Annotated in this window: 99 protein-coding genes, 13 pseudogenes and 1 riboswitch (1 of these 113 running past the window's edge); of the genes and pseudogenes, 57 read left to right on the top strand and 55 right to left on the bottom strand. The window is 70.1% G+C overall.

Annotated features, from left to right (window positions below; genetic code table 11):
- The 9 genes and pseudogenes from ACZ69M_RS10715 to ACZ69M_RS10675 form a co-directional block, all read left to right on the top strand.
- Positions 1-76, top strand: the end of a protein-coding gene (locus tag ACZ69M_RS10715; protein WP_470048591.1) for a hypothetical protein. The gene continues 215 nt to the left of window position 1, outside the view; 76 of the gene's 291 nt are visible here — the last part of the coding sequence; the start codon falls outside the window, past its left edge; its stop codon occupies positions 74-76.
- Positions 28-237: pseudogene (locus tag ACZ69M_RS10710) on the top strand (phenylacetic acid degradation protein PaaN); the annotation flags it as partial. The gene ACZ69M_RS10715 and the pseudogene ACZ69M_RS10710, both read left to right, overlap by 49 nt.
- On the top strand, positions 230-1453 hold the full coding sequence (locus tag ACZ69M_RS10705; protein WP_470048589.1) for a thiolase family protein: 1224 nt from the start codon (positions 230-232) through the stop codon (positions 1451-1453). The pseudogene ACZ69M_RS10710 and the gene ACZ69M_RS10705, both read left to right, overlap by 8 nt.
- A gap of 187 nt (positions 1454-1640) precedes the next feature.
- On the top strand, positions 1641-2639 hold the full coding sequence (paaA, locus tag ACZ69M_RS10700; protein WP_470048587.1) for a 1,2-phenylacetyl-CoA epoxidase subunit PaaA: 999 nt from the start codon (positions 1641-1643) through the stop codon (positions 2637-2639).
- A complete protein-coding gene (gene paaB / locus ACZ69M_RS10695; RefSeq protein ID WP_470048586.1) occupies positions 2636-2938 on the top strand; it encodes a 1,2-phenylacetyl-CoA epoxidase subunit PaaB in 303 nt (100 codons plus the stop codon). Before paaA ends, paaB begins: the two co-directional genes overlap by 4 nt.
- 10 nt (positions 2939-2948) lie before the next feature.
- Positions 2949-3776, top strand: coding sequence for a 1,2-phenylacetyl-CoA epoxidase subunit PaaC (paaC, locus tag ACZ69M_RS10690; protein WP_470048584.1), 828 nt, complete (start codon positions 2949-2951; stop codon positions 3774-3776).
- A complete protein-coding gene (gene paaD / locus ACZ69M_RS10685; protein ID WP_470048582.1) occupies positions 3770-4288 on the top strand; it encodes a 1,2-phenylacetyl-CoA epoxidase subunit PaaD in 519 nt (172 codons plus the stop codon). Before paaC ends, paaD begins: the two co-directional genes overlap by 7 nt.
- Positions 4288-5406, top strand: a complete 1119-nt coding sequence (gene paaE, locus ACZ69M_RS10680; protein ID WP_470048580.1) for a 1,2-phenylacetyl-CoA epoxidase subunit PaaE — start codon at positions 4288-4290, stop codon at positions 5404-5406. The genes paaD and paaE overlap by 1 nt, the downstream gene beginning before the upstream one ends.
- Positions 5407-5863: 457 nt before the next feature.
- Positions 5864-6688, top strand: a complete 825-nt coding sequence (locus tag ACZ69M_RS10675) for a CAP domain-containing protein (RefSeq protein ID WP_470048578.1) — start codon at positions 5864-5866, stop codon at positions 6686-6688.
- 686 nt (positions 6689-7374) lie between these two features.
- Here ACZ69M_RS10675 and ACZ69M_RS10670 read toward each other — a convergent pair.
- Positions 7375-8514: pseudogene (locus ACZ69M_RS10670) on the bottom strand (PP2C family protein-serine/threonine phosphatase); the annotation flags it as partial.
- Between the two features lie 97 nt (positions 8515-8611).
- Positions 8612-9370, bottom strand: coding sequence for an IclR family transcriptional regulator (locus ACZ69M_RS10665; RefSeq protein ID WP_470048576.1), 759 nt, complete (start codon positions 9368-9370; stop codon positions 8612-8614).
- A 205-nt stretch (positions 9371-9575) separates the two neighbouring features.
- On the opposite strand from ACZ69M_RS10665, the gene ACZ69M_RS10660 reads away from it, so the two are divergent.
- A complete protein-coding gene (locus ACZ69M_RS10660) occupies positions 9576-12005 on the top strand; it encodes a SpoIIE family protein phosphatase (RefSeq protein ID WP_470048574.1) in 2430 nt (809 codons plus the stop codon).
- A 69-nt stretch (positions 12006-12074) separates the two neighbouring features.
- Here ACZ69M_RS10660 and ACZ69M_RS10655 read toward each other — a convergent pair whose 3' ends face one another.
- The gene (locus ACZ69M_RS10655; protein WP_470048572.1) at positions 12075-13088 is read right to left on the bottom strand and encodes a helix-turn-helix transcriptional regulator; all 1014 of its coding nucleotides are present in this window, start codon (positions 13086-13088) and stop codon (positions 12075-12077) included.
- A 96-nt stretch (positions 13089-13184) separates the two neighbouring features.
- Between ACZ69M_RS10655 and ACZ69M_RS10650 the strand changes: the two genes are divergently transcribed.
- A complete protein-coding gene (locus ACZ69M_RS10650; RefSeq protein WP_470048570.1) occupies positions 13185-13583 on the top strand; it encodes a VOC family protein in 399 nt (132 codons plus the stop codon).
- A 61-nt stretch (positions 13584-13644) separates the two neighbouring features.
- Here ACZ69M_RS10650 and ACZ69M_RS10645 read toward each other — a convergent pair whose 3' ends face one another.
- The 4 genes from ACZ69M_RS10645 to ACZ69M_RS10630 all read right to left on the bottom strand — a co-directional run bounded on the left by ACZ69M_RS10645 (position 13645) and on the right by ACZ69M_RS10630 (position 17504).
- Positions 13645-14547 carry a hypothetical protein gene (locus tag ACZ69M_RS10645; RefSeq protein ID WP_470048568.1) on the bottom strand — a complete coding sequence of 301 codons (903 nt, stop codon included), beginning with the start codon at positions 14545-14547 and terminating at the stop codon, positions 13645-13647.
- A 345-nt stretch (positions 14548-14892) separates the two neighbouring features.
- Positions 14893-15645 (bottom strand): CbtA family protein, encoded by a 753-nt coding sequence (locus tag ACZ69M_RS10640; protein ID WP_470048566.1) that lies wholly within the window; start codon positions 15643-15645, stop codon positions 14893-14895.
- 23 nt (positions 15646-15668) lie between these two features.
- The gene (locus tag ACZ69M_RS10635) at positions 15669-15890 is read right to left on the bottom strand and encodes a CbtB domain-containing protein (protein WP_054232543.1); all 222 of its coding nucleotides are present in this window, start codon (positions 15888-15890) and stop codon (positions 15669-15671) included.
- Between the two features lie 35 nt (positions 15891-15925).
- Positions 15926-16074: riboswitch (cobalamin riboswitch) on the bottom strand.
- Positions 16075-16193: 119 nt separating this feature from the next.
- Positions 16194-17504 carry an MFS transporter gene (locus ACZ69M_RS10630; protein ID WP_470048564.1) on the bottom strand — a complete coding sequence of 437 codons (1311 nt, stop codon included), beginning with the start codon at positions 17502-17504 and terminating at the stop codon, positions 16194-16196.
- Between the two features lie 123 nt (positions 17505-17627).
- Here ACZ69M_RS10630 and ACZ69M_RS10625 point away from each other — a divergent pair, with 123 nt between their 5' ends.
- Positions 17628-18560, top strand: a complete 933-nt coding sequence (locus ACZ69M_RS10625) for a phytanoyl-CoA dioxygenase family protein (RefSeq protein WP_470048562.1) — start codon at positions 17628-17630, stop codon at positions 18558-18560.
- On the opposite strand, the gene ACZ69M_RS10620 is transcribed toward ACZ69M_RS10625, so the two are convergent.
- From ACZ69M_RS10620 to ACZ69M_RS10590, 7 genes are read right to left on the bottom strand one after another with little or no spacing between them, the layout of a single operon-like run.
- Entirely contained in the window at positions 18547-19665 is a 1119-nt protein-coding gene (locus tag ACZ69M_RS10620; RefSeq protein ID WP_470048560.1) for a GNAT family N-acetyltransferase, read from the bottom strand. The genes ACZ69M_RS10625 and ACZ69M_RS10620 overlap by 14 nt on opposite strands.
- 18 nt (positions 19666-19683) lie before the next feature.
- Positions 19684-20859 carry a GNAT family N-acetyltransferase gene (locus tag ACZ69M_RS10615; protein WP_470048558.1) on the bottom strand — a complete coding sequence of 392 codons (1176 nt, stop codon included), beginning with the start codon at positions 20857-20859 and terminating at the stop codon, positions 19684-19686.
- A gap of 57 nt (positions 20860-20916) precedes the next feature.
- Positions 20917-21459 (bottom strand): P-loop NTPase family protein, encoded by a 543-nt coding sequence (locus ACZ69M_RS10610; RefSeq protein ID WP_351753258.1) that lies wholly within the window; start codon positions 21457-21459, stop codon positions 20917-20919.
- Positions 21441-22256, bottom strand: a complete 816-nt coding sequence (locus tag ACZ69M_RS10605; protein WP_470048556.1) for an HAD family hydrolase — start codon at positions 22254-22256, stop codon at positions 21441-21443. The genes ACZ69M_RS10610 and ACZ69M_RS10605 overlap by 19 nt, the downstream gene beginning before the upstream one ends.
- Before the next feature lie 5 nt (positions 22257-22261).
- Complete coding sequence (locus ACZ69M_RS10600; RefSeq protein WP_470048554.1) at positions 22262-22945, bottom strand: SAM-dependent methyltransferase; 684 nt, start codon at positions 22943-22945, stop codon at positions 22262-22264.
- Positions 22946-22978: 33 nt separating this feature from the next.
- A complete protein-coding gene (locus ACZ69M_RS10595) occupies positions 22979-24829 on the bottom strand; it encodes a B12-binding domain-containing radical SAM protein (RefSeq protein ID WP_470048552.1) in 1851 nt (616 codons plus the stop codon).
- 19 nt (positions 24830-24848) lie between these two features.
- Positions 24849-25841 (bottom strand): thymidylate synthase, encoded by a 993-nt coding sequence (locus tag ACZ69M_RS10590; protein ID WP_470048550.1) that lies wholly within the window; start codon positions 25839-25841, stop codon positions 24849-24851.
- Between the two features lie 261 nt (positions 25842-26102).
- Here ACZ69M_RS10590 and ACZ69M_RS10585 point away from each other — a divergent pair, with 261 nt between their 5' ends.
- The 5 genes and pseudogenes from ACZ69M_RS10585 to ACZ69M_RS10565 form a co-directional block, all read left to right on the top strand.
- A complete protein-coding gene (locus tag ACZ69M_RS10585; RefSeq protein ID WP_470048548.1) occupies positions 26103-26915 on the top strand; it encodes a hypothetical protein in 813 nt (270 codons plus the stop codon).
- A 5-nt stretch (positions 26916-26920) separates the two neighbouring features.
- On the top strand, positions 26921-27697 hold the full coding sequence (locus tag ACZ69M_RS10580) for an energy-coupling factor transporter transmembrane component T family protein (protein ID WP_470049323.1): 777 nt from the start codon (positions 26921-26923) through the stop codon (positions 27695-27697).
- Positions 27694-28563 (top strand): energy-coupling factor ABC transporter ATP-binding protein, encoded by an 870-nt coding sequence (locus ACZ69M_RS10575; protein WP_470048546.1) that lies wholly within the window; start codon positions 27694-27696, stop codon positions 28561-28563. The genes ACZ69M_RS10580 and ACZ69M_RS10575 overlap by 4 nt, the downstream gene beginning before the upstream one ends.
- Positions 28563-29375, top strand: coding sequence for an energy-coupling factor ABC transporter ATP-binding protein (locus tag ACZ69M_RS10570; RefSeq protein ID WP_470048544.1), 813 nt, complete (start codon positions 28563-28565; stop codon positions 29373-29375). The genes ACZ69M_RS10575 and ACZ69M_RS10570 overlap by 1 nt, the downstream gene beginning before the upstream one ends.
- A gap of 229 nt (positions 29376-29604) precedes the next feature.
- Positions 29605-29772: pseudogene (locus ACZ69M_RS10565) on the top strand (NADPH:quinone reductase); the annotation flags it as partial.
- 53 nt (positions 29773-29825) lie between these two features.
- Here the strand turns inward: ACZ69M_RS10565 and ACZ69M_RS10560 are convergent.
- Positions 29826-30263 (bottom strand): Lrp/AsnC family transcriptional regulator, encoded by a 438-nt coding sequence (locus tag ACZ69M_RS10560; RefSeq protein ID WP_470048542.1) that lies wholly within the window; start codon positions 30261-30263, stop codon positions 29826-29828.
- Between the two features lie 79 nt (positions 30264-30342).
- On the opposite strand from ACZ69M_RS10560, the gene ACZ69M_RS10555 reads away from it, so the two are divergent.
- Genes ACZ69M_RS10555 through ACZ69M_RS10545 form a run of 3 tightly spaced genes read left to right on the top strand, consistent with a single transcriptional unit; the run spans position 30343 to position 32282 of the window.
- Positions 30343-31110, top strand: coding sequence for an AzlC family ABC transporter permease (locus ACZ69M_RS10555; RefSeq protein ID WP_470048540.1), 768 nt, complete (start codon positions 30343-30345; stop codon positions 31108-31110).
- Positions 31103-31429, top strand: a complete 327-nt coding sequence (locus ACZ69M_RS10550) for a branched-chain amino acid transporter permease (RefSeq protein ID WP_470048539.1) — start codon at positions 31103-31105, stop codon at positions 31427-31429. Before ACZ69M_RS10555 ends, ACZ69M_RS10550 begins: the two co-directional genes overlap by 8 nt.
- Positions 31430-31475: 46 nt before the next feature.
- A complete protein-coding gene (locus ACZ69M_RS10545; protein ID WP_470048537.1) occupies positions 31476-32282 on the top strand; it encodes a thioesterase family protein in 807 nt (268 codons plus the stop codon).
- Positions 32283-32321: 39 nt separating this feature from the next.
- Here the strand turns inward: ACZ69M_RS10545 and ACZ69M_RS10540 are convergent, their stop codons facing one another.
- The 3 genes from ACZ69M_RS10540 to ACZ69M_RS10530 all read right to left on the bottom strand — a co-directional run bounded on the left by ACZ69M_RS10540 (position 32322) and on the right by ACZ69M_RS10530 (position 35885).
- The gene (locus tag ACZ69M_RS10540) at positions 32322-33791 is read right to left on the bottom strand and encodes a multicopper oxidase family protein (protein ID WP_470048535.1); all 1470 of its coding nucleotides are present in this window, start codon (positions 33789-33791) and stop codon (positions 32322-32324) included.
- 123 nt (positions 33792-33914) lie between these two features.
- A complete protein-coding gene (locus ACZ69M_RS10535) occupies positions 33915-34673 on the bottom strand; it encodes a PIG-L family deacetylase (protein WP_470048533.1) in 759 nt (252 codons plus the stop codon).
- Between the two features lie 165 nt (positions 34674-34838).
- Complete coding sequence (locus ACZ69M_RS10530; protein ID WP_470048531.1) at positions 34839-35885, bottom strand: LacI family DNA-binding transcriptional regulator; 1047 nt, start codon at positions 35883-35885, stop codon at positions 34839-34841.
- Positions 35886-35993: 108 nt separating this feature from the next.
- On the opposite strand from ACZ69M_RS10530, the gene ACZ69M_RS10525 reads away from it, so the two are divergent.
- The 3 genes from ACZ69M_RS10525 to ACZ69M_RS10515 all read left to right on the top strand — a co-directional run bounded on the left by ACZ69M_RS10525 (position 35994) and on the right by ACZ69M_RS10515 (position 39484).
- Positions 35994-37172 carry a phytanoyl-CoA dioxygenase family protein gene (locus ACZ69M_RS10525; RefSeq protein ID WP_470048529.1) on the top strand — a complete coding sequence of 393 codons (1179 nt, stop codon included), beginning with the start codon at positions 35994-35996 and terminating at the stop codon, positions 37170-37172.
- 291 nt (positions 37173-37463) lie between these two features.
- On the top strand, positions 37464-38465 hold the full coding sequence (locus tag ACZ69M_RS10520) for a Gfo/Idh/MocA family protein (RefSeq protein WP_470048527.1): 1002 nt from the start codon (positions 37464-37466) through the stop codon (positions 38463-38465).
- A complete protein-coding gene (locus ACZ69M_RS10515; protein ID WP_470048525.1) occupies positions 38462-39484 on the top strand; it encodes a Gfo/Idh/MocA family protein in 1023 nt (340 codons plus the stop codon). Before ACZ69M_RS10520 ends, ACZ69M_RS10515 begins: the two co-directional genes overlap by 4 nt.
- A 157-nt stretch (positions 39485-39641) precedes the next feature.
- Here ACZ69M_RS10515 and ACZ69M_RS10510 read toward each other — a convergent pair whose 3' ends face one another.
- Positions 39642-40496, bottom strand: a complete 855-nt coding sequence (locus tag ACZ69M_RS10510) for an AraC family transcriptional regulator (RefSeq protein ID WP_470048522.1) — start codon at positions 40494-40496, stop codon at positions 39642-39644.
- Between the two features lie 77 nt (positions 40497-40573).
- On the opposite strand from ACZ69M_RS10510, the gene ACZ69M_RS10505 reads away from it, so the two are divergent.
- Together ACZ69M_RS10505 and ACZ69M_RS10500 are read left to right on the top strand one after the other, a co-directional pair.
- Positions 40574-41431, top strand: a complete 858-nt coding sequence (locus tag ACZ69M_RS10505) for an alpha/beta fold hydrolase (RefSeq protein WP_470048520.1) — start codon at positions 40574-40576, stop codon at positions 41429-41431.
- An 18-nt stretch (positions 41432-41449) separates the two neighbouring features.
- The gene (locus tag ACZ69M_RS10500) at positions 41450-42715 is read left to right on the top strand and encodes an FAD-dependent monooxygenase (protein WP_470048518.1); all 1266 of its coding nucleotides are present in this window, start codon (positions 41450-41452) and stop codon (positions 42713-42715) included.
- Between the two features lie 112 nt (positions 42716-42827).
- Here the strand turns inward: ACZ69M_RS10500 and ACZ69M_RS10495 are convergent, their stop codons facing one another.
- The 3 genes from ACZ69M_RS10495 to ACZ69M_RS10485 form a co-directional block, all read right to left on the bottom strand.
- Positions 42828-43280: a MarR family winged helix-turn-helix transcriptional regulator gene (locus tag ACZ69M_RS10495; protein WP_470048516.1), complete on the bottom strand. Its 453-nt coding sequence runs from the start codon at positions 43278-43280 to the stop codon at positions 42828-42830.
- A 212-nt stretch (positions 43281-43492) separates the two neighbouring features.
- A complete protein-coding gene (locus tag ACZ69M_RS10490) occupies positions 43493-44005 on the bottom strand; it encodes a DUF3291 domain-containing protein (RefSeq protein WP_470048514.1) in 513 nt (170 codons plus the stop codon).
- 32 nt (positions 44006-44037) lie between these two features.
- Positions 44038-44727 (bottom strand): helix-turn-helix transcriptional regulator, encoded by a 690-nt coding sequence (locus ACZ69M_RS10485; RefSeq protein WP_470048512.1) that lies wholly within the window; start codon positions 44725-44727, stop codon positions 44038-44040.
- Positions 44728-44821: 94 nt separating this feature from the next.
- On the opposite strand from ACZ69M_RS10485, the pseudogene ACZ69M_RS10480 reads away from it, so the two are divergent.
- From ACZ69M_RS10480 to ACZ69M_RS10465, 4 genes and pseudogenes are all read left to right on the top strand, one after another.
- A pseudogene (locus tag ACZ69M_RS10480) lies at positions 44822-45058 on the top strand (transposase); the annotation flags it as partial.
- Positions 45059-45218: 160 nt separating this feature from the next.
- Entirely contained in the window at positions 45219-45905 is a 687-nt protein-coding gene (locus ACZ69M_RS10475) for an alpha/beta hydrolase (protein WP_470048510.1), read from the top strand.
- Positions 45890-46219: pseudogene (locus ACZ69M_RS10470) on the top strand (transposase); the annotation flags it as partial. The gene ACZ69M_RS10475 and the pseudogene ACZ69M_RS10470, both read left to right, overlap by 16 nt.
- Positions 46220-46270: 51 nt before the next feature.
- Positions 46271-46411 (top strand): hypothetical protein, encoded by a 141-nt coding sequence (locus ACZ69M_RS10465; protein WP_470048508.1) that lies wholly within the window; start codon positions 46271-46273, stop codon positions 46409-46411.
- An 82-nt stretch (positions 46412-46493) separates the two neighbouring features.
- Here the strand turns inward: ACZ69M_RS10465 and ACZ69M_RS10460 are convergent, their stop codons facing one another.
- Positions 46494-47240, bottom strand: a complete 747-nt coding sequence (locus tag ACZ69M_RS10460) for a phosphotransferase family protein (protein ID WP_470048507.1) — start codon at positions 47238-47240, stop codon at positions 46494-46496.
- Positions 47241-47293: 53 nt separating this feature from the next.
- On the opposite strand from ACZ69M_RS10460, the pseudogene ACZ69M_RS10455 reads away from it, so the two are divergent.
- A pseudogene (locus ACZ69M_RS10455) lies at positions 47294-47590 on the top strand (DNRLRE domain-containing protein); the annotation flags it as partial.
- 395 nt (positions 47591-47985) lie between these two features.
- Entirely contained in the window at positions 47986-48366 is a 381-nt protein-coding gene (locus ACZ69M_RS10450) for a hypothetical protein (RefSeq protein WP_470048505.1), read from the top strand.
- Between the two features lie 86 nt (positions 48367-48452).
- Here the strand turns inward: ACZ69M_RS10450 and ACZ69M_RS10445 are convergent, their stop codons facing one another.
- From ACZ69M_RS10445 to ACZ69M_RS10405, 9 genes and pseudogenes are all read right to left on the bottom strand, one after another.
- The gene (locus tag ACZ69M_RS10445; protein WP_470048503.1) at positions 48453-48662 is read right to left on the bottom strand and encodes a hypothetical protein; all 210 of its coding nucleotides are present in this window, start codon (positions 48660-48662) and stop codon (positions 48453-48455) included.
- A gap of 307 nt (positions 48663-48969) precedes the next feature.
- A complete protein-coding gene (locus ACZ69M_RS10440; RefSeq protein WP_470048501.1) occupies positions 48970-49365 on the bottom strand; it encodes a DUF3592 domain-containing protein in 396 nt (131 codons plus the stop codon).
- Between the two features lie 173 nt (positions 49366-49538).
- Positions 49539-50187, bottom strand: a pseudogene (locus ACZ69M_RS10435) (IS5 family transposase); the annotation flags it as partial.
- A gap of 770 nt (positions 50188-50957) precedes the next feature.
- On the bottom strand, positions 50958-51266 hold the full coding sequence (locus ACZ69M_RS10430; RefSeq protein ID WP_470048499.1) for a hypothetical protein: 309 nt from the start codon (positions 51264-51266) through the stop codon (positions 50958-50960).
- Positions 51267-51551: 285 nt separating this feature from the next.
- Positions 51552-51743 (bottom strand): hypothetical protein, encoded by a 192-nt coding sequence (locus ACZ69M_RS10425; RefSeq protein WP_470048497.1) that lies wholly within the window; start codon positions 51741-51743, stop codon positions 51552-51554.
- Entirely contained in the window at positions 51740-52987 is a 1248-nt protein-coding gene (locus ACZ69M_RS10420) for a glycosyltransferase (RefSeq protein ID WP_470048495.1), read from the bottom strand. Before ACZ69M_RS10420 ends, ACZ69M_RS10425 begins: the two co-directional genes overlap by 4 nt.
- Positions 52988-52991: 4 nt before the next feature.
- On the bottom strand, positions 52992-54002 hold the full coding sequence (locus ACZ69M_RS10415) for an alpha/beta hydrolase (protein WP_470048494.1): 1011 nt from the start codon (positions 54000-54002) through the stop codon (positions 52992-52994).
- A gap of 185 nt (positions 54003-54187) precedes the next feature.
- Positions 54188-60814: an SDR family NAD(P)-dependent oxidoreductase gene (locus ACZ69M_RS10410; protein WP_470048492.1), complete on the bottom strand. Its 6627-nt coding sequence runs from the start codon at positions 60812-60814 to the stop codon at positions 54188-54190.
- Positions 60811-62580, bottom strand: a complete 1770-nt coding sequence (locus tag ACZ69M_RS10405; RefSeq protein WP_470048490.1) for a fatty acyl-AMP ligase — start codon at positions 62578-62580, stop codon at positions 60811-60813. The genes ACZ69M_RS10410 and ACZ69M_RS10405 overlap by 4 nt, the downstream gene beginning before the upstream one ends.
- Positions 62581-62971: 391 nt before the next feature.
- On the opposite strand from ACZ69M_RS10405, the gene ACZ69M_RS10400 reads away from it, so the two are divergent.
- Positions 62972-64393: an MFS transporter gene (locus tag ACZ69M_RS10400; RefSeq protein ID WP_470048488.1), complete on the top strand. Its 1422-nt coding sequence runs from the start codon at positions 62972-62974 to the stop codon at positions 64391-64393.
- 405 nt (positions 64394-64798) lie between these two features.
- Here ACZ69M_RS10400 and ACZ69M_RS10395 read toward each other — a convergent pair.
- A pseudogene (locus tag ACZ69M_RS10395) lies at positions 64799-65105 on the bottom strand (transposase); the annotation flags it as partial.
- A gap of 129 nt (positions 65106-65234) precedes the next feature.
- Positions 65235-66713, bottom strand: coding sequence for an MFS transporter (locus ACZ69M_RS10390; protein WP_470048486.1), 1479 nt, complete (start codon positions 66711-66713; stop codon positions 65235-65237).
- A 125-nt stretch (positions 66714-66838) separates the two neighbouring features.
- Here ACZ69M_RS10390 and ACZ69M_RS10385 point away from each other — a divergent pair, with 125 nt between their 5' ends.
- Positions 66839-67015 carry a hypothetical protein gene (locus ACZ69M_RS10385; protein ID WP_470048484.1) on the top strand — a complete coding sequence of 59 codons (177 nt, stop codon included), beginning with the start codon at positions 66839-66841 and terminating at the stop codon, positions 67013-67015.
- Here the strand turns inward: ACZ69M_RS10385 and ACZ69M_RS10380 are convergent.
- The 4 genes and pseudogenes from ACZ69M_RS10380 to ACZ69M_RS10365 form a co-directional block, all read right to left on the bottom strand.
- Positions 66987-67499, bottom strand: coding sequence for an Ig-like domain-containing protein (locus ACZ69M_RS10380; protein ID WP_470048482.1), 513 nt, complete (start codon positions 67497-67499; stop codon positions 66987-66989). The two genes, ACZ69M_RS10385 and ACZ69M_RS10380, sit on opposite strands and share 29 nt — an antisense overlap.
- A 321-nt stretch (positions 67500-67820) precedes the next feature.
- Positions 67821-68588 (bottom strand): annotated as a pseudogene (locus ACZ69M_RS10375) (IS110 family transposase); the annotation flags it as partial.
- Positions 68589-68777: 189 nt separating this feature from the next.
- On the bottom strand, positions 68778-69794 hold the full coding sequence (locus ACZ69M_RS10370) for an IPT/TIG domain-containing protein (RefSeq protein WP_470048481.1): 1017 nt from the start codon (positions 69792-69794) through the stop codon (positions 68778-68780).
- Positions 69795-70024: 230 nt separating this feature from the next.
- On the bottom strand, positions 70025-70771 hold the full coding sequence (locus ACZ69M_RS10365) for an IPT/TIG domain-containing protein (protein ID WP_470048479.1): 747 nt from the start codon (positions 70769-70771) through the stop codon (positions 70025-70027).
- Positions 70772-71040: 269 nt separating this feature from the next.
- Between ACZ69M_RS10365 and ACZ69M_RS10360 the strand changes: the two genes are divergently transcribed.
- The gene (locus tag ACZ69M_RS10360; RefSeq protein WP_470048477.1) at positions 71041-71643 is read left to right on the top strand and encodes an endonuclease domain-containing protein; all 603 of its coding nucleotides are present in this window, start codon (positions 71041-71043) and stop codon (positions 71641-71643) included.
- Positions 71644-72596: 953 nt separating this feature from the next.
- On the opposite strand, the pseudogene ACZ69M_RS10355 reads toward ACZ69M_RS10360, so the two are convergent.
- Both ACZ69M_RS10355 and ACZ69M_RS10350 read right to left on the bottom strand, forming a co-directional pair.
- Positions 72597-73007 (bottom strand): annotated as a pseudogene (locus tag ACZ69M_RS10355) (helix-turn-helix domain-containing protein); the annotation flags it as partial.
- Positions 73008-73437: 430 nt separating this feature from the next.
- Complete coding sequence (locus tag ACZ69M_RS10350; RefSeq protein WP_470048475.1) at positions 73438-73872, bottom strand: hypothetical protein; 435 nt, start codon at positions 73870-73872, stop codon at positions 73438-73440.
- Between the two features lie 121 nt (positions 73873-73993).
- Between ACZ69M_RS10350 and ACZ69M_RS10345 the strand changes: the two are divergent.
- Together ACZ69M_RS10345 and ACZ69M_RS10340 are read left to right on the top strand one after the other, a co-directional pair.
- A pseudogene (locus ACZ69M_RS10345) lies at positions 73994-74193 on the top strand (transposase family protein); the annotation flags it as partial.
- A gap of 305 nt (positions 74194-74498) precedes the next feature.
- Positions 74499-75002, top strand: coding sequence for a hypothetical protein (locus ACZ69M_RS10340; protein ID WP_470048473.1), 504 nt, complete (start codon positions 74499-74501; stop codon positions 75000-75002).
- Positions 75003-75738: 736 nt separating this feature from the next.
- Here the strand turns inward: ACZ69M_RS10340 and ACZ69M_RS10335 are convergent.
- Positions 75739-76704 carry a pirin family protein gene (locus tag ACZ69M_RS10335; RefSeq protein WP_470048471.1) on the bottom strand — a complete coding sequence of 322 codons (966 nt, stop codon included), beginning with the start codon at positions 76702-76704 and terminating at the stop codon, positions 75739-75741.
- A 208-nt stretch (positions 76705-76912) separates the two neighbouring features.
- On the opposite strand from ACZ69M_RS10335, the gene ACZ69M_RS10330 reads away from it, so the two are divergent.
- From ACZ69M_RS10330 to ACZ69M_RS10320, 3 genes are all read left to right on the top strand, one after another.
- Entirely contained in the window at positions 76913-77437 is a 525-nt protein-coding gene (locus tag ACZ69M_RS10330; RefSeq protein ID WP_470048469.1) for a MarR family winged helix-turn-helix transcriptional regulator, read from the top strand.
- On the top strand, positions 77434-77874 hold the full coding sequence (locus tag ACZ69M_RS10325; RefSeq protein WP_470048467.1) for a MarR family transcriptional regulator: 441 nt from the start codon (positions 77434-77436) through the stop codon (positions 77872-77874). Before ACZ69M_RS10330 ends, ACZ69M_RS10325 begins: the two co-directional genes overlap by 4 nt.
- Positions 77875-77943: 69 nt before the next feature.
- Positions 77944-78291: a tetratricopeptide repeat protein gene (locus tag ACZ69M_RS10320; RefSeq protein ID WP_470048465.1), complete on the top strand. Its 348-nt coding sequence runs from the start codon at positions 77944-77946 to the stop codon at positions 78289-78291.
- Positions 78292-78463: 172 nt separating this feature from the next.
- Here ACZ69M_RS10320 and ACZ69M_RS10315 read toward each other — a convergent pair whose 3' ends face one another.
- The 5 genes from ACZ69M_RS10315 to ACZ69M_RS10295 form a co-directional block, all read right to left on the bottom strand.
- Positions 78464-79483, bottom strand: a complete 1020-nt coding sequence (locus tag ACZ69M_RS10315; RefSeq protein ID WP_470048464.1) for a hemolysin family protein — start codon at positions 79481-79483, stop codon at positions 78464-78466.
- Positions 79480-80895 (bottom strand): hemolysin family protein, encoded by a 1416-nt coding sequence (locus ACZ69M_RS10310; RefSeq protein WP_470048462.1) that lies wholly within the window; start codon positions 80893-80895, stop codon positions 79480-79482. Before ACZ69M_RS10310 ends, ACZ69M_RS10315 begins: the two co-directional genes overlap by 4 nt.
- A gap of 236 nt (positions 80896-81131) precedes the next feature.
- Positions 81132-82082 (bottom strand): M48 family metalloprotease, encoded by a 951-nt coding sequence (locus ACZ69M_RS10305; protein WP_470048460.1) that lies wholly within the window; start codon positions 82080-82082, stop codon positions 81132-81134.
- Between the two features lie 6 nt (positions 82083-82088).
- On the bottom strand, positions 82089-82556 hold the full coding sequence (locus tag ACZ69M_RS10300) for a BlaI/MecI/CopY family transcriptional regulator (RefSeq protein WP_470048458.1): 468 nt from the start codon (positions 82554-82556) through the stop codon (positions 82089-82091).
- A gap of 31 nt (positions 82557-82587) precedes the next feature.
- On the bottom strand, positions 82588-83994 hold the full coding sequence (locus ACZ69M_RS10295; RefSeq protein WP_470048456.1) for a PepSY-associated TM helix domain-containing protein: 1407 nt from the start codon (positions 83992-83994) through the stop codon (positions 82588-82590).
- A 269-nt stretch (positions 83995-84263) separates the two neighbouring features.
- Here ACZ69M_RS10295 and ACZ69M_RS10290 point away from each other — a divergent pair, with 269 nt between their 5' ends.
- Positions 84264-84920 (top strand): peptide deformylase, encoded by a 657-nt coding sequence (locus ACZ69M_RS10290; RefSeq protein ID WP_470048454.1) that lies wholly within the window; start codon positions 84264-84266, stop codon positions 84918-84920.
- A 687-nt stretch (positions 84921-85607) separates the two neighbouring features.
- On the opposite strand, the gene ACZ69M_RS10285 is transcribed toward ACZ69M_RS10290, so the two are convergent.
- Positions 85608-87041: a dihydrolipoyl dehydrogenase family protein gene (locus ACZ69M_RS10285; RefSeq protein WP_470048452.1), complete on the bottom strand. Its 1434-nt coding sequence runs from the start codon at positions 87039-87041 to the stop codon at positions 85608-85610.
- 135 nt (positions 87042-87176) lie between these two features.
- On the opposite strand from ACZ69M_RS10285, the gene trxA reads away from it, so the two are divergent.
- The gene (gene trxA / locus ACZ69M_RS10280; RefSeq protein WP_470048450.1) at positions 87177-87572 is read left to right on the top strand and encodes a thioredoxin; all 396 of its coding nucleotides are present in this window, start codon (positions 87177-87179) and stop codon (positions 87570-87572) included.
- A 70-nt stretch (positions 87573-87642) separates the two neighbouring features.
- On the opposite strand, the gene ACZ69M_RS10275 is transcribed toward trxA, so the two are convergent.
- The 3 genes from ACZ69M_RS10275 to ACZ69M_RS10265 all read right to left on the bottom strand — a co-directional run bounded on the left by ACZ69M_RS10275 (position 87643) and on the right by ACZ69M_RS10265 (position 91428).
- Complete coding sequence (locus ACZ69M_RS10275) at positions 87643-89079, bottom strand: benzaldehyde dehydrogenase (protein ID WP_470048448.1); 1437 nt, start codon at positions 89077-89079, stop codon at positions 87643-87645.
- Between the two features lie 37 nt (positions 89080-89116).
- Positions 89117-90295, bottom strand: coding sequence for a 4-hydroxybenzoate 3-monooxygenase (locus ACZ69M_RS10270; protein WP_470048446.1), 1179 nt, complete (start codon positions 90293-90295; stop codon positions 89117-89119).
- Positions 90296-90393: 98 nt separating this feature from the next.
- Positions 90394-91428: a LacI family DNA-binding transcriptional regulator gene (locus ACZ69M_RS10265; RefSeq protein WP_470048444.1), complete on the bottom strand. Its 1035-nt coding sequence runs from the start codon at positions 91426-91428 to the stop codon at positions 90394-90396.
- A gap of 170 nt (positions 91429-91598) precedes the next feature.
- Between ACZ69M_RS10265 and ACZ69M_RS10260 the strand changes: the two genes are divergently transcribed.
- The 3 genes from ACZ69M_RS10260 to ACZ69M_RS10250 all read left to right on the top strand — a co-directional run bounded on the left by ACZ69M_RS10260 (position 91599) and on the right by ACZ69M_RS10250 (position 95001).
- On the top strand, positions 91599-93023 hold the full coding sequence (locus ACZ69M_RS10260; protein WP_470048442.1) for an amidase: 1425 nt from the start codon (positions 91599-91601) through the stop codon (positions 93021-93023).
- Between the two features lie 108 nt (positions 93024-93131).
- Positions 93132-93350, top strand: a complete 219-nt coding sequence (locus tag ACZ69M_RS10255; RefSeq protein ID WP_095857581.1) for a hypothetical protein — start codon at positions 93132-93134, stop codon at positions 93348-93350.
- A gap of 145 nt (positions 93351-93495) precedes the next feature.
- Complete coding sequence (locus tag ACZ69M_RS10250) at positions 93496-95001, top strand: flotillin family protein (protein ID WP_470048440.1); 1506 nt, start codon at positions 93496-93498, stop codon at positions 94999-95001.
- A 127-nt stretch (positions 95002-95128) separates the two neighbouring features.
- Here the strand turns inward: ACZ69M_RS10250 and ACZ69M_RS10245 are convergent, their stop codons facing one another.
- Positions 95129-95653, bottom strand: a complete 525-nt coding sequence (locus ACZ69M_RS10245; protein WP_470048438.1) for an SRPBCC family protein — start codon at positions 95651-95653, stop codon at positions 95129-95131.
- 167 nt (positions 95654-95820) lie between these two features.
- Here ACZ69M_RS10245 and ACZ69M_RS10240 point away from each other — a divergent pair, with 167 nt between their 5' ends.
- Both ACZ69M_RS10240 and ACZ69M_RS10235 read left to right on the top strand, forming a co-directional pair.
- Positions 95821-96771 carry a LysR family transcriptional regulator gene (locus ACZ69M_RS10240; protein ID WP_470048436.1) on the top strand — a complete coding sequence of 317 codons (951 nt, stop codon included), beginning with the start codon at positions 95821-95823 and terminating at the stop codon, positions 96769-96771.
- Between the two features lie 59 nt (positions 96772-96830).
- Positions 96831-97286 carry a type II toxin-antitoxin system PemK/MazF family toxin gene (locus tag ACZ69M_RS10235; RefSeq protein ID WP_470048434.1) on the top strand — a complete coding sequence of 152 codons (456 nt, stop codon included), beginning with the start codon at positions 96831-96833 and terminating at the stop codon, positions 97284-97286.
- On the opposite strand, the gene ACZ69M_RS10230 is transcribed toward ACZ69M_RS10235, so the two are convergent.
- On the bottom strand, positions 97240-98130 hold the full coding sequence (locus tag ACZ69M_RS10230) for a TIGR02452 family protein (protein WP_470048432.1): 891 nt from the start codon (positions 98128-98130) through the stop codon (positions 97240-97242). The genes ACZ69M_RS10235 and ACZ69M_RS10230 overlap by 47 nt on opposite strands.
- Before the next feature lie 278 nt (positions 98131-98408).
- On the opposite strand from ACZ69M_RS10230, the gene egtA reads away from it, so the two are divergent.
- Genes egtA through egtD form a run of 4 tightly spaced genes read left to right on the top strand, consistent with a single transcriptional unit; the run spans position 98409 to position 102794 of the window.
- The gene (gene egtA, locus ACZ69M_RS10225) at positions 98409-99707 is read left to right on the top strand and encodes an ergothioneine biosynthesis glutamate--cysteine ligase EgtA (RefSeq protein WP_470048430.1); all 1299 of its coding nucleotides are present in this window, start codon (positions 98409-98411) and stop codon (positions 99705-99707) included.
- A complete protein-coding gene (egtB, locus tag ACZ69M_RS10220; protein WP_470048428.1) occupies positions 99704-101026 on the top strand; it encodes an ergothioneine biosynthesis protein EgtB in 1323 nt (440 codons plus the stop codon). Before egtA ends, egtB begins: the two co-directional genes overlap by 4 nt.
- Complete coding sequence (gene egtC, locus ACZ69M_RS10215) at positions 101026-101835, top strand: ergothioneine biosynthesis protein EgtC (RefSeq protein ID WP_470048426.1); 810 nt, start codon at positions 101026-101028, stop codon at positions 101833-101835. The genes egtB and egtC overlap by 1 nt, the downstream gene beginning before the upstream one ends.
- Complete coding sequence (egtD, locus tag ACZ69M_RS10210; RefSeq protein WP_470048424.1) at positions 101832-102794, top strand: L-histidine N(alpha)-methyltransferase; 963 nt, start codon at positions 101832-101834, stop codon at positions 102792-102794. The genes egtC and egtD overlap by 4 nt, the downstream gene beginning before the upstream one ends.
- A gap of 231 nt (positions 102795-103025) precedes the next feature.
- On the opposite strand, the gene ACZ69M_RS10205 is transcribed toward egtD, so the two are convergent.
- Positions 103026-104360 (bottom strand): alpha/beta fold hydrolase, encoded by a 1335-nt coding sequence (locus tag ACZ69M_RS10205; protein WP_470048422.1) that lies wholly within the window; start codon positions 104358-104360, stop codon positions 103026-103028.
- Positions 104361-104428: 68 nt separating this feature from the next.
- On the opposite strand from ACZ69M_RS10205, the gene ACZ69M_RS10200 reads away from it, so the two are divergent.
- From ACZ69M_RS10200 to ACZ69M_RS10190, 3 genes and pseudogenes are all read left to right on the top strand, one after another.
- Positions 104429-105046, top strand: a complete 618-nt coding sequence (locus ACZ69M_RS10200) for a TetR/AcrR family transcriptional regulator (protein WP_470048420.1) — start codon at positions 104429-104431, stop codon at positions 105044-105046.
- 249 nt (positions 105047-105295) lie between these two features.
- Positions 105296-105433: pseudogene (locus tag ACZ69M_RS10195) on the top strand (integrase core domain-containing protein); the annotation flags it as partial.
- 130 nt (positions 105434-105563) lie between these two features.
- Positions 105564-105779, top strand: coding sequence for a dodecin (locus ACZ69M_RS10190; RefSeq protein ID WP_352047419.1), 216 nt, complete (start codon positions 105564-105566; stop codon positions 105777-105779).
- A 192-nt stretch (positions 105780-105971) separates the two neighbouring features.
- Here ACZ69M_RS10190 and ACZ69M_RS10185 read toward each other — a convergent pair whose 3' ends face one another.
- Positions 105972-106487, bottom strand: coding sequence for a phosphatase domain-containing protein (locus ACZ69M_RS10185; protein ID WP_470048418.1), 516 nt, complete (start codon positions 106485-106487; stop codon positions 105972-105974).
- A 246-nt stretch (positions 106488-106733) separates the two neighbouring features.
- Here ACZ69M_RS10185 and ACZ69M_RS10180 point away from each other — a divergent pair, with 246 nt between their 5' ends.
- The 4 genes from ACZ69M_RS10180 to ACZ69M_RS10165 all read left to right on the top strand — a co-directional run bounded on the left by ACZ69M_RS10180 (position 106734) and on the right by ACZ69M_RS10165 (position 113647).
- Complete coding sequence (locus tag ACZ69M_RS10180; RefSeq protein ID WP_470048416.1) at positions 106734-109283, top strand: beta-L-arabinofuranosidase domain-containing protein; 2550 nt, start codon at positions 106734-106736, stop codon at positions 109281-109283.
- Between the two features lie 161 nt (positions 109284-109444).
- Positions 109445-110785 carry an AbfB domain-containing protein gene (locus ACZ69M_RS10175; RefSeq protein WP_470049322.1) on the top strand — a complete coding sequence of 447 codons (1341 nt, stop codon included), beginning with the start codon at positions 109445-109447 and terminating at the stop codon, positions 110783-110785.
- 83 nt (positions 110786-110868) lie between these two features.
- A complete protein-coding gene (locus tag ACZ69M_RS10170; RefSeq protein WP_470048414.1) occupies positions 110869-112254 on the top strand; it encodes a glycoside hydrolase family 43 protein in 1386 nt (461 codons plus the stop codon).
- A 43-nt stretch (positions 112255-112297) separates the two neighbouring features.
- On the top strand, positions 112298-113647 hold the full coding sequence (locus ACZ69M_RS10165) for a jacalin-like lectin (RefSeq protein WP_470048412.1): 1350 nt from the start codon (positions 112298-112300) through the stop codon (positions 113645-113647).
- 88 nt (positions 113648-113735) lie between these two features.
- Here ACZ69M_RS10165 and ACZ69M_RS10160 read toward each other — a convergent pair.
- Positions 113736-113855 (bottom strand): annotated as a pseudogene (locus tag ACZ69M_RS10160) (hydrolase); the annotation flags it as partial.

The raw sequence follows: 113855 nt of genomic DNA, 5'->3' as shown, positions 1-113855 counted from the left end.
CGCGAGGGCGTTCCGGGCGGGCGGACGATCGACGCGGGAGTGCACCTGTCGGAGAACCTCACCGGCGTCTTCGTGAACCAGTCCGCCGCCTTCAGCGACTTCCACGGCAGCGCCGCCGACCCGGCGGCCGGCGTCACCCGCTCCGACCCCGCCTTCGTCACCGGCCGCTTCGCCACGCTCCAGTCGCGTCGGCCCGCCACCGCCCAGGAACACACCGAGGAGTCCGCAGATGCCTGACGAGGTCTTTCTGATCGACGGCGCCCGCACCCCGCAGGGCAGGTACGGGGGCGCGCTGGCCTCCGTACGGCCGGACGACCTGGCGGCCCTGGTCGTCGGCGAGGCGGTGCGGCGCAGTGGGATCCCCGGCGAGGCCGTGGACGAGGTGATCCTCGGCGCGGCCAACCAGGCCGGTGAGGACAACCGGGACGTGGCCCGCATGGCCGTGCTGCTCGCCGGCCTCCCGCACACCGTGCCCGGTTACACCGTCAACCGGCTGTGCGCGTCCGGGCTGACGGCGGTCGCGAACGCGGCCCAGGCGATCCGGTCCGGGGAGGCCGACCTCGTCGTCGCCGGCGGCGTGGAGTCGATGACCCGCGCGCCCTGGGTGATGGCCAAGCCCGGCACCCCGTGGGCCAAGCCGGGCGAGGTGCACGACACCTCGCTGGGCTGGCGCTTCACCAACCCGCGCTTCACGGCCGCCGACCGGGCCGTGCCGGCGGGCGTGGGGCCGGAGACGGCCAGGGTGACCCTGTCGATGGGGGAGACCGCCGAAGAGGTCGCCGCGCTCGACGGCATCACCCGCGCCGACTCCGACGCCTTCGCACTGCGCAGCCACCAGCGGGCGGTGGCCGCGCAGGAGGCCGGACGCTTCGACCGCGAGATCGTACCGGTGCGGGTGAAGGACGGCGAGGTCACACGTGACGAGGGCCCGCGCCCCGGCACGACCCTGGAGAAGCTCGGCACCCTGCGGACCATCTTCCGGCCGGACGGCATCGTCACGGCCGGTTCCTCCTCGCCGCTGTCCGACGGCGCCGCCGCGCTGATGCTGGCGAGCGCGGCGGCCGTCGAGCGGTACGGGCTCACCCCGCGCGCCCGGATCATCACCGCCGCCTCGGCCGGCGTACAGCCCAACCTGATGGGACTCGGCCCCGTACCCGCCACCGAGAAGGCCCTTGCCCGGGCCGGCCTGGAGAGCGGCGACCTGGACGCGGTCGAGCTGAACGAGGCCTTCGCCGCGCAGGCACTCGCGGTGATGCGGCGGTTGAAGCTCGACGAGGAGAAGGTCAACGCCGACGGCGGTGCCATCGCGCTCGGCCATCCCCTCGGCTGCTCCGGCGCCCGCATCCTGCTCACGCTGATCGGCCGACTGGAGCGCGCGGACGCCCGCCGGGGCCTGGCCACCCTGTGCGTGGGTGTCGGCCAGGGCGTCGCGATGCTCGTGGAGCGCGTCTGAGCGCCGCGGACGAGTCCCCCGCCGTTCGCCCCGAGGCCCGAACGCCATCAGCGGGCCGATGGTCCGCGAACCGCACGCCGCGCCCGGCCGGACGAAGGTCCTGCCCGGCCGCACGAAAGTCTTGCCCGGCCGGAAGAAACCCGTCACACTGGAACCGAACGAATGGTCGGTAGGGAAGCTGGTATCGATGACCACGACACACTCCGCCGCCACCGGCGCCGACGGCGTCGGGCCGGCGGCCGAAGAGCGGCTCCAGGAGCACTTCGACGCGACCGTCGCGCGTGACCAGCGGGTCGAGCCGCGCGACTGGATGCCCGACGGCTACCGCAAGACGCTGATCCGGCAGATCGCGCAGCACGCGCACTCGGAGATCATCGGCATGCAGCCGGAGGGCGAGTGGATCACCCGCGCGCCGTCGCTGCGCCGCAAGGCCATCCTGTTCGCGAAGGTCCAGGACGAGGCCGGGCACGGGCTGTATCTGTACTCGGCGGCCGAGACCCTGGGCGCGGACCGCGCCGACCTCACCGAGCGACTCATCGAGGGCCGTCAGAAGTACTCGTCGATCTTCAACTACCCCACCCTGAGCTTCGCCGACGTCGGCGTGATCGGCTGGTTCGTCGACGGCGCCGCGATCTGCAACCAGGTGCCGCTGTGCAGGAGTTCCTACGGCCCCTACGCGCGCGCCATGGTGCGGATCTGCAAGGAGGAGTCGTTCCACCAGCGCCAGGGGTACGAGTTGCTGCTGACCATGATGCGCGGCACCGACGCCCAGCGGGCGATGGTGCAGGACGCGGTGGACCGCTGGTGGTGGCCGTCGCTGATGATGTTCGGGCCGCCCGACGACAACTCCCCCAACTCGGCCCAGTCCATGGCCTGGAAGATCAAGCGCCACAGCAACGACGAACTGCGCCAACGCTTCGTGGACATGACCGTGCCGCAGGCCGAGAAGCTGGGCGTCGTCCTGCCCGACCCCGAGCTGCGCTGGAACGGGGAGCGCGGACGCCACGATTTCGGCACTCCGGACTGGGACGAGCTGATGCGGGTCATCAAGGGCGACGGACCGTGCAATACCGAGCGGATCTCCCGGCGGCGAACGGCCCACGAGGAGGGCGCCTGGGTCCGTGAGGCGGCCTCCGCCCACGCGGCCAAGCAGAGCGAGCGAGCCCGGAAGGAAGCGGCGGCATGAACGACATCGACGGCAAGAAGGACGGCTGGCCGCTGTACGAGGTGTTCGTACGGGGCAAGCGCGGACTGAACCACGTACACGTCGGCTCGCTGCACGCCGCCGACGACACGATGGCCCTCACCCACGCCCGTGACCTGTACACGCGTCGCAACGAGGGCGTCAGCATCTGGGTGGTGCGCTCGGAGCACATCGCCGCCTCCACCCGCGACGAGAAGGACCCGTTCTTCGCCCCGAGCGCCGACAAGGTCTACCGCCATCCGACCTTCTACGACATCCCCGACGACGTCCCGCACATCTGAGGAGCAGGGCATGAGTGACGACCACGTCTACCTGACCCTCGCCGAGGGACACGAGGACGACACCCGCTGGGCGTACGGCACCGGCTTCGAGGACCCCCTGCACGGCGTCGACACCACCGTGCCGGACGGGCTGGACGCCGCGGAGCTGGCGGCCTCCTGCGTCGCGCTCGCCGACGACGCGCTCGTGTGCGCCCAGCGACTGGCCGAGTGGACCACCCGTGCCCCCGAGCTGGAGGAGGAGGTGGCGCTCGCCAACATCGGCCTCGACCTGCTCGGCCAGGCCCGCCTGCTCTACGCGCGCGCCGGCCAGGTGGACGGCACGGGCCGCGACGAGGACGCCTACGCCTACTTCCGCGACGCCGACGACTTCCGCAACGTACGCCTGGCCGAACTCCCCAACGGGGACTTCGCGTTCTGTGTCGTGCGGCTCCTGGCACTGTCCAGCTGGCGGCTCGCACACTTCGAGCGGCTCGCCGCGCACCCCGACCCGGTGCTCTCGGCCATCGCCGCGAAGGGCGTCAAGGAACTGGCCTACCACCGCCAGTACGCGGCCGAGTGGGCCGTGCGCCTGGGCGACGGTACGGCGGAGTCCCACCGCAGGATGCGTACGGCGCTGGAGCGGGTCGCCCCGTACCTGGGCGAGTTGTTCACGGCCTACGACGTACGGGACGAGGTCGTCGCCGTGCTGCGTCAGGTGACCGAGGCGGGCGGACTGCCCATGCCCGTGTACCGGCCGCTGCCCGGCTCCGGACGCGCGGGCGAACACACCGAGCATCTGGCGCCGCTGCTGGCCGAGTTGCAGAGCGTGGCCCGCGCCCATCCGGAGGCGACATGGTGACCGTACCGACCGACGTGCGACGGGCCCGGCACATCGCCGAACAGGTGCCCGACCCCGAGCTGCCCATGCTCACCCTCGCCGACCTGGGCGTGCTGCGCGAGGTGTCGCTCGCCCCCGACGGCACGGTCGTCGCGAGCCTCACGCCGACCTACTCGGGCTGCCCGGCGATGGCGGAGATGCGCGCTGACGTGGCCGCGCGGCTTGCGGCCGGCGGGTACGAGCGCGTCGAGATCCGTACCGTCCTCGACCCGCCGTGGACCAGCGACTGGATCACCCCGGCGGGTCGACGCAAGCTCACCGAACACGGGATCGCCCCGCCCGGCGCCGCGCCTCGGCGCCCGGCCGGTCCCGTGCCGCTCGTACTGACCACCACCCGGCGGGCCGCCGTGCCCTGCCCGCGCTGCGGCTCGGCGGACACGGAGGAGACCTCCCGCTTCGCCGCCACGTCCTGCAAGGCTCTCTGGCGCTGCCGTGCCTGCCTGGAACCGTTCGAGTACGTCAAGGAGATCTGATGGACGACCTGATGGAGTCGGCCGCCCCCGCCCCGGCGGTACGCCCGCGTACCCGCCGTCGGCCGGCCTTCCACTCCCTGCGGGTCGCCGCCGTGCAGCCCCTGTGCGAGGACGCGGCCGCGGTCGGCTTCGACATCCCGGTGGAGCTGGCCGAGGAGTTCGCCTTCGCCCCCGGGCAGTCGCTCACCCTGCGGCGCGAGGTCGACGGCCGTGACGAGCGCCGCTCGTACTCCATCTGCTCGCCGGCCGGATCGGTGCCGCGCATCGGGGTGCGGGTGGTGCCGGGCGGCCTGTTCTCCGCATGGCTGGTACGGGAGGTGCGCCCCGGAGACATGGTCGAGGTCATGGCCCCGACCGGCGCCTTCACACCCGACCTCGCCACCCCCGGCCATCATGTGCTGATCGCCGCGGGCTCCGGCATCACCCCCATGCTGTCCATCGCCGAGTCGGTGCTGGCCGCGGACTCCCGCTCGACGGTCACCCTCTTCTACGGCAACCGGCGCACCGACACCGTGATGTTCGCCGACGAGCTGGCCGACCTGAAGGACCTCTACCCGGCCCGGTTCCAGCTCGCCCACGTCCTCTCCCGCGAGCCCCGCGAGGCCGAGGTGCTCTCCGGCCGGCTGGACGCCGAGCGGCTGTCGGCGCTCGTCGGCTCGCTGGTCGACGTGGCGGGCACGGACCACTGGTGGCTGTGCGGCCCGCACGGCATGGTCCGCGACGCCCAGCGGGTACTGGCCGGGCTCTACGTGCCGGCCGACCGGATCCACCAGGAGCTGTTCTACGCCGACGACGAGCCCGTGCGGGAGGTGCACCACCAGGACGCGGCCACCGTGGGCCCGGTCAGCGAGGTCACCATCACGCTCGACGGCCGCTCCACGACCGCCGCCCTGCCCCGCGGTCGGAGCATCCTCGACGGCGCCCAGAAGACCCGTCCCGACCTGCCCTTCGCCTGCAAGGGCGGCGTGTGCGGCACCTGCCGGGCCCTGGTCACCGACGGCAAGGCCGACATGCGCCGCAACTTCGCCCTCGAACCCGCCGAGGTCGACGCGGGGTATGTCCTTACCTGCCAGTCGTTCCCCGTCACGGAGACGCTCGCCGTCGACTACGACAGCTGACGCGGTCGTCCATGACCATCGCCATCACCATCGTCGGGAATGGTTGCGGCAGCTCGGCGTGACATCCGTCACGCCGAGTTCCCGTATCAACGTGGTGCGGTAGTACATGACGCCTGGGCGATATAGCCAGACTTGCCACCCGCAATCCGACATACGTGCGCATGTTCCACTGGCATACGCCAAACGCGGTGGCGTCACGCCGTCCGCCGGGCACACGAAGCCTTCTGACGGAACGTCAGATCATGCCGCGCCCCGGTAAGCCGGGTCTGCACACCCATACGCCCGATTCAAGGACGTTCGGGGCCTACGAGGCCGGGTAGTAGTGACGCTCGTTGCCGCTTACTCACGCAGGTTTTAACAATGGCGGCGCAAAACGGCGTCACCACAGCTCAGGCACAGTGTCCGTGCGGAGCCGGCCCACCGGTGGCGCCCCCCGCGACGACCGAGCGAGGCCCGCATGAGCAAGCACCGCAGGAAGACGCGCCACCGGCAGATCACCATCGCTGCCGTCGTGCTGAGCGCGCTGGCAGTACCGACCGCCGCCATGGCGTGCATGAACGACCAGAGCGCCTCGGACGCCGGGTCCTCCCGTCAGTGGCAGGGCTCGAAGAACTGGCAGAACTGGCAGAACGCGTCCCATCAGGAGCGGTGGAAGGGCGGCGGCTGGACCGCGCGGACCCACAAGCCGACTGCGCACGCCACCACCGCGCCCGCCGCGCCCGCCTCCACGACTCCCGCCGCACCGGAGGCGCCCGCTTCGACGGCACCCTCCGCGCCCGAGGCGCCCGCCTCCACGGCACCCGCCACACCCGAGGCGCCCGCCTCGTCGGCACCCTCGGCACCCTCCGCGCCCGCGGCCACCGCCAGCGCGTCCCCGAGCACCGCGGGCACGACGGCCCCGGCGTCCGCCGCCGTGACGCGTGTCGTGGCCCTCGTCAACAGTGAGCGCGGCAAGGTCGGCTGCTCCCCGCTGACCCTCAACGCGAAGCTCTCGAAGGCCGCGCAGGATCACAGCGCGGACATGGCGAGCCACCAGAACATGTCGCACACGGGCTCCGATGGTTCGGACCCCGGTCAACGCATCACGAGCGCCGGCTACACCTGGAGCGCGTACGGCGAGAACGTCGCGTTCGGATACTCCACCCCCGAGGAGGTCATGGCGGGCTGGATGTCCAGTCCCGGCCACAAGCGCAACATCCTGGACTGCGGCTTCAAGGAGATCGGCGTAGGTCTCTCACAGCCCGGCAGCTACTGGACGCAGGACTTCGGCACGGCCCGTTGACCTACGCCTCGCGGCGGCCTTCGTCATATTCCTCCGCTGCGGCCGCACGGTGTGAAGGAACCGAGCGCAGCACCCGGGTCCACCGGTCCGCCGGCCCGCTCGGCGAACCGGACCCGGCCGCCTCGGGGCGGGACGGAGCCGGGGCAGCCGTCACGACCGGCCTCCGCCACCCGTTCGGGAACGGCCGAGTAGGGAACGCCCGGGTAGGGAAGGGCCGGGTCGGCGACTGCCGGGCCGGCATCCACCGGGTCGGCAACCGCCGGGCCTTGCACCGCCGGGCCGGCATCCGCCAGGTCGGCAACCGCCGGGCCTTGCACCGCCGGGTCAGCATCCGCCAGGTCGGCAACCGCCGGGCCTTGCACCGCCGGGTCAGCATCCGCCAGGTCGGCAACCGCCGGGCCTTGCACCGCCAGGTCAGCATCCGCCAGGTCGGCAACCGCCGGGCCCTGCACCGCCAGGTCAGCATCCGCCAGGTCGGCAACTGACGGGGCCTCCACCGCCGGAACGGCAACCGCCGAGTCCTCCACCACCAGGCCGGCAACCGCCGGGCCCTGCACCACCGGATCCTCCACCACCAGGTCGGAAACCGCCGGGCCCTCCACCGCCGGAACGGCAACCGCCGAGTCCTCCACCACCAGGTCGGCAACCGCCGGGCCCTGCACCGCCGGGACGGCAACCGTCGGAACGGCAACCGTCGGCTTGTGGAGCAGGAGGAGCGCCGCGTCGTCGTGCAGTCGGCCGCCGACATGCGCCAGCAGTTCGTCGTGCAGCGCGGTGAGCGTGCGCGCCGGCTCGTCGCACAGGTGGCGGGCCAGCCCCTCGGCCAGCGGGTAGAACTCACGGTGGTGGTTGCGGGCCTCGGTGACCCCGTCGGTGTAGAGCAGCAGCTGATCCCCGTCGCCGAAGGGCAGCACCTGGAGGCTGGGAGTCTCGCCCGTGAGAGCGTTCAGCCCGAGCGGCGGGGCGGGATGGGTGGGATCCACCGGCACAACGCCTCCGGACGCACGCACCAGCAGCGGCGGCGCATGTCCGCAGTTCACCACCTCCAGATGCCCTGCCTGCGGGTATCCGGCCACGACCGCGGTGACGAAGTCGTCGGTACCGAGGTTGCGCGCCAGGCTCCGCTCGATCCTGGCGACGACGGCGAGGAGGTCGGGCTCGTCGTAGGCGGCCTCCTGGAAGACACCCAGGACGAGTGCGGCGGTGCTCACGGCCGGCAGCCCCTTGCCGCGCACATCCCCGACGATCAGCCTGACGCCGTACGGAGTGGGCAGCAGCGCGTAAAGATCCCCGCCGATACGGGCCTCCGCCGCCGCCGCGCTGTAGCGGACCGCCACCTGAAACGGCCCGACCGTCGCCGGTACCGGCTTGAGCAGCGCATGCTGGGCGGCCTCCGCGACCGAGCGCACGGCCGCGAGCACCCGCTCACGACGCCCCCGCAGCGCGCCGGACAGGCCACTCGCGAGAGTGACGGCCGCCAGCGCGGACAGCACGGCCACCAGTTCGCGGCCCGGCACACCGTCCCGGATCCCGAGCGCGGCACCCAGCACCGCGGCGAGGAGACCGACGCACAGGACCCCGCGCGGCCCGCTGGTGGTGGCGGCCAGCGCGGGCCCGGCCACGAGCAGGGAGAGCCAGATCACGCCCGCTCCGCCGACGAGGCCGATGAGCACGACACCGAGAACGATCAGCACGGACAGGACCGGCGTACCCGAAGCCAGGTGTGCGGCGGCGCGTGTCCGGGCCGACGCCCCGGGACCGGCCACACGGTTCCTGATCGGCCCTATCGGCCAGTGATCGCCACCATGGTCTCGGACCTGACTCATGTTTCGTCCGCAGTCCTCACCGTGCGCCACCGCACTCCGGAAATGTCTGTTTCATCCAGGAAACGGCTTAGGGTCGGACGCGACAAGGACAGGGATTTCAGATAGTGAGCGAGAGGCTCCTGGTCACGCGGTTCGCGGTCGGCATCAACCGCTGCAGAACCTCCTCGAGCCGGGGGAGCCGGTTCGCCGGCAGCGAGACACCGAGCGAACCGAGCGTCTCCCCGCTGTACACCGGCACCGCGACACACACCGTCCCGAGCGCGTACTCCTCCAGATCCGTGACGGCCGGAGCCATCGGCGAGGAATCCAGCCGCCGCAACAACTCCGACGGACTAGTGATCGTCCGCGGCGTGAGATCCGCCAGGGAATGCCGCGAGAGGTAGTCCTCGCGCGACTCGTCGTCCAGTTCCCGCAGCACACACTTGCCCAGCGCGGTCGCGTGCCCCGCGTCCTCCATCCCCACCCACACATCCACCCGCGGTGCCCGGGGACCGTCGACGATCTCCGCGACCCGGATCTCACCCTCCTCGTAGAAGGTGAGATACGCGGCAGCCCCGACCTCGTCCCGCAACGCGGTCAGTGCGGGACGCACCCGCCCCAGCAACGCCTGCCCACGCCCCGAACTGTGCAGCGACTGCACCTTGTCCCCCAGCACGAACCCGCCGTCGTCCAGCTTGCGCACATAGCCGTCGTGCATCATCGTCCGCAGCAGGTGATACGCCGTGGCCAGGGGCAGCCCCGTCTCCCGCGCGAGCTGCTTCGCCGGCACACCGTTCTCGTGCGCGCCCACCGCCTCCAGCAGACGAAACGCCCGCTGCACGGACGTGATCAGCGTGGGGCCGTCACGAACACCCATACGACCAGCCTGCTCCGGACACGCCACAGGAGCAAGGCGGCACCGCCCCGCCCGACCCCGCGCACGGATCCGGCGAACGGCCGATGCCCTGGCTTGAGGGCGGAACGGCGCCGCGGGAGGCTGGAGACGACGCCCGCGATGTGCGCCCGGTTTCCCCCGGGCGCTCCTCAGGGCTCCGCCGAGGCGAGGACGAGGGTAAGAACCCATGGACAGCGAGCACGGCGCGTCCGGAGGCAAGGTGCCGACGCCCGTACCGGAGGACTCCGCGGTCGTGGTCGACGCCCGGGGCTCGGTCATGGTGTGGAGTGCCGGAGCCACGCGGCTGCTCGGTTACGAACCCGAAGAGATCGTGGGCCGCCACGCCACCGACCTGCTCGCCGCCGCCCTGCCCGCCTCCGCGCGGCGTCACATCGCCGACGGACGCCAGTGGGCCACCGAGGTGGCTCTTCGGCACCGGGAGGGTGGTCGTGTCGTGGTGCGGCTGCGGGGAGCGCCGCTGGTGGACGCGGCGCGCCACAGGCTCTGGCTCGTGACCGGCGCGGCGCTCACGAACCCTGCCGGACCGTCCGACCCGAACGCGGCCGCGATGTGGGGCCGCACGCTGGCGCAGCTCCCGGTGCCGGTGGCGGTCTACGACCTCGACGCACGGCTCGTGGCCGCCAACGAGGTCATGACGCGGGTGATGGGCAGGACCGAGGAGGAGATGCGGGGCCTGACGCTGTGGGAGATCGAGCCGAACTGGCCCTTCGACGAGTACGACCGCCTCCAGCGGGAGGTGCTGCGCACCGGTGAGATGATCTTCCATGAGCAGCACGGCCAGGCGCCCGGCGAGACGCGGGAGCATGCGTGGTCGATGTTCTTGTCACCGTTGAAGGACGAGGACGGCACGGTGCACGGGCTGTCGGCGGCGGTGTTCGACACCACCGAGCAGTACTGGGCCCGACAGCGCCTGGCCGTGCTCAACGACGCGAGCCTGCGCATCGGCAGCACCCTGGATGTGACCCGAACGGCCGAAGAGCTGACCGAGGTGGCTGTGGCCGGGTTCGCGGACTTCGTCACCGTGGACCTGCTGGAATCCGTGGCGCAGGGCGAGGAGCCCCGATCGGTGCCACCCGGCGAGTCGGTCACGGTCCGCCGCGCCGCGCAGCGCTCGGTGCTGAGGGGATGCCCGGAGTCGGTGGTCGCCTCGGGCGGCACGAGTCTCTACCCGGCGGATTCGCTGCCGGTGCTGGCCCTGGTCAGCGGCCGGGGCACCCGGCACCGGTCGGACGATCCGGCGCTGCGGGCATGGGTCGAATCGTCCCCGGCCCGTGCCGAGACCGTGGGCAGGTACATGATCCACTCGGTCATGATGGTCCCGCTGCGGGCCCGGGGTGTGACCCTGGGCCTGGTGCACTTCCTGCGGCACCGCACGCCGGAGTCCTTCGGCGAGGACGACCTGCTGCTCGCGGAGGAGATCGTCGCCAGGGCGGCGGTGAGCGTGGACAACGCTCGCCGCTACACCCATGAACGCCGCACGGCGCTGGCACTCCAACGCAGTCTGCTGCCCGAGCGGCCACCGGCTCTCACGGCGGTGGAGGTCGCCTACCGATACCTCCCGGCCGGTTCCGGAGCCGACATCGGAGGGGACTGGCTCGACGTGATCCAGCTGTCCGGCGCGCGGGTCGCCCTGGTCGTGGGCGACGTGGTGGGCCATGGCATTCAGGCCTCGGCGACGATGGGGCGCCTGCGGACCGCCGTACGGACTCTCGCGGACATCGATCTCGCCCCCGACGAGTTGCTCACCCAGCTCGACGACCTCGTCATCAGGCTCGACAGGGAAGAGGGCCCGGGGGCGCGCGGACGGGCGGAGGAGACGTCGGGGGAGGTCGGGGCCACCTGTCTGTACGCCGTGTACGACCCGGCGTCCCGTCGCTGCACCCTGGCCCGCGCCGGGCACCCGCCGCCCGCCCTGGTCACCGCGGACGGCACCGTGAGGTTTTTGGACCTGCCCGCGGGGCCGCCGCTCGGCCTCGGCGGCCTGCCGTACGAGTCCACCGAGGTGGAGCTCGGCGAGGGAAGCCTGCTCGCTCTCTACACCGACGGCCTGGTCGAGGCCGCCGACCGGGACATCGGCGTCGGGCTCGAACTGCTGCGCCGGGCGCTCAGCAGTCCGGCCGACACGCTGGAGGAGACCTGTGACCAGGTGCTGAGCACCGTGCTGACCCGCCGTCCCGCCGACGACATCGTCCTGTTCCTGGCTCGTACCTCCGCGCTCGACGCCCGGCAGATGCGGACCTGGCACCTGCCGCGGGATCCCGCGGCCGTCGCCGGGGCCCGCAAGGTGGCGGGCGAACAGGTTGCCGCGTGGGGGCTGGGCGAAACGGCGTTCGCCACCGAACTGATCGTCAGCGAACTGGTCACCAACGCCATCCGCTACGGCGAGGCGCCGATCCGGCTACGCCTCATCCGCGACTCCACGCTCATCTGCGAGGTCTCCGACGGCAGCAGCACCGCCCCGCACCTGCGCCGAGCCCGGATCTTCGACGAGGGCGGGCGCGGGCTGCTGCTGGTTGCCCAGGTAGCCGAGCGCTGGGGCAGTCGCCAGACCCCCACCGGCAAGACCATCTGGGCCGAACAGCCACTGCCCGCCTGACACCAGCACGGCCCCGCACCGCCACCGGCGCCGGCCGTGGCGTCGGTGGCGGTGGCGGTGGCGGTGGGCTCACGGCACCGGTCGTACGTCGGGCGGGCGGCGCCGGGCGGAGTTCACCAGCCGGTCGGCGAGTGCGACGACGAGATCGCGGAGCTCGTCAGGTCGCTCGATCACGAAGGGCAGATCGAGCGACGCGAGCACCGGGGGCAACCAGTCGAGCCGCTCCGCACGCAACCGGACACGCGACCAGAGCTCGTCATCACCGTCCGCACGGCCCGCTGCCCGCTGCTCCTCGACGATCGCGACGCTCGCCGGAAGCCGGACACGGATCTCCTCAGCCGTCCCCCGGATCCTCAGGATCACTTCGTGCCGGTACGGGGCCTCGGCGAACCCCGACAGAACGCGCCGCGCCGGATCGAGTCCCGCGGGCGGCTCGAAGGAGCCGGGCAGGGACCTCGCGTCCGCGATGCGGTCGAGCCGGAACGTGCGGTCCTCACCGCTCTCGGGCTCCGCACCGGTCACGTACCACCGGCCCGAGTGGACGACGAGCCCGTACGGGTGCACCGTGCGGGCGCTGTGCCGGCCGTCTGCGGCGGTGTACCGGATGGAGATCGGCCGGCGATGGCGGATCGCGTCGGCGATCGGGAGCAGGACCGCACTCTGCGGTGCGGCCGTCTCGTCGGGCGGAGCGGTGAAGGCGAGGGAGTCGAGCACGGCGTCGAGTCTTCGGGCGAGGCGCTTGGGCAGGACCCGCCGGATCTTGGCCGTGGCCGTCTCCTGAGCGGTGCCCGTGGTCGTCGGCAGCCCGGCTCGGCGACCGGCGATCAGGCCGAGCAGCACGGCCAGCGCTTCGTCGTCGCCGAGCATGAGCGGAGGCATGCGGTGGCCGGGGGCGAGCCGGTACCCGCCGTAGCGGCCGCGCACCGATTCGACGGGCACGTCGAGGTCGACCAGGTGGTCCACATACCGGCGCACGGTGCGTTCGTCGACGTCGAGCCGCTCGGCGAGTTCGGCGGCTGTCCTGGTGCCGCCCGACTGCAGGAGCTCCAGCAGGGTCAGCACGCGAGCTGTGGGCCTGGGCATGTTCAGAAGTGTGCCCGCAATACCGGGCGGAATGTGTCCGCTATCCCTCATAGCCTCCGTGCGTACACATCCCACCGAACGCACCGGGAGATCATCGTGAACCTCGTCTCGATCCGCGTCATCACGGGCGACGTCGCACGCCTCGTCGACTTCTACGAGCGCGCGACCGGCACCCGGGCGAGCTGGTCCCACCAGGACTTCGCCGAGCTCAGGACGGCGTCGGCCACTCTCGCGATCGCCGGCGTCCGCACCGTGCCGCTGTTCGCGCCGGACGCCGCCCGTCCGTCCGACAACCGTTCCGTGATCATCGAGTTCCTCGTCGACGACGTGGACGGCGTGTACGAGAACCTGACCGGCTTCGTGGAGGAGTTCGTCAACAAGCCCACCACCATGCCTTGGGGCAATCGTTCGCTGCTGTTCCGCGACCCCGACGGCAACCTCGTCAACTTCTTCACCCCGGTCAGCCCCGACGCCGTCAAGAAGTACGCTTCCTGACGGCGCCGGGGCGGGGCTGCCGGGCTGGGCTATGCCACGAAGGTGACCCCTCGCGCCGTGGTCATGAGCGGCGTGCGCGGCGGGACGCGTACACCGCCCCGGCACCGAGGGCGACCACCAGGGCCGCGCCGCCCGCGAGGGTGCCGACCGGCGCGCTCGCACCCGTCTCCGCCAGCGGCGGCCCGCTGTCGCTGGGCGACGGCTCGGGGGTGGCGGGCGGCGTCGACGCCAGCGGGGGCACGTCCGGCGTCGTGGGAGGCGTGGTGGAGGGCTTGGGGCTGGTCGGGGGCGGGGTCGTCTCCTCGGCGGGAGGCTGTCCGCCGGCGGGAGTCGTGGGCGTGACCGGGGTGGCGGGAGTCGTCGGGGTCGACTCCGACGGCGTCGGGGTGGGCGAGTCCGACGGGCCGGGGGCGCACGGCTTTTCGCCTCCGTTCCACGCCGCTATGAGGTGGTAGGGGGTGACGACGTTGTCGGGCTCGTAGGGCACGGGGCCGTGTCCCTCCCCCGTCTTCCCGTCGTAGGTGATGTCATCGCCGTACAGGTCGATCTGGCCGTAGCAGTCCGGCGTCTTCACGGAGAGCTTCTGCCAGGTCCGCTTCGCGTCGTCCGTACCGGCGACGTCGTCGGCGGTGAGGTAGACCGTGGCCTTGTCGACCAGGCTCTGGTGTCCGGAGACGTACCAGTTCGGCCCTTCGGTTGTGTATTCGGCGAGGGAAACGGGGTACTTGCAGCCCTCCCCGACGGTCTGGCCGGGAGCCAGCCGGACCTGGACGCTGCCGGGAACGGTGTCCCATTGGTGGAAACCGCCCTGCGAGGTCCAGTCGGCGCCCACGACGTTTCCGTCGGCGCCGACGATGCGGTACTGGACCGTGGCGGACTCGCACGCCCCGGCGGTCGTGGCACTGGCCACCCCCGCGCAGAGCAGGGGCACGGCGGAGGTGGCGAATGCGGTTGCGGCGAGCACAGCCAGAGTTCTGGAGTGTTGCGAACGCGACAAGATGAGCCTCTGTGAAATCGAAAGTGTGGGAGGTGATGACGCGCGAGTGACCGACGCGGACGGCAGAACCGGATGACCCGACGCAAGAACCGGCGGCAGGCATGCCGCCCAGGCCACTCGTGTCGCTTCGCTCACTTCAGACGCGGCGAAGCGAGCTGGATTCTTCCAACCTTTAACAACTCCCGTCAATTCTTCACCGGTTGACCACTTCCTCCACGGAACACACCTTCGAGGGCAGGGGACTTACGAGACCGTGGAAACGCGAGAGGCCCCCGGAGGGTTCCGGGGGCCTCACTCGTGCGGTGGGTGGTGTCAGCTGGGGACGGCGACCCGTCCGCTCGCGGCGGCCTTCACCGGCTTGGGATTCAGCAACCGCTCGGCCAACTCGCCGAAGACCAGGCCGAATCCGCCCCACAGCACGGTCTGGATGGCCAGTGCGGAGAGACGGAACCGCCACAGCAGGGTGGCCGGGAAGTCCTTCGGCACCTCATTGATGACCGGCAGGAACGCGTACGCCAGACCGATCACGACGGCGAAGGCGGCCACCGCGCCGACGGTGGCGTACCAGGTGCCGATCCTGGGTGCCAGCCGCTTGCCCAGGATGGTGGCGGCGATCGCGAGGAGCACGCTGAGCACCATCATCAGGAAGTACAGGGTGGTCCGCTTGCCGATGGTGTCGGGGTTGCCGACCGACGGCGGGTTGGCCGGGTACTTCAGGAACGGCACGACGTACACGGCCAGCAACGCGCAGCCGGACAGCAGCAGCGCGGTCGCCCGCGGGCTGAAGCGGCCGACGCGGCCGAGCGCGAAGGCGAAGGCGAGCGCGGCGATGCCGCCGAAAGCGACGCCGTAGACCAGGACGCCGGTAGCAAGACCGGCGGTGGACTGCAGAGAGCGGGAGACGATCTCCATCTCGTGCTCGTGGGAGTGGGCTTCCTCGAAGCTGATCGCGCTGTCGACGTTCGGCTCACCGAGGAAGTAGGCGGCAACCAGGGCGAGCAGGCCGGCACCGAGGCCGGCCAGCATGCCCCGCACGAGCAGATTTCTTACCGTTGCGGAGTTCATGGCAGTGCTGCGGGTCCCCTCGGTCAGTGGCAGGGGAAGCCGAGAAGGTGACGGGCGTCGTGTACCCACTCATGGACGTCCGAGCCGGAGACGACGGAGGTGGCGCCCTGTTCGGCACCGACGAAGTACAGCAGGACGAGCATCAGAATGCCGAAGAAGACCGCCCACGGAGCAATCGCCTTGAGCGGCAGCTTCGCGGGAACGACAGGGGTGGTGGTTGTCGGCTGGGCGACGGTCTGCGCCATGGCAGGACCTCCTCGGGAGTTCGCGTCCCATCTCGGTGGTGCACTGGACGACGGCTACGGGTCTGACTCACAAGAGGTCCCAGCGGGCTGGAGCCTCTCGTTCACAGTGGCGCGACCGTGCCGGTTTCCCACCGGCTTCCGTCTTGCCGTCATCGATATCGCACCGACCGTACCGCGTGTCGGGTGCGGGGCCAAGACCGCGCCACCTGGCGTGATCTTCCTCTCGCACCAGGTGGCCGGTCCCCTGTGAACAGCGGGTCAGCGGTGGCGGAACCAAGCTGAGTTCGGGCCCTGGCCTCGCTCTCAGACCGAGGGGGACCGGTCCGCGTCCTGGGGCTCGGGCGTGTCCGCCGTACGACCGAGCTTCTGTGCCTCCTCCAGCGTGCGAGCCCCGCGGAGAGGGGAGAACGTGAGCCAGAAGGAGACAACGAGGTAGGAGATCCCGACGGCCCACAGGGCCGTACCGGGTGACAGGGCGTCGGCCAGGGCGCCGCCGACGAGGGCCCCCAGGGGCAGCGTTCCCAGGGCGACAAGGCGGTAGCTCGCGGTCACCGCGCCGATCTGGTGCTCCGGCGGAATCGCCTGCCGCAGGCTGACGGCGAACACGTTGAACAGTGCGACGCCGAAGCCGTTCACCATCATGGCGACCGACGCGAGCACCGCGACGTATCCACCGACCTGGCTGACGGCGGGTACGAGCAGCAGACCCACCGCGGCCAGCACCGCGCCCAGGGCCAGCACACCGCCGACGGCCCACCGTTGGGTGAGCCGAGTGGCGCAGAGCGAACCGATCAGGGCCCCCACACTGCCGATGCCGGTGATCACGCCCACGACGGTGCCGCTCATGTCGAGATCACGGACGGCGAACACCAGGAAGACGGTCAGGAAGGCCTTCTCGTGCAGGTTCGACAGGCCGGCCTGAACGCACAGGTCCCGGATCGGGCGCAGGGACCACGTGTAGCGGAGCCCGGAGCCGATCGCCTTCAGCGCCGACTCACGTGGCTGTTCGGGGGCCTTGACGCCGCGCAGCAGCAGACCGCTCACCGCGGCACCGGAGGCGCACGCGGCGGCCACCGTCAGGGTCGGTGACACCCCCAACTGGCCGACGAGGAAGCCGGCCGCGGCGGGACCGGCGAGGGTGCTGACCGAATACGTCGCCTGGTGCAGGCCGTTGGCCGCGGCGATGGAGTTCAACGGCAGGAGCCTGGGCAGCGTGGACTGGTAGGCGACTTCGTAGAAGACGGTGGCGATACCGATCACGGCGGCGGCGACGACAAGTTGGCCGAAGTTCAGCCCGTCGGCCGCCTGGAACGCGGCGAGCACCGCAAGCGCGGCGCCCTGGGCGACACTCGCGGTGACGAGGGTGCGGCGCGGCGGATACCGGTCGACCATGACACCGGCGATCAGCGAGAGCACCACGACGGGGACGAACTGCACCGCCGAGACGAGTCCCACGCCCGTGCCGTCGGCGTGGAGATAGGTGACCGCGATCAAGGGTAGGAGAAAACTGGTCAGCTGTCCGCCGAAATGCGCCGAGGTTTCTCCGAGCCAGATGTTGCGGAAGTCTTTGTTGTCCGCGATCAGGATTCGAATATCCTTGTCGAATATGGCCACCGCAACCCCCGGTCAAGTCTTCATGAAAAAAATCACGGCAACGCTAGCATGGCGCACCGTGGTCCGCTAGCGTGCGGGTGGATGTCGTTGTTGCACCCCATTCACGGTAACAGGAGTCGCGGAATGTACGACCATTCAGGACTTACCGCCGAGGAAGTCGAACTGCTCCCGTCCGAGGAAGATGTCCGGCTTTACTCGGAGCGTGGCTGGTATTTGTCCGAGAAGCTGCTCACCGACGCCGAAGTGGACGCCCTGACCGACGCGAGCGAGCGCTACTACGCTGGTCAGCGCGATCGGGAGCTTCCGACACGACCGGACCGGCTGGCCGACTGGACCCCCGCCGACGGAGATGTCCAACGCAACAACGACTACATCCACTACCAAGACGAAACGATGAGGAAAATCCTGAGGAAACCCATCGTCGGGGCGGTGGCCGCCCGCTTGGCGCAGACGCCTGGAATACGCGTCTTCCAGGCCACGCTGATCTACAAGCCGCCCATCGCCGAGGAGAAGTCGAACATTGTCTCCTGGCACTTCGACAAGTATTTCTGGCCCACCTGCTCCTCGGACGAAATGCTCACCGCCTTCATTCCGTTCCACGACTGCACCGAGGAGTCGGGCACGATCACCATGGTGAATGGAAGCCACCGCTGGCAGCATCGGCACGGCGCCGCCCGGCCGGTCGGTGATCCGCGGGACGTGGGGCGCGACTATCTCCTGAACGGAGACGCGGAGCGAAACGGCGCCGTGGCCGAGAAGGTTCCGGTGCACATTCCCAAGGGACACATGACCTTCCACCACTGCCTTCTCTACCACGGCAGCGGCGCCAACCGCAGTCCGCGGCCGCGCCGGGCCATCTCGTTCCATCTCCAGGACGGGACGAACGCCTACCGCGACCACACCCTGTCCGACGGCCGGCAGGAGCCCTACAAACACGACTTCCTGGTCCGCAGGACTCCCGCCGGGCAACCGGACTACTCCGACCCGGAGTTCTGCCCGGTGCTGTGGCCCGTCCGCGAGCCCGACGGCCCGGAGGCCTCCCTCACAGGGCAGTGACGCGGGTCAGATCCCACTCCTCCTCGCTCATGCCGGCGCCCGCCTCTTCACGGACCGCGTCGGCGAGAGCCTGGTCCGCCACCGTGTCCCGTCGCAGTCCGGCGGGCGCGGTGGCCGGCAGGGGAACGACGGCCGCCCACAGGGGGTGCAGCGAGGCCCCCCGGTGAACCTTGGCCTTCAGGGCGGAGGGCCCGAGATGGAGCGTGGTCATCGCGTTGCGTTCCATGTGGTGGAGCGGTTCGTAGTACACGGCGTTGAAGTACTCGTAGGCGTTGCGCGTCCGCTCGTAGTCGAAGCCGGCCACCCGGGCGTAGAAGGTGTTCCGCCAGGCGAAGCACAGGCTGGCGCCGACCAGTTCCCCCTTCTCGTCGACACAGCGGAACACGGTGCTCAGGTCGTCAAGGCAGTTTGCCTGGACGGTGAGGAACGTGTGGATCTCAGCGAGGTCGAGGGAGGCGTTGTACCGGTCCATGGTCTGGGCGACCAGTGGCGCGAACTCATCGACGCACGCGGACAACGGAGCCGTCTCCACGTGCAGCCCGGAGTCCGTGAAGCGCCGGATCTCGTACTCGCGCTTGCGGACGTTGCGACCGAGCAGCTCACGGTAGGACTCGAAAGTGCCGCCGTCGTTGTGCACGACGGCCTCCGCGGCGCGCAGCTGCGCCCGCACCCCGAACCGGCTCGCGAGCAGCCGCAGACTGTCGGTGGTGAGGAAGTCGAAGAGCAGCGCGTCGCAGCCGAGCGCCGCGGCCCTCTCGGCGGCACCGGCGACCAGGGCGTCGAGTGCCTCCCCTGCCGTTCCGGGGTCCTTCGGCAGCAGAAACTCGTTGTGGTAGCCGGTGCGGGTACCGAGTCTGAGCACGGCGCGGCCCTCGGACACATCCGGCAGGGGCGGTGCGTTCTCCGCCGGGAAGTCGTAGTACGGCGTCCCGGCGAGGAGTTGGCCGTCGGCCTCGACCGTGAGGTAACCCGGGGTGGCGAACTCGGGCCGCTCCTGACCCCGCAGCCAGGCATGGCTCTGGTAGAAGCAACTGCCCGGCGCGAGCGCGTCCCAGGCCTCCCGGTCGATGTCGTCGATCGTCTCGAAGTGCCTCACATCAGGCATGTGTCTTCCTCCCCTTGCTCACAGCAGCCAGTCGTCGGTGTTCAGCCCACCCACCACGTACTGGCCGTACTCGGCGCCGAACGCCTCCGCCTCGGCCCGGTTGCGTTCACGGACCTTCGTCTCGTCCGCCGCCAACGGCCGGTCCACTCCCACGAACACGCTGTACAGGGGATGCGGCTGGGCGCCGCGCGCCAGCTTTGCCTGGAAGGTGCCAAGACCGAGGTGGATCGCCCGCACGGTGCGGCCGGCTCCTGACTCGATGGGGTGGTAGAAGACCAGGTTGAAATAGTCGGCCACGTTGGGCACCGAGTAGTCGAAACCAGCCACGCGCGCGTACAGCGTGTCGCCGTGCCGGTATCGCAGCGCGAAACCGATGGGCTGCCCGGCGTCCTCGTCCAGGAGGAGCGTGCTGCGCTCGCCGAGGTGGCGGCCCTGGCGGTCGTACACCGCTGCCGCGCGCTCCTCGCCGTACGCGTGTCCGTGCTTGCGCATCAGCGCGCTGTTGAGCGGGGCGATCTCCTTGACGACCTCGGGGAGGGAGACCTCGCGGATGGTCCGCCCGCTGCGGCCGAAGTCCCTTCTCTCCCGCCGGGCCCGGGGCCGTCGGCCGGAGGGCAGCCAGGCGAAGTAGTCGTCCAGGTTCTGCCACAGGCCGACGGGGAGGACGGTCTCCACGTCGTGGTAGAGGACCACCGCCCCGTCCTCGGCATGGGCCTCGGCGACCTCCAGCGCCTCCGCCCGGGGCAGGTAGTAGTACCCGAGCACGTCCGCTTCGGTGGTTCGGGCGAAGTCGAGGGTCCGCGCGGTGAGCGCCTGCACCGCCTGCGTCCGCTCCTGTGCCGTCACTCCCTCGCGGCCCGGCAGTTGACCGCGGAACTCCGACCATCCCGCGCCGAACACCATGGGCCGGGCGGCGAGTTGGGCGTGCCGCTCGTCGTCGATCAGACCGGCGAGCAGGTCGGCGGGGGTGTAGAGCAGGTGCGGTGGACGGGTGAACGCGTACGCCTCGGCTCCCGCGACCGGCGTTCCCTGCGCGTCGCGCGCCAGCAGATAGCGGGCGGCGCCTCCGGGCGGCAACTCCTCCGCGCGTACGCCGGCGAAGCCGCTGCTGGAGTAGATGGTTCCGCCGATCTCCAGAGCATCCCATTCCGCCGCCGGCAGCTGGTCAACGGAGTCGTACGAGGAGACGTGCATGGGGGAAACTCCAGAAAAGGTGGATCGGATGAGTGTAGGGGGAAACGGTGCCGGGGTTCATTCCAGCAGAGATCGCACATCGCTGTCGCGTGTGTGCAGGAGCAGGATGCCGGTGCCGCTGAGCTCGTCGAACAGCCTCTGGTTGGCGAGGCGTTGGGAGTTGCGGACCTGCACGGCGTACCAGAGGATGGACCGGGGTCCGACGACGGTCCAGAACGTTTCCCGGACACCGCCCCAGAGTTCCTCACGGCGTATCCAGCGCCGTACGGTACGGCGCAGCAGGCGCGGCCAGGTGACACGCAGCGGCGGATCCGTCCACACCACGCAGTCGGCGCGGTCGGCGAAGGCCTCGACGCTCGCGGCGAACTGACCGTCGACGACCCAGGTGTCGGCCGTCAGTTCCCGTTCGACACCGGCGAGGAAGACCTCCGTGGGCACCGGTGTCCAGGCCGGTCCCCAGAAGAGGGCGTCGAGCGTGACGGGCGGGATGCCACGCCGTTCGGCGAGGGCGCGGGCGAGGGTCGACTTGCCGCAGCCGGGACCTCCCACGATCCACACCCGGCGGGCCTCCGCAAGGGTCTTCACACGCGGCACAGACACATTCCCTCCAACCAGGCGGCCACGCCGTCGTCGTCATTGCACGCGGTGAGGGCGTCGGCGGCCTCGCGCACGTCCGCGCTCGCGTTCGCGACGGCCACGCCGAGGCCCGCGGCGGCGAGCAGCCCCGTGTCGTTGGGCGCGTCACCGAAGGCGACGACCCGCTCCCAGCCGATGCCGAGGCCGGCAAGGACCGAGGCGACCGCGGACACCTTGTCCGCTTCCGGGGCCGACCCCTCCAGCAGTCCCGGCCCCGAGGAGGTCCACCGCACCGCCCCCCGCACCCCGAGTGCCGGAGGCGGAGCGCCGGAGTCGATGTGCACCATCAGGCACAGCACCGGCGAGCCGTCCGGGACGTCACCGACGCGCAGGGCCGTCCCGGCACCGCTCGCCAGGATGTCGGGCCAGCCGGGGCCGAGCAGTCGGTCGTGCTCCCGGTCCACGGCCCAGGGGCGCTCCCCCAGCGTCGCGATCTCGGCGCGGACGGTGGCGGGTGTCATCGCCCGGATCCGTCGTACTCCCCCGACGTCCAGGTCGCTGACCACGGCGCCGTTCGACGACACCAGGAAGGCGCCCAGACCGGACGCGGCGGACAGCAGCCCGCGGGCGGACCAGGCCGGGCGGGCCGTCGCGAAGACGACGCGGGTCCCCTGTGCGGCGACCGCGCGCAGCGCCGCCACCGCGCGCTCGCTCACGCTGCCGTCGGACAGCAGCAGTGTGCCGTCGAGATCGGTGACCACGACAGCCGGGCGGCTGTCCCCCCGGATGCGGGGACAGCCGCTGAGATGCGTTCCGGTCACGGAGGTCACTTCTCCCGAGCGGGCTCACGGGGCGGCGGCATGCGGTGGGCGATGGCGGCCGCGTACCGGTGGTAGTGCCACTGCTCGTAGCCCAGGTGGCTCTCGCCGCGGATACCCAGGTCGGCGTTCTCGAACAGCTCCCAGCCGGGCCGGGTGACGATCCGCTCCATCTCCGTGGCGGTCGGGTAGTAACCGCACTGCCGCTCGTCGTCGTTGAGCCCGATCAGGTACTCACCGAAGAAGAGTCCGCCCGGAGCGACCATGTCCATCGCGTGGTGGACGAGGGCCTCCATCGTGTGGGCCCGATTGGGCGGCATCGACCACAGGCCGCTGCCCAGCACCAGTTGGAAGTCGCCCTCGGCGGGCAGGGTCATGTAGTCCTGCTCCACCACGGTGCACCGGTCCTCCAGGCCCTCGGCGGCGAGCCGTTGGCGCAGGCCCACGACGTCGTGGTGGCCGTCGACGAGGTCCAGTTCACCGCCGTTGAGGAAGAGGTCGTCGCTCTCCACGCCGACGACCTGCCAGCCCGCGCGCAGCAGCGGCAGGGCGAACTTGCCGTCGGAGACGCCCAGGACGCAGGCGCGCGGCTGGACGCGCCGGGCGTATTCGCCGAGCGGGATGTAGCGGGCCAGGGCGGGGAAGTAGGAGTAGTAGTCGCCCCAGTAACTCTTGCGATCGACGTCAAGCACGCGCCCTCCCAAGGCTGTTGTCGGTGCTGGTGGTCATCTGGCCGCCTCGGTCAGTGGCTCGGCCGCGCTGTTGCGGACGGTGCCCCAGCGCTCGGCCGCGGACTTGTGGATGTACCAGATGTCGTCCTCGGTGAGCAGTTGGGAGACGACTTCCGGATAGGCCTCCTCGAAGTACGTGTACGGGGGCCTGTTGTCCTTGCGCGAGTGATAGTCCAGTCGGTCCTGGCCGTGTGCGGCGGTGATCGCCGTACCCGGATGGTAGGTGAGGATGTTGGGGCTGGCCATGACGAGCAGTTCGTCGTCGATCAGCCGGCCGATCTGCTCGATCGTCTCCTCGATGGTCTCCCGGCTCTCGCCGTCCAGACCGAAGAGGACCGAGCTGCCGACCCGGATGCCGTGGCCCCGGATGATCGCGAGTGCCTCGCGCACCTTGCCCACCCAGGCCTCGGGGTTGCGGCGCAGCAGGTTCTTGCCCACGTGGGCCATCACGCTCTCGGCCATGCTCTCGATGCCGATGTAGATGTAGGTGCAGCCGCTGCGGCGCATCAGTTCGAGCGCGGCGTGCACCTCGTCGGCCTTGGCGCGGTTGAGCACCACGTCGACGGTGAGCTGTCCGCCCCACTCCAGGCGGGTGCCCCCGGGCAGGTCCGTGCCCTGGCGCAGCAGGTCCTGGCAGAACTCGGTGATCGCCTTCCAGTTCCCGCCCCAGAACACCGGGTCGTCGAAGAACACGGCTTCGGCGCCCCAGTCCATGAGCCGGCGGACGCGCTGTGCCACGTGCTCGGTCTCGCTCACCGCGAAACGGGTGGGCCGCTGGGAGACCTGGATGCTCTCCGAGCAGAAGGTGCATTTGAACGGGCAGGAGTCCAGCGTCATCATGTGCGCCGTACGGCTGCCGAGGGGGTGGCTGCCCGCCTCGGTGAAGACTCCGAAGCGCGCGCGGATGGAGAACGCCTCGTACGGCGAGGGGAGTTCGGCCGAGCCGAGTCGCTCGCCCCGCACCGGCACCACCACCGCCTCATCGGGGCATAAGCCCACGATCGTGCCCGAACCGCGGAGTGTTTCCCCGGCGCCTGCGACCAGTGCAAGGGCGTCGAGCACCGCTGCGTTGTCGGTCGGACCGAAGCCGGGCGTGACCGTCAGCGAGAGGGCGCGCAGCAGCAGGTCAAGCAGGGGTGCGCCGTCACCGGCGACCACGAAGTCGACGACCTGGGCCGCGCGGCCGTCGCGGACGACCTCCACCGTGCTGCTCCAGGAGAAGTCCGCCGTGCCGTCGGCATCGCGGTACTTCATCGTTTCGTCGGCGTGCCGGCCGCCGAGGACGACGACGCAGTGGGGCGCGTGGACCTTGGCCAGCTCGGCCATCTCCAGGGCGTACCGGTGCGCCGCCGACACCGCGCTGAGCAGGAGGACCTTGGGCTGGAGCGCGCGGAGCTCGGCGATGAACCGCTCCTGGGCCACCTCGTCCCAGATGCGGGGGTCGAAGACGTGGCCGTCGGTGGTCCGGCTGTCGGCGATCAGTGTGGTGCGCGGCCCGTTCGCCGTGCGGCGGTAGTCGTCGTCCGGGCAGTGCCCCCAATCGGGGCAGACGTCGTCGAGGGACGGCTCCTCGGGCAGCCCCGCGCTCAGGCGGGCCACCGAGCGCTGGATGGTGAGGGTCAGGGCCGAGTACAGGCACATCGGATCACCCGGATAGGCGACCTCCCCGCCCCTGCTGGTCGCCACCGGGACCAGTGCCGCCATGACCGGATAGGTGAACCGGGCCTCGCCCGGGTGCGCCGTGAACAACCGGCGCCGCCGGACGACGAGTTCCGTCACTTTCCCGTCCGATGCCGCCGCGTCCGGACGGTGGGGCTTCAGCGGGGTACGAATCGTTGTCCTCACGTGTGATTCCCCGGCGCGATCAGATCGCGGCGATGAGGTTCGCGACGCCACCGTTCGACGCCGGGCTGGTCACGAGCGAGGTGGTGTCGCCCAGCTTGCGGTAGGCATGGGTGGCCAGGCAGGCCCGGGCCACGTCGGCGAACTCGGTGTTCGCCTTGTGGGTGGCGATCTCGTCCACGACGGAGACATCTCCCGACTGTGCCGCGAGCCGAAGCCGCCGCTCGAAGTCGATGAGTTCGCGCGCGGCCTCCCGCCCGCCGTCCGGGGTGCCCGGGAACGCGGGCAGCGCCACGGCCTCCACCGGCGCTTCGGTGACCTTCCGGGCCAGCTCCACCTCGTTCTCGTAGAAGTGGAAGGTGCCCGACTGGTGTATGTACGGGCCGCTCGGGACGTTCAGCAGCGAAGCCGCGTACTGCTGCATCCCCATGAAGAGGAAGGCGTCGTACGGCAGGACCGTCAGCGCCTGCTGGGCTCGCATGACAGTGATCCAGGTGAGCGCTCCGTCGCGGAGGAAGAGGTGGACGCCCACGGCGCACGGGTACTCCCGCGACTGGCGGAAGTTGTCCTCGGGCTGCAACACCAGGGCGAAGGCACGCCGGTGGGCGGGGTCGCGCTCGATTCGGCCGACCACTTCCTCCAGCTGGTTCCCCCTGGAGGTCAGCAGCCGATGGCCGAAAGCACCACTCAGCGTGTGCTGGTCGTCCGAGTACTCATGGGCGCCGCGGCGGTAGTACGCCGGGGTGTCGACGTCGTTGCGGCCGTCCAGGGACCAGGCGAGCAGACCGAAGCAGTAGGAGAGATTGACCGGAAGGTGCGGGGAGACCGCGAGACAGGAAGTCGGGTCGGCGATACGGGTCTGGTAGGCCAGGAGTTCGCGGTACGGGCGGTCGTTCTGGCCGAAACCCGATGCTTTGGAGAGCGGATCGCGCACCGAGTCCACGTCATTGCCGTCCGCGAGTACGTCGCGCAGCCCGGCCGTGTAGGAATCCGCGAACGATTGATAATTGGCCATGACATCTTCCCCGTTTCTGGTGATAGACGAAAAACTCGCCACCTGCCTTCAAACCGGACAAAGCGACATCCGTGGCGAGCTCGGTTCCAATCGAGTAGAGCGTTGAAGATCTTCGTTTGTCAATGACGTTTTCAATTCCCTGACGAAGGGAAATACGTCCAGGTCGGGCGGAGGCGAGTCGGTGTTGACATCGGCGACTTGGTCTCTGCATGATGACCGGCGGCCAATGGGGCCTGCCCACACACGGGGGTGGCAGATCAAGTGACAGGCCGGATTTTGTTAAACCCTTGGCGCCTCTCTCCACGCTGGCGCATCGGGATCGGCGCGATAATCGTCGCCATCACTTACGGGGGGCTGATTTCAGCCAAACCCGATTCCGTGCACGGCGGCGTGGGCGGTCCGGCCGCCCTCCTCGCCCTGTGCGGTTACACCCTCGGGGCGATGCTGATCGTCTCCGGCGCGGTGGCCGGGCTGCCGACGACGACCGTGGCCCTGCTGCCGGTGGCGATCACCATCAACATCGTGATGGGAAAGATCGTCTACTTCAGCGGCCTGCCGCTCCAGCTCGACTCGATCGGCACCGTGCTCGTCGGCGTCCTGGCCGGACCGGCGGCGGGCGCCGCCACCGGGGCTCTGGCCAGCATCGTCGTCGGGATGACCATCACTCCCGGAGCTCTGCCCTACGCGGTGACCGCCGCCCTGATCGGCTTCATCGCGGGAACCCTGGCGCGGGCCGGCTGGTTCCGGCGCCTGCCGACGGCCCTGCTCGCCGGAGGTGTGATCGGCGTGGCCGCCGGCATCGTCTCCGCCCCCATCACCGCCTTCGTCTTCGGCAACGCCGGCGGCACGGTGGGGCAGTCCGCCGTCATCGCGACGTTCCAGGCCTACGGAAACAGCATGCTGAAGGCCGCCAGCCTGCAAGGGCTGGTCGCGGACCCCCTGGACAAAGCGCTGACCGTCGCACTGGCCCTGACCCTGCTGGCAGGCCTGCCCTCCGGCTATGTGCACCGTTTCCCCTTTGTGCAGCAGCATCGGGTACTGGCGGTTCACCGCCTGATGCCGAGAAGGGCGTGACCCGCATGGACATATCCCCACACGCGACCGACGACTCCCCCGTGCACCGGCTGAATCCGCTCACCAAGCTGACCTTCGCGGTCACCGTCACCGTATCCGCATTCGCCCTCACCATGACCTGGTGGCCGCTGCTGCTCTTCTGCGCCACGGTACTTCCCATGGTGGGAATTTCAGGAACCCTTCGTAAATTCGTGCCGATGCTTCTTGCCCTGTGGGTGCCCGTCGCGCTCACGGTTTACCTGATTCAGGGCTTTTTTTATCCGGACACTCACCGAGTGGTTGCTGAAATCGGCCCTCTGGCATTGAAATATGAGGGCCTGGTTTTTGCCACGCAGACCGCACTGCGTCTCCTGGCACTCATGGGGGGATTCTTCCTGCTTCTCCTCACCACGCAACCCGGCGCGCTGATGAGCGCGATGACACAGCGCGGCATGTCGCCGAAGACTGTCTACGTCGTCTCGGCGGCCCTGCAGATCGCGCCCGCCCTCACCACCCGGGCCCAGGGCATCATGCACGCCCAACAGGCGCGCGGCCTGCCGGTCACGGGGCTGGGCGGCCGGGTCCGGGCCCTGGTTCCGATGGCCGGGCCGCTGATCCTCGGTGCCCTCACGGAAGTGGGGGACCGTGCGGTGGCCATGGAGACCCGGGGTTTCGGCACCACCCGCCGCCCCACGTATCTGACGGAGGTGCCGGACACCGCGGCACAACGGGTCGCCCGGACCGTCATGGGACTGTGCGCGCTCACCGCCGTCGTCACCAACGTACTCGGAGTGCTCCGGTGATCGAATTCAGGGACTTCTCCCTCACCTATCCGACCGGTTCCCGACCCGCCCTCCAGAACATCGATCTCGTTGTGCCGCGTGGCCAGTTCTGTGCCGTGGCCGGTGCCGACGGCGCGGGCAAGACCACCCTCGCGGGAGTCATCAGCGGCGTCGTCCCGCAGATGACCGGCGGCGAGACCACGGGGTCGGCACGGGTGGGTGGGCGGCTGTTGGTAAAGACGCAGCCGTCCGAACTCGTCGGCGAAGTCGGCCTGGTCATGCAGAATCCGTTCAACCAGCTGTCGGGAGCACGGTTCTCGCTGCGCGAGGAGCTCGCCTTCGGTCTGGAGAACCTCGGCGTCGAGCGGTCCGAGATGATCCGACGCGTCGATCGCGTCATGGCCGACCTGAGGCTCACCGCCCTGGCCGGCCTCTCCCCGTACGAAATCTCCGGTGGGCAGCAGCAACTTCTGGCCATCGGATCGGCGTTGGTGATGAGGCCCGCCGTCATGGTGCTCGACGAGCCGACCTCACAGCTCGACGCGGTGGCGGCCGGCGTGGTGTTCGAGGCGCTGGAGACCCTGCGGGCGCAGGGCGTCACCGTCATCCTCTTCGAGCACCGGCTGGAACGACCGGCCCGGTGCGCGGACCGCGTCCTGATCCTGAACGAGGGGCGCATCGCCGCGGACGGGCCGCCGGCCGATGTCCTCACCGACCCCCGGCTCGCGGAGTGGGGAGTGGCCCCGCTGCGCTACACCACCGCCGCACGCCGCGCCGCCGGGCGCGGCCTGTGGGAGTCGGACCGTGCGCTGCCGGTGACCCTGGAGGCGGCCACGGAAGGATTCACCGCCTCGCTCAAGAGCACGCGAACCGCCGGAGGCATGTGATGGTGCTGCGCGTCGACTCCCTCTCCCATCGCTATCCGAACGGAACGACCGCGCTCGCGGACGTCTCGCTGACCGTCAGAGCCGGCGAACGTGTGGCGATCGTGGGCCCCAACGGGGCGGGCAAGAGCACGCTGGCCCGGCACCTGATCGGCATCGCCCGCCCCACGTCGGGAACGGTCACGGTGGACGGTCGCGATGCCGCCGGACTCGACATCGCCGAGCTGGCCCGCAGCGTGGGCTTCGTGTTCCAGAACCCGGACGACCAGCTGCACGCCTCCACGGTGGCCAAGGAGGTCGGCTTCGGCCCCCGCAACCTCGGCTTCCCCGCCGACCGCCGGACCGCCCTCACGCAGTGGGCACTGCAGGTCACCGGTCTGACCGGGGAGGCGAACAGCCATCCCCGTCATCTGTCGTTCGGCGAGCGCAAACGGGTCGCCTTCGCCTCGGTCCTCGCGATGGACACCCCGATCATCGTCCTGGACGAGCCCACCACAGGCCAGGACCACCGCTCCGTCGTCCTGCTCGAAGAGCTCATCGCAGACCTGCACGAACGGGGAAGGACGATCCTGGCCATCACCCATGACACGGACTTCTGCGCGGAGAACTTCGACCGGGTCGTCGTCCTGTCCGAAGGCCGCGTGCGGTGGGACGGTCCTGTGGAGCGCTGGCTGGAGGGAGACAGGAGTCCGTCCACGTCCGCCTTCGAACAGCCCCAGATGGCCCGGCTCGGCCGACGACTCGGCTGGCCGACCCCCGTGGCCACGGTCGACAGCTTCCTGGACCAGCTGACCGACCACGCCGCGGCTCGCTGAAGTCGCGGGCGCCGTCGGCGTTCTTCTCCACGCTCGCGCCCTGGCTGCCGAACGCGACCGTGCGTACGGCGAGTTCCGTTCCAGCGGAGCCCCGGCGACCGTCTGTGCACCCGCCGTTCGGCGGGAGGCGACCCGCGCCGCCACCGAACGGGACTCGGCGGCCGTGTCTGGAGCGCGATGCCCCGGGCAGGGTCACTGAGTTGCCGGTGGGTGGAGAGCGGTCGCGCGCCCCGCCGAGGCCCGACGCCAGGCCGCCCGCGACCTCACCGCCGCGGCCGCCGTGGGCGCCCTCACCGTCGACGTCGGCGACCGCTACCCGCTGGAGGACATCGCCCAAGCCCATGACCGCGTCGACGCCGGCGGCCGGGGCAGGGTGCTGGTGACCGTCCCCCACTGACCGTCACGGGACGGCCGGTGGGACGGCCGAGGGGACGACAGGCCGCCCAGCCGTCAGGCCGTCTTCACCGCCTTCATCGTGAAGTGTGAGGTGACGTTCTTGATCCGCGGGATGGTCATCACCTGCCCGCTGAGGAAGGTCTCGTAGGCGGACAGATCCGCGACCGCCACCCGCACGAAATAGTCCGGGCTGCCGAACAGCCTCCTCAGCTCGATGACCTCCTCGGCCTGCGCCATGGTCCGCTCGAAGCGTTCGACCGTCTCCGCGTCCTGGGCTTCGAGGCTGAGGTCGATGAGCACCTCGAAGGAGCGGCCCACGGCGACGGGGTCGATGACGGCCCGGTAGCCGCGGATGACACCGTCGGCCTCCAGCCGCTGCACGCGCCGCAGGCAGGGCCCTGTCGTGAGCCCGACCCGCTGCGCCAGCTCGACATTGGTCAGCCGCCCGTCCCGCTCCAGCTCGGCAATGATTGCCAGATCGATCGCATCCACGTCAGAAGATTGCACCCCAGACCCTAAGGCGCGCAATCTTCGCAACCACATGGCGCGCGTTTTCCGGGACGATAAACACATGCACCACGACGTTCCGTCCCGCGCGGCCCTACCGGAAGCCGCCCCGCTCGCGGCCCGGGCTCCCGCCGAGCGGCGCCGGCAGATCACCCTGGGAGTCCGCGACTCCTTCTCCGCAGGCCTCGGGATCTTCCCCCTGGGTATCGCTCTCGGCCTGCTGATCATGCAGGCCGGCCTGCCCTGGTGGCTCGCCCCCGCCCTGTCCCTGGCCGCGTTCGCCGGCTCCCTGGAGCTGCTGCTGGTCGGCATGATGGCCACCGTCACCCCACTGGCCGCGGTCGCGCTGACCGTCCTCGTGGTCAACTTCCGGCACGTCTTCTACGCCTTCTCCTTCCCCCTCCACCTGGTCAAGCACCCCGTCGCGAAGGCCTACGCCGTCTACGCCATGATCGACGAGGCATACGCCGTCAACGCCTCCCTGTCCGAGGCGGAACGCTCGGCGCCCCGGCTGCTGGCGATGCAGATCGCCTGCGAGACCTACTGGGTCGGCGGCGGTCTGGTGGGGGTCGCTCTCGGCGCCGCGCTGCCCGCGCCGATCAAGGGCCTGGAGTTCGCCCTGTGCGCCCTGTTCACCGTGCTCACCCTGGACGCGTTCCGCTCCCGCAGCGAACTCCCCTCCGTCCTGCTCGCCGGTGCCGGCGCCGCGCTCGCGCTCGTACTGACCCCGGGCCTCGCCATGTTCACCGCGCTGCTGGTCTTCGTCGGCCTGCTCCTGGTGCGCCACACGCTCACCACTCGCCGACCCGCCCGGGAGACCACCGATGCCTAGCACCTCGTATCTCATCGCCGTCCTGGCGATCGTCTTCACTCTCACCTTCGCCCTGCGCGCGCTGCCGTTCGCGGTGCTGCGCACCCTGCGCGGCTCGGCGCTGGTGCGGCAACTGTCCGTGTGGATGCCGGTCGGCATCCTCGCGATCCTCGCCGTGACGGCCCTGCACGGCACGATCACACGCGACCCGCACGGAACGGGGTACGCGCTGTTCGCGGTCGCCGTCACCATCGGCGTCCACCTGGCCTTCGGCCGCCGCACGATCCTGAGCGTGGGCATCGGCACCGCCGTCTACGTCGTCCTGCTCAATACTCTGTGATCAGCCCTGTGATCAGCCCCGCGAGCCGCCCGAGGAGAAACGTCCGTTGAACACCGGCACCCCGGTCCCCGACAGCTACTACGAGCGCATCGACGAGCACCGCTACAAGCCGACCACCCACGCGGGCGGAGCCTGGGACCCCGACGAACAGCACTTCAGTCCGCTCGGCGGACTCGTCGTCCACGCCATCGACCGTCATCTGGCCGGGCGGCCGGACACCGGCCTGGTCCTGTCCCGGATCAGCTACGACATCCTGGGCCGACCCGCCCTCGACGAGTGCGAGATCCGGGTGGAGACCATCCGCCCGGGCCGCACCATCGAGTTGCTCGAAGCCGTCGTGCTCATCGCCGACCGGCCCGTGGTCCGCGCCCGTGCCTGGCTCCTCGCCACCCTCGACACCTCCGCCGTCGCCGGCGGGCCCGACGACCGGCTCACCCCTCCCGAGGCGCTCACCCCGTGGGCGATGGCCTCGCTGTGGCCCGGCGGATACATCGCCTCCCTGGACGTCCGCCCGCTCGCACCGCCCCAGGCGGGCCGTACGACCGCCTGGATCTCCACCCGTCACGCCCTCGTCGCCGACGAGCCCAGCAGCACGCTCGCGTCCTACCTCGGCCTCGTCGACACCGCCAACGGCATCGCCGTACGGCAGCCGCCCACCGTCTGGATGTACCCCAACGTCGACCTGACGGTCCACCTCCACCGCCAACCCGAGGGCCACTGGACCGGCCTGGACACCACGGTCACCTTCGGCCCCACCGGCCAAGGACTCACCAGCACCGTCCTGCACGACCTCAACGGCCCGGTCGGACACGCACAACAGATCCTCACCGTCCGCCCCATACCGGGCCAGTGATCACGGGCGCCGCCTGTTCGTGGCTCGGAAGCGGGGCGGTTACTTGTCGATCTGGAGCACCGCCATCATCCCCGCGTCCTCATGGTTGAGGATGTGGCAGTGCAGGACCGTCTTGCCCGGATAGTCGAGGAATCGGATACGGACGACCATGTTTCCGCGTGCAGGGACGTCGACGGTGTCCCGCAAGCCGTAGTTGACCTGCGGCTTGCCGTTGATGCTCATCACCTGGAAGTCGTTGGTGTGAATGTGGAACGAGTGGACCTCGTCGCTGTCGTTCTTGATCGTCCACTCCTGGACGGTGTTGAGCTTGGCCCGGAAGTCGATGCGGTTGTGGTCGAACTGCTTGTGGTTGATGTAGAAGAGCGTGCCCGCCTTGTTCTCCGTGAAGATGACCGTCTTGCGTGCCGCGACGGCCTCCTTCGCCAGGTCGTCCACCGGGGCGAAGGCTGTGGGCAGGGCCGCGGGCCGCATCGGTTCACCCTCGGACCGGACCGTGGCCAGTGTCGCCTCGGGGAACTGGTTTCCGGCCTTGCCGGAGTTGTACGGCAGGGTCCGCAGTTGCGACAGGCCGGCCTTCGGGCCCTGTACGAGCACGTCGTAGCGGGCACCGGCCGGGATGACCATGGAGTCGACGGAGTAGACCCTGTTCACCGGGTAGCCGTCCTGGGCGACAATGTGGAACTCGGTGCCCGGTAGCGTCACTTTGTAGAAGATGTTGGCCCCGATGTTCGCGAGACGCCACAACTGGGTCTCGCCGGGCCTGATCCGGATCCGTGGGTTGAGCTGCCCGTTGACGGTGCGTGTCGTGGGTGCACCGATCTTGAGATGCGAGGTCTTGATCTGGTCGCCCACGAGTTGGAAGTCCTTGAGCGCGACGGTGTGTTCCGTGATCCCGCGGAGCGGAGCGGGCAGATACGTGTCGAGCCCGTCCACCACGATCAGGCCGGACATGCCGCCGGCGGTCTGGGGGGTGGAGAGCGTGTGCGGGTGCGGGTGGTACCAGTACGTGCCCGGCTCAAGGCTCTTGGGGAAGGTGTACTCGTAGGTGAACGTCTTCCCTGGCTCGACCTTGAGGAAGACGTTGTCCGCATGCCCGGCGGGCGAGACGTGCATGCCGTGGACGTGCAGATTCGTCTGTTGGTCGAGCTTGTTCTCGAAGGAGATCTCCATCCGGTCCCCCGGCCGCAGACGCAGCGTGGGCGGCATGTACATCCCGTTGTACGTCAGGGCCCACAAGTCGCGGCCTGCCAGGCGCACCTTCTTGCGTTCGACGACGATCCTGGTCCTCAGCAGTCCGTTCCTGCTCACGATCTGCACGGGGTCGCGCAGATCCTGCGTCGTCGGCGCGGTGAGGGCCGGCGACGGGGACACGGTCTGCAGGGGACCCGTCGACGCCTCCGGATGGCCGAGTGCGCTCATCTCGGTGTGCGTCGTACACCCCGCAGCCAGTGCGAGTGCGGCAAGTGCGGATCCGATGACGGTACGGGTGCGGCGGGCATGTGCGGACAAGCTGAACTCCCCTGCATGGCACATAGGGAAAACGGGCGGCCGTGAGCCGTCATCATGCATCGGAAAATCATGCGAAATCGGTCACGACCCCAATGAACTTCGATTCGGCTCAGGGCCGCATGGTCAGGCGGTCAGCTCCGTCTGGGCCGGGGCCACGGTCATGGGGGCGTGGCGGATGTACCACTCGGTGGCGAACAGCCGTACCCGCGCCCCCGGCGAAAGACCGGCGATCACCCCCGGCAGAGCTCCCCGCACGACCTCGGAGCGGTGCGCCAGTACGGCGGCGATCTTCCGCTCCATCCAGGGGCCGACATCGACAGTCGCGGTGACCTGTTCGTCCGGAACGCTGTACACCGTCTTGCGCGCACCGATCGCGTCTCTCAGCGCCGGCACGGCCGAGTGCGGGTGCGTGGCCAGGTAGAGGGCACGCGGCTGCCAGGGGGGCCCGGCATCCGGGTAGAGCAGCCCAAGCCCTGCCGCTTGGGCAGCGAGCATGGTCACCCGATGGGTGTGGACGTGGTCCGGATGACCGGACAGCCCGCCGTAGGCGTCATGGGTGACCATGATGTCCGGGCGGAACGCGCGGATGTGCGTCACCAGCCGGCACACCGCCTCGTTGAGCGGCGCCTCGCAGAACCGCACGCAGCCCGGGGCCGACTGCGGTACACGCGCGTCGGCGTAGCCGAGCATCCGCGGTGTGCCGGCGCCGAGGATCCGCAGCGCCTCGGCCAACTCCGCGGCCCGCGGGGTGTCCGCGGCCCAGGTCGCCGTGACCACCGCGGTGCGCGCGCCCGCGGCTGCGTGACGGGCGAGCACGCCGCCTGCCGACAGTGACTCGTCGTCCGGGTGCGCGAAAACCGCGAGCAGGCTCGGCACGGGCATGGGCAGACCGCCTTCCGCGCGAAGGAGACCCGATCGTACGTCCCCCAGGGCGGCGCGCTACCGGCCTCCGGCCTGCCGCCGAGTCCCTGCCGCCGAGTCGCGCCGTGGGCGGCCTGGTCGAGGGCCCGTGGCGCAATCCGCGGGGCGGCGTCGCGCCTTTCGGTCTCAGTCGGCGACGAGCATGGACGGAGCACCCGGTGGCATGTTGAACGGCGTGACCACCTGGATGGCCGAGGGCAGCGGCGGTCCGTCGTCGGGGAGTGCCTTGTGGGCGCGCATGACGATCTGGCAGGCGCGGCGCATGTCCTGGCGCAGGTCATGGTGGAGGACGGCGGACAGGCGGCGCTCGCGCAGCAGGCGGGTGTTGTCGTGGTCGAGGTCGTGGGCGATGAACGCCTCGCACTCCCGCCCGAGCGCGTCGAAGGCGTCGAGGGTGGCGAGGTTGCCCCCGCCCACGGAGTAGACGGCGATGATGTCCTCGTCCCGCTTCAGCGCCTCCAGGACGAGATCGTGCTGGGTGGCGTCCAGGCCGTCGCTGTCGGTGACCTCCACCAGGGAGCGTCTGGGGTCGGCGAGGCGCATCGCGCTGCGGAAGCCCATCTCGCGTTCCTCCTCGCCCCGGAAGGAGCCCCGGCTGATGGTGGTGAGCACGTTGCCGGGCCGCTTGCCCAGCCACTGTCCGAGGAGGTAGGCGGCGGTGGCCCCGGCCGCGCGGTTGTCGATGCCGACGTACGCCAGGCGCGCGCTGTGGGGCAGGTCGGTCACCAGGGTGACGACGGGGATGCCCGCCGCGACCAGCCGACCGACCGCGGCCGCGATCTCCGGCTCGTCGGGGGCCTTGAGGATCACGCCCTGCGTACCGCTCTTCGCGATCTTGTCCAGGGTGCCGATCAGTTCGGCGGGAGGGCAGGTCTCGCGGAAGTGGAAGCGCGAACGTACGAGAGCGGGATGCAGAGAGGGCAGTTCGGCTTCGAGTGCGTCCCGTACCGCGGTGGAGAACCGCTCCGGAGTCTGCATCACGATGTCGATCATGAAGGTGCGGCCGCCGAGCCGGACCTGGCTCTGCTGGCGATCCAGGTCCTTGATGGCTTCGTGCACCTCCCTGACGGTGCTCTCCGTCACGTTGCCCCGCTCGTTGAGGACGCGGTCGACCGTGGCTGTGCTCAGTCCGGCCTGCCGGGCGATTTCCCTGATCGGGTAGCGGTGTCGCATGACTGATCCCAAGAGCCGATGATGCATTTTTGATGTACTGACAAGCATTGAATGATGGATTGATGGGCTCAAGACTGGCAGAAATGCACGGACTGCGAAAGGACCCGGATGTCTCCCACAGCCGCAGCAGCGCGGACCTGGCTGACCGAGGCGGACTGCGATCTCGACGCGTTCCGCTCGCTCGTGGAGCAGCGCACCGACCCCGCCGACCACCCCTCGGCCGAGCGGGTCGAACAGAACGTCCCGCTGTACGACAGTGATCGGCTCCGCGCTCTGGCGATCTCCCCGGAGGGCCGTCGGAGCGTGCAGGACGAGTTGGCCGGGGCCCTGTCAAACGGGCCGGGCATCGTGGTCCTCAAGGGCGCCTTTGGGGACACGGCCGTGGTGGACGCGGCGTCCGAGGCCTTCCGCTCGCTGATCGAGGAGGAGCGTGCGAGCGGCACGGCCCGCGGCGACCACTTCGCCAAGCCCGGCGCCAACGACCGCGTCTGGAACGCCCTGGACAAGGTGGCCGTACGGGCGCCCGAGGTGTTCGCCGACTACTACGCCAACGACATCCTGGAGCTGATCGCCGAGGCCTGGCTCGGCCCCGCCTACCAGGTCACCTCACAGGTCAACGTGGTCAACCCGGGAGGCGCGGCGCAGAACGTCCACCGCGACTACCACCTCGGCTTCCTCTCCCAGGAGCGCGCCGCGGCCTACCCGGCGCATGTCCACCGGCTCTCGCCGGTGCTGACCCTGCAGGGCGCGGTGGCCCACTGCGACATGCCCGTCGAGTCCGGCCCGACCCTCTACCTGCCGCACTCGCAGAAGTTCGAGCCCGGCTATCTCGCCTGGCGACTCCCGCGGTTCGTCGAGTACTTCGACGCCCATCACGTCCAACTCCCCCTGGAGAAGGGCGACGCGGTCTTCTTCAACCCGGCGCTCTTCCACGCCGCCGGGCACAACCGTTCGGCCGGCATCAGGCGCATGGCCAATCTGTTGCAGATCTCCTCCGCCTTCGGCCGCGCCATGGAGTCGGTGGACCGTGAGGCGATGGCGAACGCGCTGTTCCCGGTGCTGTTGCGCCGTAAGTCCGAGGGCGTCGCGGAGGACTGGCTGCGCCGCGTGATCGCGGCCACCGCCGAGGGCTACCCCTTCCCCACCCACCTCGACCTCGACCCGCCGGTGGACGGTCTCGCCCCGCCCTCCCAGGCGGACACCGTCCGGCAGGCCGTCGCCGAGGAATGGGACCCCGAGCGGCTTCGCCAGGAACTGCGGGCGGGCGCCAAGCGCCGCCGGAGCTGACAGCGACACGGCACTCAGGGGACTTCCCGAGGACAAGGCCGTCCTCGGGAACGGCGGCAGCCAGGGTGTCGGCGCGGGCATCGTGCGGGCCGCCGCAGGGGAAGGTGCGGCCGTCGTCGGCATCGGCTCCCGCCACGTCCACGGCGGGCCGCCCCGCCCGGCGCCGTACTCCGTGGCCAAGGCCGCTCTCGCCGGCCTGACGCGCGAACGCCGCCCCCTCCCACCGCTGGGACCAGATGGTCTTCGGCGGCCAGGACCGAGCCGCCCTCGGGCAGAAGGAGCACGCCTCTCATGCGCATAGGAATCATGGGGCTGGGCCGCATCGGCGCCTTCCATGCGGAGACCCTCGCCGGGCTGGACGGGGTGGACTCCCTGGTGGTCACCGACCCGGTGGCCGCGACCGTCGCCACGGCCACCGAACGCTTCGGGGCCACCGCCACCGACTCTCCCGAGGCCCTGCTCGCCGCCGGCGTCGACGGCGTCGTGATCGCCGCCACGACCGACGCGCACCCCGGCCTCATCCTCGCCGCCGTGAAGGCGGGCATCCCCGTCTTCTGCGAGAAGCCCGTGGCCCGCGGGGTCCAGGAGAGCCTGGAGGTGCTGCGTGCGGTGGAGGGCAGCGGCGTCGAGGTGCAGATCGGCTTCAACAGACGCTTCGACGCGGGCTGTGCGGCCGCGCGCCGGGCCGTGCTGAGCGGTGAGCTCGGCGACCTGCACAGCGTACGGTCGACCACACTCGACCCCGCCCCGCCGCCACCCGCCTACGTGGCCCTCTCCGGCGGCATCTTCCGCGACTGCGGCGTACACGACTTCGACATCGTGCGCTGGGTGACCGGCCGCGAGGTCGCCGAGGTCTACGCGATCGGTGGCAACCGCGGCGCGCAGTACATCCGTGCGGCGGGCGACGTCGACACGGCGTCCGCCCTGCTCACCCTGGACGACGGCACCATCGCCGTCATCTCCGCCTCCCGTCACAACGCCCGCGGTCACGACGTGCGTCTGGAGCTCCACGGCATGAAGGACAGCATCGCGGTGGGCCTGGAGGACAGGCTGCCGCTGCGCTCCGTCGAACCGGGCGCCACCTTCCCGGCCGGAACGCCGCACACCTTCTTCATGGACCGGTTCGCCGCCGCCTACCGGGCCGAACTCACCGCGTTCACCGAAGTCGTCGCCGGCCTCCGTACCTCCCCCTGCACGGTCGCGGACGCCGTCGAGGCGAGCTTGATCGCCGAGGCCTGCACCCTGTCCCTCCGGGAACACCGGCCCGTACGACTCGAAGAGGTGCGCAAGTGACGACGGACGAACCCCTGCGGATCGGAGTCCTGGGCGCGGCCCGGATCGCCGAGCTGTCGATCGTGGGACCGGCCCGGGCGACCGGCCACCGCCTGGTCGCGGTGGCCGCCCGCGACCGCGACCGTGCCCAGGCCTTCGCCGCCGCGCACGGCGTGGAGCGGGTGATGGGCTCCTACGCCGAGCTCGTCGCCGACCCGGAGATCGAGGTCGTCTACAACCCGTTGGCCAACAGTCTGCACGGGCCGTGGAACCTGGCTGCCCTCCAGGCCGGCAAACACGTCCTCACCGAGAAGCCGTCCGCGAGCAACACGGCGGAGGCGACCGAGGTCCACGAGGCCGTCGCCAAGGCGGGCACGGTGTTCATGGAGGGCTTCCACTACCTGTTCCACCCGGTCACCCGGCGCCTTCACGAGCTGCTGGACAGCGGGGAGTTGGGCGACCTCCGCCACGTCGAGACCATGGTCGCCATGCCCGCACCGCCGGACGACGACGTACGGTGGCAACTCCCGTTGGCGGGAGGCGCGTTGATGGACCTCGGGTGCTACAGCCTGCACGCCCAGCGCATGCTCGCGCCGTGGGCAGGCGGGGCGCCCCGGCTGGTCACCGCGCGCGGCGGGGAGAAGGCTCGGTCGGCGGGAGTCGACGAGTGGCTGGACGTCGATCTGGAGTTCCCGGGCGGCGCCACGGGCAGCGCCCGCTGCCACATGGCCCACCACACATGGCAGATGAGCTGCCGCGTCGTGGGCTCACGCGGCGAAGCCACGGCGGTGAACTTCGTACAGCCGCATCTGGACGACCGGGTCGTCGTCCGTACGGCCGCCGGTGAGCGCACCGAGGAACTCGGCCGCCGGTCCTCGTACACCTACCAACTCGAGGCCTTCGCCGCCCACCTGCGGCGCGGGACGCCGCCAGTACTCGACGCCGACGACGCGCTGACCACGACGCGGCTCATCGACGACTCCTACCGGGCGGCCGGGTTCCCGGTACGGCCACGTACGGTCCTGCCGGCCACGGCATGACGAAGAGCGAACGGGAGAGGGCGGTCCGGTCCGGTACGGCCCTCTCCCCTTCCCTTTCCATGTGCGGCCCCCCGGTAGAAGGCGGGCCGCTCGATCAACTCGGCCTCCACACGTCGCCCCTCCCGCTGAAAGAGCATGCAAGTGGCCGCCGCGACGTTCAGACGTGAGGCTTGTCGGGTGTTCCGCGGCTGGGCCATGCGATGTCGTCAACGGCGAGAAACAGCTCGCCGGCCACGGTCGCGGGGGTTGCCCCGGTGAACGCCATGACGTCACGGTGCAGGTGGGACTGGTCGGCGTAGCCCGCGTCGGCCGCGACTTGGGCCGCACCCTCACCCGCGACCAGACGGTGGGCGGCGTGGTCGAAGCGGGCCAGCCTCACGGCGCGCTTGGGCGGCAGGCCGAGCTGCGACCGGAACCGGGACCACAGGCGCTTACGGCTCCATCCGACCTCGGCCGCGAGTCCGTCGACCCGGGCCAGGCCACGGCTGCCGATGATCCGGTGCCAGGCCCAGGACACCTCCGGGTCCACCGGCGGCCCCGCCTCATACCGGCGGGCGAGCAGCGCGTCCGTCAACGCGAAGCGATCCTGCCACGACGGGACGTTGCCCAGTCGCTCGCGAATCCGGGACGCCTCCCGGCCCCACAGGTCGCCCAAGGACACGACGGCGCCATCGAGGTCGGCGGGCGAGGCGCCCAGAACCGCGCGTGCGATCACCGGGGACAGGCGCACCTGCACGCACTCGACGTTCTCTCCCCACGCCCGGACCGCGCCTCCCGACCCGAACCCGGGCCCGGCGACCATGCTTCCCCGCTGTTGCCGCCCCGCGGCACAGTCAACGACGGGCGAGCCGGCGCCGAACTCCAGGAGCAGGGTCACGGCCGGGTGCGGAACCATCCTGAGCGCGTCCAGTTCACGGACACGGAACCCGGCCATCGTGACACCGGCCACCCGGCTGGGACGCTGCGGGCATGCGACGTCCCACAACGCCGCACCGTGCATGAAAGTCCGCACCCGCCCATGCTACGTGAGCCGGTTGACGGGAACATTTGTCCAATCCGCCGGTGGGTCCCGACGGCGACAGTGGGCGCATGACTGTTTCTGACGGCGGACCGCACATGAAGGGCGGCGCCGAGGCCACCGAGAGTTCGACCCTGTCGCTGGACGACGGCGACATCCACGTATGCCAGGACGGCCCCCGCGACGCCCCCGCACTGCTGCTCATCCACGGGACGGCGTCCTCGACCCGCTCGTGGAATCCGATGGTTCCGCTGCTGACGGGATCTCACCGCGTCATCCGGATCGACCTGCTCGGGCACGGCCGGTCGGCCAAACCGGCCGACCGCAGCTACGCGCTCCCGGACCAGGCACGCCGGGCCGGAGCGGTACTGGACCGGCTCGGCGTCGAGCACGCCGTGGCCGTCGGTCATTCCAGCGGCGGCGTGGTCGCCACCGCCCTCGCCGAACAGCGGCCCGGCCTTGTGACCGCGCTCGCGCTCATCAACACCGGACCGGGCCTGGACGCCTTCATCGCACCGCAGTCCGCCGCAGTCGGACTCGCGCAGTGGCCGCCGACCGACGAGCAGATCCGCCGGTTCGCGAGCACCGGCTTCAGCCGAGCGGGCTACCAGATCCCACCAGAACTTCTGGACGATGTGCGCGGTATGACCCACCACACGCTCACCACAACGATGCAGTCCACCCGCGACTACCTGGAGCAGCAGGCACTCCCGGACCGGCTGGCGGCCCTCGGCAAGCCGCTGCTGGTGATCTTCGGCGAGGAAGACCGCCGGTGGCGATCCTCATCCGCCGCCGACTACCGCGCTGTTCCGGGCGCGACAGTCGAGTTGCTGCCCGGTCTCGGACACTCACCCATACTCGAGGATCCCCCGCGGACCGCCATCCCCCTGCTGGCCTTCACCACGATCCACGCCGTACGGGTGGACTGAATGACAAGGAGGGGTGCCATGCGGATTCTCGTCTCCGGCGCCGGCGTCGCCGGTCCGGTGCTGGCGTACTGGCTCACCAGGCACGGCTTTTGCGTCACAGTCGTTGAGCGCGCGCCGACTCCGCGCAGGACCGGCGGCCACGCGGTCGACCTGTTCCGGCCCGCGATGAACATCTCGGAGAAGATGGGTGTGCTCCCGCGCATCGAGGAGCGGGCCATCGGGACCCACCGGATGACTGTCCATCGGGAGCGCGCACGGCGTCCCGTCCGGGTGGACCTCTCCAAGATCTTCAGTGCCACCTCCGACCGGCACGTGGAGATCATGCGCGACGACCTGACCGAGATCTACTACGATGCCGCGCGCGACGACGTCGAGTACATCTTCGGTGACTCGATCACCGCGATCTCGCCCGACGGCGAGGTGCGGTTCGAGAACGCAGCGCCGCGCCGCTTCGACCTCGTCGTCGGCGCGGATGGGCTGCACTCCACCGTGCGCCGCCTCGGGTTCGGCAACGAGTCCCGCTTCAGTGCCTTCATCGGGGCCTACCTCGGGGTCCTGTCCCTGCCGAACGGCTCCGGGCTCGACGGCGAGCTCCTCATGCACGTCGGCGTCGGCCGCACTGCCGGCATGTACGGCGCGCGGCACCTCGGCGACGCGCGGGCGTTGTTCCTGTTCCGCAGCGAGCGCGAGCTCGACTACCACCACCAAGACGTGCCCCGGCAGAAGGAGTTGCTGCGCAGTGCGTTCGACGGCATGCACCCTGACGTGGACCGCTGGCTGAGCGAACTCGACCGCACCCCGGCGTTCTACTTCGACTCCATCACCCAGCTCCGCACGGACACCTGGTCGCAGGGGAGAGTGACGCTCGTCGGCGACGCGGGCTATTGCCCCGGCCCGGCCGTCGGCGGCAGCACCAGCCTGGCCGTCGTCGGCGCGTACGTCCTCGCCGGAGAGCTGGCACGGGCGGACGGCGACCACGAGCGCGCCTTCCCCGCCTACGAGCGCGCGATGGCGGAGCACGTGCGCGGCAGCCGCTCGGCCGCGCTCAGCGCGGCGAAGACCCTGATCCCCACCTCACGTCTCGGCGTGCAGGGACTGGCCCAGGGCGCCCGCCTGATCTCCGCCCTGCCCGCGGGGCCCAGCCGCGCCCTCCTCCGCCTCACCACCAAGAGCGCACGCCTCTACGACTCCATGGCCATCGACGACTACCCACCGTCACCCACCACATCGCGAGGCCGGGCCGACCTCGCGAGCGACCCCGGAGGCGGGCTCGGGACGGAGTGAGAAGCGCTCACCGCCCTGCTGCCGGCCCGGCTCGCGGAACTGGCGAAGAAGCAGTCCGCACGCCTGACGTGCACCGGGGGCCGGTCGGAGCCACACTCCCCGGAGTTGTGCCCTACTCAGCCCAGGGTTCGAAGCCGGTCTGGAGAACGGCTCCGAGGGACGTGCGCAGCTGAGCTGCGTCACCGGTTCCGAAGCGCTCCTCGAACTGGGCTTGCACGGCTTGCCACAGCGGCAGCGCCGCCTTCACTCGGGCGAGGCCGTCCGGCGTGAGCGCAACGATCCGTGCGCGGCGGTCGACGGCCGATGGTTCGACGGTCACCAGGCCCTCCCGCGCGAGCGGCTTGAGGTTCGAGGCCATCGTCGTACGGTCCATGGCGATCATGTCGGCAAGGGTGGTGATCGTCACTTCTCCGTGGGCGCTGAGCTTCTGCAGGATGCTGAACTGCGTTGCACGAAGACCGACCGGGGCCAGGGCCTTGTCGTAGGTCGCGCCGAGGTACCGGGCCGCCTTGCGTAGCGCCAGGTTGTTGCACGGGTCGTCGCGATTCGTTGACGGAGCGGTCATCGTTTACTCCAGAGCTTCACCCCCCAGGATACGAGCATGTACTCGCATCTGCGAAGGGGCCCCTCCCCACCATCTGTGCGCGTGGCACTCACCGGACTGAAGGGCCGCGCATCCACATGCGCGCCACCAGGCTGAGCGACGGCGGCCACGATGACGGCGCGGCGGGAGGAGCAACCTCCGCCGGCCGTGGAGTAATGGTCAAGACCAGTGGATCAGTTAATTGCTTCAGCTTGCGTTGGCGGCGCGGCCTGAAGGTGCGGGAGAGCCTCGGCTGCGGTGTAGGAGGAGGCGAAGGTGAACGCGTGGGGGGACGGCCCGTGCGCCCGCAGGTCCGCCAGCCGCTCCAGGGCCTCGTCAACGGTCGGAAGGTGGCCGACGGGGACCCACCAGAGCACCAGGTGCGCCTCGACGTGCCGTTCAAACCATTCGCGGCGCCGCTGCATGGCCTCCAGGTGCCCGCTGCGGTAGGTGAAGTCCCACAGGGCTTCCTGCGTCTCCCACACCGACAGGGTGACGATGACGTCGTCGCCCGCCGGGCGCAGGCCGGTGGCGTCGGCCGCCCCCTCCTCCACGAGCCGCCACACGAAGCCGGGCGCGGCGTCGGCGGAGGCGTTGACCGGGTCGAGCATCTCGACGAACGGCGCCGTGCGCGGGTCGTCAAGGGGGTGTCGGAGCGTGGCGACGTTGAGGTGGGCGAGGTGGGCGGCATGCACGGATGCGGTCATGGCCTCATCCCAGCATGGCCCCCATTTCTATGTCAATCAATGTTGTTTTTAGAATTCTCGACCACTACGCAGCACTCCCCCGGCCGGGGGTCCATGCGGGCGCGGACGGGGCCGTCCGTGCCGAACAGCCCCTCCAGCAGCGCGAGATTCATGCCGCAGACCAATGGCGGGAAGCGTTCGGCGACGGCATGGAAGGGGCAGTTGCGCATCCGCACGACACTCGCGGCCGCCCCCGACACCCCTTTGGCGTCTTCGGCGCCTTCCAGGTGCGGCTCGTAGCCGCGGGCGGCCAGCATCTCCATGGCCTCTTCAAGACCACCGCAGGGCGCCGCGGAGCCACGCAGAACCTCACCCCGGCGGCGCGCCGCCGCACACAGCCCGGCATCCAGCCCGGCCTGCTCGGCCGCCTCAGCGAGCAGCTCGGCGGCAGTGAGGTAGTCGCGGGCGGGCAGCGACACCGACAGCTCCGCCCGCGCCCGCGTGTACACCTTGGCGGGACGGCCCGCCCCCGGCCCCGAGCGGCCCGACAGACGGCGGCTGCCGCTCTCCAGCAGCCCGACCTCGGTCAGCCTGTCCAGATGGTGCGCAGCGAGCGTGCGCGCAACCCCGGCCGCCTCGGCGGCCTCGTTGCGCCCGACCTCACGGCCCTGCGCCGCCACGTACTCGTACAGGCGGCGCCGCACCGGATCCTGCAACGCCGCGATCGCGTCAATGTCCTCCACCCGGCCATTCTAGGAACAACACAGGTTGGAGATAGAACGGCGGACCCGACCCCGGCCAGTGCGCCCGGCTCACGTGGACTGTCTGGGATGCAGGTGGCGTGACCTGATCCAAACCGCGCACCAGCGACTCGGCGGCCCGATCGTCCTGGTCCGGGACAATCTCAACACCCACCTGACGGCCGGAATGCGCCGCTACGTCGCCGACCGCGACTGGCTCACCGTCTACCAACTGCCGCCCTGCGCACCTGACCTCGACCCCGTCGAGGGTGTCTGGTCCGTGCTGCGGCGCACCACGTTGGCCAACCGGGCCTTCGCCGGCCCCGACGACCTGATCACCGCCGATCCGCCATGACGGCATCACACATTGCGGGTCAGTAGCAGGACAAACGATTGGGGTTGGGCGACACGCCTGACCATCACGCAACACAAGGCACTGAACATGCAACATGAGGCGATATCGCGTATTCGATCTCTCTGTAGGAGGAAATGTCATGGCGGGCAAGCCCAGCATTGTCTTCGCCCACGGACTCTGGGCGGATGGGTCATGCTTCAACAAGCTCATCCCCACGCTCCAGGCTGAAGGCCATGAGGTCTTCGCCTCACAGCACGGCCTCGACTCGCTCGAAAGCGACGTCGCGTGCGTCAACTTCACGCTCAACCACGTCCCCGGCCCGATCGTGCTGGTCGGTCACTCCTACGGTGGGACCCTGATCACCAAAGCGGGCACCCACGACCGCGTCGGCGCTCTGGTGTACATCGCCGCGCTCGCCCCGGACGAGGACGAGACGTCGCAGGAACAGCAGGACAAATTCCCCCGCACGCCCATCTTCGAGCACGTGGACGTCGCTGACGGCCGCGTGTGGCTCAAGCCCTCGGGCGTCCCGCATTTCTGCGGCGACCTCCCGGAAGCGGAACAGAAGCTCGTCTTGGCGACGGGCGCTGTGCCAGTGGCGGACCTGTTCAATCAGCAGGTTCCCGGCACCGCCTGGCGGACAAAGCCGAGCTGGTACATCGTCGCCAACAGCGACCACACCGTGCACCCCGACCTGGAGCGGTCTGCCGCCGAGCGCATGGGCGCCGATATCCGTCCCGTGGACAGCAGCCACGTTCCCATGCTCTCGCATCCCGACTTCGTCCTCGACGTGATCCGTGATGCCGCGAAATCCCTCAACGCATAGGCCACGCCGACAACGACCGCAGCACCGCACGCAGGGAGGCGACCCCCGGACCGAGCGGGCCGCCTCCTTGCGACGACATCACGCTTTCACGTTCAGTAATCGTCGAGGCGCACGGCATCCCGCTCGCGGCAATCACCACCGGCGGTAACCGCAACGACGTCACCCAACTGATCCCGCTGATCCAGGCCGTCCCACCGATCCGCGGCAAGCGCGGCCGGTCACTGCGCCGCCCCAAGTATCTGTACGCCGACCGCGGCCATGACCACGAGGTCTACCAGGACAAGGTCCGCCGGTTCCAGATCACCCCGAGCATCGCCCCGCGCGGCACCGGGCACGGCTCCGGCCTGGGCGTGTACCGCTGGGTCGTGGAAGGAGCGATCGCGCTGCTGCACTGGTTCCGCCGCCTGCGCATCCGCTGGGAGATCCGCGACGACATCCACCACGCGTTCGTCACCCTCGGCTGCGCCGTCATCTGCCGGCGACAACTGCGCACCGCACTTTGTTGAGAGTGAGGGCAAGCGATGCGCCCCAGGGTATGTCCTGCTCGATGCGTCAGAACGCACTCGCAGCAGTCGGACTCGCGCAGCCTCACATCCGGGATCTCAGCACGTCGACCTCACAGCCCGGCGCGGACGGGTCGAAGCCGTGCTCGACCAGCCAGCGAACCCCCAGCAGGCTTCGCAACGACCACCACGCGCGGATCACGTCGAGGTCGACGTCGGTGCCATAACCGGCGATGACGTCGTCGAGGTGCTCCTCGTGTCCGAGCGTCAAGGTGGCGAGGTCGAACAGGGCATCACCCCGGCCCGCCTCGGACCAGTCGATGATGCCGGTGACCTCGTCGCCGTCGACGAAGACGTGCTCGATCTGCAGGTCGCCGTGCGTGAACACCGGAGTCCACGGCCGGATCGCGGCCTCGGCGACCTGGCGGTTGCGGGTGACCAGGTCGGCGGGCAGGACGCCGTTCGTCACGAGCAACTCGCACTCGCCGTCGAGTTCCGCCACCAACTCGTCGGGACCCCGACGGCGCCGGCCTGCCCAGGGCGGCAACGGCGCCTCGTGCAACTGCCGGATGGCGGCACCCGCCGCAGCCCACGCCGCCGACGACGCGGTCGACGGCTCACCGAGACGGCCGAGCACCGTCCCCGGGACGGCGGCGATCGCGAGCACGGGCGGCTTGCGCCACAGGATCTCCGGTGTCGGGACCGGCACCAAGGCCATCGCCTCGACCTCGACGTCGATGCGCGCCTGATCGGCGTCCACCTTCAAGAACACGTCGCCGACACGCAGGGTCGCGCGCTCGGAATGGGCGACCACCACTTTGACCTCATCCATGGGCGACCAGTATCCCGGGATGATCGCCGACGTCGCCGGGATTATCGCGTGCGATTACGCGGCTGACCGCGTCCCGCAACTACTACTCGGCGACGTGCGCCACCACCGGCCCGGCCACCCTGGCCAAGCGCATCACCTCGACCTGGTCGTCCTCGGCCATCACCTGGGGCGCGCAGCCGTCGACGACCACGACGGGTCAGGCGAGCATCACCGGCCACTGGGGCGGCTCCACCTGTTCGGTGAACCGGTCGAACCGGAACCTCCAGAGCATCGTGCAGGCGTGGGCGGACGGCTCCGCCAACCACGGCCTCCAGATCCGCGGCGAGAGCGAGACCGACTCCACCACCTGGCGGCGCTTCGGCTCGGCGAACCACACGACCTCCGGCTACGCGCCGAAGCTGGTGGTGACCTATAACTCGTACGCGACGACAAGCTCACTGGCGATCTCGCCGAGCACGGTGAACGCCTACTGCGGCAAGCGGTACGTGACGACCTACACCCCGACGCCGTCGGCGAAGGTGACGGACGCGGACGGCTCCACGGTCAAGGCCCACTTCGAGATCACCAACGACCCGGCGTACGCGGACACCACGTACTCCTACACCGCTACCTCGGCCTCGGTGGCCTCCGGGGCCACAGCGAAACCAACCATCCCCAGCGCAAGTCAGCTGGCCGCAGCCCACCTCCGCATGCGTGTGCGCGGCTACGACGGCGCCCGACCGCGGGCGCCGACAGGGAAGGCCAGTTGGCGATCTTCGGTCCGCAGTGGACGTCAGGCACCACGGCGGAACTCAGCGCATCCGACCGGGCATTCGTCCGCAAGACGTCGTCCACCTCATCCACCTCGGTGGCGTTGGTGGACGTCGACGGCGACGAGACCGGATTCACCGCCACTTCCTCGGGCGGCTGGAAGCCGGAGCCCGGCTCGGAGGATCTGACCCTGACCGGTTCGGTGACCGGTTCCTTCACACTGAAGGACGACGACGGCACCACCACAACGTTCGCGAAGGTGGACTCCTCGGCGACGACCTGGCAGGTCTCCAGCACCTACCTGCCGACCGGCAACTCCGCCACCAAGGTGGTCTCGGAGAAGCCCTCGGACAGCAGCACGCCAGGGCGGGTCTGACGGGTCGGCACAGTCCCCGCGACTCCCCCGGCCACGCTCGCGCGGGAGCGCCCCGCGGCGCGTGGCTGCGGGGCGCCTTGTGGGGTCTAGTCGACCGCCTGGCCGTCGTGTGTACCGCCCACGCAGGGGTTGCCCGGCAAGTCGATCCGGGGCTCTCCGCCGCCCTCCCTGCACTGAGAAGGGGTGACGTACGACGGGGCACCCTGTGCGGTGGCGGCGGAGGCGGCGCCTGTGAGGCCGAGTCCGGCGAGGGCTGCCGTGGCGATGACGGCGGCGAGGATTCGTCGAATGCGCATGTGGTTTCCCTTTCACGGATTGCCTCGGTTGGGGCACTAGCCAGTTTGATCTTCACCCATATGGGTGGCACATCATGTTGCGCCATTCGGGTGATATGGCTGTCGGGAGCGGGGCCGCTGACCCGGCCCGCCCAAGGCCTTCGCGACCGACTGGGAAGGCGGGACGGATGGCGGAGCGATGGCAGCTCCGGGGGTGGGGACGGTCTGCATGACGCGACCCGTCAGACACGCTCCAGGGCGTGTCTGACGGGTCCCGTGACGGGTCTGGCGGTGGATCCGTCAGTGAGAACGAGGACGGAGAGCAAGCTCAGCGTGTGAGCAGGCACCCAGCCGCGACGCCGAGGCAGAGCATGGCTCCGAAGAACAGGCCGACGATCCGATGCAGGCGGTACTTCCGGGTGAATACCCGTGCGCTTTTCGGCCTTTCGGGCAGGTAGGCGACCGGTACATGAGTTCCGAGGGCCAGCCCCGTCCCTGTCGTGGGGGGCCGGAACCTGACGGGTCGGCCCTGCCGGTCGGTGAACTCGATGACGGGCGTCGAATAATCGTCCGCCGACCTGTGCTCCTGGTCCACCACCACCCCCTCGGCGTGCAGCCCGTAGCGGCTCAGCCGCATCTGCAGCCGTGCCTCCCGGGCACTGGCCCACAGACTCACCAGGCCCGCCAATACGGCCAGCCCGATACCGATCGTTTGACCCGTCATCCTTGCCCTGCTCTCCCCTCGCGCAGCGCCCGCCCGGCACAGGCCGCGCATCAGGAGGACGCGGCACGCAGCCCGGTGGTTCACGAAGGTGCGCGGGCACACCGGCTCCTCGGGCTTCCGTGGTCGTGGCGGGGGGCCACGAAGGGCCGCCCCGCTCCCTGAAGCCGAGGTCATCACCGGAGCCACAGCCTGATCGCGGCGAGGGTGCCCGTCCCGTGAAAGACGTAAGCCCGCTTGTCGAAGCGCATCGCCACGACCCGGTTGATCTTAAGCTTGTTGATCAGGCGCTCAACTTCGTTCCTACGGGCGTACCGCGCCTCATCGAAGCCGTTGGGCCGGCCTCCTGCGCTGCCGCGCCGCTGCCGGTTTGCCCGCTGGTTCTCCGGCTCGGGGATGGTGCGGCCGATCTGGCGGCGGCGCAGGTAACGGCGGTTGCGCCGCGGGCATTACGCTTTGTCGCCGCTCAGATGGTCCGGCCGGGTGCGAGGGCGCCCACCGGCCGGACGGGGAACGCGCAGGCGTTCCAGGACCGGGATCAGCTGCGGGGCGTCGCCCCACTGGCCGGGAGTCACCAGCAGGGCGTGAACGGCCGAGGACTTCATCGGAACGGTGCTGGGCGGGGCGGGTGCGCTCGCCGGGTTTCCGCGGCGCCTTCTTGCGGGCGCCGGCGGCGTGCCGGTGAGCGCGGCACACCGTGGAGTCCACGCCGACCAGGGACCAGTCGATCCTGCCCTCGGTATCGGCGTCGGCCTGGACAGCTTGCAGGATCCTCTCCCACGTGCCGTCCGCCGACAACCTGCAGTGCCTGTCGTGTGCGTCGCGCAGGGACGGGCGGCTCGTCCCTACGCTGTCGCGGTCAATCGAAGCGATCTGCGGTGCGGTTTCTTCAAGGAGCTGGGGGCCGTTGTTGCGAACGTTGTTGACCCGCGCGGAGACCAGCCGAGCGGCCAGGTCGCCGACGATCTAGCGAAAATACCAAACCATTTGGGCGTCATGCGCTTCGCATGCGAACCAATAGTTTCATCACATCACATTAGGCCATCTGGGTGTTCGCCTCTGGTAAGTGTTGCCGCCATATGCCATTGGGAGGATAACGATTACATCCAACGGTGGGCCCCAACCTCTCCGGCGGAGTGGTCGTCCGTCTTCAACGCACTGGCTTCGTGCCAGCCGTTGCGCGGCGGCCTGCCACGATGGGCACCCCGCGAGAGGTGTTGGATCCGTCAGCCGGCGTCGGCCGGCGTCGGCTGACGTGTAGCTTCCGTACTCCTTCAAACGAAGCGAGTCGCCGGGACATGAAGCGCTGAAGGTTATTCCCTTGTACGTCCAGCAGGAGCCCATTGCGGCCGAAGGCGCAGCGGCGGAGGCTCTCCCCTCGAGGAGATGTCGGCGGCCACGACCGAGGCCGTCCCTGCAGAGGGAGAAGAGCCGACCCCCGAGGCAGCGGAGGCGGAAGCAGAAGAACCCGCCCCACCACAGCCGAGGAGACCGAGACAGAAGAGCCCGCCACAGAGGAGTAGGAGGAAGGCTGTACGCGGCGGTCGTCGCACACAGCCACGACGGCAGTCTCAAAAGCAGGCTCGGGACGCCCCTCAAGCGGACTCGCCGGCATCCAGCTCGCTGCTCGTACACACCGGCCACACAGCCCGCCGCGCGAGGGGCAAAAGTCCGGCTGCCCGTAGTACCGCCGGTGCCACCGCGGACGGGGCTCCACCGGCCACCCACCGGAAGCGGGCCACCATCATCATGTCGTCGACGCTCTCACGCACGAACCCGTCCACGATGCCAAGACCGCCCGGGCGTTCATGCAGCACCACATCGCCCGGCTCCTCATCATCCGTGATCTGCTGGTAGTCCTTCGAGTCGGGGCAACCCGAGAACTCCTGCACCCAGTGACCCATGCCTGCCATCCTGCCGGGAACAACGAGCACCCACTCATGGTGACTCACGGGGCCGGTGAAACCTGAAGCACCACCGGGTCTGGAGCCCTGTGATCGGACGGGTTCACCGGCCCCGTCATGTGCGGTGCTGACGCCAGTGATCAGTGATTCAGTCGATGACGTTTGTGGTCCGAGCCTCTCGCGGGAAACACCTCTCAGCTCACCGGGAGCTTGCGAGCCCTTGCGAAGACCGAGGAGTCTGGGGGCAGTTGGGGTCACGAACGGCTGATCGGATGAGCCGGTTCCTCAGGCCGCCGGTGTCGCGCCCTTCTCGCCCCTGGCCGACCTGCGCGAAACGGACGACACCTCGTGGTCGAGGCGGAACTTCCCGGCATCAAGCGCGAGGACATCGACGTCGAGGTCAGCGAGCGGGAACTGTGCAAGCTCTCGAGCCCGGCAACGGAAGCGTTCCAGGACGTCTTGGTCAGCCGTGATCACGCAGAGCCGGCTCCAAGCCGGTCCAGGACCTGACAGGCCTGGGCGATGCCGTCCTCGGCTTCCAGGGCCTGGCCGAGCCGACGCGCGGTCTCGGTGTAGGGGGCATGCCCGGTAAGGGCGTGCAGGCGATGGACGAGGGCGGCGACGGTGAGCTTACGGACCGGCAGAGGCGCGGGCCCCGCGCCGAGTTCGTGCACCCGTGCGGCCCAGTAGGGCTGGTCTCCGAAGAACGGGCAGATCAGGGAGGGTCGTCCGGCACGCAGTGCCGAGGCCGTCGTGCCGGCTCCGCCGTGGTGGACGACAGCGGCCATCCTGGGAAACAGCCAGTCGTGGGGGGTGTCGCCGACCACGAGAATGTCGTCCTCGCTGGTTGCGGGGTCCCCTGGCAGCACTCCACGCAGGTTCGCCCGACGCAGGGCCGTCCGTACGAGGGCGTCGGTCGCCTCGGGGTCGCTGGTTCTCATGCTGCCGAATCCGACGTAGACGGGCGGGGGGCCGTCGGACAGGAAGGCAAGCAGTCGCCTTGGGGGGGTCCACGTCGGCTGATCGTGCTGCCAGAAGCCGGTGATGTGGACGTTCCGTCCCCAGTCGAACGGCCGCGGCACGACAGTGGGGCTGAACGCACACAGCACGGGGGCTTGGCGAACCAGCCGGAAGGGGGCTGACAGGGACAACGCCGGGAGGCTCAGACTCTCCTGGCGCCATGCGTTGACGAACCGCCGGAACACCATCCACGACCCGAGGTCGACGGCACCGAAACTGAGCCGGTTACCCACGCCACCCAGCATCCGGGCAGCCGGCGCGAACGGGTGCGGAAAGACCTTCGTGGGCTGGCTAGGCTGGTAGTGAATGACTGCGTGCGGGACCTGGAGGTACTCGCTCAGGTGAAGACCGAGGAAGCTGAAGGTTGGTGCCAGAACCAGGTCAGCTCCCTTCGCACCGACCTGCGTCTCCTCAAGCATCGACATCATGCGGGGTCGGAGGACCCGGTCCATATGACGGATGAACGCCACCGGGTTCCGTCGTCCGGCGAGGAGTTCCTGCCCCTCGGCCGACTCGACGATCTCCACCGGGTCGACCGGAAGGGGATGAAGATCCAGGCCCGCCTCGGCGATCAGATGCCGATAGCGGAGACTGGCCAGGATCCTCACCGTGTCGCCCCGACGAAGCAGGGCTCGCCCCAGTGCCAGGCAGGGCTGGACGTCGCCGCGGGATCCCGCGGCGAAGATCACTACTGTTCGCATGAAATCACGACCCGATCGACTTCATGACCGACGGCCAGATGCTGTGCAACTCCGCCTGCCAGTACGGCCAGGAATGCGTCCCTGGCGTGTACAGATGCGTCGTGACGTCGACGCCCTCAGAGTGGAGCGACCGCGCGAATCTTTTGATCTGCCCCGGCAGCGGTGCCTCGCCCACCACGCTCGCCAGCACGACTCCGGAGGAGTGTTCCTTGTCCAACGGTCCGGGCTGGCTGCTGCCGGCGGAGAGATGGACGTGCGTTCCGCGGAAGGCACGGGGCATTGCAACAGGGTTGTGGGCTTGCCAGACGTCGGCGTTCTTCACCGGGTCGCCCCAGACATCCTTGATGTCGATACCCTCCTTCCCGGTACCGAGCGCGAGTTCCAGGCGCACGGCAGCGTCGTTCAGATCCACGTAGGAACTCATTGAGGCGACGTAACGGAACATCCCCCGGTTGTGCGCCGCGTAGTTGAGTGCGCCGAAGCCTCCCATGGACAGTCCCACGACGGCTCGTGAGTGGCTCGCACGGAACTTCTTCTCCATGAGCCGGACGAGTTCGCGGGTGTGAAATGTTTCCCAGCGGGGAGCGCCGGTGAACCAGTCGCTGTAGTAGCCATTCCTTCCGGCGTCCGGCATGACGACCAGCACGTCAGAGTTCTTCGCCAACGCTTCCACGTCTGTCTCGCGTGTCCAGGACGTGTAGTCGTCGTCGCCGCCGTGGAAGAAGTAGACAACCGGAAAGGTGGCTTTCGGCTTTTCCTTCCAGTGCACGGGAAGAATGACGCGGACCGGGATGGACGTTCCCATCGCTGGAGAACTGACCATGAGATCGCGCATTCGCTTGTCGATGACTTTCACGCCAGTGACACTGGCCTCCGCATGGTGAGGCCAGGGCGAGGCATCCGGTTTCCACTCAGCCGCGTGCGCGTCGGTCGAGAGGAGAGCCGCAGCGAGCCAGAGAAAGACCAGGTTCTTTTTCGCGTACTTCAGAAGAGTGACCCACACAGGCGAGAGCATGACGAAATGTGCTGATCACCACCAGCAGACACCCCGTTCAACAGAGGGCAATGGTCCGTACAGCCGAGCTGCGTTCGCGGGGTACCGGGCCCGGCATCACCCGCTCGCAGGCCGTGCTCTGGCGGGTGAGAAGCGGTTGCGCCTGTTCCACAGGGGAGCCCTGCGGAACAGGCGCGGTGTGCTGATCACCGGGTGGGCCAGCCCATGGCCCGGGTGACGTGCTGCACGATGGTCTGGACGTGCGGGGGGTCGATGACGGACAGATGGTCGCCGTCGACCGGGACGATCTCGAGGGTGTGGCACAGGGGCGCCCACCCGAGGTCGGCGTCCTGCCGGAGGTAGCGCGGGTCCAAAGCGGCGGTGAGCTGTTGCAGTTGCTTGGCGCGATAGAGCACCACGTGGCCCTCCTGGGGGCGGGGGACATACCGTTCGCCGACGCGGGCGTCGATGTACGAGGTCCGTTGGTGCTCCATAATCCCTGGGCTCATGTCGAGTCCTGCCTCGGCGATCAGACGCATGACGACGTCGATCTGCTGATCGTCCGGGGTGGCCGCCAGCTCTTCGTAGGGCAAGTCGAGGCGGTGCCCGTACGTCTTCTCGATGTATTCGGCGAAACGACCGAAACGCTCGAGCAGGAACTCCCGTGACTCCGGTTGCGGCAGGACGGGGGGCAGGATGGTGTCGATCAGCCCGAGAAGCCCGATGTCCTGTCCCTCTTCCCTCAGTTGAAGCGCCACTTCGTAGGCGAGGCACCCTCCAAATGACCAGCCGAGCAGGTGGTAGGGCCCTTCCGGCTGGATGTCATGGATGAGTGTGCGGTAGCGGGCCGCCTTCTCCTCCATGGTGCTCAGCTCGTCGACGCGTTCCAGGCCGTACACGGGCTGTTCGGCCGGCAGCAGCCCCGTCAGAGGCAGGTAGACGGAGGTCGGGCCACCGGCGGGGTGGAAGGTGAACAGCGGGGGCCGTTCCGACCCGGGGAGCGGGGGACGCAGAGTGGTGAGTGCCGACCTGCCGGTTCGGTTGACGACGGGCCGGATCAGTTCGGCGACGGCTGCGACGGTGCGCTGGGCGAGGATGGCCTCGGCCGCCAGGCTCAACTCGGTGTCGTCACCGAGGCGCCGGCGAATGACGTCCACCATGGCCGCGGCGGCGGCCTGGTCTCCGCCGGCGGTGATGAAGTCCTCCCGGATGTCCCTCGGCCCTTGCCGCAGGACTTCGGCCCAGGAGCTCGCGACCAGCCGCTCCGCAGCGTCCCTGGGGCCGAGGAAGGTCGGCAGCGTGAGTGTGGACGTCTCGGCCCGGCAAGTGTCCTCGGGCGCCGTCGGCTGGGAACCAGCCGTCGGCTCCGTGGCGTCGAGTCCAAGTTGTTCGAGCACCGCGCGACCGATTTCACGCAGGCTGGCGCCGCGCAGCAGCCGGGAGGCGGGGACGTCGATGCCGAAGTCCTGGCGGATCGTGTTCTGGATGCGTACCGCCACCAGGGAGTCCAGGCCCAGTTCGGTCAGCGGGACCGTCTCGCCGAGTTCGGCGGCCGCGAATCCCATGATGGCCGCCGTTCTTCCGACCAGGCGTGCGTACACCGTGTCTGCGGCGGAGCTGCCGAGAGCCCCGATGCCGTGGGGTCCGACCCAGTCGTCGGCGCCGGGCGAACCGTTTTCGAAGATGTCGGAGAAGAAGGGAATGGCGGACAGGCCGGGGAACGCCTCCAGCACGCGCTCCGCGTCGAGGTGGACGACGCCCACGTGCGCGCAGTTGAGGGCGACGAGTGCCTGCAGGACGTCCATTCCCTCGCTCACCTGGATGGGCTCCAGCGCCAGCATCTGGTTCCCGGCCGTCATGCCGACGTTCTCCCACGGGCCCCAGGCGATGGAGGTCGCGGGCAGGCCGCTGGCTCTGCGGCGGTGAGCCACGGCGTCGAGCCAGGCGTTGGCAGCCGCATAGGCCGACTGTCCGGGTGAGCCGAGCAGTGCCGCGGCGGAACTGTAGATGACCCACCAGTCCAGATCGTGGTCGGCGATAGCCGCCTCGAGGTTCTGGGCTCCTACGGCCTTCGGCCGCAGCACCGTGTCGACATCCGCCGGTTCCAGGTCGGTGATCATGCCGTCGTGCAGGACTCCGGCACAGTGCGCGATGCCGCGCAGGGTGTGGCCGTCGGCGAGCGCGGCGCGCACCAGGTTCGCGGCCACATCGAGGTCCGCGATGTCCCCTTGGACCACGGCGACGGATGTCCCCCGTTCCTCCAGTTCGGCCAGGACGGGCTGGGCCTCGGGTCCCGGGGCACGGCGTCCGTTGAGGACGATGCGCCCGGCACCCTGCTCGGCGAGCCGGCTTGCCGTAGCCAGACCCAGTCCCGTCAGGCCCCCGGTGATGATGTACGCGCCGTCGGGACGGGTGAAGGCCACGGTGTCGTTGCGCTGGGCGCTGAGGTCGGCCCGGGCGAGATGCGCGGTGAGGCGTGTGCCGGCCCTCCAGGCGACCTCGTCCGCGTCGCTGCCCGCGAGGAGTTCGCGGGCAAGGTCGTCGAGCGCTCCGGGCTGTTTGTCGATGTCTACCAGCGAGGCCCGCAGCTGAGGGTGTTCGAGCGCGAGAACCCGGACGAGTCCACGCAGGCAGGCGACAGACGGCGTCCCGGGTTCCCCGGACCCCGTCGCCTGTGCCAGCACGGTGGCCATCCACAGGCGTGGCGGTTGCCCGTGCGTTGCGCCGGCCAGGCGGCGCGCCAACCGTACCGCCCTGTGCAGTGTCCGCATGTCGTCGTCACGTTCGTCCTGCTGGAAGAACAGGACTACGGCGCTCAGGCCGTCCTGCGGGCTGTTGAGCCAGGCGTCAAGTGCGGCGTCGCAGGCATCGTCCCGGGCATCGGTCGCCGTGACGTCGGCACCGCCGGCTTCCAGGGCTGCCACGAGCGAGGCCGTGGCGCCGTCCTCGGCGTCCGGTTCGTCGCTGATGAGCAGGGCACGCTGCAGACGCATCGACGGCAGGGGAACGGTGGACTTCTCCCACTGGATGTCGTAGGTGCACGTCTCGAGGGACCGTGGCACTTCGTGCCGCTCGACGGGCCGCAGTTGAACGAACCGGGCGACGATCTCGCTCGTGTCGCCCCGGGCAGAGACATGCCACTGGTCGACGTCCGCGTCTGTCGGGCCGGCGCCGTCGGCGGGCGTGCAACTGATGTCATAGCCGACGTCAAGGATGCCCGGCCCCTTGATGAGCAGGGACCCTACGCCGACCGGGACGGTATGTGCGGCGGCTTGGACGGCGCGGTCGCCGACCGGTGGTGTGTCCGCAGCGTCCTGCGCCTCCAGCATGGCGGTCAGGACATGTGCGTAGGACGGCCGGTGAGGGGACCGGGGGTCCTCGGGGATGAAGTGCCGGGTGAGCGTCGGCTTCGTTTCCGGCCCGGGGTGAGGCTCGCCCTGGGGTTTCGGGGCGCGGGTGACACGGGCCGAGGCGTAGCAATGCCAGACGGTCTCGGCGCCACGGGCGTGGAGGGTGATGGTTCCGTGTGTGCCGGATTCCGGTTCCCACACCGTGGTCAGGGGGGTGCTGCTGGAGATGGCGAGCCACTGGTGGATCCGCAGGTCCTCGATGCCGAGGTGGGTGATGCCCTCTCGGGCCCATAGGTCCAGGCCGGCTTCGATCATCAGCTCCGCGGCCTCGGCGAGGGTCAGCACCGCTCTGCCGTGGACCGTGCCGTGAGTGCCGTGCCAGCTCGTGCCGACGTCTCCCTGCCACAGCACCGCGCCGGTTCTCGGGTCGTCGGTGCGCACCCCCAGCAGGGGATTGCCGCCGGCTTCGGTCGATCGGGCGGGGCGGGGGAACCAGAACCGTTCGTGCCGCCACGCGGGCGTGGGGAGTGCGATGCGCGCACCGGCGGGCCACAGCCCAGGGTTCATCGGGACGCCGGCGAAGTGCAGCCGCGCCAGTGCGACTTGTAGCTGGACGGTGTCGTCGGTGTTCTTGCGGAGGGTCGGGAGGATCAGCGCCTGGTCCCCTGCCGGGGTGGCGTCGAGGCTCTCCGTGAGGGGGACGACGACGATGGGGTGGGGCGAGATCTCCAGGAACAGGGTGTGGCCGTCCTCGGCTGCCGCTGTCACCGCCTGTTGCAGGAGCACTGGCCGGCGGACGTTGGCGCACCAGTAGCTCGCATCGGCTGCCGCGCCTGCGCGGGGATCATCGAGGACTGTGCTGTACCAGGGTGTGGCGGGTGGGTGCGGGCGCAGGTCGGCAAGATCCTCGCTCAGCGGCGCCAGGATGGGATCCACCGAGGCGGTGTGGGAGGCTCCGCCCAGCTCGAGCAGTCGGGCGAGCCGGTCCTGACCGGTCAGCTCGTCCACCAGGTCGCGCACCGCTTGGGCCGGGCCGGCCACCGTGCAGCGCTGGGGCGAGGAGTGAACGGCGACCTCGACACCGGGGAAGCGGCTGAGGACGGCCGTCCGGGACTGTACGGGCAGCTCCACCGCGGCCATCGCGCCGGTCTGTTCGGCTTCGAGGATGGCGAGGTGGGCCGATCGGCGGACGATGACGCGCACTCCGTCTCGGTCGTCGAGAACGCCGGCGACGACGGCGGCTGCGACCTCGCCCATCGAGTGTCCGATGACGGCGGCGGGTTCCACGCCGCGGGCCTGCATGGTCCGCGCCAGGGCCAGCTGGATTCCGAAGATCAGCGGCTGGATCCGGTCCGCCGTCTTGGTCAAATCGGACATGAGCATGTCGGTCAGGGAGGAACCGGTCTCCGCAAGGAAGTGTGTATCGAGCGCGGATACCTGGGCGGCGAAGACGGCGTCGTCGGTCAACAGGCGCCGCCCCATGCCTTCCCACTGTGAGCCGTAACCGGAGAAGACGAAGACCGGTTGCTGCGCTGTGAACGACTGCGCCGCTCGTGCGTCGGTGCACGCGGCCACCACGCCGGGAACCGTCTCCCCCTGGGCCAGCGCGGCCAGCCCGGCAGCCGCGTCGGAGCGGGTCCGCGCGACGACGGCGGCGCAGGACGGGCCACGGCGGTGCGAGGCGAGCGTGTGGGCGAGGTCGGTGAGGGCTGGCGCGTCGTCGGCCGCCACCCATCGCGACAGACTCGCGGCCGCGTCGGCGAGCCGGTCCGAGGAACGGGCTGACACCACCAGGATGTGCGGTTGGCCGGCCTCTTCGTCGTCGGCCCGCGTGGGCTGCACGCCGGTCGGGGGCCCCTGCTCGAGTACGGCGTGGGCGTTCGTACCGCCGAAGCCGAAGGCCGACACACCCGCGCGCGCCGGACGGTTGCCGGGGGTGGGCCATGCGGTCGGTTCGGTGACCACGCGCAGGCCCAGCTCGGTGAAGTCGACGTGGGGGTTGGGGGTGTGGAAGTGCAAGGTGGCCGGGATACGGCCGTGATGCAGGGCCAGCGCGGTCTTGATCAGGCCGATCATGCCGGCCGCACCTTCGAGGTGGCCCAGGTTGCTCTTGACCGATCCGATCAGCAGTGGCTGGTCGGGCCGCCTGTCACGTCCGACGACCGCTCCGAGGGCGGTCGCTTCGATGGGGTCTCCCAGCAGGGTGCCGGTCCCGTGCGCCTCGACGTAATCGACGTCGGTCGCGTGGATGCGTGCGTCGCGCAGGGCGTCGCGCAGCAGCGCTTCCTGCGCCGCCGGGTTGGGTGCCATAAGGCCCGCCGAGCGGCCGTCCTGGTTCACGGCGGTGCCCCTGATGACGGCGAGCACCCTGTCGCCGTCGCGCAGGGCGTCGGCGAGCCGCTTGAGCACGACGACGCCGCAGCCCTCGCCGCGGGTGAATCCGTCCGCCGCGGCGTCGAAGGGTTTGCACCTGCCGTCCGCGGCCAGCGCGCCGGCCTGGTCGAGCGAGGCTGTGACCGCCGGAGAAAGGAGGAGATTGACTCCTGCGGCCAGTGCTGTGTCGCACTCCCCGCTCCGCAGGCTGCGGCAAGCCAGGTGCACGGCCACGAGGGACGACGAACAGGCGGTGTCGACGGCGATGCTGGGGCCTCGGAGGTCGAGCAGATAAGACACGCGGTTGGCGGTGATGCTGCCGGCGGCTCCGGTGTTGGTCCACGGGGTCAGTCGCGTGGGGTCCGAGGTGGTCAGATGCCCGTATTCGAGGGCGCTCAGGCCGACGAAGACGCCGGTGGGCGTGCTCTGCAGGGCGGGGGCGGGTAATCCCGCGTGGTCCAGCGCCTCGCAGACGACTTCGAGCAGCAGCCGTTGCTGGGGATCCATGGCTTCGGCCTCGTCGGGCGTGATGCCGAAGTACTTGGCGTCGAATCCCTCGATGTCGTCGAGAAAAGCGCCCCACTGTGTGGTGGATTCCATGAGGGCGGTGACCTCGGGCGCTGTGCCGGCGAAGTTCGGCCAGCGTTTCTCGGGCACCTGGCCGACCGTGTCCATGCCCGCCATCAGCTGGTCCCAGAACGCGTCCGGCCCGTGTACGTTGCCGGGCAGACGGCACCCGATCCCGACGACGGCGATGGCATCGTCGTCGGTGCGGGCGATGGCGGCCGCCTCATCGGGTGTACGGGGCTGCAGGTCCGAGTGCGCGACATCGGTCTGGCCGGCGTTCGTCAGCGCGGCAACGAGTTGTCCGATGGTGGGGTACTCCCACAGCAGCGTGGCCGACAGTGACCGGTTGAGGATCTTCTCCAGTTCGCCGGTCAGTCCGACGGCGTCGCGGGAGGTGAGGCCGTACTCCGCCAGAGGCCGGCCGTCGTCGAGTTGTTCCGGCGAGATGCCGCTGATGTCCGAGACCAGCTGCACCAGTGCGCTCCGCAGCTCGGCAGCGCCCGATCCGGAGCGGCTGTCCTGGTGTCCGCCTGGCTGGTTCATACGTCGTCGGTCTCTCTCTGTACGTGCGTGTCAGAGGTCAAGTCACCCCGGAGGTAACGCTCACGGCAAGCGCCGCGGGCGACCTTCCCGCTGGTGGTGTGGGGTACGGTGCCGGGCTGGGCAAGGACGAAGTCGTGCATCGCGATGGCGTGACCGGCGGACACCGCCACGCGTACCGCGCGTGTCACCTCGTCCCGGAGCCTGTGGGGTTCCGCTAGGTCACGGGCGTGCTCGGCTACGACGACCAGGCGTTCTCCGTCGTCGGTGGGGACCGAGAACGTCGCGGTGTGATGACGGCGGATCGCCGGGTGGGCATGCTCGACGGTGTGCTCGATGTCCTGCGGATAGTGATTGGTCCCGTCGATGATCACGAGATCCTTGAGGCGACCGGTGATGTAGAGGTGGTTGTTGTGCCACACTCCGAGATCTCCCGTGCGCAACCAGTGCTGCGTCCCCTCGCCCGGGTTGTCGCCGTGGAGGGTGGCGCGGAAGGTCGCCTCGCTCCGTTCCGGGCTTCCCCAGTAGCCGCGTCCGACGTTGGGGCCGCGCAGCCAGATCTCGCCCACACGCCCGTCCTCCAGCCGGACGAGGCCGACCGGATCGACGATGGCGGCCTCCTGGTCGGTGGGTCGCCCGCAGCCGACCAGGACGCTCACGGCCTGTCCCCCGGTGCCCTCGACCGGCCGGGCAGTGCCGGCCGCCAGTGCGTCGCGGTCGAAGGAGGTGACGGTGGGTTCCTCACCGGCCGGTGAGGCGGACACGAACACGGTCGCCTCGGCCAGCCCGTAGGACGGACGCATCGCCGTGGGGAGCGCGCCGACGGGGGCAAAGGCCTCCTGGAACCGCTGAAGCGTCTGCTTGGCGATGGGTTCACTGCCGTTGACCATGGCGGCGACCGATTTCAGCGACAGCGTTACGCGCTCCTCGTCGGTGACGCGGCGCACGCAGTAGTCGTACGCGAAGTTGGGGGCGGCGGTGAGCGCTCCCGGGTGTTCACTGAGCAGTCGCAGCCAGCGGACGGGCTGCTGCACGAAGGCCAGCGGATCCATGAATACGGAGTGGACGTTCCCGACGACGGGAAGCACGATCGCCAGCACGAGCCCCATGTCGTGGTACAGCGGAAGCCAGCCGACGGTGCAGTTGTGCCCGGCTCGGATGCCGTACGCCTTCTGTGCCTGGCGTGCGTTGGCGCAGACGTTGGCGTGGGTGATCTCCACGCCGGACGGCATGCGGGTGGAGCCCGAGGTGTACTGCAGGTAGGCGCACTCCTCGGGGCTCGGATGAGAATGCTCACCGTCCGCCGGTTCGACCCATGACGTCCCGCCCGAGAGCAGGTCCTCCTCGGTGACCACACGCACGCGCAGGCCGTCCTGGTTGGCGCAGAACTTCTCCGCGGCCTGGAGCGAGTCGGGGCTGGTGAGGGCGAGCACCGGGTCGGCGTCGGCGAGCGCGGCGGCCAGCTTCTCCGCATGGCCCGGCAGAGTCGGAGGGAACAGGGGAACGGCGATCGCACCGGCGCACGTGGCCGCGAGGAAGCCGACGACGTAGTCCAGGTTCTGCGGCCCCACGAGGGCCACCCGCTCGCCGTCCGCACCGGCGTGACGCAGGGCCGCCGCGAGGGTGCGGACCCTCTTCTCCAGTTGGCGCCACGTCAGAGAGACGGAGGTTCCTTCGCGAACGGTACTGAAGTCCACGAAAGTGAACGCATTTCCGGCGGGGGCCTGCTCCGCGGCCCGGGTGAGATGATGACTGATCGTGTCTTCCATGGATCTCAGCATGAAGTCACCGAACCTTCGTTCTCGACGGACAGCGAGGCTCCTCGGCCGTCAGCCATTCAGGAGATTTGACGACAGCAGTCGCCGCCTGTCAGCCATCCCCAATGCATGGTGGCAGTACGAGTGATCACTCAAACATATAGGCGTACATGAGATGCAGCGCCACTCGGCGAGTCCCGCCCGGTCGACCTACCGGAAAGCGAGCGGATTTTCCGACAGCACACCGGATACCGTAATAACGGCGCTCGGGAGTCGCGCTTGCCATGCCCACGGGGCAGAGTACGAGGAAGGGCACGCGGAACGTGGCGGCCCCTTACCACCGTCGGCGCTACTCAAGGCAGGTACTGTGAGCCGACTGCGTGTCCTCGCCATCCTCGTGGCCGTGCTGCTGCCGTCCTTCATGACCGCCCTCGACAACACAGTCGTCAATGTGACACTGCCTCAGATTCAGGCCGAACTCGCCTTGGGCGAAGCTGACCTCAAATGGGTGGCGGCCATTTACCCTCTCACCCTCGCGAGCCTTCTGCTGCTGGGCGGGCATCTGGCGGACACCGTCGGGCGGCATACGACGCTGTCGCTCGGTGTCGCACTCTTCACCGTCGCATCGGTCGGGTGCAGTGCGTCGACCTCCGGGATGGCGCTGATCGCCTACCGGGGGCTGCAGGGAGCGGGCGCTGCGCTGATCCTGCCTGCCTCACTGGCAGTCCAGTCGCACGATCTGCCGCCTCGCGTGCGCAATGCCGCCTTCAGCGCCACCACTGCTGCGTTGGCGTCCGCGCTGGCCTTCGGCCCTGTGATCTCCGGTGTCATGACACAACACTTGGGCTGGAAGTCCGTGTTCGCCATGAACGCACCACTGGGTTGCGTCAGTCTCTTGGTGGGCTTCCTCGCTCTCCGGCCCGGCCCCTCGGCCCGTGCCGCGTCCCCGGCCGCGTCCCCGGCCTCGGCCACACTCTCGCTCCGCGTCATCGCGTTGGCCTGTTGCTCGCTGGCAGCCCTCGCCTACTGCCTGATCGAAGGGCCTGAACAGGGCTTGGGCGCCCTTCCCGTTGCCACGTCAGGGGGCGTTCTCGTCGCATCGGCCGTCGGCCTGTGCTACGAACTGACATCGCACCGGAACACCGTGCTGCGCCCCCTCTTCCGGCAACGCCCTTTCGTCGGCGGAATCATTACTCAACTGCTGTGGGGCCTGAGCGTGAGCGGAGTCTATTTCTTCACGTCCCGATTTCTGCAGAACGGCCTCGGCCTCGCCCCGACGCCGGCCGGGCTGACATTCATGCCCGTGGCCTTTTCCCTGATCGTCACCACCCCTTTCATCGCACGTATGGCGCGCCGCTGGGGAGACGGACGGCTCTCCGCTGCGGGTCTGCTCCTGGTCGGCCTGGGGTTGCTGATGGTCACGCTGGGCAGTTCGGGAGGGAGGCTCGTCGACATTCTGCCCGGACTTTCTGCTCTCGGTTTCGGATCCGCACTGGCCGTTCCGCTCACCACTCGTGCTCTGGAATCCTCACCGGATCACCTTTCCGGACTCGCGGCCGGATTGTTCAGCGCCGCCCGCGAGGCGTCCGGAGTCGTCGGGATCGGTCTGGTGGGCGCCATCGTGTCGTTCGTGGAGCATGCCGAAGCCGCCGCCGGGGCCGATGACTCGGGTGCCTTTCTCTCCGGCTACCAAGCCGGTCTGTGTTTCGCCTCGGCGCTGGTCGCGGCGGGAGCTCCCGTCGCGTTGTGGGCACTGCGCCACCGCAGGAGCACACCGGAAGGCGACAGGGGCGCGTCCGCATGCACCTCGAAGCCAGGGCCATGACACAGTCCGATCGGGCAGGAGCCGCCTGGCGGCGGCAGTCGGCATCTCCGTGGGCAGGGACGTGCTGCTGCGGCTGGTCAGAGCCTTGCCCGAGCGCGATGTCGGCCCCGTGGAAGTGCTCGGCGTGGACGACTTCACCTTCCGTGAGGCACGCCATTACGGCACGGTCCTGATCGACATGGCCGCCCACCGTCCACTTCATCTTGTCGACGGCCGCAAGGGCGAGAACCTGGCCGTCCGGCCGCGTGAGCAGCATGCCGCCGTCCACGAGCTGTGGGCGCAAGGGGTATCGAAGGCGGCGGTCGGCCGGAAACTCGGGCTGCACCAGGCCACCTTCCATAAGCTGATCGACGCCCGCTCCGCCGACGATGCCGTCACCAAGAGCCTCCAGCAGGCGCACATCGTCGAGATCTCCCCGTGGGTGAGGCCCTTCGCGGACAAGGAGAGCACTCATCGCGTCGACGCCGGTCAGCCAGCGCTGCCGCTTCCTGACGATCTGCGGCTCGAACGTGCCGGCGGTGTCGCGGGGCACCCTCACCTCCACCGGGCCGACGTCGGTCGGCACGGTCTTCGCTCAGGTGCCGTTGCGACTGTTGCCGTTGTCCTTCCCAGCCGGGTCGTGCTTCTCATAGCCGACGTGGTCGGTGATCTCGCCTTCCAGGCCGGACTCCAGCACCCGCTTGGTCAACAGCTGCAGCAGCCCGCCCTCGCCGCGGCACCGACTGCGGCGGTACTGCTGGTCGAGCGGGCTTGCATCGCGTACTCCGTATCAATAGACGATGCGTTCACCGAACGATACGGGGAGGGGACAGGCGTCCCTTTCAGGGGCACAGGAAGCTCCCTATAGCCGCGCCTTCACCGCCTCGCCCCCCGTCACGGCCGACAGTGGACGGGCGATGTCCTCCAGCGACCGCCGCTCCGCGTTCACCGCCAGCACCGCCGCCACCAGCCCCGCCGCGCACATCAGCCCCGCCCCGATCTGGAACGCCAGCACCGTGTCGGCCGCCTTCCCCGTTCCCGTCAGGTCGGCGAAGAGCAGCGGTCCGCTGATGCCGCCGGCCGCCGTGCCCAGCGCGTAGAAGAACGCGATCGACATCGCCCGCGTCTCCATCGGGAAGATCTCGGACACCGTGAGGTACGCGCTGGACGCTCCCGCCGACGCGAAGAAGAGGACCACACACCAACACGCCGTCAGGGTTCCCGCCGTAAGCACGCCCCAGTTGAACAACCACGCCGTGAGGAACAGCAGCAGCCCCGACAAGATGTACGTCGACGAGATCATCACCCTCCTTCCCAGCGTGTCGAACAGGTTGCCAAGGAGCAGCGGGCCCAGGAAGTTGCCCACCCCGATGAAGACGAAGTAGTAGCCGGTGTTGCCCGTCGGCACGTCGAAGAACGTCGTGAGGATGGCGCCGAAGCCGAAGGTGATCGCGTTGTACAGGAACGCCTGGCCGATGAAGAGGGAGAAGCTGAGGACGGCCCGGCGGCGGTAGTCGTGGAAGATCGTGCGGGCGATCTCGCCGAAGGTGACGCTCTTGCGCTGGTGGATCACCAGCTCGCCGGCCGGTTCGGGGAGCGGCTCGCCCTTCTCGGCCGCCACCTTGCGTTCGATGGAGGAGACGATCTCCTCGGCTTCCCGCTCCCTGCCGTGGATCAGCAGCCAGCGTGGGCTCTCCGGGACGTTCCGTCGTACGAGAAGGATGACCAGGCCCATGACCACGCCCAGCGCGAAGGTCAGTCGCCAGCCGACGTCCTTGGGCAGAAGGCCGGTGTTGAGCGCGACGATGGACAGCAGGGAACCGCCCACCGCGCCGACCCAGAAGCTGCCGTTGATGACGAGGTCGACGCGGCCCCGGTAGTACGCCGGGATGAGCTCGTCGATCGCAGAGTTGATCGCCGCGTACTCGCCGCCGATGCCGAAGCCGGTCAGGAAGCGGAAGGTGAAGAACCACCAGGGGGCGAAGGAGATCGACGTGAGCGCGGTGGCGGCCAGATAGACCGCCAGGGTGATCATGAAGAGGTTCTTGCGGCCGTAGCGGTCGGTCAGGCGGCCCCAGAAGAGGGCGCCGACGCAGGCACCGGCCACGTAGAGCGCGGCGGCGAGGCCGGTGACCTGGCTGGAGGAGATCGGCAGGCCGCTGCCCGGTTCGGAGAGGCGGCCGGCGATGTTCCCTACGACCGTGACCTCCAGGCCGTCCAGGATCCAGACCGTGCCGAGGCCGATGACGATCGTCCAGTGCCAGCGGGACCACGGGAGCCGGTCCAGACGTGCCGGGATGCGGGTGCTGATCGTCCGGCTGCCGTGTTCGTCCTTGCCCATGCCCGTAGCCGTACCCGCGCGCGCCTCCTCGGCCGGGGGTCCAGGAAAGAAGCACCCGATCGGGTGCCTCACGCACAGCGGTCCACGCCTCGGGGCCCGGTCCCGGCCCCCTGGCCGTCAAAACAGTGGGCGGGCTGTTGCAGTTGCTGACCAAGCGGGTGCTGGAGTCCGCCATCGAGGGCGAAGCACGGCAACGGCTCGCCGACTTCGACGAGAAGTGGGGCAAGCGTTACCCGTCGACCGCCGGGACCTGGGAACGGGCCTGGAGCGGGGTTAGTGCCGGTGCCACCTGGAGGTCTTGATGATGGTGGACATGTCGATGTTGTTTGTGAGATCGCCGTTGACACCGGTGAAGTTGATCAGGCCGTTGCATGCGAGGAGACAAAAGCCTGGCGTTCCAGCAGGGGGCGTCGGGGCCGACGTGACTTGGACGTTCGTGGTGGTGGAGGAGGCGTCACATTCGGTGTTGCCGTTGTAGGCGGCGGTGATGGTGTGCGTACCTGTGGTGCTGAACGTGGCGGTGTAACTGGCCTGGCCGTTGGCGTTCACGGGCACGGTGTCGAGCAGCGTGCTGTCGTCGAAGAACGTCACGCCGAGTCCGCCTGTGGGGTCGGCAGGACAGTTGACGGTCGCCTGCAGCTGCACCGGGGCTCCCACCGCGGTGGACTGCGGCGTGGCCGTCACCATGGTGCTCGATGATGCGGCCCAGGCGGGCGAGGCGAGGCCCAGTACGACGGTCAAGGCTGTGGCGACGACGAGTCGCCCTTTGCGTGGTGTGATGCGCACCGGTTCGGCTCCTTGTTCTGTTCCCCGGGCCCACGGAACGCGGGCGCAGTGGAGGTTCACGCTAGGACGGCCTTCTTGGTGTGCTGGGGAGGCGGCGCGCACAAGCTACCCGGTTGGATCAGCGGCCTGAACCGGTTGCCGGGCAGCCGAATGGGGAGTCCTGCGGGGGTCATGTCCTTCGTCAAGCCCGGGCTGGTCTTACGACAGCTGCTTCGGCAACGCGTGGGTTCGTAAAAGGCGCCGTCGCGGAGCGAAGAGCAGGCTGATGCGGTGGCGACGAGGCGGAGGAGGACCTGGCTGTGGTCTTTCCCGGGTCCGGCATCTGTCGGAGTAGGTGCGGGGGGCGGGGACCGCCAGGGAGAGAATCATGACGTCGAGGGTGCCGGTCCCGGGAGCAACGACGGTCTTGTTCGTCCAGTGCGTCGAAGACGTCGTCGACGAGCCGGGCGGCCATGCACGGGGCCATGGACCGGACGATTTCGACGAGTCTGCGGCGGCCGGGCTTTGCGTAGGGCGGCTGGGGAGCCGCAGCGTTCGAGCAGCCAGGTCATGGGCGGGTGGTCCAGGCGGGACCCAGGCCGCGTTCCACGAGGGGTGGAACTGGGTGAGCAGGCCGAGCATCCAGTTGCTGGTGCAGGTCGCCTCGGCTGCGGGGTCTTGGTCGACGTCCACCAGGACAGTCAGCTCGGCGGTGATCTCGTGGGTCACTGCCAGCGAGCGCAGCCTGTGCGGCATGGTCCGGGCGGCGAGGCGATGACCGCGGCGTCGTTCGCGTCGGTCTTCGCCTCGCCGAGGTAGAGATCGGCGATCCGTCGCATCGCCAGGCCGCGCAGCCAGGCGACCTCGCAGCCCGTGTCCCGGTCAATGGTGAGCGGGAGGGCGCCGATGGAGGCGGGCCGGTCGACGATCACCAGGACGGTGCCGAACTTGGTGGTCAGCTTGTCGAAGACGGCCTGCGGTTTCGGCTCGCCATTGGGCAGTTGCTCGTCGAGGACCTTCTTGCCGGCTGGAGTGATTCCATGGCCGTGCTGAGCGGTCCTGCCGACGTCCAAGCCGGAGGAAGACGCCCACGTCACCGATGTCGAACATCGTGCTCCCAACTGCTTCGGTGCCCTGCTGGTCAGGGAGTCGGCGACATACGCGCCGGACCGGGCGCCGGCCGGACCGACACGGGGACACCGTCATGCCGGGCCGGGATACCGGCGGCCCCGTCACGGGACCGCGGAAACATACCGGGTACAAAGGATGTCTGCGGTGGCTCCTTTCCGCCGACGTGTGTCAGATGCCGGGCGCGGTGACCCGGGTGTAGGTCAGGCCGGGGCTGGTACCGCCGGCCGTGGTGACGGTCACGGTGACCGGACCTGCGGGTCCCGCGGGCACGACCGCCGTGATCTGTGTGTTCGACACGACGGTGAACGGCACGGCCGTACCCCCGAGGGTGACGGCCGAGGCGGTGGCCAGGTTCGTGCCGCTGAGGGTGACCACGGTGCCCGCGGACGTCGGGCCGCTGCTGGGAACCAGCGCCGTCAGGGTGGGCGTGGCAACGTAGGTGAAGGCGACGGGGTTGCTCGTGCCGCCGGGCGTGGTGACCGTGATCGGTGAACTGCCCGTTCCCGGTGGGGCGGTGGCCCTGATCTGCGTCGCTGACACCACGGTGAAGGAGGCGGCGTTGGTAGAGCCGAAGGCGACGGCACTGGCGTTGAGCAGATTACTCCCGGTCAGTGTGACCACCACGCCACCGGCCACCGGGCCCTGGGCAGGGGCGGCGCTGTTGAGGACCGGAGGTGCGGCGTAGAAGAAGAAGGCGTCCGGGGCATTGCTGCCCCCCGGTGTCGTGACGGTCACCACAGCGGCACCGGAGGCTCCGGCGGGCGTCACGGCGGTGATCTGGGTAGCCGAGTTGACCGTGAATGATGTCGCCGGGACCCCGGCGAAGGTAACCGCCGTGGCTCCGGTGAATCCGGTTCCCGAAAGGGTGACGCTGGTGCCGCCCGACGTTGGACCGTTGCTGGGAGCCACACCTGTGACCACCGGCACCTGCGCTACGACGTACGTGAACGTCACCGAGTTGCTGTCGCCGGTCGGATGGACGATGGTCACCGCCACGGCGCCTGCAGCGTGGGCCGGACTCACTGTCGTGATCTGGGTGGCCGAATTGACGACAAATGAGGTGGCATTGGTGCTGCCGAACCGTACGGCGGTGGACCCCGTCATCCCGGTGCCGGTGAGGGTGACGGTGGTGCCTCCGCTGGTTGGCCCCTGTGAGGGGGCGATGGTACTGATCGTGGGGGGCATGGGGATGCTCCTAGGGCAGCCGGGGCGAAGCCTGAGGCGACGCGGATGCCGGTCCGGGCTGGGGGTATGGCCACGTCCGGGGTGCGGGTGGATGGCGGCAGTTCGCCCACCGGGGACACGGTGGGCTGAGGGCGGAAGGGGCGAGGACCCCCGCTCGCGAAGCGGTAGGTGGTTGCGGTGACCGCGTGAGGCAGGCTGCCGCCCGATCTGGGCGGCAGCCTGGATCAGGGTCAGATGCCGGGAGCCGCGACGTAGGTGAACGCGCCGACGGCCGTGTCGGATCCGGCCGGGTTGGTCACCACCACGTCGACCGCGCCAGCGGTTCCGGGCGGGGTCACCACTGAGAGCGTGGTGGAGCTGACCACGGAGAACGGTGCCACGGTGCCGCCGAAGGTGACCGACCCGGTGCTGCCGAGGTTGGTGCCGGTGATGGTCACACCTGTACCGCCGGACGTCGGCCCGGAGGCCGGTGCGACAGTGGTCACGGTGGGGACGTCCACATAGGTGTAGGACAGGCCGTTGTTCGTCCCGCCCGCAGTGGTCACGCTGACTCCGACGGAGCCCGCCGCCGCGCCGGCCGGCACAGTGACGGTGAGCTGGTTGTCGGAGACGACCGTCGGCGTGGCGCTGTTGGCGCCGAAGGACACGCTGGTGGCCGTCGCCAGCCCCGTGCCGTTGATCGTGATCGTGTTGCCGCCGGCCAGGGGGCCCGAGGTCTGCCCGAGCGAGGACTTGAACGGGGCTCCGACGTAGAAGAACGGCACCGGGTTGCTCGTGCCGCCCGGAGTTGTCACGGTCACTCCGACGGTGCCCGTACCCGAGGGCGACACGGCTGTCACGTTGGTCGGGGAGACGTTGGTGACGCTGGTGGCCGGCTTGGTGCCGAAGGTGACGGCGGTGGTGCCGGACAGGTTCGTACCGGTGATCGTCACCAGCGTGCCACCGCCGGTGGATCCCTGGTTCGGTGAAATAGGCATGACGAGACTCCTCGCTGACAGGATGGGACAGAGGACGCAGCGGAAACCGGGGAACTGCTGGGCCGACTTCGCGGAGGACCCTCTCCAAAGGACGGAGGGCGCACCCGCGCCACTTGCCAACGGAATTCCGTCATGAGGGCACAAGGAAAAACCGGCAAGCACCGCCCTTTACTGTGATCCCCGGTCTTGGGATGGGCGGCCCACCGGTTCGCTACTCCAAGTAGCCCACATGTAGACGTTTCTGACAAGACCTCAACCACGACTATCCGATGGTGGAACTGGCCTCGGCGCACGCCTGTCTACCACCGGCGCACGCCACCGGCTTCTCCGTACGCGGAGCCTGCTCGGCGACGGTCACCCCATGTCCGACGTGCTCGGGGTCCGCCTTCCAGCGGTACACCGGTCACCTGGGCGGCGTGCTGTACGCCTCGCCCCGCGTGCGAGGCACCCGCGCCGACGACTACCTGTGCCCCCTGTGCGCCGAGACCCGGGAGGCGGCCTGGGATCACTGCCATGATCACGGCTATCCACGCGGTCCGCTGTGCGGCAGATGCAACACCTTCGAGGGCAAGAGCTCCCCGCGCAACTTCCTTGAGGACAAGCAGGGGGCGGTGCTGCACCTGCTGGAGTGCCGTGGCTGCCTGGAACGGCGGACCCTGCCCGGCCGGTACCACGTCGCCGTCATTCGGAAGCATCTGGAGGCGACCGAACACCACTGCTTCCGCAGCCGCCGATGCAAGCGCCCGCCATCGGCCCGGCACAGGGAAGAGGAGCCGTCATGCCCGAGGCCGCCATCGCTTCGCCGCTCACCCCGATGCCCCGCACGCGGTGATGAGCGCCTTCAACTGTCCCCGGGCGGTGGAGGCTGGTGACACCGAAGCCGCCACCGCGTTCGCCGCCGTCGAGCCGCAGATGCCCGCGCTGCTCATACGGGTCGCGGAGCCCGTCGTCATCCCGGTCACCAACCCGCCGGACCGGGAGCAGGAGGAGGTGCCGTGTGACGACTCATGCGCGCTGTTCGAGCTGGGTCTCTGCTTCCTGAGCACCCTGCGGTCCTGGCACGAGCAGGCCGGTACCGACGCTGCCGCAGGCATCGCCCTCGCGGCGCGTAGCGCCAGGGTGGTGTTGACCAGGCGGGTGAACTCCGCTCTCTGCGGCCGCGGACAAGGGGGTGCGTGCTATAGCCCAGTCGCCGCGGGGGGCTGGTGCGGTGCGGAGGTGCGCGCGGCGGGGTACGTTCGGCCAGGCGGTGGTGCGTATCCGATCCGCACCACCGCCGTCCCTGATGCGCACTACACGCCTGTGATGCGCACCAGGTGCGCACCTGCCGACGCCTACGCCGAGCGCACGGCAGCAGCGGCACGCCGAGGCATTGGGGGATTCCCACAAAAGCCCCCTCGTCGCGGACTTCCCCTCGCTTTCGTCGCCCAGGTACTCGGGGGCGCCTTGCCCCAGCGCAAGTCACCGAAGTCAGCATCGGCCCGGCCTGCACGCGAGCGGCAGCTCCGGGGCGGCCACTCCAACAGCTGCGACACCAACGAACTGACACTGACACCTCGTCAGGAAAGTCGGCATCGGGTCAGCATCAGGCTGACTTAACCCGCCTACAGGTGGCCGGACATGGGAACGAAGCGTTGTCCGTCGATGGACTTCGCCGGGACGATGGGCCCTTCGGGAAAACGGGGTGTCGAGCGGGGGCAGCCGTGTCCCGCGAGAGGCCTGCACTGGAGCTGGAGCGCCAGGTCAGCGCACCCTTCCGCGCGGTTTCAGTGGTACGGACGGGAGTTCGGGAGCGGGCAGGGGGGCGCCGTCGTAGCCGTGTACTCAGCACTTCGTCAGCGGAGTCGGTGACGATCTGGACGTTGACGCCGTGCCGGCGGTGCTTGGCGGAGTAGTCGGCACGGCTGTCGCCGACGCGGTCGGACTCGACGAGCGTCCCGTCCGGCAGGACGAAGCCCGGATCGTGCTCGCGCAGCGTTGTGAGAAGGCCCGGTGCGCGATCGGCGAGCAGTCCGGTGACGGCGGTGACGTAGGCGTGGGCGGTGCCGACGGATATCCCGAAACCCGCCGCGATGCGGGAGAGGGAGTCGTGGTGGCGCAGGTACACAAGAGCGACGAGCGCACGCCGGTGCGGCGGCGGTTTGCACCGCCGGTCACCCTCACGGGTGACGATGAGCATCGTGACCCACTCGACCAGGGCGTGCGGGAGGTCGAGTGCGGCAGGATACGGAACCAACAGGGCTCCTGTGCCGATGGGTTGAGACTTCGAACACCTCCCTCAACAGCATGGGAGCCCTGTGCGTTGCGAACCCCTCCCTCGCCCCGGCTCGTCACCCGATCAGTGGCCACGCTGAAAAAGCTCACTGCCGGACCCCGACGGAAGGATGTGACCGGGCAGGCGGAGAAATCCTCGCCCAGAACCTTCCGCCTCGCCCGCCACCGACCCTGGACCTACGTGATCACCAGCGCGGTTGAACGACTGAAAGCCCTGCTGAACCCCGGCTGACCAGCCGCGACGCCCACCCCGACGAGCAGACCCGCCCCGGGCCCGTGGAACCCGGCGCCCACCCGACGCGACAGCCGGGCCATCGGCATGCCCACCAATACCCTTGACAAGCCGAAACGCTCCACCCGACGAACCGATGGACCGTCATGAAAGGTCGAGGCTAGTGGTCGTTGAGGTAATAGTGCGTGGACTCGCCATATCCATGGTAGAGCGGCCCCAGCCAGATCGTGACCCCGATTTCCTTGTTCTCAGGGAGGTTGTACGCGCCCCCCTGTGAAGCTCTGGCGGAGACGCACGATCCCTCCCCGCCCGAGGCGATGAGTGGGTAGGCCGAGACCCAGCTGCCGGGGCTCGCCTCGTAGATGATTTCGACGTGGGGAGTGCGCCCGTCGGCGTTCGTGTCGCAGAGTGAGACGACGTCGCCGTTCTCAGCGATGTAGACCGTGCCGCCCTTGCCGGCGTCCGAGGTGGTCCACGTGTGGTCCCAACCTCCCGCGGGCGGGTCAACAGTTGCTGACGCCGACGACGCGGTAGCGAGTACCCCACTGGCGGCGATAACGGTGGTTGCGGCCAAGGCCGCGATCCTGTGATGCATCTTTTCCCTCTCCCCGCTCGCTCGGCCAGTCCGGCGAGCGGTAGTGACCGTACGTCATCCAAGCTGATGGTGGACATATTTTCGATCAACTTTCTCGCGTGGTGTCGCGAGGCCAGCCCCCACCGGCCTCAAGCGCCCACCAGGCAGAGAGCTCACCCCGACCCAGCACACCGTCAACCGGGCCCTCGCCCAAGCCAGGGCTCCAGTGAGCGCGCCATGGCACGGCTGAAGTCCTGGCAGATCTTCCGCGGGTCCCGGATCATCCCCGACCGCATGACCGTCATCGCCAAAGCCGTCCTCACCCTGGAGGGACAACACTGAATACCCGTTCCCACAGGTCATCAGGCACAAGATCATCTGACACCTGCAGAACTCTGCCGCCCTGAGACCCAACTGCCAAGCCCCACAAGCGAACTCATTCCGAAATGATCAGTGAGCAACTCGACTCCACACAACTCGGGTCAGTCCGCGCCCTCTACCGAACCCGGAGCGGTTCAGCGCGCCTACCCCGCAGGAGAGAACATCGTCGGATGGTTGGAAGCGCGACCTGGCAGAGGCATACCGCTGGGCCTTCCACACTCGGCCGTGCCTGACCTACACCCCTCCCGCAGGCGGGAATGGGGGACATGATCCGCCATGCGGAAGACAGGTGGGACGCGTCTCTTCCACCCGAGGAGCACGGCGGCTTCTTCCTTCGAGTCGGCGACCACGTCTCACGTATGGCCGACACACTCGCTGCAGCCGAACACACGGCCATCAACGGCAGCCGCATCGAGGCCGCATGGTCACTCGCCCGCCGCGCCGTTCGCGACACCTGCTGTCTTCTCGCCATGGACCGCGACACGGTGGATCAGATCATCGAGGACGTGGCCGATTCCTTGCGCGGCATGTCGAGGTCGGAAGACCGAGCCTCTCCCCTCCTCCCGCCACCGCTACAGCGAGGCGGCTCACATCCCGGCAAGAAAGCACGCGGCCCCGACCTCACGGAGAACCTGCTGTGCCTCCGCCCGAACTGTCACGTCCTTTTGGATTTCAATGCCGGAGCGTACGTCCTGACCGACGACCTCACGGTCGCCGACACCGTTACGGACCGCCTACAAGCCCAACTCAAACGCCACCAGTGGCAGTAGCTCAATTCCAACCACGTGCGCCACCACCGCCGCCACTGGACGAGCCGCAACCCCGCACCTCTCACGGCCCTGCCCTCGGAACAGCAAAGCAACTGAGACCGCTGGTCGGGTCCTCCTCCCAAGATCCGGACCATACCCGGGCCAACGTCTGCCCATATCCCGCCACAGAGCACATTTATGATGGTCAGAGCCATGCAGACGGTGTACCACCAAGAGACCAAGAACCTGCCGGCTGCCGTTCACCCGCCCTGAAGCAGAGCCTGGCTTGCCGACAAGCCTCTTCCGAGACCCATCCCTGCAGCCACACCCTCCCCATAGCGGTCCGCCCAAGGGGTGAGTACGGCAGCAGCGGCACGCCCGGGGCATTGGGGGATTCCCACAAAAGCCCCCTCGTCACGGGCTTCTCCTCCCCTTCGTCACCCAGGCCCTTGGGGACGCCTTGCCCCAGCACAAGCCACCGAAGCCGGCATCGGCCCGGCCTGCACGCGAGCGGTAGATCCGGGGCAGGCGCTCGAACAGCTGCGACACCAACGCAATGACGCTGACGCCTCGTCAGGAAAGTCGGCCTTGGGTCAGCATCAGGCCGACTAAACCCGCCTGCAGATGGCCGGACATGAGAACGCAAGGCTGTCCGTCGATGAACTTCGCAGGAGCGATCGACCTCTCGGGGAAACGGGGTGTCGAGCGGGGGCAGCCGCGTCCCGCGAGAGGCCTGTACTGGAGCTTCAACCCCAGGTCAGCGCACCCTTCCGCGCGGTTTCAGTGGCACGGACGGGAGTTCGGGAGCGGGCAGGGGGGCGCCGTCGTAGCCGTGTACTTCACCGAAGCGAGTGCCCTCCATCCAGTCCTTGCGGCCCTCTTCGATGTCCTGCTGGGAACGGCCGATGAAGTTCCACCACATGACCAGCTCCTCCTCGAACGGCTCGCCGCCCAGGAGCATGAGGGACGCGTCCGACTCGGCGCGCAGGGGGAGTTCGGTGCGACCGCAGCCGAGGTAGAGCATGGAGCCCGGGAGCACCGGTACGCCGTCGACGTGCGCCTCGCCGGACATGGACAGGACGGCGTACTCGAAGTCGGGCTCCAGCGGCAGGCGTACGTCGGTGCCGCTCGCGAGGGACAGGTCGGCGCCGACGATCGGGGTGTACGTCGTGCCGGGCGAGGTCGTGCCGTCGACGGTGCCCAGGATGAGCGTGGCCTTGAGGCCGGCGGCCGTGACGAGCGGCAGTTCGGCGTGGTGCTCGAAGTGCGGGTCGGTGTGGCGGTGGCTGTCGGGAAGGGCGACCCACAGTTGCGCGCCGTGCAGGAAGCGGGCGTGCGACTTGGGGCTCTCCTCGGAGTGACTGATGGCCCTTCCGGACGTCATGAGGCCCAGTTCGCGCGGGCGGATCGTCTGCAGGCTGCCCGTGGAGTCGCGGTGCAGCACCTCGCCCTCGTGGAGCCAGCTGACGGTCTGGAGTCCCATGTGCGGGTGCGGCGGGACCTGCATACCGGGCTCGTCGGCGATGTCGTCGGGCCCGTAGTGATCGACGAAGCACCACGCGCCGATCATGCGGCGGCCCAAGTTGGGCAGCAGGCGGCGGACTTCGGTGGACTCGCCGAGCTTGACCCGACGGGGACTGAGGAGTTCACGCACCGGCTCGGCCACCACGAAACCGCGGCCACCGCACAGCGCGGGAACTGCCTCGCGATCAAGATTGCTCATGGGCCACAACCTAGCCCCGTCGGGGACCGTCCGTCAGGCCCTCCTCCCTCCGCTGGGCTCCCCCGGACTCCCCCAGGCTCCCCCGGACGGGGGTACTCGGGCGGGAGTCGGTGCGGTCCCAGGGCTACGAGCGGAGGTCGGCAGGGCGTCGGGCGGGGACAGCGCGAAATAGTAGCCATGGACATAGTAGCCATGTATAGTTTTTCTCATGAGTTCGACATCCGAGCACGCGACCCCCGGCTTTCTCGTCTGGCGCCTGTCCACGAAGTGGCGCGTGGCCGTCGATCGGGCGGTCGCGCCACTGGGTCTGACCCACGCCCAGTACTCGCTGGTCGCGTCGCTGTACGGGATGCACAGGGCCGGGCGGCGGCCGAGTCAGCGTCAGCTCGCCGATCACACCGGACTCGAACCGCTCTACGTATCGAAGCTGGCCCGCGCCCTGGAGGCGGCCGGTGTCGTCGACCGGACGCGCGATCCCGCCGATCCGCGTGCGATCCAGCTGTCACTCACGGAGGACGGACGCGAGGTCGCACGGCGCGCGATCGAGGTGGTCCAGGGGCTGCTGGAGCAGCTCCTCGAACCGCTCGGCGGGCTCGGCGGCGAGCGCACGAAGGCGTTCAGCCGCGAGCTGGCGACCCTGCTCGACGTATCACTCGACGTATCGCCCACCGCGCCGACCGATGCATCTCTCGGCACACATCTCCCTTCACATCCTGACAAGGAGCAGCCATGAGCAATCCCACTCCCCCGGTCGGCGGCCAGGTCGTAGGACTGGCCCACTATGCGAGCCGAGCGGCCCTGGAGGCCGCGTTGGCCCGTATCGGAAGCACCTTCAACCAGTCGGTGGCCCTGCGGGCCGTCTCGGACCAGGGCGGCGCCGTCGAGCGCGACCGGCTCGTGGGCCGGCTGACCGAGGCACTGAAGATCGAGGAGTCGGTGGCCGAGGAGACCATCACGGAGATGACGGCCCTGAAGCTACTGACGGAGACGGACACCCCGCTGGTGTCGATCACCGAGCACGGCCGTGAGGTGTTCGAGGAGATCCGCACGGCCGGGAACGAGATCGCGGCCCGGCTGTACGCGGGCATACCGGCCGAGGACCTGGCGACGGTAGGGCGCGTGCTGACCCTGGTGACCGAGCGGGCCAACGCGGAGCTGGCCGGCGGATGACGCCCACGGGCCGAGGTGGTGGAATATTCAACCATCGGGTGAGGTTCTGGCACGCGAAGGAGGTCAGCAGTGGACACGAAGTACTACGACCAGGGGACGGCCGCGGAGCGCTGGGAGCGGGCGCAGCTGTTCTTCGACGCCAAGGACTACGCCGGTGCGGCGCGCGTTCTGGGCGGCCTTGTGAGCGAGGTGCCGGAGCAGACCGGACCGCGGCTGCTGCTGGCCCGCGCGTACTACCACTCGGCCCAACTGCACCGCGCCGAGACCGAGTTGCGCGCGCTTGTCGAGCGTGACCCGGTGGAGCACTACGCCCGGCTGATGCTGGGGCGCACGCTCCAGCGCCAGGGGCGTCACGACGAGGCCGAATCGCACCTGCGCATCGCCTCCGCGCTCGCGGGTGACTTCGAGCAGGTGTGACCGCAACTGGGGGGGCGACCGCCCGCCGAGGGCGTGAACGTCTCGCGAGGGCATGAACGTCGCCCGAGGGCGTGAACGTCCCCGAGAGCAGGACGAAGAGGCCGGGTGCCGGAGCGCCGTGGCTGGTCATCGAGGTGACCGGCCACAGCCACGGCACCCGGCCTCTGCCCTGTCACGCCACGCGCGGCTCCATCAGCCGTGCCAGCAGGTCGTCCAGGCTGACCAGCCCGGTCAGCCGCCCCGTGTCGTCGCGTACGACGGCGAGGGAGGCGCGGTGCAGGCGGAGCTGTTCGACGGCGTGGGCGACCGTGTCGTGCGGTGACAGCTCCGGGACCGGGCGGGCCAGGTCGCGGGCGACCGCGGCCCGGCCCTGCGCCCGGGCGACCAGGGCGTCACGGGCGTGCACCGAGCCGAGGACCGTGACACCGTCGCGGACCAGCAGGCGGGTGCGGTCGCTGTCCCCGGCGACGCCCAGTACGGCGTCGATCGCCGCGTCGGCGGGGACCGAGGTGATCCGGTCGGCCGGGATCTGGAGGTCCCCGACCGGGTGCTGCGGTTCGGTCAGGGAGCTGGTGATCAGCTCGGAGTCCTCCTTGCTGATCAGCCCGAGCCGCTCCGACTCCTCGACGAGGTGGGTGAGTTGCTCACGGTTGTGGACCGAGGCCAGCTCGTCGCGCGGAGTGACCCGGCAGAGCCGGACCAGCGCGTTGCTCACCTTGTTCAGCCCCACGATCAACGGACGCACCGCCCGGGTCAGGGCCCGGAAGGGTGGTGTGAGCAGCATGGCGGAACGCTCGGGGTGCGCGATGGCCCAGGACTTGGGGGCCATCTCGCCGACCACCATGTGCAGGAAGACGACGACGAACATCGCGAGCGCGAAGGACACGCCGTAGCTCAGGCCGCTGGGCAGGCCCGCCTTGTGGAGCAACGGGTCGAGTTCGTGCGAGATCGCGGGCTTGGACACCGAGCCCAGGCCCAGCGTGCACACGGTGATGCCCAGTTGGGCACCCGCGAGCATCAGTGACAGCTCGCGCATTCCGGCCAGTGCCGCCCTGGCCCCGCGTTGCCCGGCCGCCGCGGCCTGTTCCAGCCGATGCCGCTTGGCGGCGACCAACGCGAACTCGGCGGCCACGAAGAACCCGCTGCCGATCAGCAGCAGTACGGTCACGAAGAGCGCCATCGGGAAACTCATGCCTGCTCCTCCGCACTGTCCACACGGTGGATGCGGTGGACACGGCCCGTGCCGCCCACACCGTCCACACTGTCCACACCATCCGTACGGTCCGTACGGTCCGTCGTCGGCAGGCGTTCCAGGCGGACCCGATCCGGTACGTGCCGGTCCAGGGCCTGTACGTCGATCAAGACGCGGCCCTCGTCGGACAGTTCGACGATGACGCGGTCCGCGATGGCGGGGAAGCGGCCGAGGCGGTCGACGATCAGCCCCGCCACCGTGTCGTAGTCGTCCTCCTCGGGCAGGTCGATGCCGGTCGCCTCGGCGACCTCGTCCAGTCGGCGGCCGGCGTCGACGAGCCAGCCCTCGCCGTCGGCGACCGCGATCTCCTTGACCGTGTCGGTCTCGTCCGCGATGTCACCGACGAGCTCCTCGGCGATGTCCTCGTAGGTGACGATGCCCGCCACGCCCCCGTGCTCGTCGAGGACGACGGCGAATTCGTCGTCGTAGGCCCGCATCTGTGCCACGGCCTCGGGCAGCGGCAGGGTGTCGGGCAGCAGCAGCGGTCGGCGGCCCAGCGCGCCGGCCGTCGTGCGGGTGAGCCGGTCGGCGGGCAGCCGCATCAGCTCGCGCACGCCCAGGACGGCGGTGATGTCGTCCGGGTGGTCACCGAGGACGGGGTAGTTCGAGTGTCCGTGTTCGGCGATCAGCTGGACGGCCTCCGTGGCCGTCGCGTCCTTGCGGACGAAGACGGCGTCGGCGCGCGGCACCATCACCTCGTCGAGGGTGCGGTCGGAGAACTCCAGGGCGTGGTCGAGGAGATCCGCGGTTTCGCGCGGCAGCTGCCCGTGCTGGTGCGACTCGCCGATGAGATGGCCGAGTTCCTCCAGGGTCGCGCCGTGGTGGAGTTCCTCGACGGGCTCGATGCCGACCTTGCGCAGCAGCTTGTTGGCGGCGCCGTCGAAAAGCCGTACGACCGGGCCGACGACCCTCAGATACGCGAGCGTGGAGCCCGCCAGGGCCTTCGCGAGGCGCTCCGGGACGGCCAGGGCCAGGTTCTTTGGAGCCAGTTCGCCCAGCACCATCTGGAGCACGGTCGCGCACACGAAGGCCAGCACCACCGAGATGCCGGTGACCGCGCCGTCCGGGATGCCGATCCCGGTGAGGACGGGGTCGAGGAGGGCGGACACGGACGGCTCGGCGAGGAAGCCGACGACCAGACCGGTCACGGTGATGCCCAGCTGGGCGCCCGACAGCATGAAGGACAGCCGCTCCAGCACCTTCAGGGCGCGGGTGGCCCGTCGGTCGCCCGCTGCCGCTTCCCGCGCGAGCGCGAGGCGGTCGGCGGCGACGTACGCGAACTCCTGGGCGACGAAGTAGCCGGTGCCGGCGGTCAGGACGAGGACGGCCAGCAGGCCGAGTGTGGCACTCATCGAACACCACCCCGCTGTGTGCCGCGATCAAGAGAAATCAGGCGGGGTGGTTCGGGACTGTGTCCCGGGGGGTCCGTCGGTCTGGCGGACAAGGAAGCGCTCCTCTGAGTAGGTCTGTTCCTGGGAAACGATTCTGTTCGCAAACGGGTTCCCATGCCACCGACATTATTTCTACATCTCTGTAGAAACCCCGGGGAGGGGTGCGGTGGCGGAGCTACAGAGGAGTGGTGGCCGCGCTACAGCGGCGTGGCCGCGTGCAGGATCAGGACCATCGTCACGGCCGAGTTCGCCGACGACATCGCGGAGACGAGGGTGCCGACCGCGGCGCCCCAGGCGGCCAGCCCCACGGATGTGAACACGGACGGCCAGCTGCGGGCCGCCGGCGCGGGGCGCAGCAGGGCGGCGACCCGGCGCGGCACAGGACCCGCGGACGCGAATCCGGCGAAGCCGGTGAACGAGGCGAACGACGGCGCCGGGCCCCCGCCCGACAGCAGGGCCGCCTTGCCGATCGCCCGCGCCACCACCGTGCGGTTGCCCACCGACCGGGCCGCGTCCTCGTCCGCCCACCGCTCCGTGGTGTAGACGACGGTCGTACGAAGGGGCCGCAGGAACGGATTGGCGCGCGCCGCGAGTCGTACGGCGAGCAGGTGGCGGTGGTGAGCGGCCGCCAGGTGGGCCCGCTCGTGCGCGAACAGGGCACGGCGCTCGGGCGAGGTGAGGCCGCGCAGCAGGGCCGTGGTGACCACCACGCGGTCGCGGCGTCCGCCGGGGAGAGCGTAGGCGTAGGGCTTCTCCTCGGGGAGTACGACCACGGAACGGCTGGGCAGTGCGGCGAGCGCCCGCCGCGCGCGCTGGGCGACCCGGTGGTGGCGCCACAGGGTGCGCGCGCAGACCGCGAGGACCAGGACCAGGGCCGGGATCGCCGCCTTGCCCGCGATCTCGTCGTGCGGGACGGCGGCGCGGACCTCCGCGTCGGACCAGCCGTCCGGGAGCGGGTTGCCGGGCAGCTGCGCGGTCCCGACGACCATCAGCAGGGCCAGGCAGAGTGTGCTGCACAAGGCCATGACGGTGGCGACCGCCGTCAGCAGCCGGGTGGCCGTACGCGGATGCAGACGCAGTTCGGCGAGGCGTGCCACCGGCCAGGCACTGAGTGGAAGGACGAGCGGCAGAAAGACGAAGACCCCCATGAGACGTCAGTCTTCCGTACTGTCGGGCACCCCGTCGGCCCCACCCACCACATCGGCCCCGCCCGTCGCACCAGCCCCGTCCGTCGCGTGGGCCGTCTCCAGGAGTGCGCGCAGGACCTGTTCGTCGTCCGGCGGCAGCGCGGTGACGAAGCTGGCGAGGACGGCCTCGCGGTCGCTCTCGCCGTCGAGAAGCCGGCGCATCTTGAGGGCGGCCAGGCCCGCGACGTCGGCGGTGGGCCGCCACACGAAGGAGCGTCCGCGTCGTTCGCGGGCCACCGCGTCCTTGGCGAGCAGCCGGGTCAGGATGGTGACGACGGTGGTGTAGGCGAGGTCGCCGCCGAGTCGTTCCTGCACCCAGGCGGCGGTCACCGGGGCCTCCGCCTCGCGCAGCGCACCGAGCACCTGGCTCTCCAACTCGCCCTGCCCGCGGCGCCTGGAAGTCCGGTGCGGGTCCTCGCGGTCGCGCTGCGCCATGTCCGTCTCCCTCCGGCGTTCCCCTACCCGATCACGCTACCTGGCCTCCCTGGGTGCGCTTGCCACTGCGGTACGCCATCTCGCCGAGCACGACGTCCACGGCGACGAACACCGCGAGCGGGATGCCGAGGAGCGGGACGAAGTAGCCGAGCACGGCGACGGCCGCCATGAGCGGGACGAGGATCTGCGGCGGGACCTGCTGCCAGGCCCCGCGCGGGACGGGGCGGCCGAACGCGGAGGCACGGCCGCGCTGCCACCACATGCGGTAGCCCCACAGGATCAGCAGGACCAGGCAGAGCGCGAGGGCCATCAGGGCGATCTGGTTGACGAGGCCGAAGAGAACGCCGCTGTGGGCGTCGATGCCCCAGCGCGTCAGTTTGGCGAGCAGCGGGTAGTCGGCGAAGTGGAGTTCGTCGGTGACCTTGCCCGTCGTCGGGTCCACGGCGACGGAGTCCTGCTTCTCGGGCCAGCTGCGCTGGACCTGCTTGACCACGTACGCGGTGGAGGCGTCGGCGGGTACGACGATCTCGACGGGGTCGCCGAGGCCCTCCGCGCGGGCGGCCGCGAGGATCTTGTCGAGGTCCTGGGGCGTGGTCGAGGCCGTGGTGCCCCCGGACCCCATACCGGTGTGGCCCGCGTGCTCGCCGCCGGCCGCCACCGACGCGGACACCGAGGGGGTCGCCTGGCCGAGCGAGGTCCTGAGTTCGTCGATGTTGGCGCCGGCGTAGGTCGACCAGGTGAGCCCGGTCGCCGACAGGAAGAAGAACCCGGCCGCCGCCCACACACCGACGGTGCCGTGCAGCCCGAGGGTGCGACGGCGCCCGGACGTGCCCCGCACCTTGCGCTGGGATCGCCGCCGGCCGAACCACAGCACCAACCCGCCGGCCGCGATGACCCACAGCCAGCTCGCGGCGAGTTCGCTGTAGAGCCGTCCGTTCTCGCCGAGGTGCAGGTCACGGTGGAGTTCGTCGATCCAGGTGCGCAACGGGAGAGCGCCGGTGGCGCCGTACTGCTCCAGCGATCCGCGCACCTTCGCGGTGTACGGGTCGACGAACACCGCGAGCGTGTGCCCCTCGCCGACGCCGGGAACGCCGGAGAGCAGCACCCTGGTCGTCGCGTCCGCCTCCGGCGACGGTCGTACGGCGGAGACCGTGCCCTGCGGGTGGGCCTTGCGGGCGGCGGCCACCTGCTGGGACAGCGGCAGCTTGTCGTTGCCGACCGGGACGGTCAGCTCATGCGCGTACACGATCTTCTCGGCCTGGTACGAGGCGGCGTACAGGAAACCGGTCAGGGCAGCGACCAGCAGGAACGGGGCGACGAGTACGCCCGCGTAGAAGTGCAGGCGCAGGATCAGGGGGCGCAGGGCCGCCCTTCTGGTGGGGACAGGGGCGACGGGTTTGGGGGACTCGTCCGTCGTGGTCGTGGGAGCGGTGGACATGGGCGGTCTTCTCCGGTCGGACGGTGAGGGGAATGCGGGCAGAGGCGGGGACAGGAGTAGGGGCGGGGACGGGGATGGACTCGGGTCGTGGGCCGAGGAGTTGGACTCCCGGCCCGGAGTGGTCCTTGGTGGTCCAGAAGTCGGGGCGCGGAGGCGTCGAGTTCCCGGGGCGCCGTGTGGCCTGAGTCACACATACAGGTGTGCGGTGACCCGGCAGCCGCCCCTGGCGCCGCCTCGCTTGGCGCGATCGGTCTTGGCATCCTGGCGCGATGGCATCCGAACGAGACCCCAGCGCCTCCCGCCCCCTGAGCGAGCTGGTCGAGGAACTCCTCGACCATGAAGGCCCGTTGCCCATCGTCGCCGCCGGGGACCCGGTGCTGCGCCGCCCCGCCGAGCCCTTCGCCGGCCAGCTCGACCCGGGGCTCCTGACCCGCTTCGTCGCCGCGCTGCGCGCCACCATGCACGCGGCGCCGGGCGTCGGTCTCGCGGCACCGCAGGTCGGCGTGCCCCTGCGGATCGCGGTCATCGAGGATCCGGCGCCGGTCTCCGAGGAGGTGCGGGGGGTGCGCGGGCGGGTGCCGCAGCCGTTCCGGGTACTGGTGAATCCGTCGTACGAGGGGGTGGGCGCGGAACGAGCCGCGTTCTACGAGGGGTGTCTGAGCATGCCGGGGTGGCAGGCCGTGGTGGCCCGGCACGCCGAGGTGCGGCTGACGGCTCTGGACGAGCGGGGCCGGGCGATCGACGAGGTGTTCACGGGGTGGCCCGCGCGGATCGTCCAGCACGAGACGGATCACCTGGACGGCATGCTCTACCTCGACCGTGCCGAGTTGCGCTCGCTGTCTTCCAACCAGGTGATGGCGGAGCGCTGGACGCAGCCGACGCCTGCGGAGGCCGCCGCCGCACTGGGCTTCGCCCTGCCCGACTGAGGGTGCGCGCGCCGGGCCCTGGGGCGAAGGGTGTCCGGCGACGGGAGTGAGGGGTGCCGCGGAGCGGTCGGCTCCGACGGTCCGGGCACGACGGACCTGCCGGAGACGGGACGCCCTCCGGGCCGACGCCACACGCAACCGGCCAGGACGTCGGCGACCGGCCCCGGAAAGCCCGGCTCCGAACCGGTCCGGAGCCCGAACGGGACCGGACCGGGGCCCGGACGGCGCGGGCGTGCAGCCGCCGAGGCTCGGACGGCCGCCGTCGGCCCATCGATCCCAGGCTCCCGAAGCCCCATACCCGGGGCCGAACCACCGAGCCCCGAACGGCCGGCCCCAGCCGGTCAACCTCAGCCGCCCGAACCCGAAACCGCCGGGGATCGCAACCTCCGCCGTGCCCGGCCGAACCCCGGCCGCCCCCCAACGACCGGGCCCAACCGTCGATCCCGGACGACCGCTCCCCAACACGGTCGAACCCCGAATCGACCGAACCCTGAAGCCACGAACCCCAAGGTCGCCGCCGGAACCCAAGTGCCGCCAGAACCCAAGTGGCGGACGCCGAACGGGTGAATGCGGCCCGTCGGTCCCGGAGGGCCGGGGCCCACGCCCGCGCGCTCGACCCGCCGACGTGCCAACGGCCGGTGCCGGCCCGTCGATCTCAGACGGCCGTACCCGAACGACCGGCGTCGGCTACGCGTCCCGGTACTTCTCCAGCAGCCGCAGCCACACCTCGCTCACCGTCGGGTACGACGGGACCGCGTGCCACAGGCGGCTGATCGGGACCTCGCCGGCGATGGCGATCGTCGCCGAGTGGATCAGTTCGCCCACGCCGGGGCCGACCAGGGTGAGGCCCACCAGGATCTCGCGGTTGATGTCGACGACCATGCGGGCCTTGCCGCGGTAGCCGTCCGCGTACAGGCCCGCGCCGGCCACCGAGGACATGTCGACGTCGACGGCGCGGACGCGCAGGCCCGCGCGCTCGGCCTCGGCGAGGGAGAGGCCGACGGCCGCGGCCTCCGGGTCGGTGAAGACGACCTGGGGTACGGCCCCGTGGTCGGCGGTCGCCGAGTGCGCGCCCCAGGGATCGGTCTCCAGGAGGGGCACCCCGGCGGCACGGGCGGCGATGGCGGCGCCCGCGATCCGGGCCTGGTACTTGCCCTGGTGGGTGAGGAGCGCGCGGTGGTTCACGTCGCCGACCGCGTACAGCCAGTTGCTGCCGGTGACCCGCAGGCTGTCGTCGACGTCGAGCCAGGAGCCCGGTTCGAGGCCGACCGTGTCGAGGCCGAGGTCGTCGGTGTGGGGCACACGCCCGGTGGCGAAGAGGATCTCGTCGGCCTCGATGCGGTCGCCGGTGTCGGTGAGGGCCACCACGGTGGAGCCCTCGCGCGTCACCGCGGTCACCGAGGTGCCGGTGCGGACGTCCACGCCCGCCTCCTTCAGCGACTCGGCGACCAGCTCACCGGCGAAGGGCTCCATGCGGGGCAACAGTCCCTTGCCGCGGACGAGGACGGTGACCTGGGAACCGAACGCCTGCCAGGCCGTGGCCATCTCGACGGCGACGACACCGCCCCCCACCACGATGAGCCGGCCCGGCACCTCGTGCGCGCTGGTGGCCTCACGGCTGGTCCAGGGCCGGACCTGGTCGAGCCCCGGCAGGTCGGGGAGCAGGGCGCGGGTGCCGGTACAGACGGCGACCGCGTGCCGGGCCGTGAGCACCTGCCGCTCGCCGTCGGGTCCGTCGACGGTCACCGTGCGCGGCCCGGCGAGGCGCCCGTGTCCGCGGTACAGGACGGTGCCGATGCCGTCCAGCCAGCCGACCTGTCCGTCGTCCTTCCAGTGGGAGGTGTAGTAGTCGCGGTGGGCGAGGACCGCGGGGACGTCGAGGGGGCCCTGCACCGCCTGGCTGAGGCCGGGCACGTGGCGGGCGTCGGCGCGGGCGAGGACCGGGCGCAAGAGAGCCTTGCTGGGCATGCAGGCCCAGTACGAGCACTCGCCGCCGACCAGTTCGTTCTCCACGACCGCGGTGGAGAGGCCGGCCGCGCGGGCGCGGTCGGCGACGTTCTCCCCCACGGGCCCGGCCCCGAGCACCACGACGTCGTACACGATGGATTCCGTTTCCGTCATGGGCCCAGTCTGGTTGTTGGTGTGCCCGGAGGCCACACGGGTACGTGCGCGGAATACGCCGCCCAGGAGTGGCGTTGTGCACACCGGCTTCGCACAGAGGCCCGAGGCCCGACATCAGGAAGAGGTAGCCACGCCATGAGCAGCACGATGGAGCTGACCAAGGAGAACTTCGACCAGACGGTCACGGACAACGAGTTCGTCCTGATCGACTTCTGGGCCTCCTGGTGCGGGCCGTGCCGTCAGTTCGCCCCGGTCTACGAGAAGGCCGCGGAGGCCAACCCCGACCTGGTGTTCGCGAAGGTCGACACGGAGGCGCAGCCCGAGCTGGCCGCCGCCTTCGACATCCAGTCGATCCCGACGCTGATGATCGTCCGCGACCAGGTCGCGATCTTCGCCCAGCCCGGGGCACTGCCCGAGGCCGCCCTGACGGACGTCATCGGACAGGCCCGGAAGCTGGACATGGACGAGGTCCGCAAGTCCATCGCGGAGCAGCAGGCCAAGCAGGCCAAGCAGGCTCCGCAGGGCGAGTAGGTCCACCGGGCCGCAGGGCAAAGAGATCCACCGGGCCCGCAGGGCGAGTAGACCCCGCGCAACCCCTCGGTCAGAACGGGTACGGCGCCACATCTCCTCGCACCGTCGTCCAGCGCACGTCGGTGAAGGCCTCCAGGTTGGCCTCACCGCCGAAGCGGGCGCCGGTGCCGGAGGCGGCGATGCCGCCGAAGGGGGCCACGGCCTCGTCGTTGACGGTCTGGTCGTTGATGTGGGCGATCCCGGTCGGGATGCGCTCGGCCAGATCCAGGCCGCGCGTGGTGTCCCGGGTGACGATGCCCAGGGAGAGGCCGTAGGGTCCGGCGGCGGCGAGGGCCACGGCCTCGTCGGCGTCCGCGAACGATCGTACGGGCGCTACTGGGCCGAAGACCTCCTCGGCGTACGCGGGCGTCGTGTCGTCGACTCCCGCGAGGACCGTCGGACGGTAGAAGAGCCCCTCGTGCGTGCCGCCGGCTGCGAGCTTCGCGCCGCGCGCCGTGCTGGACTCCACCAGCCCCTGGATCTTGGCGAGTTGAACGCTGTCGATGATGGGTCCGAGGTGCACCTGCTCACGGTGCGGGTCGCCGACGGCGAGCGAGTCGGCCTTGGCGGCGAGCCGCTCGACGTACTCCTCGTAGAGGGAGGCGTGCACCAGGTGGCGGCCCGTCGTCATGCAGATCTGGCCCTGGTGGAAGAACGAGCCCCACGCGGCCGTGGAGATCACCGCGTCGATGTCGGCGTCCTCCAGGACGATCAGCGCCGAGTTGCCGCCCAACTCCAGGTGGGCGCGCTTGAGGAGGCGGCCCGCCGCCTCGCCCACCGCGCGTCCGGCGGCGGTCGAGCCGGTGAAGGAGATCACCGGTATGTTCGGGTCGGCGACCAGCGCCCGGCCCGCTTCCGGACCGCCGGGCAGAACGTGCAGCAGGCCCTCCGGGAGCCCCGCCTCGGCGAAGACGGCGGCGAGCGCGAGTCCGCCGCAGACAGCGGTGCGCGGGTCCGGCTTCAGGACGACGGCGTTGCCGAGCGCGAGCGCCGGGGCCACCGAGCGGATCGAGAGGATCAGCGGGGCGTTGAACGGGGAGATCACGCCCACCACACCGACCGGGACACGTCGGGTGTAGGACAGACGCGGCGCCTCGGAGGGGAGGATCTGACCGCTGGGGCGGGAGGCGAGGGCGGCGGCCTCGTAGCACTCCTGGGCCGCGACGTGCAGTTCGAAGTCGGCCTTGCCCGGGATCGAGCCGGACTCGCGCACGATCCATTCGCGCAGTTCGTCGGCGTGGGCGGCGAACAGGTCGCCGGCCCTGCGCAGTACGGCGGCACGCACGAAGTGCGGTGCCTTCGCCCACTCGGCCTGGGCGGCTCGGGCGTCCCGCGCGACCGTGGCGACATCCTCGGCGGCGGCGAGCGTGACCGTGGCCAGCGTCTCGCCGGTGGCGGGTTCGGTGACGGCGTACTCACCGCCCGCCAGGGTGCGGGACTGCCAGGTCCTGGGGTCGAGCAGCGGCATGTCGGCTCTCCGATCGTTCACTGTTCACCGCCGGGACTCATGGTCCCAGCGGCAGTCCCGTGTAGTTCGCGGCCAGTTCGGCGGCCGCGTGGCGGGATGCCGTGATCCGGCGCAGCCGGGCGAGCTGGATCCGGTGGTCGAAGACATCCCCATTTGGTTGAGCGTGCAACATCCTAGTCATGTCGTACGAGAAGCGGGTGGCCTGCCACACCCGCTCGAGGCACAAGTCCGAGTAGTGGTCGAGAAGTTGGGTCGATCCCGTGCGATGCGACTCGATGAGTCCGCGGGCCAGTACCCGAACGTCGGAGACGGCGAGGTTGAGCCCCTTGGCCCCGGTGGGCGGCACGATGTGCGCGGCGTCCCCCGCGAGGAAGAGCCGGCCGTGACTCATCGGCTCGTGGACGTAACTCCGCATCGGCGTGACCGACTTGGAGGAGACGGGGCCGCGTTCCAGACGCCAGTCGCCGTCGACCGCGAAGCGCGCGGCGAGTTCGTCCCAGACGCGCTCGTCGGGCCAGTCGGCGACGTCGGTACCGTTCGGGACCTGTAAGTACAGCCGGGACACGGTCGGCGAGCGCATGCTGTGCAGAGCGAAGCCGCCGGCACCGCGCGCGTAGATCAACTCCTCTCCCGAGGGCGGCACATCGGCGAGGATCCCGAGCCAGGAGTACGGGTAGTCGTGCGCGTACGTGCGGCTCCGGGCGGCGGGAAAGGCGTTGCGGGAGATGCCGTGGTAGCCGTCGCAGCCCGCCACGTAGGCACAGCTCAGGGCCTGTTCACGGCCCTCCCGCACAAAACGCACGACCGGCGCGTGACTCTCCGGGCGCTCGACCGCGAGGGCCTCGGCCTCGAACAACAGCGGTGGCCCGGCGGCGAGTTGGAGGGCGACCAGGTCCCTCACGATCTCCGTCTGGGCATAGATCGTGACGGTACGGCCACCGGTCAGGGCGGGAAAGTCGATGTGGTGGCGCTCGCGGTCGAAGCGCAGCTCGATGCCGTGGTGGATCAGGCCCTCGGCGTCCAGCCGGTCGGCGGCTCCGCACGCGCGCAGGGCGTCGACCGTGCCCTGCTCCAGCATCCCGGCGCGCTGGCGGTGCTCGACGTGGGCGCGCGACCTGCTCTCCAGCACGGCGCACTCGATGCCCTCGCGGTGCAGCAGCCGGGCCAGCAGGAGCCCGGCGGGACCGCCGCCGATGATGCCGACCGTGGTCCGCATGGCGCGCCTCCCGTACCTGATCAGCCCACATCCGGTCCGAACGGGTCGCATCCGGTCCGAACGGGTTGGATGCGGCCGGGGACCAGCTACAGCCTCTCTCAGGTCGAGTCGCGGTGCACCACCCGCGCGCCCAGTACCTCGTGGGTCTCGGGCGCCGCGCCCGGTTCGCGCACCACCCGGTCGACCAGTTCCGCGAGGTCGCGCCCGGACGGCAGTTCGATGTGGACGGTGCTGAGGCGGGGCCGCAGCAGTCGCCCGAGCATGAGGTCGTCGGCGCCGATGACGGCCGTCTCGTCCGGGATACCGACGCCCTCCTCCTGGAGGGCGCGCATCAGCAGCATGGCGTACTCGTCGTTGTAGGCGAACACGGCGTCCAGGCCGAGCGAGCGCCAGCGCGCCGCCAGCCGGGCGGCGGCGCCCTCCTCGTATGCGAGCGGCAGCGCGGTCGCGGTGGCGTCGGTGCCGGTCAGGGACCGGCGTACGCCGTCGAGCCGGGACTGGGAGAAGATCTCCAGGCCGGGTTCCTCGGGCACCACGACGCCGATCCGGCGGCGGCCGCGGGCCAGCAGGTGGACGCCCGCGCTGTGGCCGACCTTGTCGTGGTCCATGAGCAGCGCGTGCGCACCCTCGACGCGCTCGGGACCGAGCGTGACGACGGCCCGGGCGCCGGAGCGCTTGAGGACGGCCACGCCCTGCGGGCCGAGGTCGCTGCCTGGCACCAGCACGGCGACCGGTCGCAGCTCCGCCCAGGCGCGGGCGGCCTCGTCGCCGTGCAGGCCGACACTGCCGTACTGCACGACCGTGTAATCCAGACGGCCCAGCGCCCACTGAAGTTCGTTGAAGAACTGGCTGTAGAGCGGTCCCACGGGCACGCTCGGCGCGGGCATCAGGACCATACGGCTGTGTCCGGCGCGCAGGGAGCGGGCGGCGGCGTGCGGAACGTACCCGAGTTCCTTGGCCGCTTCGTGGACGCGGCGGCGGGTGGGTTCGCTGATCCGGACGGCGCTGGTGTTGTTCAGTACGTACGAGACGGTGGCCCGGGAGACGCCCGCCAGGCGTGCCACATCGGCACTCGTCGGCACGGGTCGTTGCGCGGGCGTCGGCGGGACGGGCTGCTTCGGTATCTGCACCATGACGTCTCGCATCCTTGCAGAAACCCCGGTCACTCCTTCGCGCCGGGGGAACCTCGTGAGCCCGTGGTGCCGGAACACCCGCTTCCGCGAGGGAACTTCCGCATCTCGTGCGGGATGACCCGTGGTGCGTTTACCGTGCGGTAGACGACGTGCTCCGGAGGTGGTCAGGTATGACTCACGACCGTGCCGCAGGTCTGGCGGAGTGTGCGCGCGCCCTCGCCCACGGGGAGGTGAGCGCACGCGAGCTGGTCGAGCGGGCGCTGACCCGTATCGAGGCGACGCAGCACTCCCTGAACGCCTTCCGGGTGGTGCGCGCCGAAGCGGCGATCGCCGAGGCCGACGCGGCGGACAGGGAACTCGCCGCCGGAGTGCGCAGGCCCCTGCTCGGCGTACCGGTGGCGGTGAAGGACGACATGGACGTGGCGGGCGAGCCGACCGCGTTCGGCTGCCGGGGTGTGTTCCCGCCCGAGGCCGAGGACGGGGAGGCGGTACGGCGGCTGCGCGCGGCCGGCGCGATCGTCATCGGCAAGACCAACACCTGCGAGCTCGGCCAGTGGCCGTTCACCGAGGGGCCCGCCTTCGGCGCCACCCGCAACCCCTGGCACGCCGAGCACACCCCGGGCGGCTCGTCCGGCGGCTCGGCGGCGGCGGTCGCGGCGGGCCTTGTCCCGGCCGCGCTGGGCTCGGACGGCGCGGGCTCGGTCCGCATCCCGGCCTCCTGGACCCACCTCATCGGCATCAAGCCGCAGCGCGGCCGGATCTCGACCTGGCCGCGCGCGGAGTCCTTCCAGGGCATCACGGTCAACGGCACCCTCGCCCGTACGGTCGCGGACGCCGCCCTGCTCCTGGACGCGGCGAGCGGCAACCACGACGGCGATCTGCACCGCCCGCCCGCGCTGCGGGTGTCCGAGGCGGCGGGCCGCGAGCCGGGCCGGCTGCGGATCGCGCTGTCGCTGAAACCACCGTTCACGGCCCTGCCCGCGCGCCTGGACCCCGTCGTACGGGCGCGGGTGCTCGCGCTCGCGGAGCGGCTCGCGGCGCTCGGCCACACGGTGGAGGAGGCCGAGCCCCGGTACGGGCAGATCGGGCTCACCTTCATCCCGCGCGCGACGGCCGGGATCGCCGAACGAGTGCGTGACCTGCCCCACCCGCACCTCCTCGACCGGCGGACCCTGGGCGCGGCCCGGCTCGGCCGACTGCTCGGCGGAGCACCCCTGCGCGTGGCACGGCGCGCCGAGGCGTCCCTGCACCGGCGGATCGGCGCGCTCTTCGACACGTACGACGTCCTGCTCGCGCCGACCACGGCCGCTCCCCCGCCGCGCATCGGCTCGATGATGGACCTGAACGGCCTGGGCACCGACCGCGCCATGATCGCCGCCTGCCCCTACGCCTGGCCGTGGAACATCCTGGGCTGGCCGGGGGTGAACGTCCCCGCGGGGTTCGTCGACGGCGGCCTGCCGGTCGGCGCCCAGCTCCTCGGTCCGGCGAACAGCGAACCGCTGCTCGTCTCCCTGGCCGCCCAGTTGGAGGCCGACCAGCGCTGGCACGAACACTGGCCGCCGCACGGGGCGCCCGCGGACTCCCCCGCGGTGTAGACGAGTCGGGTCGACTGCACGTGCCGGTGGGCGAGTTCGGGGCGCGTGCCGGTGAGCGAGTTCGCCGCGAAGACACTGACCAGGGGATTTCGGCCGTACGCTGGCCCCATGGACGATGCGTCGATGGTCGGGTTGATGGGGCGGGTGACCGGCACGGTCGGACCCGGGCTCGTCGGTGAGGTGATCGTCCGGGTCCGCGGCGGCGCCGAGCACTTCCTCGCGTACCCGGCCGCGGCGAAGGAGCGGATCGAGCGCGGCACGGTGGTGATGGTGGTCGAGTACCTGCCGCCGCGCACGGTGTACGTATCGGCCGCGTACGACAGTTGACGGCTCGTCTGTGCACGCTCCGCCCCAGGTGAGAGCGGTGTGCGTCAAGATTGCAACAAGGATCCGTCAGCGTCTGTACCCCGGTCTTGCGCAGGAGCACACTCCCTTCGTTCGGTGCCGATAGGGCACCATCCAAAGGGGGCGTATGCCGATGGTTGTCGGCGTCGTGGCGGGGGCTGTTGTCCTCGCACTGATCTTCATCGTTGTGGTCTTCAAGCTCATGTGGCGTGTCGCGGAGCCCAACGAAGCACTGATCATCTCCGGTTCGAAGCATCGGACCGAAGGCCTTGAAGAGGGCATGGGATTCCGCATCGTGACGGGGCGCGGCACGCTGGTGCTGCCGGGTGTGCAGGCGGTACGGAAGATCTCGCTCGACCTCAACGAGACCGAGCTGCACGTGGACTGCGTGACCACCCAGGGCATTCCGCTGAAGGTGCGGGGTGTGGTCATCTTCAAGGTGGGCGACGACTTCGTGTCGATCGCCAACGCGGGGCGTCGCTTCCTCGACCAGCAGAAGATGATGTCGGAGCGGGTGCACAACGTGTTCGCCGGTCATCTGCGGTCCATCGTCGGCGGGTTGACCGTCGAGGACATGATCCGCGACCGGGAGAAGCTGACCGGCCAGACCCGCGCCGCGTGCGGTACGGAAATGGAGAAACTCGGTCTGATCGTCGACTCGCTGCAGATCCACGAGATCGAGGACCCGACCGGGTACATCAAGAACCTCGCGATGCCGCACGCCGCCGCCGTGCAGCGGGACGCGCGCATCGCGCAGGCGGAGGCGAACCGTCTCGCCACCGAGGCCGAACAGAAGGCCGCGGCCCGGATGTCGGAGGCGACCCGGGACAGCGAGATCCTTCAGGCCGGCTACCAGGCCGAGCGTGACAAGGCGGCGGCGAAGGCGCGGCAGGCCGGACCGCTCGCGGACGCCGCGGCCCGGCAGGACGTCGTCGTGCAGGAGACCCGGATCGCCGAGCTCGACGCCCTCCGTCGTGAGCAGCAGCTCCAGGCGGACGTCCGCAAGCCGGCGGACGCCCAGGCGTACGAGACGCGGGCCCGCGCCGAGGCCGAGCGTGACGCGCGTATCTCGGCGGCTGAGGCCAAGGCCAAGGAGACCGAGCTCGCGGCAGCGGCGGAGGCGAACCGGGTCAAGACGGCCGCCAACGCGGAGGCCGAGGCGACGAAGGCCCGGGGTGCGGCCGCCGCGACGGCGACCAGGGCCACGGGTGAGGCCGAGGCCGCAGCGGCTCAGGCCAAGGGTCTCGCGGCGGCCGAGGCGACCCGGGCGCAGGGTCTCGCGGAGGCGGAGACCATCAAGGCGAGGGCCGCGGCCCTCGCCGAGAACCAGGAGGCGGTGGTTGCCCAGCAGCTCGCCGAGAACTGGCCGGAGATCGTCCAGGCGGGCGCCAGCGCGTTCGGGAACGTCGACCACATGGTGCTGCTCAACGGCGCCGACGGTATGTCGGACATGTTCGCCAAGGCGCTCACCATGGGCGGCACGGGCCTCGGCCTCGCCCGTCAGCTGCTCTCGTCGATGAACCAGGACGGGACGGCCGGCAACGGTACGGGGAGCAACGGCGCCACCGGGCTCAACGGGGCCGTACCGCCGCGCACGGAGAAGGTGCCGGTGGAGGGGGACGGCAAGCTGTGACATCTGAGGAGAGCGCCGGGGACTGATCCCGGCGGGGCGACGAGGGTGTTCCAGTCCCTCGTCGCCCGCTCTGCGTGGGCGATTCGGCCCTCCGCTCCGGCTGCTCGGCCTGTTCCGCCCCATCGGTCTATTCGGCCGACTCGGCCGCGGCGCCGATCAGGCCGTCGAGCCAGGCCTGGTGGCCGTTGAGCATGGGGTTCGGCCGCTCGGTGGCCAGCGCGGCGGCGGGCCGGCCGATCTGGGTCTCCTGGGTGAGGACGCGGACCCGGCCGCCGGGCAGGTCCTCCACGAGCCAGGCGTGCAGGACGTCGAGCCGCTCCTCGGGCGTGCCGTCCTGCTTCGCCGTCCAGGACAGACGGCCCGGGGTGTCTTCGGCGGGCGCCTGGAACTCCACGACGTGCGCGTCCAGCGGCGGGAATCCGAAGGTGCCGAAGCCGAAGTGGATGCCGTCCCTCAGCACGGGGCCACCGCCCTGCGGAAAGCTGATGTCGGCGACGTTGTCGTAGTACGACTCCCACCGCGAGGTGTCGACGAGGTGGCGCCAGACGTCGGCGGCGCTCAGGCCAGCCACGACGACCTCGTTGGAGACGAAGTTGTCTCCGGTGCCCGGCAGGTAGCGCTCGGGCCAGGTGATCGCGTTCTGGGTGGTCATGGCAGGTCCCTTCAGGAGGTACGAAGAGGGTGTTCGGCGGGGGTGTCCGGGGCGTCGCGGGAAGTGGCGACGATTCGACGTTAGGCCCGGCCGCCATTCGACAGCCAATAGGAGAGCAGATTCCTCCCATCGGTACTCCGATGGGAGCCGGGGTTAGGCTGGTCGGCATGAAGAACGCGACCGAGGAGACCTCGCCCCTCTCCGCCCGGGAAAGGATCACGCCGCATGTCGATCTGAACCTGCTGCGGACCTTCCTCGCCGTCTACCGCTCCGGCTCGTTCACCGGCGCCGCCCCGCTGCTCGGCCTCTCCCAGCCGACCGTGACCGCCCAGATCCGCACCCTGGAGCAGCAGACCGGACGCGAGCTGTTCACGCGCCTCCCGCGCGGCGTGGAACCCACGCCCCTCGCCCATGACCTGGCGAACCAGGTGACGGGCCCTCTCGACGCGCTCGCCGCCCTGGAAGGCCGCAGCGACGTACTCGGCGGGCAGGCCGCGCCGGTGCACCTCGCCGGGCCTTCGGAGTTGCTGTGCACCCGCGTGCTGCCCGCGCTCGCGCCGCTCGTCGCCGAGGGCGTACAACTGCGCGTCACGCAGGGGCTGCCCGAACCCCTCGTGGACGACCTGCGCGCGGGCCACCACGATCTGCTGATCGCGACCAGGCGGCCGCGCGGGCGCCTCGCGGCACTGCCGCTGGCGGACGAGGAGTACCTCCTGGTCGCCGCTCCGAGCTGGGCGCGGCGCGTCGGGGAGCACCCGTCGGCCGAGGACATCTGCACCGCGGTCCGGGACGTTCCCCTGGTCACCTACGCCGAGGACCTGCCCCTCGTGCGCCGGTACTGGCGCAACGTCTTCGGCAAACAGCTCGCGGCCCGGGCCGCGGTCACCGTGCCCAACCTGTACGCCGTCGTCTCCGCGGTCACCGCGGGCGCCGGCTACAGCGTGCTGCCCCGTTCCCTTTGCGAGGAGCACCTCGCAGACGGACGCCTCGCGCTGCTCCACGAGCCGGTCGAACCGCCCCTCAACACCCTCTTCCTCGTGCAGCGCCCCGGCGCCGACGCCAACCCGGACGTCGTACGGGTCCGCGACCGCCTCCAACACGCGGCGCGGACCTGGTAGTCCGCCATCTCGGCCACCCGCTCGGCGGGTTGGACAGGGCAGGCTCTAACGTGAGCCGCGTGACTGCCTTTACCGATGACACCACCGAAGACGTTCCCGGCCGCTACGACCCTTCCGCGACCACCGAGGCCGAACCCCGCGAGGTGGGACGGGTGCGGACGGAGTACGCGCCCGCGCACGACGGCGACCCCGATCCCGGCGAGATCGTCTGGACATGGGTGCCGTTCGAGGAGAACGACGGGCGGGGCAAGGACCGTCCGGTGCTCGTCGTCGCCCGCGAGGACGCCGGCACGCTGCTCGCCGTCCAGCTGTCGAGCAAGCGGCACGACGGGGACCGGGAGTGGGTGCCGATCGGAAGCGGGCCCTGGGACCGGTCGGGGCGGGACTCGTGGGTGGATGTGGACCGGGTGCTGCGGCTGCACGAGGACGGGATGCGGCGGGAGGCCTGTGCGCTGGACCGGATGCGGTTCAATTCGGTCGTGCGCCGCTTGCAGGAGCGGTACGGCTGGCGTTGAGGGCCCGTACCTGGGCGAACGTCTGCTCGAAGGAGCCTCGCGTCGCCTGATCTCCCGTGCGGTCCAGGACGCCGAACACGACCTGCTCGAAAGCACCCTCGAAGCGGCCCGTGACCAGCAGGTCGTGGAACGCGCCCGCCACCTGCGCCGGATCGTTCCGGAAGACGCCGCAGCCCCACGCGCCCAGCACCAGCCGGCGGTAGCCGTGGGCCGCGGCGGTCTCCAGGACGCGCTCGGCGCGTACGGCCAGGGCGGGTCCCAAGTCGGGCCCGCGCTCCGGGGCCGTGCGCAGGACGACTCCGGCGTTGGGGGCGGCGGCGGTCAGGAATCCGGCCGTGTACGGCTCGTCGAGCAGAGCTCCGCGGTCGTCACGGAAGACGGGCACGGCGGGTGAGTGGATGACACGGTCCGTGTAGACCGGATCCCGGTGGGCGCGGTGGTGGTCGTAGAACTCCCGGGCCCGCAGCAGACACGTGTACAGCGCCGAGGCCCGGCACAGGGCCTCCTCCTGGGCCTGTGCGCCGTTCAGGAAGCCGCCGCCCGGGTTGCGCGCCGAGGCGAAGTTCAGGACGGCGACCGGGTCGGCCGGGCGCCCCGCGTCCTTGCGCACGAGCCGTCGGGCGGCCTCCAGACTGCTCTCGCCCGTCACCTCGAACAGCGTGCTCTCGCGCGAGGGGCCGGCGGCTGGTGCCCCGACCGGTCCGGGGCCGTACATGCGCGTTCCCGTCCGCGCGGCCTCGACGGCCGCGGCGATCGACACCTCGCGCCCGTCGGAGGCGCGGTACCCGCCCGCCGCGACGATCTCCTGCGTCTGCTGCGCGAGCGCGCGCAGGCGCGCACTCATGGCGCGACCCCCGTACGCGCCACGAGGACGCCCCTCGCGATCTCCCCCGTCGTGCCCATGAACGCATCGTGAGCGATGCTGGTCCTACGGCGCAACGGAATTTCCCAGCCCCGTAAACAGCGCCTCGCGGCCCGGCAAACAGCGCCTCCGGAACCCGCGAGCGACGATTTGCACCCTTGTGCGAACCGCCAAGAGGGTCTTGGGTGGGACGAGCGATGCCGGTCCGGCACCACAGAAGTCGGGCCGGCGGCATGGTGGAATCTCAGGAGGATCCCGACATGTCCGATTCGGTGAGTGACTGTACGGAGCGCCGCTCCGCCGTCACCGAGGCCGAGGTGGAAGCGCTGGTCCGAGGCATCTGCTTCAAGACCGGACCGCCTCGTACCCTCGGTGTCGAAGTGGAATGGCTCGTCCACGAGCTGCGGCAGCCGCAGCTCCCGGCATCACCCGAACGACTCAAAGCGGCGTACGCCGCACTGCGGACCCTGCCCCTGCGTTCGGCGCTCACCGTCGAACCCGGCGGACAGCTGGAGCTGAGCTCCCTTCCCGCCGCCTCCCTGATGGAGTGCATCGGGTCCGTCTCCGCCGACCTCGACGCGGTACGCGCGGTACTGCGCGAGGCGGATCTCGGCCTCAGCGGGTACGGCCAGGACCCCTGGAACCCCCCGAGCCGCTTTCTCCATGAGCCGCGCTACGACGCCATGGAGCAGTACCTCGACCGGGCGGGCCCGGAGGGGCGGGCCATGATGTGCTCCTCCGCCTCCGTCCAGGTGTGCCTGGACGCCGGATACGAGGAGCCCGGCCCCCTGGGGCACGGGCGCCGCTGGTGGCTGGCGCACCAGCTGGGCGCGGTCCTGGTGGCCGCGTTCGCGCACTCGCCGGTGGCCGGTGGCCGGTACACGGGCTGGCGCTCCACGCGGCAGTCCCTGTGGGCGGCCATGGACCCGGGACGCTCCGCCGCTCCCCCGCTGGGCGGCGATCCGCGCGCCGCCTGGGCCCGGCACGTCCTGGACGCGCCGGTGATGTGCGTCCGGGCGCCGGACGGCCCCTGGGAGGTACCGGAGGGCCTGACCTTCCGGGCGTGGACCAGGTCCGAGACACCGCCCGACCGGGCGGATCTCGACTACCACCTGACGACGCTGTTCCCGCCGGTCCGCCCGCGCGGCCATCTGGAACTGCGCATGATCGACGCGCAGCCCGGCGACGACGGGTGGATCGTGCCGCTGGCGGTGACGGCGGCACTGTTCGACGACCCGGAGGCCGCGGAGGTCGCCTACCGGACCGTCAAACCCCTCGCGGAACGCGCCGAGGCACGGCCCGCTCCGTGCAACCCGCTGTGGAACGACGCCGCGCGGTACGGCCTGACCGACCCCGAGTTGCGTGAGGCCGCCGTCACCTGTTTCGCGGCCGCCGCCGAGGCGTTGCCGCGCCTGGGCGCCACCGCCGAGGTGCGGGAGGCCGTCGCGGAGTTCACGGACCGCTATGTGGCCCGGGGCCGCTGCCCCGCCGACGATCTGCTGAACCGCTTCCACAGCCGATTCCATGGTCATCTCGACGGGAAGGACATCCGCACATGACCGCCCCCTCAACACCCACGGATCCGGAGTCACTGCGGGAGCGCGCGCTCGACGCGCTGACCACGGCCCGCGACCGCACCGCGCTCCTGACCTCCTGCGTGGAGGAGCCCGAACTGACCGCGCAGCACTCGCCGTTGATGTCCCCACTGGTCTGGGACCTGGCACACATCGGCAACCAGGAGGAGCTGTGGCTGCTGCGTGCGGTCGCGGGGCGGGACGCGATGCGGCCCGAGATAGACGGGCTGTACGACGCGTTCGAGCATCCGCGCGCCGAGCGGCCCTCGCTGCCGCTGCTGCCGCCCGCCGAGGCCCGTCAGTACGCCGCCGAGGTACGCGGACGGGCGCTGGACGTGCTGGAGAGCACCGCGTTCCGGGGCACGCCGCTGACCGAGGCGGGCTTCGCGTTCGGGATGATCGCCCAGCATGAACAGCAGCACGACGAGACGATGCTGATCACCCATCAGCTCCGCAAGGGGCCCGCCGCCCTCACCGCGCCGGACCCCGCCCCCGTGCCGCCGTTCACCGGACCCGCCGAAGTCCTGGTCCCCGGCGGCCCGTTCACGATGGGCACGTCCACCGAGCCGTGGGCCCTGGACAACGAACGCCCCGCCCACCGACGCGAGGTCCCGCCCTTCTTCATCGACACCACTCCGGTGACGAACGCCGCCTACCAGACCTTCATCGAGGACGGCGGCTACGACACCGAACGCTGGTGGAGCCCGGCGGGCTGGTCCCACATCCGCTCCCACGGCATCGAGGCGCCGCTGTTCTGGCGCTGCGAGGGCGGACAGTGGCTGCGGCGTCACTTCGGCGTCACCGAGGTCGTACCGCCCGACGAACCCGTGCTGCATGTCAGCTGGTACGAGGCCGACGCGTACGCCCGCTGGGCGGGGCGCCGGCTGCCCACCGAGGCCGAGTGGGAGAAGGCGGCCCGCCACGACCCGGCGGCCGACCGCTCCACGCGCTACCCGTGGGGCGACGCCGACCCCACCCCCGAGCACGCCAACCTCGGCCAGCGCCATCTGCGTCCGGCCCCGGCGGGCAGCTATCCGGCGGGGGCTTCACCGCTCGGCGTACGGCAGTTGATCGGTGACGTGTGGGAGTGGACGTCGAGCGACCTGCACCCCTATCCCGGGTTCGCGGCGTTCCCGTACAAGGAGTACTCGCAGGTGTTCTTCGGTCCGGAGTACAAGGTGCTGCGCGGTGGCTCGTTCGCCGTGGACCAGGTGGCCTGCCGGGGGACGTTCCGCAACTGGGACTACCCGATCCGGCGGCAGATCTTCTCCGGGTTCCGCACGGCCCGCGACGGGGTCGCCTGATGTGCCGTCACCTGGCCTACCTGGGACCGCCGGAACCGCTCGGCCGACTCCTCGTGGAACCGCCGCACAGTCTGTTCCGGCAGTCGTGGGAGCCACGCCGGCAGCGGCACGGGACGGTCAACGCCGATGGTTTCGGCGTGGGTTGGTACGCCGAAGGGGATCCGGTGCCCGCGCGGTACCGGCGCACCGGGCCGATCTGGGGCGACCAGTCCTTCGCGGACCTGGCCCGGGTCGTCAGGAGCACGGCGCTGCTCGGCGCCGTACGGGACGCCACCATGGCGGGAGCTGACGGGGAGGCCGCGGCGGCGCCGTTCGCCGCGGACCGCTGGCTGTTCAGCCACAACGGCGCCGTACGGGGCTGGCCGGGCTCCCTCGCCCCGCTGGTGACAAGCCTGCCCCCGGCCGAACTGCTGTCCCTGGAGGCCCGCTGCGACTCCGCGCTCGTCTGGGCGCTGCTCCTGCACCGGCTGCGCTCCGGTGACAACGAGGGCCAGGCGCTGGCCGACACCGTCCTGGAGGTCGCCGAGGCGGCCCCCGGATCCCGGCTCAACCTGCTGCTCACCACCGGCGACACGATCTCCGCGACGGCCTGGGGCGACACCCTCTGGTACCTCGCCGAGCCCGGCCGCCGCACCGTCGTGGCGTCCGAGCCGTACGACGACGACCCCCACTGGCAGGAGGTGCCGGACCGCACGCTGCTCGCGGCGAGCCGCACCGACGTCCTGCTCACCCCGCTCAAGGACCCGCACGCGCAGGAAGGCGCGCACGACCCCTTGGCATCCGCACGCACCAAGGAGCCCAGCACGTGAGCCCGTTCCTTCTCACCCGCACCCTGCCCGAGGACGCCACGGACGCCGCGCTGCGCGCCGACGTCCTGCACGGCCTCACCCACACCCCCAAGACCCTGCCGCCGAAGTGGTTCTACGACGCTCATGGCAGCGAGCTGTTCGACCAGATCACCGAACTGCCCGAGTACTACCCCACCCGGGCGGAGCGCGAGATCCTCATCGCCCGGGCCCCCGAGATCGCCGCGACGACCGGTGCGCGCACCCTCGTCGAGCTGGGGTCCGGTTCGTCCGAGAAGACCCGCCATCTGCTCGACGCGCTACCGGGGCTGCACACGTACGTGCCGGTCGACGTCAGCGAGAGCGCCCTCACCCAGGCCGGGCAGGCGCTGATCGCCGAGCATCCGGGGCTCGGCGTGCACGCGCTGATCGCCGACTTCACCGGCGGCCTCGCGCTGCCGGGAACACCGGGGCCGCGGCTGGTGGCGTTCCTCGGCGGCACCATCGGCAATCTGCTGCCCGCCGAACGGGAGACGTTCCTGGCGTCCGTGCGGGCGCTGCTCTCCCCCGGCGACACGCTGCTGCTCGGTACGGACCTCGTCAAGGACGAGTCGGTGCTGGTCGCCGCGTACGACGACGCGGCGGGGGTGACGGCCGCGTTCAACAAGAACGTGCTGCACGTCGTCAACCGCGAGCTCGGCGCCGATTTCGACCCCGCCGCGTTCGCCCATGTCGCCCTCTGGGACGACAAGCGCGAGTGGATCGAGATGCGGCTGCGGTCGCTGACCGAACAGACGGTGAAGATCCCCGCGCTCGACCTCGCGGTCGAATTCGCCGACGGCGAGGAACTGCGCACCGAGATCTCGGCGAAGTTCCGCGAGGACGGGGTACGTCGCGAACTCGCCGCCGCCGGGCTCGATCTGGCCCACTGGTGGACGGACCGGGAGGGCCGTTTCGCCCTGTCGCTGAGCGTGGTCCGCTGATACCCGCCCGGGTGGCCCGCCTCGACGGTGGGCCACCCGGGTGAGGGCCTTCTGGCCTGGTGTGGATGACCAGTTGACCAGGTCGTGGACGGCCGGGCCCGCAAGGTCCATGCCCTCGCCGAGGCCGGCCGCTCCTTTCCGGACTGAGAGGTCGTCCTTGGCTGTACCTGGCGCAGCCCCGGACGGCTTCGAGGGTTCGCCCGCCGTTGCCGGTGACGGGCTACAACCTCTTCATTTGTGGTCGCGCAGGAAGCTGGGGATCTCGTCGCGGGTCGGGTAGTTCGGCAGGAGGGCCGGCTTGTCCTGAAGGAACGCAGTGATGACGGCGGTGGCTCGGTCGTTGTTGTCGTCCAGGCCGTTCCACATGTGGTGTCCGACTCCTGGCATGTACTGCGTGCGCTGGATGGCGGGGTCATCGGCAAGGATGGCGGTCGCCCATTGACGGACCTGGGAGGAGCACTCGGCGATCATCAGCATCGCGGGGGTCCGGGACTGGCGCAGATGCGGTGCGATGGAGGGCGAGTCCTTGACCGTCTGCTGGACGCGGAGGCTGGCGGCGGGGCTGAAGGAGAAGTTCTGTGCGGTGTCCTCAGCGGGGATGCGGTGCGCGTCGCGCGCGCAGTAAGCGGATGCGGTGTCGCTGCCGAGGTCCGCGGCGGTGAAGGCGTTGTCACCTTCGGCCTGTCCGATCAGTCCGGTGGCGGGGCTGAGGAGGCCGAGTCGCATGAGGCCGAATGCCACGGCGTACCGGGGGGTGTGCGTCGATCGCGGTCCGGTCATGGCCGACGCGAGACCTCGTGCGGATTTTCGGCCCTTGTGCCCGGTGATGTGCGCGGTGGGGCCGTCCATGGGGCCGGGCTCGGCGATGATCGCCCGGTGCAAGCGTGCGGCGACGCTCGGGTCGGCCAGGGCTCGGGTGAGCACGGCCCCGCCTGAGGAGAATCCGAGGATGTCGACCTTGCCCTTGTCCAGGCGGTCGACGAAGGCGGCGAGGTCGCGGACCGACCTGGCAATCGTGTACTGGCCCATGGGGAGCAGGTCACTGCGTCCGCCACCGGCCTGTTCGTAGGCGTAGACGTCGTAGCCCTGGCGTGCCAGGAGTTGCAGGAACCGGTGGTCGAGCACCGAGATGCCACGGACGGGTCCGCCGTTGAGGTACACGAACGGAATGGGATGCCGGGGGCCGGGGTTCGCGGGCGGGTAGTGATACACCGCGACGCGGCTGCCGGTCGACAGGCTCCAGTGCTGCGTGGTCACGAACGGCAGGGCGGACGGGTACCGCCGGGCCGTCGGCACGGTCGGGATGCAGACCACCGCCGTCAGTGCTGCCGCGACAACCACCGGCAGGAACGGCACGAGTCGCGCCGGCCAAGTGCGGCGCCGGCCCCGCCACATGGCGAGGACAGCCCCGACTCCAAGGGTCGTCAGCCATGCGGCGAGCCCCGAGCCTGCCCCGTCTGTGAGGGCGATCAGTGCGAGAAAGACGACGGCCAGCGTCGCGACGGCGGCCAGGGCCGGCAGTAAGCGTCCGGTGAAGCGGACGAGACGTATGGCGGACGTGGGCACGGCGGACCTCCAACAGTTTCAGAACTCTGTTTCAAAACGACGTTATCAAAGAGGGTAGGCTGCTGGTCGTGGGTAGGCCGAGAACAAACGACGAGGCCGTCAAAGAGCGGCTTGTGGTGTGCGCGACCGAGATGCTCGCCACCCGTCCGCGAGAGTCGCTCACGGTCCGTTCCGTGGCCGCTGCTGCCGAGGCGTCGACCACGGCGGTGTATTCCTTGTTCGGTGACAAGGACGGGCTGATCGGTGCGGTGCGCGACAGAGCAGTCGCCGGCCTGTTCCAGGACCTGTCGGCGGCGCAGACCTCCACGGACCCTCTCGCCGACCTCTACGCGCTGGCCATCGCCTACCGTCGTTGGGGGCGCGAACACAGCCACCTGTACACGGTGCTGTTCGGTGGCGTGCAGTCCTTCGACCCGTCGGGTGAGGTCGGTGCCAGTGACCCGATCCGTCCACTCCTCGCAGCGATCGATCGCGCCTTGACGGCGTCCGTCCTCGTCGGCGAGGCAACGTCGATCGCTCTGTCGATCTGGGCCACCCTGCACGGGCTCGTGACTCTCGAACTGGCTGGGGCCCTCGACGCCGCCACGGCCGAGGCCGCATTCCGGTCGGCGATTCACGCCACCTTGCGCGGATGGACGACCCCAGCGGTGTTCCGCAGCCTTCGCCAAGCCGAACTCGCTCCCTGACAGGATCAGGGCCGGTATTCGGGCCCTCCCGGTCCTGGCTGGGGCCCTGGCATGACGGAGCGGCACCCGACGCGCGTCCTCCGCTGGGCGCTGCGCCTCCACCCGGCCGGCTACCGCGCCGAGCACGAGGCCGAGCTGACCGCGATCTGTACCCGGGCGACGCGGGACGCCGGCCCGCCCGGCACACTGCACGAGGCGCTCGACGTCGCCGTCGCGACGGCCGACAGCGTGGTGGAACTGACCTCTGCCGGGATCTCACACAAGCGCACCCGGCCCTACCGGCCGCAGACCCATGGCAAGGTCGAACGCTTCAACCGCACTCTGCTCGACTCCACCCTGCCCGACTCATGGGCTCACGCCCGCCCCTGCCGCTCGGGGCAGGAACGACACGTCCCCAACCTCACAGGGCCATGCACCTGGGTCACCCACGGTGCCCCGACATCTCGCGCACCGCCGCACCGTGAGGCACCGTGGAGTGACGCGTGGCGCACCCGCCACGGCGGAGAGGAGCACCCGCATGTCCGACCACACGTATCGGGTCACCGAGATCGTCGGCACCTCCCACGAGGGCGTCGACCAGGCCATTCGCAACGGGATCTCCCGGGCCTCGCAGACCCTGCGCAACCTGGACTGGTTCGAGATCACCCAGGTCAGGGGGCAGATCGTGGACGGAGAGGTCGAGTACTACCAGGTCGGTCTGAAGGTCGGCTTCCGCCTGGAGGACGGCGCCTGAGCCCCGGGGCTTCTGAAGCCCCGGGAGGCCCTTGGCCGCCCTGACCGGCATGCGATGCCCCACAACGGTGGCGCCACCGCACGCAAAAGCCCCGGCCCACTCCACCCCACCCACCCACCCACCCACCCACCCACCCACCCACGGTGCGGCAACTTCCGAGGGCCCCCTCGATTCCCCCGACGGACCCCTGGACTAGGTCCATCCCTCCCGCTCCTGTGCGTCCTTCAAGGCCGCGGACGCCGTGGCCCAGCGGGCTCGGACGACCCTGAAGCCGGCCCGTTCCGCCTCGTCGCAGACGAGTTCGTCGTCGTCGACCAGGACGTGGATCTCGCGCTCGCGCGCGAGCCGGCGCAGGACGTCCAGTTTGGTGTGGCGGGCGGGCCTGCGGTCGTCGTTGCGCCGCATCCAGACGCGCCCCTCGGGCAGCCCCTGCGCGGCCAGCCACTCGACGGTGTCACGGCGGCAGCGCTCGGGACGGCCGGTCAGATAGACCACCTCGCACTCCTGCGTGCTGCGCAACGCCAGGGCCACCCCCTCCGCGAGCGGCGGATCCTGCGGCGCGGCCGCGAAGAACGCGTCCCAGTCCCTCGGCTTGCGCTCCAGGAACCGCTGCCGGTGCGCGCTGTCCGCGAGCGTGCCGTCGAGGTCGAACACGGCGAGCGGTCTGCTGGTCTTCTCCCCGGTCTTCTTCCTGGTCTTCTCCGTCACGCGGACCACCCTAAACAGGGCCGCCGACACCCGGCGCACCGCAGCCGCCGCCCGCCCCTGTGAACCCGTGGCCCTCTCGCGCCAACTTCCTTCACCACAAGCACTATTCACATCACCCAGCAAGCCCTTACCGTGATGCCTCGCACTGCATATTGCACAGCATGTCGCACAACATTCGGTATTTCGAACGAGAGCAGGGCGGTGAAGGGACACCACCGCCCGGTTCTCCGGCATGCGGAGGTCGCTGTGAACCCCCCACTCGACAGACGTCACTTCCTCGCCGTCACCGGCACGTCCGCGGCCGCCCTGACCCTGGCCGCGGCCGGCGGCGGCACGGCCCACGCCTCGACCGGGACCAACGCCTCGGGCGCCCCGGGCGCCCACGACGCCACCACACCCGTCGAGCCGTTCCCCCTCGGCTCGGTGACCCTCCTGGACAGCGCCTTCCGGGCCAACCAGCAGCGCAACTCCGCCTATCTGCGCTTCGTGGACATCGACCGGCTGCTCCACACCTTCCGTACGAACGTCGGCCTGCCCAGCACCGCTCAGCCGTGCGGTGGCTGGGAGGGCCCGAGCGTCGAGTTGCGCGGCCATTCGACCGGCCATCTGCTCTCCGGGCTCGCCCTCGCCTATGCCAACACCGGGGAGCGGGCCCTGCGCGACAAGGGTCGCCGGCTCGTCGCGGCGCTCGCCGAGTGCCAGGCCGCCTCCCCCGCCGCCGGCTTCGGCGCGGGCTATCTGTCCGCGTTCCCGGAGAGCTTCTTCGACCGCCTCGAAGCCGGGACCGGCGTATGGGCGCCGTACTACACGATCCACAAGATCATGGCCGGGCTGGTCGAGCAGCACCGGCTGACCGGCAGCGGACAGGCCCTCGACGTCGCGCTGCGCGAGGCCGAGTGGGTCGACCGGCGCACCGAGCCGTTGCCGTACGAGCAGATGCAGCGGGTGCTGGAGACGGAGTTCGGCGGCATGAACGACGTGCTCGCCGATCTGCACGCCCTCACCGGCGACGCCAAGTGGCTCGCCGTCGCCGAACGCTTCACGCACGCCCGCGTCTTCGACCCGCTGGCCAGGAACGAGGACAAGCTCGCGGGGCTGCACGCCAACACCCAGATCCCCAAGATGGTCGGCGCCCTGCGCCTGTGGGAGGAGGGTCTGCCCGACCGCTACCGCACGATCGCCGAGAACTTCTGGCAGATGGTCACCGACCACCACACCTACGTGATCGGCGGGAACAGCAACGGCGAGGGCTTTCACGAACCGGACGTCATCGCGGGCGAGTTGTCCAACAACACCTGCGAGAACTGCAACAGCTACAACATGCTGAAGCTGACCCGCCTGCTGCACTTCCGCACACCCCGGCGCATCGATCTGCTCGACTACTACGAGCGCACCCTGTTCAACCAGATGCTCGGTGAGCAGGACCCTGACTCGACGCACGGCTTCAACATCTACTACACCGGCCTGGGCCCCGGCGCCGTCAAGCAGCAGCCGTCCTTCATGGGCACCGACCCGGACGCGTACTCGACCGACTACGACAACTTCTCCTGCGACCACGGCACCGGCATGGAGACGCAGGCGAAGTTCGCCGACACGGTCTACTCGCACGACCGGCACCGGCTGCTGGTGAACCTGTTCATCCCGTCGCAGGTCAACTGGCGGGAACGGAACATCACTTGGCGGCAGACCACCTCCTTCCCCGACCGGTCGTCGACCGTGCTGACCGTCACCGCCGGACGGGCCGCGCACCAGTTGCTCATCCGTATCCCGTCCTGGACCGCGGACGCCCGCGCGACGCTCAACGGCCGCGCCCTGCCCGACCGTCCTAAGCCCGGCAGCTGGCTGACCCTCGACCGGGAGTGGCGGGCCGGAGACCGGGTCGAGGTGTCGCTGCCCATGCGCACGGTCATCGAGCCCACGCCCGACGACCCCGACGTACAGGCGGTACTGCACGGCCCGGTGGTCCTGGCAGGGGCGTACGGGGACCGGGCGACGCCGTGGCTGCCGCGCCTGGACACCGGATCCGTACGGCAGGAGTCGCAGGAGCCGCTGCGGTTCACCGCCCGCGCCGACGGCGAGGACGTCTCACTGCTGCCCATCTCCCGGGTGCACCACCAGCACTACTCCGTGTACTGGCAGACCGGTGAACCGCCGCCCCCGCCGCCCGAGTTCGCCGCCTGGCACCGTTTCGACGAGACCTCCGGGAGCACGGCCGCCGACGCCACGGGGAACGGGAAGGCGGCCCAGCTCGTCGGCGGTGCCGCCTGGACGGCGGCCGGCGCCGACGGTGGCGCGGTGGCGCTCGACGGCACGGACGGGTACGTACGCCTGGCCGACGACCTCCTCGCGGGCGCCACCGTCTACACCCTGGCCACCTGGGTGCGGCTGGACGGCCAACCCGGCGTCTGGAGCCGGGTGTTCGACCTCGGCACCGGCGTCACGGCCAACATGTTCCTCACCCCGCTCAGCGGCGACGGCACCCTCCGCTACGCCATCACCGCCGGGGGCGCGGGCGCCGAGCAACGCATCGACGCCGCGCCGCTGCCCACCGACCGCTGGGTGCATGTGGCGGTGACGTACGGCGGCGGGACCGCCCTCCTGTACGTGGACGGGCAGGAGGTCGGACGGAACTCCCAGGTCACCGTGGATCCACGCTACTTCGGCAACCACATCCGTGCCGGGTACCTCGGCAGGTCGCAGTACGCCGACCCCTTCTTCAGGGGTGCGGTCGACGACTTCCGCGTGTACGGCAAGACCCTCACGGCCGAGGAGGTCGCCGCCCTGGCCCAGGCCTAGGCGACGCCACCTCGACGTGTGCGCAGGACGGGTGGGGACGCGGAGCCGCCGCGCCCTCACCCGGATCAACAGATACAAGGAGAGCCGCAAAAGTGATCACCCCCGACCGGAACGCGTCCTCGACGCCGCTCGACCCGTCCCGCCGCAGTCTGTTGCGCGCGATGGTCGCCATACCCGCGACCGCACTCGTGCTGGGCGAACTGCCCGGCCTGCTCGGCTCGGCCGCCGCCGCGGCCCCCGCCCACGGCTCCGCCACCCGCTACACCATCGTGCCGTTCCTCAACAGCGACGACGGCACCGTGAACGTGTACCAGTCGGACGACGCCACCGACTTCCGGCTCGTCAAGTCCTCCGCCTACACCCCGCCCAGCAACCGCATCCGCGACGCCAGCGTGTTCAAGCACACCGACGGCTACTACTACATCACCTACACCACACACACCTGGCAGGACGTCAGCACCACCATCGGCTTCGCCCGCAGCTCCGACCGGGCCAACTGGGCCTTCCTGTACGACTACACGGTCCCGCTCACCGGTCTGTCCCGCGCATGGGCGCCCGAGTGGTTCGTCGACAGCGACGGCAGCGTGAACGTCATCGTGTCGTGCTCGACCACCGACAACGAGTGGATCTTCACGCCGTATGTGATGAAGGCCGCCAACTCCGCCCTCACCGCGTGGAGTTCACCCGTAGCTCTGTCCGGCATCGGTGCCAACCACATCGACACGTTCATCGTGAAGATCGGCTCCACCTACCACGCGTTCCCGAAGAACGAGACGACGAAGTACATCGAGTACGCCACCGCCTCCAGCCTGACCGGGCCGTACACCATCAGCCGCACCGGCGACTGGGCCGGCTGGGGCGGCACCCGTGAGGGTCCCTCGGTGATCCAGCTCGACAACGGCGCCTGGCGGATCTTCTTCGACGGCTACGGCGACGGCAGTTACTACTACAGCGACAGCTACGACACCTTCGCCACCTGGACCGCCCCGAAGAAACTGCCGGGCATCTCCGGAACGGCCCGCCACTTCACCGTGATCAAGGAGACGGTGTCCGGCGGTGTCGACCTGGCCACGGGCGTGACCCGTTCCTTCCGGTCGGGCAACTACTCCACCCGCTACTGGCAGGAGCAGTCCACGCTGCTCAACCTGCCCGTGGTCAGCAGCTCCAGCACCGCCGCCGAGAAGCAGGCGTCCGCCTTCACCGTGGTGCCGGGCCTCGCCGACGCGAACGCCTACTCCTTCCGGGACGCCGCCGGCAACTACCTGCGCCACTGGGACTTCCGGGCCCGCTTCGACGCGGCCGACGGTACGTCGACGTTCGCCAAGGACGCCACGTTCGTCCTCCGCACCGGCACCCCCGACGGCGCCGTCCGCTTCGAGTCGTACAACTACCCGGGCTACTACCTGCGCCACTACGACTACCAGCTCCGTGTGGACGTGTCGGACGGCACCGACCTCTTCCGCCAGGACAGCTCCTTCGTACCCGTGACGGCCTGGGCATGAGCGCCGCAGCCGGGGCCTCATCAGCATCCACAGCCATATCCGCATCCACAGCCTCACCCGAGGAAGAGAGGGAGATGAACCTGATGAGCGACAGCCCGGGCCCCCTTCAGCCGTCCCGCCGCACCGTGCTGGGGGCGATGGCCGCCCTCACCGCCTCCTTCGCCGTCGGCGCCCCGTCCGCCCGCGCCGCGACCGGGTCCGCGTACGTGATGGGCTACTTCACCGAGTCCCCGAACGGCCTCGGTGACGACTACGGCCTCCATCTCGCCGTCAGCACCGACTCGCTCCAGTGGATGCCGCTGAACCAGAACAACCCGGTCGTGACCCCGACCGGGGGCACCGGCGGCCTGCGCGACCCGTTCATCCTGCGCAAGCAGGACGGCACATTCGTCGTGCTCGCCACCGACCTCAAGGGCACCGACTGGAGCCTGCAGAGCCAGTACATCCATGTCTGGGACTCCGCCGACCTGCGCTCCTTCACCGGCTACCGGCGGCTGAAGCTGCACGACATGGCCACCCACAGCTGGGCTCCGGAGGCGTACTGGGACGCGGGACGCGGCCAGTACGGGATCATCTACTCGGCCGTCAACTCCACGGGCCACAACGTCATCATGGTGAACTACACCACCGACTTCGTGACCGCGTCGACGGCCCAGGTCTTCTTCGACCCCGGCTACGACATCATCGACGGCGACCTGGCCGTGGGCGTCGGCGGGGTCAACTACCTCTACTTCAAGAAGGACCAGACGCTGGTCGGCGCCAAGTCGACCTCCCTGGACCCGGGCAGCTTCACCGTGTTCAGCACACCCGTCGCGCACGGCGGCACCGAGGCCCCGATCCTCGTGAAGTCCCAGACGTCGAGCACCTGGTACCTCTGGGGAGACACCTACACCCCCAACGGTGTCTTCTACGCCTGGCAGACCAGCGACCTGGCCTCGGGCACCTGGACCGCGGTCGACCAGCGGCTCTACACCCAGCCGGTCAACTCCAAGCACGGCACCATCCAGCCGATCACCACCACCGAGTACGACAACCTCGTGGCGGCGTACGGCAAGCCGGGCTGGAACCGCATCAAGTCCTACAACTACCCGGACCGTTACGTCCGCCACGCCAACTACGTCGGCCGGATCGACGCCTACCCGTTCGACCCGTACACCGACGCGGAGTGGAAGCTCGTGCCGGGGCTCGCCGACAGCTCCGGGGTGTCCTTCCAGTCCGTCAGCTATCCCACACGCTATCTGCGGCACTACAACTACCAGCTGCAACTCGACGTCAACGACAGCACGACGACGTTCGCGCAGGACGCCACTTTCTACCGGACCGCGGGCCTGGCCGACACCTCCTGGTCATCTTTCCGCTCCTTCAACTATCCGGACCGTCACATCCGCCACGCAAACTACGTCCTGCGCATCGATCCCATCTCCACCAGCACCGAAAAGGCCGACGCCACGTTCTCGGTCGGCTACTGACGCCCCGTCACCCCCCGGTATCCAGTCCCCAGGAGACACCCCCATGTCACCTCTCCGAAGAGTCCTCGCCACCCTGGCCGCGGCAGCCGCGGCCCTCGGCGGACTCACGGCAACCGCGCCCGCCGCGGCGGCCGCCGACTCGGGCACCTTCAACGTGCTCAGCTACAACGTCGCCGGACTTCCCGAGAGCCTCTCCAGCGCCTCGACCCCGCGCGACACCAGCACCACGGCGATAGGCCAGCGGCTCGGCCCGTACGACATCGTCCACGTGGAGGAGGACTTCAACTACCACGCCTATCTCTACGCGGGCGACACCACGCACGCCTACCGCACACCCACCAGCGGTGGCGCCGGGATCGGCAGCGGGCTCAACACACTGTCGAAGATCTCCTACGACACCGACGACTTCGAGCGGGTGCACTGGAACTCCTGCCAGATCGACTCGGGCGACTGCCTGACCCCCAAGGGCTTCACGTTCATGCGGGAGCGGCTGGCCGAGGGCGTCTACGTCGACTTCTACAACCTGCACACCAACGCGGGCACGAACGACGGCGACCTGGCCTCGCGGGCGGACAACCTCAACCAGCTCACGGCCTTCATCCAGAGCCACTCCAAGGGCAACGCCGTGGTCGTCATGGGTGACACCAACACCCGCTACACGCGCACCGGCGACACGATCGCAGAGTTCGGCGCGGCCAACGGCCTGACCGACGCCTGGGTCAAGCTCATCCGGGGCGGCACCCCGCCGGCCAAGGGCAGCGACGCGCTGGTCTGCGACCAGACCGGCGCCACCGTGCCCAACACCTGCGAGGTCGTGGACAAGATCCTGTACCGCGGCAGCAAGCTGGTCACGCTCAACGCCACGAGCTACAACAACGAGCACGCGAGCTTCCTGACCTCGGACGGGCTGATGCTCTCCGACCACGACCCGATCACCGCCAAGTTCGCCTGGTCGCGCAACACCGCCTTCCAGCTGAGCGACCAGTTCGGCGGCCCGCACGGGGACTACTTCAACGACATCGACAGCGTGCCGGCCGGGGCCAGGGCGACGGCCCTCACCCTGCGCAGCGGCTCGCGCGTCGACCAGATGGGCCTGACGCTGAGCAATGGCACGACGCTGGCCCACGGCGGCACGGGCGGCACCGCGTCGTCGCTCACGCTCGGCAGCGGCGAGTACGTCACCTCGGCGCAGCTGTGCCAGGGCGTGAAGGACGGCAACACCCGGATCTTCTACGCCAAGTTCACCACCAACCTCGGCAACAGCCTGGCCGGCGGTACGACGACCTCGGACTGCGTGACCCGCACGGCGCCGTCGGGCTGGCAGATCGCCGGGTTCCACGGTCGCACGGGCGACGAGGTCGACAAGATCGGCTTCATCTACACCCAGCGCTGACCGGACACGACCGAGCCCGTGGCCCCTGGTGTGCGCACACCAGGGGCCACGGGCTCACTTGCTCACTCACTCACTCACTCACTCACGAGGAGAGCCACTCGGTGGCGTTCAGCGCGAGGGCGGCGTTGGTGGCGCCGGTGTCGTTCCAGCCGTCGTACAGCGTGTTGCCGGACTGGCCGGTGCCGTCGTCGATCGGCGAACTGTCACC

The sequence above is a fragment of the Streptomyces sp. NPDC107454 genome (genome assembly GCF_055582885.1).
Note: the sequence above shows the minus strand (reverse complement) of the source record. Positions and strands in the feature narration are given on the sequence as shown.

Coding starts and splice junctions, on each gene's coding strand:
- ACZ69M_RS10360 (WP_470048477.1), top strand. CDS start 71,041: ATGGTGGAACTGGCCTCGGCGCACGCCTGTCTACCACCGGCGCACGCC.
- ACZ69M_RS10550 (WP_470048539.1), top strand. CDS start 31,103: ATGCCTAGCACCTCGTATCTCATCGCCGTCCTGGCGATCGTCTTCACT.
- ACZ69M_RS10520 (WP_470048527.1), top strand. CDS start 37,464: ATGCGCATAGGAATCATGGGGCTGGGCCGCATCGGCGCCTTCCATGCG.
- ACZ69M_RS10275 (WP_470048448.1), bottom strand. CDS start 89,079: ATGCCGCTGCTCGACCCCAGGACCTGGCAGTCCCGCACCCTGGCGGGC.
- paaB (WP_470048586.1), top strand. CDS start 2,636: ATGAACGACATCGACGGCAAGAAGGACGGCTGGCCGCTGTACGAGGTG.
- ACZ69M_RS10430 (WP_470048499.1), bottom strand. CDS start 51,266: ATGGGTCACTGGGTGCAGGAGTTCTCGGGTTGCCCCGACTCGAAGGAC.
- ACZ69M_RS10300 (WP_470048458.1), bottom strand. CDS start 82,556: ATGGCGCAGCGCGACCGCGAGGACCCGCACCGGACTTCCAGGCGCCGC.
- ACZ69M_RS10490 (WP_470048514.1), bottom strand. CDS start 44,005: ATGACCGCATCCGTGCATGCCGCCCACCTCGCCCACCTCAACGTCGCC.
- ACZ69M_RS10660 (WP_470048574.1), top strand. CDS start 9,576: ATGGACAGCGAGCACGGCGCGTCCGGAGGCAAGGTGCCGACGCCCGTA.
- ACZ69M_RS10190 (WP_352047419.1), top strand. CDS start 105,564: ATGTCCGACCACACGTATCGGGTCACCGAGATCGTCGGCACCTCCCAC.
- ACZ69M_RS10635 (WP_054232543.1), bottom strand. CDS start 15,890: ATGGCGCAGACCGTCGCCCAGCCGACAACCACCACCCCTGTCGTTCCC.
- egtA (WP_470048430.1), top strand. CDS start 98,409: ATGTCCGATTCGGTGAGTGACTGTACGGAGCGCCGCTCCGCCGTCACC.
- ACZ69M_RS10505 (WP_470048520.1), top strand. CDS start 40,574: ATGACTGTTTCTGACGGCGGACCGCACATGAAGGGCGGCGCCGAGGCC.
- ACZ69M_RS10260 (WP_470048442.1), top strand. CDS start 91,599: ATGACTCACGACCGTGCCGCAGGTCTGGCGGAGTGTGCGCGCGCCCTC.
- ACZ69M_RS10445 (WP_470048503.1), bottom strand. CDS start 48,662: ATGCGCATTCGACGAATCCTCGCCGCCGTCATCGCCACGGCAGCCCTC.
- ACZ69M_RS10285 (WP_470048452.1), bottom strand. CDS start 87,041: ATGACGGAAACGGAATCCATCGTGTACGACGTCGTGGTGCTCGGGGCC.
- ACZ69M_RS10170 (WP_470048414.1), top strand. CDS start 110,869: ATGAGCGACAGCCCGGGCCCCCTTCAGCCGTCCCGCCGCACCGTGCTG.
- trxA (WP_470048450.1), top strand. CDS start 87,177: ATGAGCAGCACGATGGAGCTGACCAAGGAGAACTTCGACCAGACGGTC.
- ACZ69M_RS10640 (WP_470048566.1), bottom strand. CDS start 15,645: ATGAACTCCGCAACGGTAAGAAATCTGCTCGTGCGGGGCATGCTGGCC.
- ACZ69M_RS10500 (WP_470048518.1), top strand. CDS start 41,450: ATGCGGATTCTCGTCTCCGGCGCCGGCGTCGCCGGTCCGGTGCTGGCG.
- ACZ69M_RS10390 (WP_470048486.1), bottom strand. CDS start 66,713: ATGGGCAAGGACGAACACGGCAGCCGGACGATCAGCACCCGCATCCCG.
- ACZ69M_RS10310 (WP_470048462.1), bottom strand. CDS start 80,895: ATGAGTGCCACACTCGGCCTGCTGGCCGTCCTCGTCCTGACCGCCGGC.
- ACZ69M_RS10655 (WP_470048572.1), bottom strand. CDS start 13,088: ATGCCCAGGCCCACAGCTCGCGTGCTGACCCTGCTGGAGCTCCTGCAG.
- ACZ69M_RS10675 (WP_470048578.1), top strand. CDS start 5,864: ATGAGCAAGCACCGCAGGAAGACGCGCCACCGGCAGATCACCATCGCT.
- ACZ69M_RS10230 (WP_470048432.1), bottom strand. CDS start 98,130: ATGAGTGCGCGCCTGCGCGCGCTCGCGCAGCAGACGCAGGAGATCGTC.
- ACZ69M_RS10340 (WP_470048473.1), top strand. CDS start 74,499: ATGATCCGCCATGCGGAAGACAGGTGGGACGCGTCTCTTCCACCCGAG.
- ACZ69M_RS10175 (WP_470049322.1), top strand. CDS start 109,445: ATGGTCGCCATACCCGCGACCGCACTCGTGCTGGGCGAACTGCCCGGC.
- ACZ69M_RS10350 (WP_470048475.1), bottom strand. CDS start 73,872: ATGCATCACAGGATCGCGGCCTTGGCCGCAACCACCGTTATCGCCGCC.
- ACZ69M_RS10590 (WP_470048550.1), bottom strand. CDS start 25,841: ATGGCCAATTATCAATCGTTCGCGGATTCCTACACGGCCGGGCTGCGC.
- ACZ69M_RS10415 (WP_470048494.1), bottom strand. CDS start 54,002: ATGCTCTCGCCTGTGTGGGTCACTCTTCTGAAGTACGCGAAAAAGAAC.
- ACZ69M_RS10325 (WP_470048467.1), top strand. CDS start 77,434: ATGAGCAATCCCACTCCCCCGGTCGGCGGCCAGGTCGTAGGACTGGCC.
- ACZ69M_RS10705 (WP_470048589.1), top strand. CDS start 230: ATGCCTGACGAGGTCTTTCTGATCGACGGCGCCCGCACCCCGCAGGGC.
- ACZ69M_RS10315 (WP_470048464.1), bottom strand. CDS start 79,483: ATGAGTTTCCCGATGGCGCTCTTCGTGACCGTACTGCTGCTGATCGGC.
- ACZ69M_RS10495 (WP_470048516.1), bottom strand. CDS start 43,280: ATGACCGCTCCGTCAACGAATCGCGACGACCCGTGCAACAACCTGGCG.
- ACZ69M_RS10535 (WP_470048533.1), bottom strand. CDS start 34,673: ATGCCCGTGCCGAGCCTGCTCGCGGTTTTCGCGCACCCGGACGACGAG.
- ACZ69M_RS10530 (WP_470048531.1), bottom strand. CDS start 35,885: ATGCGACACCGCTACCCGATCAGGGAAATCGCCCGGCAGGCCGGACTG.
- ACZ69M_RS10330 (WP_470048469.1), top strand. CDS start 76,913: ATGAGTTCGACATCCGAGCACGCGACCCCCGGCTTTCTCGTCTGGCGC.
- ACZ69M_RS10410 (WP_470048492.1), bottom strand. CDS start 60,814: ATGAACCAGCCAGGCGGACACCAGGACAGCCGCTCCGGATCGGGCGCT.
- paaE (WP_470048580.1), top strand. CDS start 4,288: ATGGACGACCTGATGGAGTCGGCCGCCCCCGCCCCGGCGGTACGCCCG.
- ACZ69M_RS10615 (WP_470048558.1), bottom strand. CDS start 20,859: ATGCACGTCTCCTCGTACGACTCCGTTGACCAGCTGCCGGCGGCGGAA.
- ACZ69M_RS10525 (WP_470048529.1), top strand. CDS start 35,994: ATGTCTCCCACAGCCGCAGCAGCGCGGACCTGGCTGACCGAGGCGGAC.
- ACZ69M_RS10440 (WP_470048501.1), bottom strand. CDS start 49,365: ATGACGGGTCAAACGATCGGTATCGGGCTGGCCGTATTGGCGGGCCTG.
- egtB (WP_470048428.1), top strand. CDS start 99,704: ATGACCGCCCCCTCAACACCCACGGATCCGGAGTCACTGCGGGAGCGC.
- ACZ69M_RS10420 (WP_470048495.1), bottom strand. CDS start 52,987: ATGCGAACAGTAGTGATCTTCGCCGCGGGATCCCGCGGCGACGTCCAG.
- ACZ69M_RS10370 (WP_470048481.1), bottom strand. CDS start 69,794: ATGCCCCCCACGATCAGTACCATCGCCCCCTCACAGGGGCCAACCAGC.
- ACZ69M_RS10405 (WP_470048490.1), bottom strand. CDS start 62,580: ATGGAAGACACGATCAGTCATCATCTCACCCGGGCCGCGGAGCAGGCC.
- ACZ69M_RS10165 (WP_470048412.1), top strand. CDS start 112,298: ATGTCACCTCTCCGAAGAGTCCTCGCCACCCTGGCCGCGGCAGCCGCG.
- ACZ69M_RS10555 (WP_470048540.1), top strand. CDS start 30,343: ATGCACCACGACGTTCCGTCCCGCGCGGCCCTACCGGAAGCCGCCCCG.
- ACZ69M_RS10665 (WP_470048576.1), bottom strand. CDS start 9,370: ATGGGTGTTCGTGACGGCCCCACGCTGATCACGTCCGTGCAGCGGGCG.
- ACZ69M_RS10240 (WP_470048436.1), top strand. CDS start 95,821: ATGAAGAACGCGACCGAGGAGACCTCGCCCCTCTCCGCCCGGGAAAGG.
- ACZ69M_RS10265 (WP_470048444.1), bottom strand. CDS start 91,428: ATGGTGCAGATACCGAAGCAGCCCGTCCCGCCGACGCCCGCGCAACGA.
- paaC (WP_470048584.1), top strand. CDS start 2,949: ATGAGTGACGACCACGTCTACCTGACCCTCGCCGAGGGACACGAGGAC.
- ACZ69M_RS10335 (WP_470048471.1), bottom strand. CDS start 76,704: ATGAGCAATCTTGATCGCGAGGCAGTTCCCGCGCTGTGCGGTGGCCGC.
- paaD (WP_470048582.1), top strand. CDS start 3,770: ATGGTGACCGTACCGACCGACGTGCGACGGGCCCGGCACATCGCCGAA.
- ACZ69M_RS10365 (WP_470048479.1), bottom strand. CDS start 70,771: ATGCCTATTTCACCGAACCAGGGATCCACCGGCGGTGGCACGCTGGTG.
- ACZ69M_RS10570 (WP_470048544.1), top strand. CDS start 28,563: ATGGTGCTGCGCGTCGACTCCCTCTCCCATCGCTATCCGAACGGAACG.
- ACZ69M_RS10475 (WP_470048510.1), top strand. CDS start 45,219: ATGGCGGGCAAGCCCAGCATTGTCTTCGCCCACGGACTCTGGGCGGAT.
- ACZ69M_RS10305 (WP_470048460.1), bottom strand. CDS start 82,082: ATGGGGGTCTTCGTCTTTCTGCCGCTCGTCCTTCCACTCAGTGCCTGG.
- ACZ69M_RS10625 (WP_470048562.1), top strand. CDS start 17,628: ATGTACGACCATTCAGGACTTACCGCCGAGGAAGTCGAACTGCTCCCG.
- ACZ69M_RS10245 (WP_470048438.1), bottom strand. CDS start 95,653: ATGACCACCCAGAACGCGATCACCTGGCCCGAGCGCTACCTGCCGGGC.
- ACZ69M_RS10620 (WP_470048560.1), bottom strand. CDS start 19,665: ATGCCTGATGTGAGGCACTTCGAGACGATCGACGACATCGACCGGGAG.
- ACZ69M_RS10255 (WP_095857581.1), top strand. CDS start 93,132: ATGGACGATGCGTCGATGGTCGGGTTGATGGGGCGGGTGACCGGCACG.
- ACZ69M_RS10290 (WP_470048454.1), top strand. CDS start 84,264: ATGGCATCCGAACGAGACCCCAGCGCCTCCCGCCCCCTGAGCGAGCTG.
- ACZ69M_RS10250 (WP_470048440.1), top strand. CDS start 93,496: ATGCCGATGGTTGTCGGCGTCGTGGCGGGGGCTGTTGTCCTCGCACTG.
- ACZ69M_RS10270 (WP_470048446.1), bottom strand. CDS start 90,295: ATGCGGACCACGGTCGGCATCATCGGCGGCGGTCCCGCCGGGCTCCTG.
- paaA (WP_470048587.1), top strand. CDS start 1,641: ATGACCACGACACACTCCGCCGCCACCGGCGCCGACGGCGTCGGGCCG.
- ACZ69M_RS10295 (WP_470048456.1), bottom strand. CDS start 83,994: ATGTCCACCGCTCCCACGACCACGACGGACGAGTCCCCCAAACCCGTC.
- ACZ69M_RS10460 (WP_470048507.1), bottom strand. CDS start 47,240: ATGGATGAGGTCAAAGTGGTGGTCGCCCATTCCGAGCGCGCGACCCTG.
- ACZ69M_RS10580 (WP_470049323.1), top strand. CDS start 26,921: ATGGACATATCCCCACACGCGACCGACGACTCCCCCGTGCACCGGCTG.
- egtC (WP_470048426.1), top strand. CDS start 101,026: ATGTGCCGTCACCTGGCCTACCTGGGACCGCCGGAACCGCTCGGCCGA.